The 115,343-nt window shown below is 67.9% G+C and carries 94 protein-coding genes (1 of these 94 running past the window's edge); 58 read left to right on the top strand and 36 right to left on the bottom strand.

Annotated features, from left to right (window positions below):
* From AB0M14_RS02195 to AB0M14_RS02185, 3 genes are all read left to right on the top strand, one after another.
* Positions 1-2,388, top strand: the 3' end of a protein-coding gene (locus AB0M14_RS02195; RefSeq protein WP_364987533.1) for an amino acid adenylation domain-containing protein. It extends 14,385 nt beyond the left edge of the window; only the last 2,388 of its 16,773 coding nucleotides appear in the window; the start codon falls outside the window, past its left edge; its stop codon occupies positions 2,386-2,388.
* Between the two features lie 175 nt (positions 2,389-2,563).
* On the top strand, positions 2,564-3,556 hold the full coding sequence (locus AB0M14_RS02190) for an alpha/beta hydrolase family protein (protein WP_364991225.1): 993 nt from the start codon (positions 2,564-2,566) through the stop codon (positions 3,554-3,556).
* A 101-nt stretch (positions 3,557-3,657) separates the two neighbouring features.
* Positions 3,658-4,902, top strand: coding sequence for an Nramp family divalent metal transporter (locus AB0M14_RS02185; RefSeq protein ID WP_364987530.1), 1,245 nt, complete (start codon positions 3,658-3,660; stop codon positions 4,900-4,902).
* Here the strand turns inward: AB0M14_RS02185 and AB0M14_RS02180 are convergent.
* Positions 4,899-5,927 carry an SDR family oxidoreductase gene (locus AB0M14_RS02180; RefSeq protein WP_364987527.1) on the bottom strand — a complete coding sequence of 343 codons (1,029 nt, stop codon included), beginning with the start codon at positions 5,925-5,927 and terminating at the stop codon, positions 4,899-4,901. The genes AB0M14_RS02185 and AB0M14_RS02180 overlap by 4 nt on opposite strands.
* A gap of 75 nt (positions 5,928-6,002) precedes the next feature.
* A complete protein-coding gene (locus AB0M14_RS02175; RefSeq protein WP_364987524.1) occupies positions 6,003-6,803 on the bottom strand; it encodes an enoyl-CoA hydratase-related protein in 801 nt (266 codons plus the stop codon).
* A 132-nt stretch (positions 6,804-6,935) separates the two neighbouring features.
* Between AB0M14_RS02175 and AB0M14_RS02170 the strand changes: the two genes are divergently transcribed.
* A complete protein-coding gene (locus tag AB0M14_RS02170; RefSeq protein WP_364987520.1) occupies positions 6,936-8,183 on the top strand; it encodes a helix-turn-helix domain-containing protein in 1,248 nt (415 codons plus the stop codon).
* Here the strand turns inward: AB0M14_RS02170 and AB0M14_RS02165 are convergent.
* The 3 genes from AB0M14_RS02165 to AB0M14_RS02155 all read right to left on the bottom strand — a co-directional run bounded on the left by AB0M14_RS02165 (position 8,136) and on the right by AB0M14_RS02155 (position 12,382).
* Positions 8,136-9,128, bottom strand: coding sequence for a hypothetical protein (locus AB0M14_RS02165; RefSeq protein ID WP_364987516.1), 993 nt, complete (start codon positions 9,126-9,128; stop codon positions 8,136-8,138). The genes AB0M14_RS02170 and AB0M14_RS02165 overlap by 48 nt on opposite strands.
* Positions 9,129-9,135: 7 nt before the next feature.
* Entirely contained in the window at positions 9,136-10,737 is a 1,602-nt protein-coding gene (locus AB0M14_RS02160; RefSeq protein WP_364987512.1) for a lipase family protein, read from the bottom strand.
* Between the two features lie 127 nt (positions 10,738-10,864).
* Positions 10,865-12,382 (bottom strand): aldehyde dehydrogenase family protein, encoded by a 1,518-nt coding sequence (locus AB0M14_RS02155; RefSeq protein ID WP_364987509.1) that lies wholly within the window; start codon positions 12,380-12,382, stop codon positions 10,865-10,867.
* Between the two features lie 274 nt (positions 12,383-12,656).
* On the opposite strand from AB0M14_RS02155, the gene AB0M14_RS02150 reads away from it, so the two are divergent.
* The 3 genes from AB0M14_RS02150 to AB0M14_RS02140 are packed head-to-tail and all read left to right on the top strand — an operon-like array spanning position 12,657 to position 15,327.
* The gene (locus tag AB0M14_RS02150) at positions 12,657-13,658 is read left to right on the top strand and encodes an ATP-binding cassette domain-containing protein (protein ID WP_364987505.1); all 1,002 of its coding nucleotides are present in this window, start codon (positions 12,657-12,659) and stop codon (positions 13,656-13,658) included.
* 14 nt (positions 13,659-13,672) lie between these two features.
* Positions 13,673-14,470: an ABC transporter permease gene (locus AB0M14_RS02145; RefSeq protein WP_364991220.1), complete on the top strand. Its 798-nt coding sequence runs from the start codon at positions 13,673-13,675 to the stop codon at positions 14,468-14,470.
* Positions 14,467-15,327, top strand: a complete 861-nt coding sequence (locus AB0M14_RS02140; protein ID WP_364987501.1) for an ABC transporter permease — start codon at positions 14,467-14,469, stop codon at positions 15,325-15,327. The genes AB0M14_RS02145 and AB0M14_RS02140 overlap by 4 nt, the downstream gene beginning before the upstream one ends.
* A gap of 27 nt (positions 15,328-15,354) precedes the next feature.
* Here the strand turns inward: AB0M14_RS02140 and AB0M14_RS02135 are convergent, their stop codons facing one another.
* Both AB0M14_RS02135 and AB0M14_RS02130 read right to left on the bottom strand, forming a co-directional pair.
* Positions 15,355-16,551 (bottom strand): lycopene cyclase family protein, encoded by a 1,197-nt coding sequence (locus AB0M14_RS02135; protein WP_364987497.1) that lies wholly within the window; start codon positions 16,549-16,551, stop codon positions 15,355-15,357.
* A gap of 84 nt (positions 16,552-16,635) precedes the next feature.
* The gene (locus AB0M14_RS02130) at positions 16,636-17,112 is read right to left on the bottom strand and encodes a hotdog fold domain-containing protein (protein WP_364987493.1); all 477 of its coding nucleotides are present in this window, start codon (positions 17,110-17,112) and stop codon (positions 16,636-16,638) included.
* A 60-nt stretch (positions 17,113-17,172) separates the two neighbouring features.
* Between AB0M14_RS02130 and AB0M14_RS02125 the strand changes: the two genes are divergently transcribed.
* The 12 genes from AB0M14_RS02125 (at position 17,173) to rpsQ (ending at position 23,319) form a co-directional block, all read left to right on the top strand.
* Positions 17,173-17,628, top strand: coding sequence for a hypothetical protein (locus tag AB0M14_RS02125; RefSeq protein ID WP_364987490.1), 456 nt, complete (start codon positions 17,173-17,175; stop codon positions 17,626-17,628).
* A gap of 426 nt (positions 17,629-18,054) precedes the next feature.
* Entirely contained in the window at positions 18,055-18,360 is a 306-nt protein-coding gene (gene rpsJ / locus AB0M14_RS02120; RefSeq protein WP_003938093.1) for a 30S ribosomal protein S10, read from the top strand.
* Positions 18,361-18,374: 14 nt separating this feature from the next.
* Positions 18,375-19,043, top strand: coding sequence for a 50S ribosomal protein L3 (gene rplC / locus AB0M14_RS02115; RefSeq protein WP_364987486.1), 669 nt, complete (start codon positions 18,375-18,377; stop codon positions 19,041-19,043).
* Complete coding sequence (gene rplD / locus AB0M14_RS02110; protein ID WP_364987482.1) at positions 19,040-19,714, top strand: 50S ribosomal protein L4; 675 nt, start codon at positions 19,040-19,042, stop codon at positions 19,712-19,714. The genes rplC and rplD overlap by 4 nt, the downstream gene beginning before the upstream one ends.
* On the top strand, positions 19,711-20,016 hold the full coding sequence (gene rplW / locus AB0M14_RS02105; RefSeq protein WP_030522697.1) for a 50S ribosomal protein L23: 306 nt from the start codon (positions 19,711-19,713) through the stop codon (positions 20,014-20,016). Before rplD ends, rplW begins: the two co-directional genes overlap by 4 nt.
* A 33-nt stretch (positions 20,017-20,049) precedes the next feature.
* Entirely contained in the window at positions 20,050-20,886 is an 837-nt protein-coding gene (gene rplB / locus AB0M14_RS02100; protein ID WP_364987478.1) for a 50S ribosomal protein L2, read from the top strand.
* Between the two features lie 14 nt (positions 20,887-20,900).
* Positions 20,901-21,182 (top strand): 30S ribosomal protein S19, encoded by a 282-nt coding sequence (rpsS, locus tag AB0M14_RS02095; RefSeq protein WP_019045020.1) that lies wholly within the window; start codon positions 20,901-20,903, stop codon positions 21,180-21,182.
* Positions 21,179-21,580 carry a 50S ribosomal protein L22 gene (gene rplV, locus AB0M14_RS02090; protein WP_356973752.1) on the top strand — a complete coding sequence of 134 codons (402 nt, stop codon included), beginning with the start codon at positions 21,179-21,181 and terminating at the stop codon, positions 21,578-21,580. The genes rpsS and rplV overlap by 4 nt, the downstream gene beginning before the upstream one ends.
* Positions 21,581-22,390 carry a 30S ribosomal protein S3 gene (gene rpsC / locus AB0M14_RS02085; RefSeq protein ID WP_364987473.1) on the top strand — a complete coding sequence of 270 codons (810 nt, stop codon included), beginning with the start codon at positions 21,581-21,583 and terminating at the stop codon, positions 22,388-22,390. It begins immediately after the preceding gene.
* Between the two features lie 4 nt (positions 22,391-22,394).
* A complete protein-coding gene (gene rplP / locus AB0M14_RS02080) occupies positions 22,395-22,811 on the top strand; it encodes a 50S ribosomal protein L16 (protein WP_040704375.1) in 417 nt (138 codons plus the stop codon).
* Positions 22,811-23,050, top strand: a complete 240-nt coding sequence (gene rpmC, locus AB0M14_RS02075) for a 50S ribosomal protein L29 (protein WP_011207272.1) — start codon at positions 22,811-22,813, stop codon at positions 23,048-23,050. Before rplP ends, rpmC begins: the two co-directional genes overlap by 1 nt.
* A complete protein-coding gene (gene rpsQ, locus AB0M14_RS02070) occupies positions 23,047-23,319 on the top strand; it encodes a 30S ribosomal protein S17 (protein WP_209884080.1) in 273 nt (90 codons plus the stop codon). The genes rpmC and rpsQ overlap by 4 nt, the downstream gene beginning before the upstream one ends.
* 74 nt (positions 23,320-23,393) lie before the next feature.
* On the opposite strand, the gene AB0M14_RS02065 is transcribed toward rpsQ, so the two are convergent.
* The 4 genes from AB0M14_RS02065 to AB0M14_RS02050 are packed head-to-tail and all read right to left on the bottom strand — an operon-like array spanning position 23,394 to position 26,059.
* Entirely contained in the window at positions 23,394-24,095 is a 702-nt protein-coding gene (locus AB0M14_RS02065; protein ID WP_364987468.1) for a HEAT repeat domain-containing protein, read from the bottom strand.
* Positions 24,092-25,456 (bottom strand): putative toxin, encoded by a 1,365-nt coding sequence (locus AB0M14_RS02060; RefSeq protein WP_364987464.1) that lies wholly within the window; start codon positions 25,454-25,456, stop codon positions 24,092-24,094. The genes AB0M14_RS02065 and AB0M14_RS02060 overlap by 4 nt, the downstream gene beginning before the upstream one ends.
* Positions 25,457-25,463: 7 nt before the next feature.
* Positions 25,464-25,751, bottom strand: a complete 288-nt coding sequence (locus AB0M14_RS02055) for a hypothetical protein (RefSeq protein ID WP_364987461.1) — start codon at positions 25,749-25,751, stop codon at positions 25,464-25,466.
* Entirely contained in the window at positions 25,748-26,059 is a 312-nt protein-coding gene (locus tag AB0M14_RS02050; RefSeq protein WP_364987456.1) for a WXG100 family type VII secretion target, read from the bottom strand. Before AB0M14_RS02050 ends, AB0M14_RS02055 begins: the two co-directional genes overlap by 4 nt.
* A gap of 76 nt (positions 26,060-26,135) precedes the next feature.
* On the opposite strand from AB0M14_RS02050, the gene AB0M14_RS02045 reads away from it, so the two are divergent.
* Complete coding sequence (locus tag AB0M14_RS02045; protein ID WP_364987451.1) at positions 26,136-26,564, top strand: hypothetical protein; 429 nt, start codon at positions 26,136-26,138, stop codon at positions 26,562-26,564.
* A gap of 31 nt (positions 26,565-26,595) precedes the next feature.
* On the opposite strand, the gene AB0M14_RS02040 is transcribed toward AB0M14_RS02045, so the two are convergent.
* Together AB0M14_RS02040 and AB0M14_RS02035 are read right to left on the bottom strand one after the other, a co-directional pair.
* Positions 26,596-28,155, bottom strand: a complete 1,560-nt coding sequence (locus AB0M14_RS02040) for an esterase-like activity of phytase family protein (RefSeq protein ID WP_364987448.1) — start codon at positions 28,153-28,155, stop codon at positions 26,596-26,598.
* A 57-nt stretch (positions 28,156-28,212) separates the two neighbouring features.
* Positions 28,213-28,701, bottom strand: a complete 489-nt coding sequence (locus AB0M14_RS02035) for a MarR family transcriptional regulator (RefSeq protein WP_364987445.1) — start codon at positions 28,699-28,701, stop codon at positions 28,213-28,215.
* Positions 28,702-28,812: 111 nt separating this feature from the next.
* Here AB0M14_RS02035 and AB0M14_RS02030 point away from each other — a divergent pair, with 111 nt between their 5' ends.
* On the top strand, positions 28,813-29,610 hold the full coding sequence (locus tag AB0M14_RS02030; protein WP_364987442.1) for an alpha/beta hydrolase: 798 nt from the start codon (positions 28,813-28,815) through the stop codon (positions 29,608-29,610).
* A gap of 32 nt (positions 29,611-29,642) precedes the next feature.
* On the opposite strand, the gene AB0M14_RS02025 is transcribed toward AB0M14_RS02030, so the two are convergent.
* Both AB0M14_RS02025 and AB0M14_RS02020 read right to left on the bottom strand, forming a co-directional pair.
* Positions 29,643-30,449, bottom strand: coding sequence for a phosphatase (locus tag AB0M14_RS02025; RefSeq protein WP_364987439.1), 807 nt, complete (start codon positions 30,447-30,449; stop codon positions 29,643-29,645).
* A 33-nt stretch (positions 30,450-30,482) separates the two neighbouring features.
* The gene (locus AB0M14_RS02020; protein WP_364987436.1) at positions 30,483-31,667 is read right to left on the bottom strand and encodes an MFS transporter; all 1,185 of its coding nucleotides are present in this window, start codon (positions 31,665-31,667) and stop codon (positions 30,483-30,485) included.
* Positions 31,668-31,883: 216 nt separating this feature from the next.
* On the opposite strand from AB0M14_RS02020, the gene AB0M14_RS02015 reads away from it, so the two are divergent.
* Together AB0M14_RS02015 and AB0M14_RS02010 are read left to right on the top strand one after the other, a co-directional pair.
* Complete coding sequence (locus AB0M14_RS02015) at positions 31,884-32,327, top strand: EXLDI protein (protein ID WP_364987433.1); 444 nt, start codon at positions 31,884-31,886, stop codon at positions 32,325-32,327.
* Positions 32,328-32,356: 29 nt separating this feature from the next.
* On the top strand, positions 32,357-34,567 hold the full coding sequence (locus AB0M14_RS02010) for an MMPL family transporter (protein ID WP_364987429.1): 2,211 nt from the start codon (positions 32,357-32,359) through the stop codon (positions 34,565-34,567).
* A 51-nt stretch (positions 34,568-34,618) separates the two neighbouring features.
* Here the strand turns inward: AB0M14_RS02010 and AB0M14_RS02005 are convergent, their stop codons facing one another.
* The 4 genes from AB0M14_RS02005 to AB0M14_RS01990 form a co-directional block, all read right to left on the bottom strand.
* Positions 34,619-35,116, bottom strand: coding sequence for a hypothetical protein (locus AB0M14_RS02005; RefSeq protein WP_364987426.1), 498 nt, complete (start codon positions 35,114-35,116; stop codon positions 34,619-34,621).
* A gap of 494 nt (positions 35,117-35,610) precedes the next feature.
* Complete coding sequence (locus tag AB0M14_RS02000; RefSeq protein ID WP_364987423.1) at positions 35,611-35,793, bottom strand: hypothetical protein; 183 nt, start codon at positions 35,791-35,793, stop codon at positions 35,611-35,613.
* A 92-nt stretch (positions 35,794-35,885) separates the two neighbouring features.
* The gene (locus tag AB0M14_RS01995) at positions 35,886-38,018 is read right to left on the bottom strand and encodes a hypothetical protein (protein ID WP_364987420.1); all 2,133 of its coding nucleotides are present in this window, start codon (positions 38,016-38,018) and stop codon (positions 35,886-35,888) included.
* Positions 38,019-38,182: 164 nt separating this feature from the next.
* The gene (locus AB0M14_RS01990) at positions 38,183-38,983 is read right to left on the bottom strand and encodes a CPBP family intramembrane glutamic endopeptidase (RefSeq protein ID WP_364987416.1); all 801 of its coding nucleotides are present in this window, start codon (positions 38,981-38,983) and stop codon (positions 38,183-38,185) included.
* A 161-nt stretch (positions 38,984-39,144) separates the two neighbouring features.
* Between AB0M14_RS01990 and AB0M14_RS01985 the strand changes: the two genes are divergently transcribed.
* The gene (locus AB0M14_RS01985; protein WP_194817313.1) at positions 39,145-39,543 is read left to right on the top strand and encodes a hypothetical protein; all 399 of its coding nucleotides are present in this window, start codon (positions 39,145-39,147) and stop codon (positions 39,541-39,543) included.
* Here the strand turns inward: AB0M14_RS01985 and AB0M14_RS01980 are convergent.
* The 3 genes from AB0M14_RS01980 to AB0M14_RS01970 form a co-directional block, all read right to left on the bottom strand.
* Entirely contained in the window at positions 39,540-40,475 is a 936-nt protein-coding gene (locus AB0M14_RS01980; protein WP_364987411.1) for an RluA family pseudouridine synthase, read from the bottom strand. The two genes, AB0M14_RS01985 and AB0M14_RS01980, sit on opposite strands and share 4 nt — an antisense overlap.
* 35 nt (positions 40,476-40,510) lie before the next feature.
* Positions 40,511-42,709, bottom strand: a complete 2,199-nt coding sequence (locus AB0M14_RS01975) for a hypothetical protein (protein WP_364991217.1) — start codon at positions 42,707-42,709, stop codon at positions 40,511-40,513.
* 104 nt (positions 42,710-42,813) lie between these two features.
* Positions 42,814-43,251 carry a TIGR03667 family PPOX class F420-dependent oxidoreductase gene (locus AB0M14_RS01970; RefSeq protein ID WP_364987407.1) on the bottom strand — a complete coding sequence of 146 codons (438 nt, stop codon included), beginning with the start codon at positions 43,249-43,251 and terminating at the stop codon, positions 42,814-42,816.
* 160 nt (positions 43,252-43,411) lie between these two features.
* On the opposite strand from AB0M14_RS01970, the gene AB0M14_RS01965 reads away from it, so the two are divergent.
* Entirely contained in the window at positions 43,412-45,253 is a 1,842-nt protein-coding gene (locus AB0M14_RS01965) for an ABC transporter ATP-binding protein (RefSeq protein ID WP_364987399.1), read from the top strand.
* Complete coding sequence (locus tag AB0M14_RS01960; RefSeq protein WP_364987394.1) at positions 45,250-46,986, top strand: ABC transporter ATP-binding protein; 1,737 nt, start codon at positions 45,250-45,252, stop codon at positions 46,984-46,986. The genes AB0M14_RS01965 and AB0M14_RS01960 overlap by 4 nt, the downstream gene beginning before the upstream one ends.
* A gap of 55 nt (positions 46,987-47,041) precedes the next feature.
* Here the strand turns inward: AB0M14_RS01960 and AB0M14_RS01955 are convergent, their stop codons facing one another.
* Complete coding sequence (locus AB0M14_RS01955) at positions 47,042-47,755, bottom strand: siderophore-interacting protein (protein ID WP_364987390.1); 714 nt, start codon at positions 47,753-47,755, stop codon at positions 47,042-47,044.
* An 81-nt stretch (positions 47,756-47,836) separates the two neighbouring features.
* Between AB0M14_RS01955 and AB0M14_RS01950 the strand changes: the two genes are divergently transcribed.
* From AB0M14_RS01950 to AB0M14_RS01910, 9 genes are all read left to right on the top strand, one after another.
* The gene (locus tag AB0M14_RS01950) at positions 47,837-49,129 is read left to right on the top strand and encodes a SidA/IucD/PvdA family monooxygenase (protein WP_364987387.1); all 1,293 of its coding nucleotides are present in this window, start codon (positions 47,837-47,839) and stop codon (positions 49,127-49,129) included.
* Positions 49,130-49,185: 56 nt separating this feature from the next.
* Positions 49,186-50,133 (top strand): methionyl-tRNA formyltransferase, encoded by a 948-nt coding sequence (locus tag AB0M14_RS01945; RefSeq protein WP_364987384.1) that lies wholly within the window; start codon positions 49,186-49,188, stop codon positions 50,131-50,133.
* A 2-nt stretch (positions 50,134-50,135) separates the two neighbouring features.
* Entirely contained in the window at positions 50,136-50,894 is a 759-nt protein-coding gene (locus tag AB0M14_RS01940; protein WP_364987381.1) for an alpha/beta fold hydrolase, read from the top strand.
* A 28-nt stretch (positions 50,895-50,922) separates the two neighbouring features.
* Positions 50,923-52,233, top strand: a complete 1,311-nt coding sequence (locus tag AB0M14_RS01935) for a polyketide synthase (RefSeq protein WP_364987377.1) — start codon at positions 50,923-50,925, stop codon at positions 52,231-52,233.
* Positions 52,226-55,306, top strand: coding sequence for a nocobactin polyketide synthase NbtC (gene nbtC, locus AB0M14_RS01930; protein ID WP_364987373.1), 3,081 nt, complete (start codon positions 52,226-52,228; stop codon positions 55,304-55,306). The genes AB0M14_RS01935 and nbtC overlap by 8 nt, the downstream gene beginning before the upstream one ends.
* Before the next feature lie 19 nt (positions 55,307-55,325).
* The gene (locus AB0M14_RS01925) at positions 55,326-60,386 is read left to right on the top strand and encodes an amino acid adenylation domain-containing protein (protein ID WP_364987368.1); all 5,061 of its coding nucleotides are present in this window, start codon (positions 55,326-55,328) and stop codon (positions 60,384-60,386) included.
* A complete protein-coding gene (locus AB0M14_RS01920) occupies positions 60,383-65,065 on the top strand; it encodes an amino acid adenylation domain-containing protein (protein ID WP_364987364.1) in 4,683 nt (1,560 codons plus the stop codon). Before AB0M14_RS01925 ends, AB0M14_RS01920 begins: the two co-directional genes overlap by 4 nt.
* 65 nt (positions 65,066-65,130) lie before the next feature.
* Positions 65,131-66,198, top strand: coding sequence for an MAB_1171c family putative transporter (locus tag AB0M14_RS01915; protein ID WP_364987361.1), 1,068 nt, complete (start codon positions 65,131-65,133; stop codon positions 66,196-66,198).
* Positions 66,195-67,286, top strand: a complete 1,092-nt coding sequence (locus AB0M14_RS01910) for an MAB_1171c family putative transporter (protein WP_364987358.1) — start codon at positions 66,195-66,197, stop codon at positions 67,284-67,286. The genes AB0M14_RS01915 and AB0M14_RS01910 overlap by 4 nt, the downstream gene beginning before the upstream one ends.
* Here AB0M14_RS01910 and AB0M14_RS01905 read toward each other — a convergent pair.
* Entirely contained in the window at positions 67,261-68,637 is a 1,377-nt protein-coding gene (locus tag AB0M14_RS01905; protein ID WP_364987354.1) for a SagB family peptide dehydrogenase, read from the bottom strand. The two genes, AB0M14_RS01910 and AB0M14_RS01905, sit on opposite strands and share 26 nt — an antisense overlap.
* 15 nt (positions 68,638-68,652) lie before the next feature.
* The gene (locus tag AB0M14_RS01900; RefSeq protein ID WP_364987347.1) at positions 68,653-69,636 is read right to left on the bottom strand and encodes an ABC transporter substrate-binding protein; all 984 of its coding nucleotides are present in this window, start codon (positions 69,634-69,636) and stop codon (positions 68,653-68,655) included.
* Between the two features lie 60 nt (positions 69,637-69,696).
* Here AB0M14_RS01900 and AB0M14_RS01895 point away from each other — a divergent pair, with 60 nt between their 5' ends.
* Complete coding sequence (locus tag AB0M14_RS01895; protein WP_364987342.1) at positions 69,697-70,755, top strand: MAB_1171c family putative transporter; 1,059 nt, start codon at positions 69,697-69,699, stop codon at positions 70,753-70,755.
* A gap of 124 nt (positions 70,756-70,879) precedes the next feature.
* Here AB0M14_RS01895 and AB0M14_RS01890 read toward each other — a convergent pair whose 3' ends face one another.
* From AB0M14_RS01890 to AB0M14_RS01880, 3 genes are read right to left on the bottom strand one after another with little or no spacing between them, the layout of a single operon-like run.
* Complete coding sequence (locus AB0M14_RS01890; RefSeq protein ID WP_364987339.1) at positions 70,880-71,953, bottom strand: MAB_1171c family putative transporter; 1,074 nt, start codon at positions 71,951-71,953, stop codon at positions 70,880-70,882.
* Positions 71,954-72,011: 58 nt separating this feature from the next.
* On the bottom strand, positions 72,012-72,407 hold the full coding sequence (locus AB0M14_RS01885) for a PIN domain-containing protein (RefSeq protein WP_364987334.1): 396 nt from the start codon (positions 72,405-72,407) through the stop codon (positions 72,012-72,014).
* Positions 72,404-72,691 carry a hypothetical protein gene (locus AB0M14_RS01880; RefSeq protein WP_364987331.1) on the bottom strand — a complete coding sequence of 96 codons (288 nt, stop codon included), beginning with the start codon at positions 72,689-72,691 and terminating at the stop codon, positions 72,404-72,406. Before AB0M14_RS01880 ends, AB0M14_RS01885 begins: the two co-directional genes overlap by 4 nt.
* A 281-nt stretch (positions 72,692-72,972) precedes the next feature.
* Between AB0M14_RS01880 and AB0M14_RS01875 the strand changes: the two genes are divergently transcribed.
* From AB0M14_RS01875 to AB0M14_RS01850, 6 genes are all read left to right on the top strand, one after another.
* On the top strand, positions 72,973-74,859 hold the full coding sequence (locus AB0M14_RS01875) for an ABC transporter ATP-binding protein/permease (protein ID WP_364987328.1): 1,887 nt from the start codon (positions 72,973-72,975) through the stop codon (positions 74,857-74,859).
* Positions 74,860-75,100: 241 nt separating this feature from the next.
* Complete coding sequence (gene rplN, locus AB0M14_RS01870) at positions 75,101-75,469, top strand: 50S ribosomal protein L14 (protein ID WP_194817848.1); 369 nt, start codon at positions 75,101-75,103, stop codon at positions 75,467-75,469.
* A gap of 1 nt (position 75,470) precedes the next feature.
* Entirely contained in the window at positions 75,471-75,788 is a 318-nt protein-coding gene (gene rplX / locus AB0M14_RS01865; protein ID WP_209884038.1) for a 50S ribosomal protein L24, read from the top strand.
* Position 75,789: 1 nt separating this feature from the next.
* Positions 75,790-76,356, top strand: a complete 567-nt coding sequence (gene rplE / locus AB0M14_RS01860; protein ID WP_209884036.1) for a 50S ribosomal protein L5 — start codon at positions 75,790-75,792, stop codon at positions 76,354-76,356.
* Between the two features lie 4 nt (positions 76,357-76,360).
* Positions 76,361-76,546: a type Z 30S ribosomal protein S14 gene (locus tag AB0M14_RS01855; protein WP_194817328.1), complete on the top strand. Its 186-nt coding sequence runs from the start codon at positions 76,361-76,363 to the stop codon at positions 76,544-76,546.
* 144 nt (positions 76,547-76,690) lie between these two features.
* The gene (locus tag AB0M14_RS01850; protein ID WP_364987318.1) at positions 76,691-76,930 is read left to right on the top strand and encodes a hypothetical protein; all 240 of its coding nucleotides are present in this window, start codon (positions 76,691-76,693) and stop codon (positions 76,928-76,930) included.
* A gap of 65 nt (positions 76,931-76,995) precedes the next feature.
* Here the strand turns inward: AB0M14_RS01850 and AB0M14_RS01845 are convergent, their stop codons facing one another.
* The 3 genes from AB0M14_RS01845 to AB0M14_RS01835 are packed head-to-tail and all read right to left on the bottom strand — an operon-like array spanning position 76,996 to position 78,212.
* Entirely contained in the window at positions 76,996-77,415 is a 420-nt protein-coding gene (locus AB0M14_RS01845) for a PIN domain-containing protein (RefSeq protein ID WP_364987315.1), read from the bottom strand.
* On the bottom strand, positions 77,408-77,665 hold the full coding sequence (locus AB0M14_RS01840; RefSeq protein ID WP_364987308.1) for a type II toxin-antitoxin system prevent-host-death family antitoxin: 258 nt from the start codon (positions 77,663-77,665) through the stop codon (positions 77,408-77,410). Before AB0M14_RS01840 ends, AB0M14_RS01845 begins: the two co-directional genes overlap by 8 nt.
* 49 nt (positions 77,666-77,714) lie before the next feature.
* Positions 77,715-78,212 (bottom strand): GtrA family protein, encoded by a 498-nt coding sequence (locus AB0M14_RS01835; protein WP_364987303.1) that lies wholly within the window; start codon positions 78,210-78,212, stop codon positions 77,715-77,717.
* 467 nt (positions 78,213-78,679) lie between these two features.
* On the opposite strand from AB0M14_RS01835, the gene rpsH reads away from it, so the two are divergent.
* The 11 genes from rpsH to AB0M14_RS01780 all read left to right on the top strand — a co-directional run bounded on the left by rpsH (position 78,680) and on the right by AB0M14_RS01780 (position 84,856).
* Positions 78,680-79,078, top strand: a complete 399-nt coding sequence (gene rpsH / locus AB0M14_RS01830; protein WP_364987297.1) for a 30S ribosomal protein S8 — start codon at positions 78,680-78,682, stop codon at positions 79,076-79,078.
* 14 nt (positions 79,079-79,092) lie between these two features.
* The gene (gene rplF / locus AB0M14_RS01825; protein WP_364987294.1) at positions 79,093-79,632 is read left to right on the top strand and encodes a 50S ribosomal protein L6; all 540 of its coding nucleotides are present in this window, start codon (positions 79,093-79,095) and stop codon (positions 79,630-79,632) included.
* 2 nt (positions 79,633-79,634) lie between these two features.
* The gene (gene rplR / locus AB0M14_RS01820) at positions 79,635-80,042 is read left to right on the top strand and encodes a 50S ribosomal protein L18 (protein WP_364987286.1); all 408 of its coding nucleotides are present in this window, start codon (positions 79,635-79,637) and stop codon (positions 80,040-80,042) included.
* Positions 80,043-80,073: 31 nt separating this feature from the next.
* A complete protein-coding gene (gene rpsE / locus AB0M14_RS01815; RefSeq protein WP_364987283.1) occupies positions 80,074-80,733 on the top strand; it encodes a 30S ribosomal protein S5 in 660 nt (219 codons plus the stop codon).
* Complete coding sequence (gene rpmD / locus AB0M14_RS01810; RefSeq protein ID WP_194817334.1) at positions 80,733-80,912, top strand: 50S ribosomal protein L30; 180 nt, start codon at positions 80,733-80,735, stop codon at positions 80,910-80,912. The genes rpsE and rpmD overlap by 1 nt, the downstream gene beginning before the upstream one ends.
* Positions 80,913-80,914: 2 nt before the next feature.
* Positions 80,915-81,358, top strand: a complete 444-nt coding sequence (gene rplO / locus AB0M14_RS01805; protein ID WP_364987278.1) for a 50S ribosomal protein L15 — start codon at positions 80,915-80,917, stop codon at positions 81,356-81,358.
* A gap of 138 nt (positions 81,359-81,496) precedes the next feature.
* On the top strand, positions 81,497-82,819 hold the full coding sequence (secY, locus tag AB0M14_RS01800; protein ID WP_364987273.1) for a preprotein translocase subunit SecY: 1,323 nt from the start codon (positions 81,497-81,499) through the stop codon (positions 82,817-82,819).
* Entirely contained in the window at positions 82,816-83,361 is a 546-nt protein-coding gene (locus AB0M14_RS01795; RefSeq protein ID WP_364987266.1) for an adenylate kinase, read from the top strand. The genes secY and AB0M14_RS01795 overlap by 4 nt, the downstream gene beginning before the upstream one ends.
* A 4-nt stretch (positions 83,362-83,365) precedes the next feature.
* On the top strand, positions 83,366-84,166 hold the full coding sequence (gene map, locus AB0M14_RS01790; RefSeq protein WP_364987263.1) for a type I methionyl aminopeptidase: 801 nt from the start codon (positions 83,366-83,368) through the stop codon (positions 84,164-84,166).
* Positions 84,167-84,293: 127 nt separating this feature from the next.
* Entirely contained in the window at positions 84,294-84,512 is a 219-nt protein-coding gene (locus AB0M14_RS01785) for a ribbon-helix-helix protein, CopG family (RefSeq protein ID WP_364987259.1), read from the top strand.
* A complete protein-coding gene (locus AB0M14_RS01780) occupies positions 84,509-84,856 on the top strand; it encodes a type II toxin-antitoxin system PemK/MazF family toxin (RefSeq protein WP_364991215.1) in 348 nt (115 codons plus the stop codon). The genes AB0M14_RS01785 and AB0M14_RS01780 overlap by 4 nt, the downstream gene beginning before the upstream one ends.
* A 15-nt stretch (positions 84,857-84,871) precedes the next feature.
* Here AB0M14_RS01780 and AB0M14_RS01775 read toward each other — a convergent pair whose 3' ends face one another.
* Positions 84,872-85,402, bottom strand: a complete 531-nt coding sequence (locus tag AB0M14_RS01775) for a helix-turn-helix domain-containing protein (RefSeq protein WP_364987252.1) — start codon at positions 85,400-85,402, stop codon at positions 84,872-84,874.
* Positions 85,403-85,462: 60 nt separating this feature from the next.
* Here AB0M14_RS01775 and AB0M14_RS01770 point away from each other — a divergent pair, with 60 nt between their 5' ends.
* On the top strand, positions 85,463-86,422 hold the full coding sequence (locus AB0M14_RS01770) for an alpha/beta fold hydrolase (RefSeq protein WP_364987247.1): 960 nt from the start codon (positions 85,463-85,465) through the stop codon (positions 86,420-86,422).
* Positions 86,423-86,473: 51 nt separating this feature from the next.
* Entirely contained in the window at positions 86,474-87,361 is an 888-nt protein-coding gene (locus AB0M14_RS01765) for an LLM class flavin-dependent oxidoreductase (RefSeq protein ID WP_364987244.1), read from the top strand.
* A gap of 153 nt (positions 87,362-87,514) precedes the next feature.
* On the opposite strand, the gene AB0M14_RS01760 is transcribed toward AB0M14_RS01765, so the two are convergent.
* The 4 genes from AB0M14_RS01760 to AB0M14_RS01745 form a co-directional block, all read right to left on the bottom strand.
* Positions 87,515-87,706 (bottom strand): hypothetical protein, encoded by a 192-nt coding sequence (locus AB0M14_RS01760; RefSeq protein ID WP_364987241.1) that lies wholly within the window; start codon positions 87,704-87,706, stop codon positions 87,515-87,517.
* Positions 87,707-87,780: 74 nt separating this feature from the next.
* The gene (locus AB0M14_RS01755) at positions 87,781-89,328 is read right to left on the bottom strand and encodes a hypothetical protein (RefSeq protein WP_364987238.1); all 1,548 of its coding nucleotides are present in this window, start codon (positions 89,326-89,328) and stop codon (positions 87,781-87,783) included.
* 261 nt (positions 89,329-89,589) lie between these two features.
* On the bottom strand, positions 89,590-90,021 hold the full coding sequence (gene dtd, locus AB0M14_RS01750) for a D-aminoacyl-tRNA deacylase (protein WP_364987234.1): 432 nt from the start codon (positions 90,019-90,021) through the stop codon (positions 89,590-89,592).
* Between the two features lie 45 nt (positions 90,022-90,066).
* Positions 90,067-90,858, bottom strand: a complete 792-nt coding sequence (locus tag AB0M14_RS01745) for a class I SAM-dependent methyltransferase (protein WP_364987231.1) — start codon at positions 90,856-90,858, stop codon at positions 90,067-90,069.
* Between the two features lie 100 nt (positions 90,859-90,958).
* On the opposite strand from AB0M14_RS01745, the gene AB0M14_RS01740 reads away from it, so the two are divergent.
* From AB0M14_RS01740 to AB0M14_RS01730, 3 genes are all read left to right on the top strand, one after another.
* Positions 90,959-91,267: a hypothetical protein gene (locus AB0M14_RS01740; protein ID WP_364987228.1), complete on the top strand. Its 309-nt coding sequence runs from the start codon at positions 90,959-90,961 to the stop codon at positions 91,265-91,267.
* The gene (locus tag AB0M14_RS01735; RefSeq protein ID WP_364987224.1) at positions 91,264-91,755 is read left to right on the top strand and encodes a YbaB/EbfC family nucleoid-associated protein; all 492 of its coding nucleotides are present in this window, start codon (positions 91,264-91,266) and stop codon (positions 91,753-91,755) included. The genes AB0M14_RS01740 and AB0M14_RS01735 overlap by 4 nt, the downstream gene beginning before the upstream one ends.
* 14 nt (positions 91,756-91,769) lie before the next feature.
* Positions 91,770-115,343, top strand: a 23,574-nt coding sequence (locus AB0M14_RS01730) for a hypothetical protein (RefSeq protein ID WP_364987221.1), incomplete at its 3' end; no start/stop codon positions are given.

Here is a 115,343-nt window from a genome sequence, read left to right as displayed (position 1 = left end):
CTGGTTCAGCACGGTGCGGGCCCGGAGACACTGATCGCCGTCGCCATGCGCCGCTCCCTCGAGCTGGTGGTGGCGATCTACGCGGTGCTGGAATGCGGGGCGGGCTATGTCCCGGTCGATCCCGACCATCCGGTGGAACGCAACGACCACGTGCTGGCCAGTGCGCGCCCGCGTTTCGTGCTGACCACTGCCGCGGATGCCTTCGAAACCGACACCGGCACCGAGGTTCTCGATATCGACGAGCTCCAGCCGATCCCGGTGGACCTGCCGGTTCCGCGCCCGGAGAACCTGGCCTACGTCATCTACACCTCCGGCTCCACCGGCCGCCCGAAGGGTGTGATGATCACCCACCGGCAGATGGTGAACCAATTCCGCTGGGCCCAGTCGGTGTATCCGCACGACACCGCGGACGTGGTGCTGCACAAGACGCCGATCACCTTCGACATCTCCACCTGGGAGTTGTTCTGGCCCTTGCAGACCGGCGCGCGCCTGGTCGTCGCGGCCCCCGACGGGCACCGCGACCCGCGGTACCTGGCCGAGATCATCGAGCGGGAACAGGTCAGCACGGTGCATTTCGTGCCGTCCATGCTCGACGCGTTCCTCGATCTGGGCGCCGAACTCCCGGCCACCCCGTACCGGGTATTCGCCGCCGGTGAGGCGCTGAGCGGCGCGACCGCCGCCCGGTTCTGCGCGACATTGCCTGGTGCACTGCACAATTGGTACGGCCCCGCAGAAGCCACGGTGGTCACCGCCTACTGGACGCGGCCCTCCGATACCGGCGGCGCGGTCCCGATCGGCACCCCCGTCGCGAATACCCAGGTGTACGTGCTGGATCGGCAGCTGCGCCAAGTTCCGGTCGGCGCGCCCGGCGAATTGTATGTAGCCGGTGTGCAATTGGCGCGCGGCTACCTCGGCGCACCCGCGCTGACGGCGGAGCGTTTCGTGGCCTGTCCCGAGCGGGCGGGGGAGCGCCTGTACCGCACCGGCGACATCGTCCGGCTGACCCGCGGCGGCCTGGAATACCTGGGCCGCGCCGACTTCCAGGTCAAGATCCGCGGCCAGCGCATCGAACTCGGCGAGATCGAAGCCGTACTGCGGCAACACGATTCGGTCGGACACGCGGCCGTCGCCGTGGTCAAGGCCCCGGATCGCCTGGTGGCGTACGTGGTTCCAGCACCCGGGCACGCCGTCAGCGAAACCCGGTTGCTGGAGCACGCCCGCCGCGGGCTGCCGCCGTACATGGTTCCCGCAGTCGTGGTCGTCCTCGACCAGCTGCCGCTCAACGCCAGCGGCAAACTCGACCGGAAGGCGCTGCCCGTCCCGGAATTCACCGCCCGCGCCTTCCGCGCTCCGGTGACCCCGGCGCAGCGCGCCGTTGCCGAGATCTTCGAAGAGGTGCTCGGCCTGGACCAGGTCGGTCTGGACGATGACTTCTTCGCCCTCGGCGGCACCAGCCTGGTCGCCGGCCAGGCTGTGCACCTGCTGCGCGCGCGGACCGGCGTGGAACTGCGCGTGCAGTGGTTCTTCCTCGGCGCCACCGTGCAGGCCCTGGCCGCGCGGATCGCCGAGGCGCAAGACGGCGGCCTGGACTACGACGCCGAATCCGACGCGGCCCTGGGCCTGCTGCTCCCGATCCGGGCGCGCGGCGCCGAGGACCCGCTGTTCTGCATCCACCCGATGTACGGCCTGGCCTGGTGCTACACCGGCCTGACCCAGTACCTCGACGAGCAGCGCCCGATCATCGGCGTGCAGGCCGCGGCCCTGTCCGAGGACGGCCCGCCGCCGGAATCGCTGTACGCCATGGCCGAGCGCTACACCGGCGAGATCATCGCCGCGCAGCCATCCGGGCCGGTCCGTCTGCTCGGCTGGTCGCTCGGCGGCGTCCTGGCCCACGAGGTCGCGGTGCGGCTGCGCGCCGCGGGCCGCGAGGTGGCGCTGCTGGCCATGCTCGACAGCGACCACAGCTTCGACCTGACCACCTGGCGCAGCACCATGGTCGAGATGCTCGCCGAACTCGGCATCACCGGACTCGACATCGATCAGCTCGACGAGTTGTCCGAAGCCGATTTCGGCAAACTGCACGAACTGATTCCCGCGGAAATGCTCGGCGTCACCCAGGAACGGCTACAGCGGATTTACACCAGTGCCATGCGCTCGGTCGGTCTGACGCAGGATTACGAGCCCGGCGTGTTCGACGGAACCATCGAATACTTCCGGGCCGCCGACGACGATCGGCGCACCCACGACGTGATCGCGGCCTGGCGGCCGTACGCGGCCGCGGTAGTAGACCATCCGGTCCCGACCAGGCACGAATTGATGACGCAGCCCGAGGCATTGAGCGATATCGGACCGGTTCTGGATAAACTGCTGCGCGAGCCGATGGCGTGACGGTGACCTCTTTTGTCCCGGCGCGATAGCCCGTATGGTCGGCGTGCTGCTCGTGGCTTGTGCGTGTTTCCAAAATCTGAAGAAAAGTAGGTGCACAGTGATTCGTCGTCAGAACCGGCGTCGTGGCTCGCGGGCCACGGTGTTGATCGCGGCTACCGCAGTATTAGCGGGCGTCATGACCGGCCTCGGCGCGTCACCAGCCTCAGCCGCCGACCCGGTCATCGACAACAAGGCGCTGCTGGCCAACCCGGTCGCGCCGGACGGTTCGAAGATCACCAAGGCCGAGATCAAGGACGCGCGCAACATCCGCCTGCACGTCTACTCCGCGGCCATGGACCAGACCTTTCCGGTCGACGTGCAGCGGCCGGCCGACGCCTCGGTGCCGCGCCCGACCCTGTACCTGCTCAACGGCGCCGGCGGCGGCGAGGACCAGGCCTCCTGGAATGCCAAGACCGACGCGCTGACCTTCCTCAGCGACAAGAACGTCAACGTCGTGCAGCCCATCGGCGGCAAGTGGAGCTACTACACCGACTGGATCAAGGACGATCCGACGCTGGGCCGCAACAAGTGGACCACGTTCTTCACCGAGGAACTGCCCCCGCTGATCGACGGCGCGCTGGGCACCAACGGCGTGAACGGGATCGCCGGCCTGTCCACCTCCGGTACCACCGTGCTCGCGCTGCCGATCGCCAAGCCCGGCCTGTACAAGGCGGCCGCCGCCTACAGCGGGTGCGCGCAGACCTCCGATCCGGTCGGCTCCGAGTTCGTCAAGCTCACGGTGGAGACCTGGGGCGGCGGCGACACCGAGAACATGTGGGGCCCGCAGGGTTCGGAGGAGTGGAAGCGGAACGACCCGTATCTGAACGCCGAGGGCCTGCGCGGCCTCGATCTCTACATCTCCACCGGCAACGGCCTGCCCGGCCCGTATGACACCCTGAACGGTCAGTACGCGCTGCCCGGCTCCTACGGCCTGGCCAACCAGCTGCTGATCGGCGGCGTCATCGAAGCCGGCACCAACTTCTGCACCCGTAACCTGCAGGCCAAGCTGAACGAGCTGAACATCCCCGCGACCTTCAACTTCCGCCCGTCCGGCACCCACTCCTGGGGCTACTGGAACGACGATCTGCACCAGTCCTGGCCGGTGCTGGCTCGCGGTCTCGGCATCTGAGTCCACCCGCACGCCGCCCTGGTCACCCCTCGTGACCAGGGCGGTTTGTTTTTCGGGGGCTAGCTAAACACAAAGTTCGGTTAGCCGTAAAATTCTGTTCCGTGAGTACAACCTTCGGTGCGCCGGACTCGACCGCGCGGCGCGCACGCTCGTTCTTCGCGCTGCTCGGGCCGGCGTTCGTGGCCGCGATCGCCTACGTCGATCCCGGCAATGTCGCCTCCAACATCAGCGCGGGCGCCGAATTCGGGTACCTGCTGGTGTGGGTCATCGTGATGGCGAACGTGATGGCGGGGCTGGTGCAGTTCCTGTCCGCGAAGCTCGGGCTGGTCACCGGCATGTCGCTGCCGGAGGCGGTGCGGGAGAAGGCGAGTCGTCCGGTGCGCCTGGCCTATTGGGGTCAGGCCGAGACCGTCGCGATGGCCACCGATCTGGCCGAGGTGGTCGGCGGCGCCATCGCGCTGAAGCTGCTGTTCGGGCTGCCGCTGGTGGTCGGCGGGTTGATCACCGGCGTGGTGTCGATGGGGCTGCTGCTGGTCCAGGATCGGCGCGGGCAGCGCCCCTTCGAACGCGTCATCACCGGAATGCTCGCCGTCATCGCGATCGGGTTCCTGGCCAGTGTCGTGATCTCGCCGCCCTCGGCCGGCGGCACGATCGGCGGCCTGGTGCCGAAATTCGACGGCGCGGAGAGCGTGCTGCTCGCGGCGGCCATGATCGGCGCGACCGTCATGCCGCACGCGGTCTACCTGCATTCGGGTCTGGCGCGCGATCGGCACGGCAGCCCGGAGCCCGGGCCGCTGCGGGTGCGGCTACTGAAGGCGACCAAGGTCGACGTCGGGCTGGCCATGGTGCTGGCGGGCACGGTGAATTTGTCCATGCTGCTGATGGCAGCCAACACCTTGCGTGGCCGCGAGAACGTCGACACCCTCGAAGGCGCGCACGCGGCGGTCGGGGACGTGCTCGGTCCCGTCGCGGCGCTGCTGCTCGCGATCGGGTTGCTCGCCTCCGGCCTGGCTTCCACCTCGGTCGGCGCGTACGCCGGAGCGATGATCATGGAAGGCCTGATCCGGCGCCGGATTCCGCTGCTGCTGCGCCGCTTGATCACCCTCATCCCCGCGATCGCGATTCTGGCCGCCGGCATCGATCCGACGCGCGCGCTGATCATCTCGCAGGTAGTGCTGTCCTTCGGCATCCCGTTCGCGCTGATTCCCCTGGTGCGCTTCACCAGTGACCGGGTGCTGATGGGCGCCGACGTCAACCACCGCGTCACCACCGCGCTGGCCTGGCTCGTCGCCGCCGTCATCAGCGTGCTCAACGTGGTGCTGATCTACCTGACGGTCACCGGCTAGACCCAGTTCTCGATCCAGTACTTCCAGATCCGCGCCGCGTAGGCATCCAGCGGCGGCACCTTGATATCGGTGCCCGCCAGCGCCTCGGTGGTGTTGCGGCAGTCGAACCGGCAGCTGAATTCGCTGTGCTCGAGCACTTCCAGCGGCACGCCGACCCGGGGGAGCAGCCAATTCGCGCCGGGCACCCGCAGTGTCATGGCCAGGGTGGGCTTGGGCATCACCTCGACCAGATGCGGGGCCCCGGCCTCGTCGGCGAACAGGTTCAGCGCCTCGGCGGCGCGGAAGCGGCGCGGGTCGACCAAGTGGTAGGTGGTCGAATGCGCGCCCGGGTGGTGCGCGATGTGGTCCAGTGCGCGAGCCACGTAATCGACCGGCACCATATTGGTTTCGCCGAGCTTGGGCGCGATCACCGGCAGCAGCCGCGGCAGCTGCGCGGCCATCCGCAGCAGCCGGAAGAAGTAGTACGGCCCGTCGATCCGGTCCATCTCGCCGGTCTCGGAGTGCCCGATCACGAGGGAGGGCCGGTAGATCCGCCACGGCAGCGTGGACTCGCGCACGATCTTCTCGGCCTCGAACTTGGCCTGCAGGATCGGCGTCGGCAGCGTCTGTCCGACCTCGAACATCTCCTCGGTGAACAGGCCCTCGCAGGCCTTGCCCGCCACCTCGACCGTCGAGACATGGTGCAGCAGCTCGGCTTCGAGATCCTCGGCCGCCTCCACCACATTGCGGGTGCCGCCGCCCCGTTCGAGCGCGTCGTAGCCGACCGCAAGATGCACGACATGCTTGATCGACCCGCGGTGCTCGGCCAGCCAGCCCGGGTCGATCCCGAGCTTCGGCAGACCGAGATCACCGCGCACCGGCCGCACTCGATCGGCCCCGCCCCATGCGCGCGCACAGGCGGCGAACCGGTCCTCGGAGTCGATGCCGGGCCGGATCAGGACGTGGATATCGCCCTGACGCTTCAGCAGCTCAGGGATGAAGAATCGACCGATGAACCCAGTTGCGCCGGTAACCAGGTAAGCCATAGCCGTTCAACATAGTGCTCGCCCGCTTGTCCGCGTACTCTGGCCCGATCTAGGCGCGCCACCGGTCGTCGCGACTCAGTCCTGGAACACCGGCTTCCGCTTCGTCAGCATCGCGGTCGCGCCCTCGAAGAAGTCGGGGGACTGCAAAAGCTCACTCTGTCCGGCCTTCTCGGCGGCCAGGGCGGCGTCCAGCGCACCGAGGGTGGCCGCGTTGAGCGCGGTCTTGGTGAGCTCGAGCGCGCGGCGCGGGCCGGCGGCGATCTTCGCGGCGGCGGCCTCCACCTTCGCGTCCAGCTCGGCGTCGGCGACGACGGCGGTGAACAGGCCGGCCTGCTTGGCGGCCGGCGCGGGTAGCCGCTCGCCGAGCAGCGCCATCTCGGCGGCCAGCGGACGTCCTGCTGCCGCGGCGACCATGGCGGCGGCGCCGCCGTCGGGCATCAGGCCGATGTTGATGAACGCCAGCAGCAGGTAGGAGTCCTCGCTCGCGTAGACCAAATCCGCGGCCAGCGCCATGCCGACGCCGACACCGGCGGCCGCGCCCCGGATCCGGGCGATCACCGGCACCGGCGCGTCCACGATCGCCTTCACCAGGCGGTTGGCGGCGTCCATCACCATGTCGGAGGTGATGCCGCGGGCCGCCTCCTCCGGACCGGAGGCCAGGTCGGCGCCGGTGCAGAAGTCGCCGCCCTCGCCGGTCAGCACGATCACCCGGACCGAGCGGTCCGCGGCGGCGGCCAGTACCGCGTCGCCCAGGGCGAGCATGGTGTCGTAGTCGATGGCGTTCTTACGCTTCGGCTTGGTCAGCGTGAGGCGCAGGATCTTCCCGTCGTGGACCGCTGAGAAACCCGCCGGTCGGTTGGAATCCGGATTACTCATTCTGTGCTCCTGGTCTGGCATTCAACGGGCTCTGGGCCATGAATAGTGGTTAACTTTGCGAATTGTGGTTAACTTAGGTGGACTTGTCCGGCGCTGTCAACACACAGTGCCGACGGAGAACGGGAGAGGTGCATGGTCGCGGATCGCAGCGAAGTAGACCTCGCGCCCGAACAACCCGCCACCGTTCGCCGTCGTCCCAAGGACCGCAAGGTACAGATCATCCGGGCCGCCGCGCGGGCTTTCAGCGAACGCGGGTACTACCCCGTGGGCGTCGACGAGATCGCGGCCGAAGTCGGCATCTCCGGCCCCGCCCTGTACCGGCACTTCACCAACAAGTACGCGCTGCTGGTCGCGGCCGCGGAAGAAGGCGCCAAGCACCTGCTGAACGTCGCGGTCGCCGCCGACAACCCCGAGTACGCGGCCGCCATCCGCCTGGAGCTGCTGATCCGGGCGATCGCCGAGCACACCATCGAGATCCGTCGCGAAGCCGGTCTCTACCGCTGGGAACGCCGCTACCTCGAACGCGACGACCGCATCCGGATCCGCAAGATCTACGAAGACCTCAACGCCACCCTGGCCGAGCCGATCGCGCTGATCCGCCCGCAGGACCCGCCCGAGGATGTCGCGATGCGCGCCGCGGCCGTGCTCAGCGCCGTCGCCAGCATCTCCGCGCATCGCACCGCGCTCTCCGGCGCTCGCCTGCTTCCGCTGCTGCACGACATGGCCTGGGCCGTGCTGAACATCGAATTGCCGCCCGCGCCACCGCAACCCGATCCGGGCCCGGCCGTGCGCGGCCTGCCGGTCACCTCCAAACGTGAGCAGCTGCTCACCGAGGCGATCCGGATCTTCGGCAGGCAGGGCTATCACGAGGCCAGCATCGAGGAGATCGGCGCGGCCGTCGGCATCAACGCCTCCAGCGTCTACCGGTACTTCACCAGCAAGGCCGACCTGCTGGCCGCCGCGTTCTACCGCACCGGCGACCGCGTCGCCATGGCCATCACCGAGGCGCTCGCCGAAGCCACCAGCCGCCCGGACGCGGTGCGCCGCATCGCCGAACGGCAGGCCAAGCTGACCTTCGCGATGCCCGAGATCATGCCGGTGTACTACGCGGAGTTCTCGAATCTGCCGCCGGCCGAACAGCACAAGCTGCGCGCCATCCAGCGGCAGAACGTGCTGGAGTGGGCGAACCTGCTCGACGGCGACCCGGTGGAGGCGCGTTTCCGGGTGCACGCGGCGATCGGCCAGGTCATCGATGTGGGCCGGCTGGTCCGATTCGATGCCCGCCCGGAGCAATTGGCGCGGGTCAGCCGGTTGATGGAAGCCGTGCTGCTCTCAGACGGCGCGTTCGACGGCCCAGTCGATCGTGTCAGTGGTCGCTAGTCGCAGCATGTCCATGTGCCCGCCGGTGGTGTACGACCGGTGGGTGACCTCGGCGCCCCGCTGGGTCAATTCCTGGCAGTAGCGTTGTGCGATGCTGCGCGGCGCCAGCGGATCCACGCCGACCGTGCAGACCAGCACTGATTTGGCGGTCGCCTGCGGGATGGTCTGGCAACCGGCGAGCGCGGCGGCCACCGGTTTCCGCAACGTCACCTGCTGGGCGCCGAGATCGCCGACGGTGTAGGGCGCCAAGAGTTCGCGCATCTGCGGCACCGACAGCGACGTGATCGCCTCGAGCAGCTCTACTCCCTTCCGGGTGAGGAACTCGCCAGGCCGGAATCGGTTGTCGCTGATCCGCACTCCGGCCAGCAACGCGAGGATGAACGCGTCGGCCGGCAGGTCGGCGTCGCGGGTGACCATGCTGAAGTAGGAGAGATAGTCCGGCGGCGCCAGCCCGATGGCGCCCTTGCAGTGCAACTCCGGACCGGGATGCGAGGTGTGCAGCGCCGCCACGCCGCCCTGACAGAATCCCGCCGCTATCACGGTCTTCTCGATGCGTTCGTCGAGCTCGAACGCGGCCGGGCAGATGGCGATGATGTCGGAGGCGATCTGGCGCGCGCCGGGGAACGGGCTCAGGCCGCAGCCATCCAAGCCTTTGTAATCGGCCGCCGCCACCGCGAATCCTCGGTCCAGCCAGCCGGAGAGGAATTTCAGTTCGAATCCTGGCAGGCCGTACCGCGAGGGCGCGTTGTGCTGATCCAGTCCGACGAAGCAATGCGCCCAGGTCAGCAGCGGCATGCGGGCTCGTGCCCGGTCCGGCGGCAGGAACAGCGTGCCCGAGCTGACCCGGCCGTGGTCGTGGTAGCGCAGCCGATAGCCGAGATCCGCGCCGGCCGGCCACAATTCGGGGGCGATCGGGCACGCGTCGATCAGGTGGGTCCGTGTCATCGAGGATTCACTTCGACCGGCCGAACAGCCAGTATCCGGGTGATCGCGGGTCGTCGCCGGTCAGGAAGTGCAGGACGGTCGCGGCCAGTTCTTCCTCGATCAGGAAACCGTCGCCGTCGGTGTCGGTCAGCGCGAAGATCTCGTCGGCTTCGGTGTCGGCGATATCCAGGCCGCTCGCGACCGCGCGGAACCGGGCGCGCGAGATATGACCGGCGGCGTCGGTGTCGATCAGCCGCATCACCGCGGCGACGAGATCGCGGACGCGCTCGGTGAGCTCCGCCGGAACGGTGTGCGCCTCGGGCGTGAGGAACTCCTGCACATCGATGTGCCCGTCGCCGTCGCGGTCGTAGTGCCGAATCAGCTGCCGGGCCAGTTCCTCGTAGCCCACGCGCACCTGGACCGCGATCGGATCGCCCAGCGGGTGCCCGAAACTCTGCACCAGCCGCAGCGCGTGGGCGCGGAAATCGTCCGGGCCGATCCGGCCGTCGCCGGTGGCGTCGAGAATCCGGAAGCGAATATCCTGCGTGCTGACCTGTTCCGCCGCGGCGGCAGTGGCCCGGGGCGCGCTGACCAGGTCGGCGGCCCACCGGGACGCGGCCTGCGCCGCGGGCTCCAGCAATCCGAAGTGGTCCAGGCTGCCGTAGTCCTGAAACGTGACGTCGGTGCCGCACTCGGCGAGCTCTGCCGAGAACGCGCTGCCCTGCTGCGAGGTGAAAACCGGATCGGCGCCGCCGGCGCAGAGAAACAGCGGCCGGTCGTACTTGGTCACCGGCGGACTCGTCGATTCCAGCGCGTCGATCAGTGGCTGCCAGGCCGCGATCCCCGTGACTCCCGCTTGGTCGTTGGTGGTGCCGGAGCACAGGGCGTCCAGGTCTTGCATGGACTCCCGCACCGCCACGTCGAGCAGCGTGCGGCCGGTCGGGCTGAGCTGCGAGCCGGCATCGAATTCCGGTCGCCGGGTGTGCAGTCCGGCGAGGATGGTGGGGACGAGCGCGTGGACGGATCCGGCGCCGTCCTCGGTGTAGGGCTGGATGAACTCCAGGAAGCGCACCGGCGGCGCCAGCGACACCGTGCCGCGCAGATCCAGTTCGGGAGCGTAGGCCGTGCAGATCGCTGCGGCGAACAGCGAGCCGTGGCCGCCCTGGGAGAAGCCGCCGATGATGGTGCGCTGGTCGATGTCCAGATCCATGCCGTGCACGGCGCGCGCGATATCGATGATGTCGTCGGCGATGGCCTCGCCGTCGAGGTAGGGATGCGGTTCGCTGGTGCCGAGACCTTCGTAATCGGAAGCGGCGATGACGAATCCGGCGGCCAGCCACGACGCCAGGTGCTTGCGCTCCTCCGGGATCAATCCCACCTTCGAGGGCGCGTTGTGCTCGTTGCTGCCGACGGTGCAGTGCGCCCAGGTCAGTACGGGGGCGGGGGTGGCGCCGGCGGCCGGGACGAACACGGAGCCGCCGACCGCACGTTTGCCGCCGCGGAAATTGGCGGCGACGTACTCGATGCGAAAGCCCTGTTTCGTGCCTTCCGGCCACAGCTCGGGCGGCAGTGGGCCGACGGTGAGCAGGGTGCCGTTGTCGAGCTCCGAGCAATCGATTACCGCGGTCACGCCGACCTCCGGGGTGTCCGAAACTGACCGGATGAGGTGTAGGAAGAGCTGGCTTCGAGCCTAGGGGAAGCCGACCGGACGGTATGCGAAATGGCGGTGTCGCGGCGCGTCACCACCGCCCCGCGGCTCAGGTGCGGCGGGCGTGCCGGAGCCGGAACATGGTGCGCGCCATCCGCAGATGACGCCCCTGCCGGTCGAAAGTCGACAGGTTCACCGGCGCGCGGTAGCGCTTGCGCGCGATGGACAGCGTCCGGCTGAACTCGCGTAAGCCCTGGTCGCCATGGCTGTGGCCCTGCCCGTACTCACCGAGACCGCCGAAGGGCAGCGCCGGTACGCCGGCGTAGAGGCTGGAGGAGTTGATGGTCACCACTCCGGTCCGCAGCCGTTCCGCGAAACCGGGGACGCTCGCGGCATCCCGGGTGAAGACCGAGACAGCGATGCTGTTGCCGGTGGCGTTGATGCGCCGCGCGGCTTCCTCCATCGACGGCACCCGGTTCACCACCAGCACCGGACCGCACGCCTCGCCGGTGACCGCGACGCTTTCCTCCGGTACCTCGGCCAGCACGATCGGCTCGATATACGGCTCCCGGAACGAGTCCAGTCCGCCGACAACGGCTTTGCCGCCGCGCGCCAGGGCGTCACGCACCTGTTTGCGCACCACGTCGACTTGCGATTCCAGAATCATCGGGCCGTAACTGGCCCGCTTGTCCGCGCCGGGACGCAGCTTGCGGGCCTGCTCGATGACCAGCTCCAGAAAACTGTCGTACACCGAATCGGCGACATAGGCCCGCTGGATGCCGGTGGGGTTCTGGCCCGCGTTCGCCATCGCGCCGAAAACCGCCGCCTCGGCGGCGTCGTCCAGCTTGGCGTCGACGTGCACCACCATGGCGCCCTTGCCGCCGCGTTCAATCACCACCGGCGTCAAGGTCTGGGCGCACAGCGAAATCACCTCGCGGGCGCCGGGATCGGAGCCGGCGTAGGCGATCTTGTCCAGCTTGGCCCGGCACAGCGCGTTGGTGGTGGCCTTCTCGCCGGTGACGGCCTGTAGCACCGGCTGGCTCGGGGCCAGTTCGCTCCAGCTCTCGGCCAGCCAGACGCCCACGCCGGTGGTCAGCTCGTGCGGTTTGAATACCACCGTGTTGCCGGCGGCCATGGCGTAGGCGATCGACCCCATCGGTGTGAAGACCGGGTTGTTCCAGGAGCCGAGCACGCCGATCACGCCGAGCGGCAGGTAGCCGACCGAGGCGTGCTGGTTGCGGGTGAGCCAGGTGGAGCCGAGCTTGCGGCGATCCAGCACGCGGGCGGCGTTGCGGGCGGCCCAATCCAGGGTCTCCACCGCGAGCATCACCTCGATGGCGGCGTCGGCCTCCGGTTTCCCGGTCTCCTCGCACACCAGGTGCACCAGTTCGCCGGCCTGCCGGGCGATGCTGCGCTTCCAATCCAGGAGCCAGCGTTTGCGGCTGCTGAAACCCAGACCGGCCCACCATTTCTCGGCGGCGCGGGCGGAGCGGACGGTGCGGTTGAGCTCCCCATGCCCCATCACCGCGTAATTTCCGACGATCTCACCGGTGCGTGGGTCGTATGAGGTCAGCACATTCGGACCACCCCGGTGCCCCGTCACCCGTGACTGCGCGGACTCGGCCATTGGTCTCACCTCCCTGAATTGCAGGGTATGGGCGTGTTCGCGGCCCGACAAGGCGCTGCCGCCGCCACCGCACTGCCCTTGACGGCCCGACCAGCGCCGATTCCGAATTGCGCCAATGGAATTCGGTTACTGTGAGCAACGACACACTTAACTCGGAGCGAAACTGGGTAGTGCGTTGAGGCCTCGGCCGGTTTCACCCAGCCGGTAACATCACGCGCATTGGGACGGATCTCCTCCGGAGACGCCATGCCGCCCCGCCGATAGTGGAGAGTTGATGCCGAGCTTGACCAAGCCAGAATCGCACGTGAAAACCCCCGGCGGGCCGGAACGCGAGACCGCGGTCGTCGTCGAAGACGTGCGCAAATCCTTCGGGGATGTGCATGCCCTGCAGGGCATCAGCTTCACCGCGGAGAAAGCCGCCGTGCTCGGCATTCTGGGCCCCAACGGCGCGGGCAAGACCACCACGGTCAAGATCCTGTCGACGCTGCTGACTCCGGACTCCGGCACCGCCGTGGTCGCCGGGCACGACGTGCGCGCGGATCCGGCCGGGGTGCGCCGCTCGATCATGATGACCGGCCAGTACGCAGCCCTCGACGAGAACCTCTCCGGTCGCGAGAACCTGGAACTGTTCGGCCGCCTGATGGGCTTGCGCAAGTCCGCCGCCCGCAAGCGCGCCGACGATCTGCTCGAGCAGTTCGATCTGGTCGGCGCGGGCCGGCGCGCGGTGGGCAATTACTCCGGCGGCATGCGCCGCCGCGTCGACATCGCCTGCGGCCTGGTGGTCCGGCCCGAGGTGGTCTTCCTCGACGAACCCACCACCGGCCTGGACCCGCGCAGCCGCCAGGGCGTCTGGGATCTGGTCCAGGTGCTCAAGACCCAGGGCATCACGGTGCTGCTGACCACGCAGTACCTCGAAGAAGCCGACGTGCTCAGCGACAACATCATCGTCATCGACAAGGGCACGGTCATCGCCGAAGGCACCGCCGACGAGCTGAAGGAGAAGACGGGCGGCAGCTACTGCGAGGTGGTCCCGATGGACCCGAGCAAGTTGCAGACCGCCGCCGACGCCCTGGGCGATCTGGTGCCCGCCGCGGTCCTGGCCGAGATCGGTTCCTCCGATCGGCTCTCGTTCCCGGCCCCCGACGGCGCCACCACCCTGGCCGAGGCGCTGCGCCGGCTGGACTACGTGGGCGTCGACCTCGCCGATATCGGCCTGCGCCGGCCGTCGCTGGACGACGTGTTCCTGTCCCTGACCGGGCATTCGGGCGGCAAGTAGTGTCGACTACCGAAATGGCCGATCCGGCGGCGCTGTTCGCGCAGCTCCCCGTGGCCAAGCCGTCCTCGTTCGCGCAGTGGCGGGCGCTGACCGGTCGCATCGTCCGGACCATGGTGACCAAGGGTGAGTTGATCGTCGCCTTCGTGACGCCGCTGGTGTTCACCGTCGGCTTCTATCTGCCGCTGAAGTTCGTGATGCAGTTCCAGGGCATCGACTACGAGCAGTTCGTGATGGCCGTGATCGTGCTGCAGACCATGGCCTTCACCATGATGTCGAACGCGCAGCTCGCGGCTTTCGAGGCGCTGACGGGCCTGAGCAGCCGGCTGCAGACCATGCCGATCGGCATGCTCGTACCGTTCTCCGCGCGGATTTCCGCGGGCCTGATCCGCTCGGTCACCTCGTTGATCGCGGCGATCCTGTTCGGGCACATGATCGGTTTCCGGTTCCTGGCCGGCTTCTGGCAGGCCGCGCTGTTCTGCGCCTTCGCCTTGGCGGTCGGCACCGTCCTCGCGATCGGCGCCGACGGCCTCGGCTCGCTCACCCAGAGTCCCGAATCGCTGAGCCAGGCGCTGACCTTGCCGACCCTGATCTTCGGCATGTTGTCCACCGGGTTCGTGCCCGAAAGCAGTTTTCCCGAATGGATCCAGCCGTTCGCGCGGAACCAGCCGATCTCCCAGTGGTCCGGCGCGATGCGGGCGATGGCCGAGCACGGCGTCGGCTGGCAACAGCTCTGGGTGCCGCTGATCTGGCTGGCCGGCCTGGCTGTTGTGTTCATTCCGTTTGCGATCTGGGCGAGTGTGAGGCGGTCATGAGTTCTGTGGAGACCACCGAGGCGCCACTCGAGATCGAGGCGCACTGGACGGCGTTGCCCGAGGTGACGCCGCCCTCGGAGCGTGCGCTGGCGACGCTGGCGTCGCACAGCCTGCTGCAATGCAAGCGGCTGCTGTTCGGCTGGGCCCGCGACCCCGCGACCACCATTCAGACGCTGATCTACCCGGCGCTGACCCTGCTGATGTTCGACGTGGTGCTCGGCAATTCGATCACCAACGCCACCGGCAAACCCGCCATCTACGGTCAGGTCGCGATGATCACGCTCGTGGCGGCCATGTCGGGCGCGGTGGTCAGCGCGCTCGGATTCAAGACGGAGAAGGCCACCGGCCTGCTGGGCCGGTTCTGGACCATGCCCGTACACCGGGCCGCCGGCCTGACCGGACGGATCCTCGCCGAAGCGGTGCGCGTCCTGATCACCACGATCTTCGTGCTGGCGGTCGGCATGCTGCTCGGCTTCCGCTTCGATCAGGGCTGGGTCGCCGGCCTGGCGCTGATCGCGCTGCCGGTGGTGTTCGGCGTCGGTTTCGCGGTGCTCGTCACCGCGCTGGCGACCATCACCGAGGGCGTGATGCTGGTCAGCCTGGTCAGCATCGTGAACACGCTGCTGATGTTCTTCAATACCGGGTTCGTGCCGAAGATGGCGTACCCGATCTGGTTGCAGGACGTCGTGGAGAACCAGCCGATGAGCTGTGCCATCGACGCCATGCGCGGACTGTCCTACGGCGGCCCGGTCGCGGACGCGCTGTGGAAGACCATCGCCTGGACGCTCGGCCTGATCCTGCTGTTCGGCTGGCCCGCGATCCGCGGCTACCAGCGCGCTGCCCAGACCGGCGCCTGAGCCACCTCACCGAACGCCGTGCCGGAGTTATCCGGCGCGGCGTTCGGCGCGTTCGGGGGCGGGCGCGAACGGGTAGTCGACCCAGCGGTCGCGGTTGGTCCAGCCGACGAGGTCGTAGCGCCAGCGGAACGGCCAGGTGTGCGCGACGGTGTTGAACAGGACCGCGCCCAGTGCGGTGTAGTCGTCGTGGGCCGACAGCAGCGCGCGCTGCCCGCGGTCGGATTCGGTGAAGAACGCCTCGAACATGGCGATGGATTGATCGGTGGTCAGCCGCCCCAGGCCCCAGAGCCCGCGCATGCGCATCCAGTAGACGAGGCGGGCGCGCCACGGCCAGAGCGCCTCGATCGGATCGCGGCCGGCTCGCACGGCCTCGAGAGCGGTGTCGACCAGTGCGAGCGAGTCGGCGACGCTGTATCCGGTACAGGGATGCATCATCCCGCCCCGGGAACCGAACGGGACCGCTCGCGCCACGCCCTTTTTCGGCGGCGTCTGATCGAGCGGGTAGTGCGCGGCCTCGCTGGGCTCCGTGCCTTTGAGCCGGATACCGTGCGCGGCAAGGCGATTCAGTGTGCGTCTGCGTAGCTCGTGTTGCGGCATACCGCCGCGTAGCCCGAGGCTGGTTTCCTCGAAGATGACGGTGCCGTCGCCGAGCGGCACCGAATAGAGGAACGACGGCGGCTCGCCGGGTCCCGCGCCGTTCTCCGGCCGCCAATCCAGCAGCAGGCCTTCGCCGTCGGCGATCATCGGCGCCGCGGTCTCGGCGTCGACGAAGATGCCGTGCGCACTCGCGGCCCGGCGTTTACCCAGGGTGGGTAGGCCGCGAGTATCGAAAACCGTTGCGGCCCTGAGGATTGTCCCGTCCTGCAACTCGACCTCGCGGGCGTCGACGCGGGTGGCGCGGCCGGTGACGGCGGTGGCGTCGTCGAGGGGGAGCGCGTCGCGCAGCCCCGGCTTGGACAGCACGCAGTAGGGGCGCGGAATCCGGTGCTCGGACTTGGTCCACACCACCGGCGTCTCGATGCGCTGCGCGATGGCAGTGGACGGGAGCCAGTCGGGCAGTTCGTCGATCCAGCAGGAGAAGGTCTCGGGCCACAGCCGCTCCGGTCGCGGATCGATGGCCGCGACCCGCAACCCCGCTCGCATCGCCCGATGCGCCAGCGCCCGGCCGGTCGGGCCGAGCCCGACCACGCACAGATCGAATTCCCCGCCCACGCTGCCACTCATAGACGCATCTAATCCGTTCCGCTCGGCCGCTGGCAAGGACAGGCCGGGCGTGGCCGAGGTGACCTCGGCCGCACCCGTCCCGTACTACTTGGGCGTGACCCAGGTGGTGATCTCGGCGTGCACGACTTCGAGCCCGTGCTTGTCGTACACCGAAATCGGCACCACCACGTTCGTGCCCTCGGTGATCTGGGTGAAATCCGGAATCTCGGCGAGCTTCGCCACCGCCCGCAGCCCCGTCTCCGCCTTGGCCAGGTACTGCACATTCATCGCCTTGGGGATCCAGCGATGCGTGGCGGGCACCGTCGCCTCGCTCAACATCCCCATCGCCACCTCGGCCAGATTGCACGCCGCGATGGCGTGGTAGGTCCCGAGATGGTTGTGAATCCCGAACCACTTCGGCGAGGTCACCTCGCACAGCCCCGGCTCCAGCCGCACCACACTCGGTAGCACCGTGCCGAAATACGGCACCCGCGCCACCATGCCCAGCGAAAACAGCGTGTGCCCCAGCCGGTTGTCCGGCAGCTTCTTCCAACCCCGGTACGTGGCGGTCTCTTTGCTCATGCGCCTATCTTACTCAAAAGTAAGTTTCCGAGACCAGCGTCAGGTCCTAGTTTGGGCGGCATGGGGGATTTGCGGACACGCCTGGACTCGTGGCGCCGAACGAAACTGGGCAGATACCTCGTCATCTTCGCTTTCCTCATGCTGCTCGGGCTCAGCGTCACGGCCCCGGCCTCGTACAAGAACGTCAAGATCTACTTCACCGGCGACCGGGTCACCGCGACCGTGGCCGAATGCGTGCACTACGTGTCGAGGCGAGGTAGCAGCGCCGCGGGCTACCACTGCACCGGCGAGTGGACGCTGAAGAACGGCGCACGCCGGTCGGGCCGGCTGCTCGGCCTCGACGACGACAAGAGATGGCCCGCGGGTCGGCAGTTCGCCATGCGCGCCGACAACGACGTCGCCCTCGCGCCGGGAATCCGGCCGCTCGTCATGTTCGGTTTGGGCTTGGCCGCGCAGCTGCTGCTCGTCACGTGGATCGTGCTCTGGGTTCGTCGCCGTCGTCGTAATCGCGGCTGAAGGCCCTGGTCACCCCGCTCCGACCGGGGCGAGGGGGGCGGATTTGAACTGGCGGATCGCGTCGGGCATACTGTTCGGGTTGCCTTGCACAGGGTCGTGCCCACTTCTGCGGAAGGGGTGGATCGCGAGGCGAGTACTACATCGTGTACTTCACCGGGTTACCGGTGCGAGTACGTCCGGGACACTGTTCCGAGCCTGAGATGAAGTTTTTGATCCGGGCTGGGGACTGAGCAGCAGGGCGACACGCCCGACCGCGTGGACCGGAGAACCATGACAGATGAACAGCGGCGAGAGATCGGGCGATTGCCTCGATCGTGGTCTCAATGTGAGACGTCTTCGTGTGTTCGGGCTGTGTAAATGCAGGGTGGTACGCCAGGCCCAGGCTTGGCGGGATCACGAACGAAAGCGGAGAAAAGGACACTTAGCGTGGCGGGACAAAAGATCCGCATCAGGCTCAAGGCCTACGACCACGAGGCGATCGACGCGTCTGCGCGCAAGATCGTCGAGACGGTGACCCGTACCGGGGCCCGCGTCGTCGGCCCGGTGCCGTTGCCCACCGAAAAGAACGTGTACTGCGTTATCCGCTCGCCGCACAAGTACAAGGACTCGCGCGAGCACTTCGAGATGCGCACGCACAAGCGGCTTATCGACATCCTCGACCCGACGCCGAAGACGGTTGACGCGCTCATGCGTATCGACCTGCCGGCCAGCGTCGACGTCAACATTCAGTGACGGGGACTCGAGACATGACTACTGATAACAAGAGCAGGCCTGCGGCCGGCATCCTGGGCACCAAGCTCGGTATGACCCAGGTGTTCGACGAGAACAATCGCGTCGTCCCCGTGACCGTCATCAAGGCCGGACCGAACGTCGTCACCCAGATCCGCACCGAGGAGCGCGACGGCTACAGCGCCGTTCAGATCGCTTTCGGCGCCATCGACCCGCGCAAGGTGAACAAGCCGGTTTCCGGCCAGTTCGCCAAGGCCGGTGTCACCCCGCGCCGCCACGTTGCCGAGATCCGCGTCGCGGACGCCTCCACCTTCGAGATCGGCCAGGAGCTTTCGGCCGACGTCTTCGAAGAGGGCACCTACGTCGACGTCACGGGTACCAGCAAGGGCAAGGGCTTCGCCGGCACCATGAAGCGTCACGGCTTCGCCGGTCAGGGCGCCTCGCACGGTGCGCAGGCTGTGCACCGTCGCCCGGGTTCCATCGGTGGTTGCGCCACCCCCGGCCGCGTGTTCAAGGGCATGCGCATGTCGGGCCGGATGGGTAACGACCGCATCACCACCCAGAACCTCTCGGTTCACAAGGTGGACGCCGAAAACGGCCTGCTGCTGATCAAGGGCGCTGTCCCGGGTCGTCGCGGCAACGTCGTGGTGATCAAGAGCGCCGTGAAGGGTGGTGCACACGCATGACCAGCCTCGAGAAGAAGGCCAACCTGACGCTTCCCGTCAAGGAAATCGGTGGCAAGACCAACGGAACCGTTGATCTGCCCGCCGAGATCTTCGACGTGACCGCGAACATCTCGCTGATGCACCAGGTCGTCGTCGCGCAGCTTGCTGCGGCGCGCCAGGGCACGCATGCCACGAAGACTCGTGGCGAGGTGTCCGGCGGTGGCAAGAAGCCGTACCGCCAGAAGGGCACCGGTCGCGCCCGCCAGGGTTCGACTCGCGCGCCGCAGTTCGTCGGCGGTGGCACCGTCCACGGCCCGCAGCCGCGCGACTACAGCCAGCGCACCCCCAAGAAGATGAAGGCCGCCGCCCTGCGCGGTGCCCTCTCCGATCGGGCGCGCAACGAGCGGATCCACGTGGTCACCGAACTGGTCGCCGGGCAGGCCCCGTCGACCAAGACCGCCAAGACCTTCCTGTCCGAGCTCTCGGATCGCAAGAAGTTCCTGGTTGTCGTGGGCCGCGAGGACATTGCCGCGTGGAAGAGCGTGGCGAACCTGGAAAACGTGCTGCCGATTGCTCCGGACCAGCTCAACACCTACGACGTCCTGAACAGCGACGAAGTGGTGTTCAGCGTCGAGGCTCTCAACGCCTTCGTGCACGGCCCGGCCGAAGCTGCACAGGAGGAGAGCAAGTGAGCACCATCGCCGACCCCCGCGACATCCTGCTGGCGCCGGTCATCTCCGAGAAGTCCTACGGACTGATCGAAGAAGGCACCTACACCTTCATCGTGCACCCGGACTCCAACAAGACGCAGATCAAGATTGCCGTCGAGAAGGTCTTCGGCGTGAAGGTGACCAGCGTCAACACCGCCAACCGTCAGGGCAAGCGCAAGCGGACCCGCTTCGGTTACGGCAAGCGCAAGGACACCAAGCGCGCGCTCGTGACCATCTCGGCCGACAGCAAGCCCATCGAGATCTTCGGAGGCCCGGTCGCGTAAGCGCCTGGGAATCCAGAAAGTAGAGAAGAACTCATGGCAATTCGTAAATACAAGCCGACAACCCCGGGCCGCCGTGGGTCGTCCGTCTCGGACTTCGCCGAGATCACCCGGTCGACCCCCGAGAAGTCGCTGATCCGCCCGCTGCACAGCACGGGTGGCCGTAACGCGCACGGCCGCATCACCACCCGGCACCGCGGTGGCGGCCACAAGCGTGCCTACCGTCTGATCGACTTCCGTCGGCTGGACAAGGACGGCATCCCGGCCAAGGTCGCGCACATCGAGTACGACCCGAACCGCACCGCCAACATCGCGCTGCTGCACTACCGCGACGGCGAGAAGCGCTACATCATCGCCCCCAAGGGCGTGACGCAGGGCACCCCGATCGAGTCCGGCCCCACCGCCGACATCAAGCCGGGTAACAACCTGCCGCTGCGCAACATCCCGACGGGTACCACCATCCACGCGGTGGAGCTGCGTCCGGGCGGCGGCGCCAAGCTGGCCCGCTCGGCCGGCATGAGCATCCAGCTGCTGGGCAAGGAAGGGCCGTACGCGACCCTGCGTATGCCCTCCGGTGAAATCCGCCGTGTCGACGTGCGCTGCCGCGCCACCGTCGGCGAGGTCGGCAACGCCGAGCAGTCGAACATCAACTGGGGCAAGGCCGGCCGTATGCGCTGGAAGGGCCGTCGTCCCACGGTTCGTGGTGTGGTCATGAACCCGGTCGACCACCCGCACGGTGGTGGTGAAGGCAAGACCTCCGGTGGTCGCCACCCGGTCTCGCCGTGGGGACAGCCGGAAGGCCGTACCCGCAAGCCCAATCGCCCGAGCGACAAGCTCATCGTCCGCCGTCGCAAGACCGGCAAGAAGCGCTAAGGAGGAGGTAAGAAATGCCACGCAGCCTGAAGAAGGGCCCGTTCGTCGACGACCACCTCCTCGCGAAGGTGGACGTCCAGAACGAGAAGGGCACCAAGCAGGTCATCAAGACCTGGTCCCGTCGTTCGACCATCATCCCCGATTTCATCGGCCACACCTTCGCCGTCCACGACGGTCGCAAGCACGTGCCGGTGTTCGTCTCGGACAACATGGTTGGACACAAGCTGGGCGAGTTCGCGCCCACTCGGACGTTCAAGAGCCATGTCAAGGATGACCGGAAGAGCAAGCGGCGATGACCACTGAGACTCAGAATCCGACTGCGCGCGCGACCGCCAAGCACGTTCGCGTGACCCCGATGAAGGCTCGTCGTGTCGTGGACCTGGTCCGCGGCAAGCGAGTCGAGGACGCCCTGGCGATCCTGAAGTTCGCGCCCCAGGCAGCGAGCGAGCCGGTCGCCAAGGTCGTGGCCAGTGCCGCGGCGAACGCCGAGAACAACCTCGGCCTGAACCCGGCCACGCTGGTCATCTCGACGGCGTTCGTCGACGAGGGTGCGACCATGAAGCGTTTCCAGCCGCGGGCCCAGGGCCGCGCGTTCCGGATCCGCAAGCGCACCAGCCACATCACCATCGAGGTCGAGAGCGTTCCCACCGCCGGTGGCGCAACTCGCAACCGCCGGAAGGGAGGGGCAAAGTAAATGGGACAGAAAATCAACCCCCATGGCTTCCGCCTCGGTATCACCACCGACTGGAAGTCGCGTTGGTACGCGGACAAGCAGTACGCGGAATACGTGAAGGAAGATGTCCAGATCCGCAAGCTCCTCGCCACTGGCATGGAGCGGGCCGGCATCTCCAAGGTGGAGATCGAGCGCACCCGTGACCGGGTTCGCGTCGACATCCACACCGCTCGTCCGGGCATCGTCATCGGCCGCCGTGGCGCCGAGGCCGATCGCATCCGGGCCGAGCTGGAGAAGCTCACCAAGAAGCAGGTGCAGCTGAACATCCTCGAGGTCAAGAACCCCGAATCGGATGCGCAGCTCGTCGCTCAGGGTGTCGCGGAGCAGCTGTCCAACCGTGTGGCGTTCCGTCGCGCGATGCGTAAGGCCATTCAGTCGGCCATGCGTTCGCCGAACGTCAAGGGCATCCGTGTGCAGTGCTCGGGCCGCCTCGGTGGCGCCGAAATGTCGCGCTCGGAGTTCTACCGTGAAGGTCGCGTGCCGCTGCACACCCTGCGTGCGGACATCGACTACGGCCTCTACGAGGCCAAGACCACCTTCGGTCGCATCGGCGTGAAGGTCTGGATCTACAAGGGCGACATCGTCGGTGGCAAGCGTGAGCTCGTCGCCGCCGCCGCTCCGGCCGGTGGTCGTGACGACCGTCCGCGCCGCGAGCGTCCGTCTCGCCCGCGTCGGTCCGGCTCCGCCGGCACCACGGCGACCAGCACCGAGGCCGGACGGGCCGCTTCCGCGGAAGCTGCTGCCCCGGCAGAGACACCACAGGAGGGCTGACGCAATGCTGATGCCTCGCAAGGTCAAGCACCGCAAGCAGCATCACCCGGGTCGTTCCGGCATGGCCAAGGGCGGCACCTCGGTGGCGTTCGGTGAGTTCGGCATCCAGGCGCTGGAGCCGGCTTACGTGACCAACCGGCAGATCGAGTCGGCTCGTATCGCGATGACCCGCCACATCAAGCGTGGCGGCAAGATCTGGATCAACATCTACCCGGATCGCCCGCTGACCAAGAAGCCTGCCGAAACCCGCATGGGTTCCGGTAAGGGTTCGCCGGAGTGGTGGGTCGCGAACGTCAAGCCCGGCCGCGTGATGTTCGAAATGTCTTACCCCAACGAGGAGACCGCTCGTGAGGCCCTGCGCCGCGCGATGCACAAGCTCCCCATGAAGTGCAGGATCGTGACCAGGGAGGAGCAGTTCTGATGGCTACAGGAACACCGGCCGCAGAGCTCCGCGAGCTCACCGAAGAGGAACTCGTTTCCCGCCTGCGCGAGTCGAAGGAAGAGCTGTTCAACCTGCGCTTCCAGATGGCGACGGGTCAGCTCGACAACAACCGTCGTCTGCGCGTCGTCCGTCACGAGATCGCGCGCATCTACACGGTCATGCGTGAGCGCGAGCTCGGTCTGGCCACCGGACCCGCTGGCAAGGGAGATGCGGCATGAGCGAGAAGATCGAAGGGCAGCGCAACAGCCGCAAGGTTCGCAGCGGTTACGTTGTCTCGGACAAGATGAACAAGACGATCGTCGTCGAGCTGGAAGACCGGCACCGGCACGCTCTCTACGGCAAGATCATCCGCACCACCTCCAAGGTGAAGGCGCATGACGAGAACGAGATCGCCGCTATCGGCGACCGCGTTCAGCTGATGGAGACCCGCCCGCTGTCGGCCACCAAGCGCTGGCGTCTGGTCGAGGTCCTGGAGAAGGCCAAGTAAGGCATCCTCCACGGCTGACAAGTCGATAAACGAAGGCCCGCTTCCCCGTTGGGGAAAGCGGGCCTTCGTCATATCTATTCAGGAAGATTCTCCAGGGCGCGCTGGGCCTTCTTCCGCACCGGCGGATGCGGGTCGTCGACCAGCGGCTCGATGAGATGCCGGACCCCGGTTGCCTTCATCTGCACGAGGGCCTGGATCGCGTCCTCGCGGCCCACGCCGGTGAGGTAGCGGATCGCGAGATCACGGGACTCTGGTGTCTTGACCTTGCCCAGGTAGGCGATCAATGGGCAGATCGCTGTCCCGGATGGCAACTCCTGCAACAGTTCTGCGATCTGTGTGAAGTTCTGGGGTCCGGCGATCATGCCTATCGCATCGCAGGCCCACGTCTGTGCGTACGGCGGCTTGTGTGTTTCCCTACGCACTTGGGCGATGAGCACGTCGATGGCCTGTTGGTTTCCCTCTGCGGCAGGGTCGATGAGGTTCCGGATGAGGCCGGTTCGGATGGCTGCACGATGGTCGGTCTCCGGCCCCGGGATCTTGCTTTCGAGGCTACTGAGCCAATCGACAAAGATCGGAATGCCCTGTGGGATAGTGCCCGGCCCGTTGGCGAGATCGTTCAGCGTATAGCAGGGGACGCCGACGGCGGCGAGTTCCTCCATGATCCGCCGATCGAACCCCCGCTCTCCGTGCTTGTATCGAACAGGCAGGTCGTTCATCCACTCGGTGCCGCCATCCTCGCTCCCGTAGGGCATACGTGCGTATTTGATGATGGTCATGTCTTCGGCCCGTCATCTAGTTCCATCCGTATCAGCTCTATCTTTCCTTCATTGATCAGGCGTTGGATGTCGGGATCGGTGATCTGGGTGCGGTGATCGACAATCAGCGTGTGGGTATATCCGTTCTCTTGCGCCCACTGGACCTGGGTCTTGATCTGGTTGACAGACCTGTCTGGACCGTAGGCATCCTCGCCGAGAACGTTGACGTTCTTGACCTCGGTGACCTGCTCATTGAAGTCATCGATGCGGTCCGGGATCGACGAAGATTTGCTGCCGTTCTGGTCGATGATCGTGATCTGCCGTCTCGGCAAGGTCGGGTCGATCCCGGCACGTAGTTCGCCCTCATCGCCAGCGGCCTTGTTCTGGCTGGGTGGTCGGCCGACGTATTTGGTGTTGCGTGGTGTTCGGCCCAGGATCGAGGACAGGTAGGCGAGTTCGGTGGTCACCATCGCATAGATTCCGGTGTTGGACGATACGGCGGCCTTGATCTTGTCCTCGATGTTGCCCAGCCGGTCGGAGATCGTTTGCGCGTTCGAGGTCTTCGTGGTTTCCCACGTGAAATCGATCGCCTTCGCCGCCACCGGGTTCTTCGCGACGGCCTTGTCCGCCTCGTAGGTGATCTCGATACCTCGTAGGAGTTTCAGGGTGGTGCGGCAGTCGTCCTTGGCGGACTTGGCTGCCGCCGCGACCTGGTTGCAGGCCAGCCCCAGGTACTTCGCACCATTTGAGTAGGCCTCGATGGCGTTGCACAGCGCGCCGGCATCTAGGACGTAGTCGGCCAGGATCGGATCTTCGCGTTCGGATTCCTCCGGAAATGTGTGCAGGACAGAGCGATAGATGCCGTCGGCGAGATCCTGGTTTTTGATGCCGTGGTCAGTGAAGTGTTTCCCGGTGGTGGCGATCCTGGCCTCGTCGCAATCAGCCCATACCCGGAGGTTCTTGGCCTTCACCACATCCTCGATGATGTCCCAGTGGTCCGGGTTGCCTTCGGTCGACCCGACCGCCAACTCGGTCGGGTGCAGGTTCATGGCCAATGCGGTCCCGCCTGGCACGTCGGGAATGTCTTGCTGTGTTCCTGGATGAGAGTCGTTTTCGGCGCGTGCGACGTTTTGGCCGGCGGTGTAGATCTGTATGCCGAGCGCCTTGGCCGCCATCGCCGCGGTGGACCCGGCCTCGAACACGTCGGAGGCGGACTGGTCGAAACTCTTCGCCCAGCTCGGGCCGCCGTAGGGATACAGCCCGGCGGAGCGTGCGGTGTCCAAGGTCTTGTCGAGATCGCGGAGTTCGGCTTCCAGGAGGGAACTCACCATGAGCAACAATGCGCCGACCGTGTAGTAGGCCCCGGCATCGACCTTGGTCATCGATCGCTCACGACCGCATCTCCTTGTTGGCCTGCTCGGCCTGGAGATAGTTCGCCCGAGCGGCCGCGACATTGTCACGGACCGCCCGGACCTCGGCCAGCAGCTTGGCCGCGTCTGCTTGCCAAGTGGTGTGACCGGCGGCGTAGGCGGTAGCGGCGGCCCGGGTGAACTGCGAAAGAACCCCTTCGGCAGTGCGTTTGACGCTTGCGTTGTGTTCGGTGATCGCGGTGATCTTCTGATCCAGCAGGGTGATGAACTCCTGCATCGCATCGAGGTCGTAACTGCGTGCGCTCACGGCAGATCCAAGCTCGACCCTGCTGTCGAGATGCTGTCGGCGGTCTTCTTATCCTGAGCGAGGATTTCGGTGGCCGCCGTGCCCAACGCAGTCGCCTGCTGCCCCAATCTCTCGAAATGGGTGACGAGACGAGGCCGTAACTCCTCCCATGTCGTGCTGACATGGTCGGCCGCGGCACCGGTCCACAACTCCTTCAACCGAGTGTGTTCGGTGCCGATCGTCGCGAGGGTTTCAGTGAGCTGGACTTGGAGATATCGGAGATCGGCCGCTCCTTGGTTCAGGACCGCTGGGTCCACAAGTAGACTCACGTCCGCCCCTCCCCGATACCGCGCATGATTCGGAAAGCGTATCGAGCCAAAAATCGCCCAGCAAGGTTGAAAAGCATTGGACTGGAGAGCAACTGCCCCGCAAGAGGTGCAGCAAGACTTCGACATGCTGCTCCGCGACGCGGTCGACGCCGTCGCGCAGATACTCGCCGAAGCGGATTCCTTCGCGCCATTGATGCTGGTCATCGATCAATCCGGTCGCAAGGGCATGCGGTCGAGTCAGCCGCGAGACCTGGGCACTGACGAGCAGGCGATCATCGACAGGCTGCAAATCGGCGGCGATCGGATCGCGTTGCGCGCCAGAGCTTCTGTGTTCGATGTGACTGTATCGGCGCCGTTCGCCGGATCCGCTATCAAGACTGTGCTCGAACACCGGGCGGGCTGGGCCGTCGATGTCCTGGTCCCATACCTGGTGAGCCCAGCGGAGATTCGGATAGATCTCGACGCGGCCAACGGCGCCGTCGGCACCCGCCGACTGTGGAGCTGAAGTCGGCGAGGCCGGTCATGGGTCGACGGGATTACTGGACGTTGAGGCGGATGGTTTTGGTTTCGGTTTTGGCGGGAAGGCGGGTGGTGTCGACGGCGAGGATTTCGCCGGCGTCCTGGACGCCGTTCGGCATGGTTTTGGGCTTCAAGGAGTAGGGGGGCTGGTCGCCCTTGGAGCCTTCCAGGCCGAAGTCGCTGTCGTTGGCGATGTAGAGGGTTTTGCCGCCGTCGGTGGTGGCTACGCCTTCGATCTTGTCGTGGGCGAAGAATTTGCCTTCGGGGTTGAGGGTGTCGACGAGGCCGCCGAGGTCGAGGCCGAGGTTCTTGGTGACGGGGGTGATTCCAGCTTTCCGCAGGGCGGCTGTGCCGTCGGCGGTGGGGACGGTGCCGACCCAGGTCTCGAGTGGCTTGCCGTCGATCTGTAAGCCCTGCTCAGGATCATATTTTGCCCCGGCGACCGTGGATTGCGGGCCGATGTCGGTCGCGCCGGAGATGTCGATGGTCCACAGCTTCTTGTTCGCTTTGGGGGCTTTGCCACCGTCGCGCTCGTCCACGAGGAAGGTGGTGTTGCTGAGGGCGGTGATCTCGGAGACGCCCAGTTTGTCCTTCGGGTTCTCCAAGGGGTAGGCGAACTCCTTGACGGCCTTGGTTTTCAGGTCCACGGTGACGATGCGGGTCATCGGGACCTCGCGGGGCGACGTCGAACCGGCTGTGGTCAGGCCGCTTTGGATGATGCCGACCAGGGTGGCGCCGTCCGGGGTGACGGTGAGGCCCTCCATGCCCTGGTTCGGGGTGCGCAGTCGCAGTTCGCCGGGGAGCCCGCGCCCGGGGGAGAGGCGCTCCAGCTCGGTGCCCTTGGCATCGAAATGCACCAGGAACGGGCCGTATTCGTCGGACACCCAGAAGGTTCCGTCGGGCAGCGCGACCAGGCCCTCGCTGTCGATTCCGTGATCGGTCGGGGCGAGCACGTTTCCGTTGAGGTCCTTCATGGTCTCGCCGGTGTCGGCGGACAGGTCCACGAGACCGTTGAACGGCTGCCCGGCCGCAGTGCGCAGCAGCAGCGTCGACTGCACCACGGCCTGGTTGCCGACCAGTTTGAACCTGGCGATCTGCGGCGTGAAATCGGGAGTGACCGCGAGCTTCTCGTTCTTGGCTTTGCCGTCCACGTTCGGCCCGCGGTCGGTGAGCCCGTAGAACTCGCCGGGGGTGCCCGGCACCGGCACCAGCGCCGAACCGTAGGCGCTGCCCTGCACCGTGACGCCACCGAACTCGCCCAGCGGCTTGATGTCGGTGGTGTACAGCCGCACGGCGTCCGTGGTGGTCACCTCGAGCCGGTCCGGCCCGGTGTACCCGGCCGCCGGGGTGTACACCAGCGCGCCGTCGGTCCGCCGGGAAACGCTGCCGTGCTCCGGATTCGCGATAGCGACCGCCGCGGTGCCGCCGGTCTTGGCGAGCAGGTCATCCAGGCTGATCACCAGGGGCTGGTTCGCGATGGCGGTGAAGTCGGCGGCCGGATCGGACGAACAGCCCGCGGCCACGGCGCACACGGCGACGGCGACGAGCGCGCTTCGGGTACTACGGCGAATTCTCACCAGCGATGCCTACCTTCCTAGTCCGACAATCAGTTGGCCGCAATCTGAACACTGGGTTCAACTCTCATAGGTCTCCAGCAGGACGCTCAACGTCTCGGCCACCTGAGCACCGGCTTCGGGGGTGAGCGCCGCGAGCAGCCGGGCCTCGTTGGCGAGGTGCAGGGGCAGAACTCGGTCGATGAGCGCCAGTCCACGCTCGGTGAGCTGGATTTTCACCGAGCGCCGATCGTGCTCGTCACGGGTCCGCACGACCAGACCCTTGTCGTGCATCTTGTCCACGCGCAACGTGATGGCGCCGGTGGTGACCAGCGAGGTCTTGAGGAACGCCCCGGCGCTCAATGCGTACGGCGCGCCGGATCGGCGCAGCGTGGACAGTACATCGAATTCGCCCGGCTCCAGGCCGTGTTCGGCGAGGAAGTCCTTGATCTCCTTGTCCCACAGGCGCGAGAGCCGCATGATCCGGCCGACCACGCCGATCGGCGCGAAGTCGATGTCGGGCCGCTCGCGGCGCCATTGCTCCAGCACTGTGGCCACGCTGTCGGGCACAGGACCTCCTCCGGGAATTTAAGCGAGCACTCATTAGTTTGACACTCACATGAGTGCTGATTATCTTAGCGCTCATCTTATCCGAGATGACTCGAAGAGCGGTGGTTCGTCATGCCTTTCACCTCAACCCGCGAGACCCGCGTGCAGTACGAAGTCGATGGTCAGGGCCCCGGCCTGGTGCTCGTCCACGGCACCGGCGGTGACGCCGAGAAGGTCTTCGGCAATGTGGTCGGTCATTTCAGTGCGACCAGGACCGTGGTGCGGCCGAACTTCAGCGGCAGCGGCGAAACCAGTGACGGCGGCGCGGATCTCACCGTGGACCTGATCGCCGAGCAGGTCGCCGCGGCGACCCGGGCCGCGGTGGACGGACCAGTGGACCTGCTCGGGTTCTCCCTCGGCGCCGTCGCGGCGGCCGCGGTGGCGGCGACCCGCCCCGACCTGGTGCGCAGCCTGATCCTGGTCGGCGGCTGGGCGCACTCGACCAGCCCGCGCGACCAGTACTACTTCCAGACCTGGGCAAAGCTCCTGGACACCGATCGCGAACTGTTCAAGCGCTTCTCGGCGCTGACCGGATTCAGCACCGCCGCACTGGATCGCTTCGGCCACGACGGCCTCGCCTACTCGCTGGCCGATGCCTGGCCGCCCGCGGGTATCGACCGTCAGATCGACCTCGGCCGCCGCGTGGACATCAGGCGCTTGCTACCGCAGATCACCGCACCCACCTTGGTGATCGGATTCGCCGAGGACGCGATGATTCCCGTCGAAGGCTCCCGCCAGCTCAACGCCGCGATCCCCGGCAGCCGGCTGGTAGAGGTCGCGGGCGAGGGCCACATGGATTGGTTCGCCGACCCCACCGGCCTGGTGCAGCTGACCCGCGACTTCCTCGCCGAGCACTCGCCATCCACGTAGATTCCTGTGCTCCACCTCATGAGGCACCGGAGTCAGTCGAGGCCGGCGCGGGCCAGGAGGTAGGCGATGAGGGGGCGGTAGTGGCTGGGGAGGACGCCGTCGTCGAGCGGGACGGTGACGGCGATCTTGCCTTCGGCCTGGCCGATGAAGAGGGCGGGATCGTTGCAGTCGGCGAAACCCACGGTTTCGATGCCGGCCTCGCCGGCCGCCCCGGCCCAGCCGTGGTCGGCCAGCACCAGGTCGGGCCAGGTGCCGGTGCCGCGCAGCTCGGTGAGGATGGCTTGCATGGGCTGGGGATCGTGGGTGTGGCGGAATTCGCCGTCCTGGCTGACCAGAGCGGCGACGCCTGAGGTGTAGGCGATTTCGCGATATTTGAGGCCGTCGGTGGTGGAGGCGTAGCTCCAGTTCTCGGCGGGGGTGGGGATCGGACAGCCCGCGTCGCGGAGTTTGTCGGCGACCGCGCGGTAGATGCCCATCAGAGTGGCCGGGTGCCCGGTCGCGAACAGCACGGTGGCGCGATGCCGGGCCGCGTGCGCGAGCCGGTCGGCCATGGCGTCGAGAGCGTCGATGGTGAGATCGGGGTCGATGGTGTCGACGCCGCGCACGTGCGCCGGGTCGGGGCTGACGCCGCAGAGGCGGGCCATGGTGGCGAGGGTGTCCTCGAAGGTCCAGTCGCGCAACCGGAGTCCGAACTGGTAGCCGGGATCGTGGGCGACCATGAGGCGGAAGTTGGCGAGGTTCGCCTCGCGGGAGGTGGCGACCGCGCCGGCGATCCTGGTACGAACCAGGTGCTCTCGCAACGTCTCTCGATCAATCCGGGAACCGCTCGCGACCGCCATGCCTCCACTGTGCCCCGCGCACCCCCGGGCGCGCTAGGACAGGACGTCCTGTTTCGCTGCCGAACGTCCGCGCGCCGCACCGACCAGCAGGGCCAATCCGACGCCGAGCCCGATGCCCAGCACCGCGGAGGCGGCGAAGCCGGCCCGGTAGCCGCCCAGGTCGATCGCGACGCCGGCGAGTCCGCTGCCGAGCCCGTTGCCGAGGGTCATGGCCGAGCCGTGCCAGCCGATCGCCTCGCCGCGCCCGCCCTCCGGGACGATTCGGCTGAGCTGGTCGATGGAGGCGACAAGCGTTGGCGCACAGAGCAATCCGGCGAAGAAACCGGTCACTCCGAGCGACCACGCCCCGGTGGCGAAGATCATCGGCACGGTGACCGCGCCGAGCGCGATGAGCAGGTGATAGGTCGAGATCGGCCGGTGCAGGGCACCGTAGGCGAGACCGCCGATCAGCGAGCCGAAACCCCAGACCGCCAGGGCCACACCGAGCCAGCGCTGTTCGCCGAAGTCGCGCATGGCGGCGACGAAGGTCAGTTCGCAGGCGGCAAGCAAGGTGATGGCCGCGCAGCCGCCGGCGCACAGCGCGACGAACTCGGTCCGGAACCAGGCGCGCCGGGGGACGGCGGGCGCGTGCCCCAATTCGTCCGCGGAGCGCAGCGGGGGATTCAGTATCCACACCAGAATCCCGGCCGACACCAGCGCCATCTCCATGCAGAACAGCGCGATGGTGGTCGGCATCAGGACGGTCAGGCCGACACCGAGCACCGGCCCGATCATGAACGCGGCCTCCACCGACACCGACTCCAGCGCCAGCGCGGACTTCCGGGTGCGCTCGGTGGTCGCGCCGATCACGGCCTGACGGACCACGGTGAAGATCGGAATCTCGAACAATCCCGCCAGCGCCGCCAGTCCGAACAGCGCCCAGTAGCCGGCGAACGGCGCGATGGACCAGCACGCCGCGCCGACCAGGATGGACGGCAAGATGGTGCGCCGCAGTCCGATTCGATCGAGGAACCGTCCACGCCACGGCCCGCTCACGGCCCGGCAGCCGGTGACGACCGCGGTCAGCGCGCCGGCTTGGGCGTAGGAGCCGTGCAGCGTCTCCACCACATGCAGGGCGAGCAGGACGCTGCCGGCGAAGAACGGGATTCGGACCAGTGCCCCCAGGATCAGCACATTTCGCGCTGCCGGATTGGTCAGTACATCCCGATAGGCCCGCACTCTGGAGAGCCTGTCACGGGCGCCGACGGGCCGCTACCGATTAATCCCATGAATGCGACTGCTCGGCCAGGGCTTGCGTTATACGTATACATCTACTTATAGTGGCGATACACGAAATCCGCAGATCAAACCGGTACGACGGGCCAGAAGCAAGGGGCACCGGCGCTACTAGACCCATGCAAAATTGCGCATTTGCTAATGGAAATGAGGGGAATCATGTCCAGTAACCCGCAGCACAAGGCCATCTCGGTCACCAAGTCCGAGCCGATCGAACCGGCGACGGAATTCGCGGAGATCACCCTGAATGTCGGCCCGGGCGGCCATCGATCGCAGCGGTTCGTCGGCAAGCAGGTCGGGGAGGCTCGCGAGGTCACCAAGGTCGGAGTGACCGCGACCCGGATCTTTGTCAGCCGGAAGGGCAAGTACGTAGTGCAGACCCAGCAGTCGGATTGGCAGGACTTCACCGTGCTGACCAATTGGACCAGGGACTGGAAGAACTGGCGGAACCTGATCGGTCTCGGCGACAACGAAGGCGCCGGGGACTTCACCGTCGATGTCGTCGACACGCTCGACGAGTTGCGGACACGTGTTCCGTCCAAGGTCTACCGCGAGGTCGCCGACGTCGTGCAGAACCCCGGCTCGCAGGACCTCGACGTCTGACCTCGAGACCTCGAAAGGATCTCTCCCTCATGTTTGCTCGACTCGGGCGCGTCGTCGTCCATCACCCGTGGAAGGTGATCGGCCTGTGGGTCGTCGCCATTGTCGCGGTCCTGGCGTCGGCGCCGGAATTCAGCTCCACGACCGACCAATCCGCCTTCCTGCCTTCGCATTACGAATCCATCCAGGCGATGAAGCTGCAGGAGAAGGCTTTTCCGCAGAATTCGGCGCCCGCGGCCCTGATCGTGGTGGCGCGACAGGACGGCGCGCCGCTGTCGGAAGCCGATTCCGCTTCGGTGCTGGCGACCTCGACCGAACTCGCCGGTGAGCACGTCAAGGGCGTCACCGGCGTGCACGCCACACCGCCGTCGGAGAATCGCCTGATCCAGGTCATCGCGGTGCAGATGGACAAGGTCACCAACCCCGCGGACAAAACCCAGGGCGACGCGGTGAAGGAGCTGCGCGAACAACTGAAACAACGGGTGGAGGGCACCGAACTGAAAGCCGGCATCACCGGTTTGGCCGCCTCGACCCTGGATCAGACCGAATCCAGCGAGAAGGGCATGGCGATCATCGGCATCGCCACGATCGTGCTGATCCTGGTGCTGCTGCTGGTGATCTTCCGCAGCCCGGTGATCGCGCTGCTGCCGATCGTCGTGATCGGCGCCATCTCCGGCACCGTCGGCGGCCTGATCGCCATGGCCGCCAAGGCTTTCGACCTCGAGATGGACACCTCGGTGAACTCCATCCTGCTGGTCGTGCTGTTCGGTGTCGGCACCGACTACATCCTGTTCCTGATGTTCCGCTACCGGGAGCGGCTGCGGGCCGGCGAGGATCCGAAGACCGCCATGGTCAGCGCGGTCGCCCGGGTCGGCGAGGCGATCACCTCGGCGGCGGCCGCCGTCATCATCGCCTTCATGGCGCTGGTGCTGTCCAGCCTCGGGATGTTCCGGGCGCTCGGCCCGGCCCTGGCGATCGCGGTCGCGGTGGCGCTGGTCGCCGGGCTGACGCTGGTGCCGGCGGTGGTGTCGCTGCTCGGGACGAAGGTGTTCTGGCCGTCGAAGGCATGGCGGAACGAGCCGAAGAGTGCCCGGTTCGGCGCGATCGGCAACGCGATGGGCCGTCGACCCGGGTTGTTCGCCGCGGTGTCCGGCGGCGTGCTGGTGCTGTTGAGCGTGCTGGCGATCGGGTTCAACCCGACCTTCGACCTCAGCTCCGGATCCACCTCGGACGCTTCAGAATCCGTGGTCTACAACAAGGAGCTGCTGAAGGGCATGCCGGCGGGTGCGACCCAGCCCTCGGATGTGCTGCTGCATTCGCCCGGTGGCGCGCTGACCGCGGACCAGTTGGCGGATTTCCGGGCGGCGCTGGTTCAGGTGCCCGGCGTCGGTCAGGTCGGACAGCCACAGCTCTCGGGTGACAAGACGATCGCCGACTTCCAGGTGACATTGACCGACGCGCCGGAATCGGATGCGGCGCTCGATACCGTCGCAGGACCGCTCCGCGATATCGCGCACGCGGCGGCGCCGGAGGGAACCACGTCGGTGGTCGGCGGCATCACCTCGGTGTACGTGGACTTCAAGGACGCGATGAACCACGACTACAAGATCGTGTTCCCGGTCGCGGCGATCCTGATCATGATCGTGCTCGCGTTGCTGCTGCGTAGCCTGGTGGCGCCGTGGTATCTGATGGCGTCGGTCTTCCTCGGGTTCGGCGCGACGCTCGGCGCGACAGTGCTGGTGTTCCAGCACTTCCAGGGCAACTCCGGCTTGATCTTCACCATGCCGGTGATCATGTACCTGTTCGTCGTCGCGCTCGGCACGGATTACAACATCCTGATGGTGGCCCGGCTGCGCGAGGAAGCTCAGGAGGGTCGCAGCCCACGGGAGGCGGCAGCGCTGAGCCTGCGGCACACCGGTCCGACCGTCGCGGCGGCGGGCATCATCCTGGCGGGGACGTTCGCTTCGATGATGTTGGCGGGCAACAACACCCTGTCGCAGATGGGCTTCGCCATCTCGGTGGGTATCGCGATCGCGGCGTTCGTAATGGCCATGTTCTTCACCCCCGCGCTGACCGCCCTGATCGGCCGGGCGGCGTGGTGGCCGGGACGCGCTGATCGCGGCAAGGGCGGTGATCCGAAACCGGGGAAGTACGCCGAAACCTATTACAACCCGGAGTATTCCGGAGTCGTCGAATCCTGGTCCGGCCAGACCTGGTCGAACACTGGGCAACGACGCGAATGAGGTGAAAGACGAAGGCCCGCTTCCGTTTCGGAGGCGGGCCTTCGTGTCGTTTCAGGCCAGGAGCCGAATGCTGGGCGCTTCCTCGTTCACGGCGATGACGGTTGCGCAATGGGCGCAGGTCAATTCGTACGGGCGGACCAGGTTGGTCTGTAGCGATTCCTTGCCGGACTCGTCCCGGTGCGGGCAGGAATAGCCGAGATGCAAACGGACCCAAGGCGATTTCGTCGGCGCGACGGCTTGCAGGTCGCGCTTGGTGTCGTCGAACGGCGCCCACCAGAAATCCACCACGGAGCGCAGCACGATGCGATCGTTGCCGTGCGTGTGATCGAAGGAGGAAATGCGCGCCGCACTGAAATGCTGCCCCTGCTCGGTGTCGCCGCTACAGATCGCACGTTCCGCGCCGTACTTCAAGATCGTTGTGCGCCCGGCTCTTTCACAGATGAAGCAATCCAGGCTCAACTCGATCAGCCGCTCCCAGTACAGCCTCGACCGATGCTCTCGGTCGATCGGTCCCGTCAGGGCGGCAGTGATCTCCACGCTGCGCATCACGCGTCGGATCGTTGCACACGCTGCAAGCAGCAACCTAACTCGCGCGTGTCCAGCGGTGCGTGTCGACCGATCCGCTCCATTTGCGAGGCCCGTCCCCAGCCGCCTGCCGCAGGCTGTGCGGCAGCGTGTGAAGGGTGGGGGACAACGACTGTCTGGACCAGGTGCACTGACCCGAGAGCGTGGCAATTCAGCTGGCTGGTGGTCTGCGAGGGCGGTGTGCCGCTGTGGAGGCGGTGTGCGGTCGGCTGATTGTGCCGAACCTGAGAACCGGTACGGGCAGCGGGAATCCGTCCACCGGTCATCCGGCCGGCTAGGCAGTCTCGGGTGCGCCCGGCACGGTCTCGCCGTTGCGTGCGGCCACCGTGGGCAGCCCTTTGTCACTGCACAACCCGAGGAGTCACAGCACAGCGGCGATCGCATGGGTGCAGTCACTGCGAGAGCTGTAATCCGCACCACCACAGCGCCGCTGACCCCACCACACTTCGAGACACGACCTAGGCGATGGCGTCGGTGTCGCGGAGTTTGCTGACGGCGTCCGGAATGCGAGAGACGGCGGCGGAGGAGATGCCGATTTCGCTGCCGATGCCCGTCGGCGTCCGAACTGGTCGGCGAGTGTCAGTATCTCCGTCGGCGAGTGTCAGTATTTCGGCGACCTGCTCGACGGGCAGTTTCGACATGCGGCGTTTGATGATGGCCCGCGCGACCGCCTGGAAACCGTCTACCTCGTCCGGTTCGATGACGGCGGCGGGGTCCGGGTCGTTGGCTGGGGTCAGGCGATGGCGTAAGGGTTGCGGAGTTTGCGGGCGGCGTCCAAGATTCGGGAAACCGCAGCCGAGGGGATGCCGATTTCGCTGCCGATGCCCGATGGCGTCCAGGACTGGTCGGCGAGGGTCAGTATTTCGGCGACCTGCTCGACGGGCAGTTTCGACATGCGGCGTTCGATGATGGCCCGCGCGACCGCCCGGACGCCGTCGACCTCGTCGGGTTCGATCACGGGGATGGAGTCCAGGGTTTCCTCGACGGCATCGCGGGCGGCGGCGATGGCATCGAGCGTGATTCGGGGGTGGCGGGGTTCGGGGCCGGGGTCGTCGTCGAGCGTGAGCTGTTCGACGACGGGCGCGGGGCGCGGCTCCGGCCTCGCGGTCGACTGCCCTGAGGCGTTGGCGGTCGAGCTCGGTGCGGGATCCTCGGCGCGGCTACGGTTTTCGGTCGCTACCGCGCGAGCGTTGTTTCCGCGGCTGTCCTGTTCGTCGCCGGTGCGACCGTTGGTGCGGTATCCGTTGGCGGCGCGGCCGTCGTGCGCGCTAGCGGCGTGGTCGTCTGCGGCGTGAATATCGGCCTGCCCATTAGAGGCGCGCCCGTTCGTGGCGTGCCCGTTGCTGGAATGGCTGTCAGGGCCATGGTCGTCATGCTCGTTGTCCGCCTGACCGTTGACATCCCGGTCGTCATGCCCGTTGGCGGCGTATCCATTGCTGCTGTAGTCGTTGCTGGCGCGGCCACCATGTTCGCCGGCGGAGTGGCCGTCGGCGGCGTGGATGTTATGCCCACGGGCGGCGCGCCCGTTGGTCGCGTGCCCGTTGGTGGAATGGCTACCGTGGCCGCCCTGCTCGTCAACGGCGTGGCCATTTGTGCCGTGCACATTGGCGGTGTGGCTGTCATGCCCGTTAGTGGCGCGCCCGTTCGCAGTGTGGCCGTTCGGGCCGTGGCCGTTCGCAGTGTGGCCATTCGCGCCGCGGCCGTTCGCAGCGCGGCCGTTGGTGCCGTGGTTGCCGCCCTCATCGTTCGTATGCCCGTTGGCGGCGTGGCTGCCCCGCTCGTTGGCGACATGGCCATTGCTGCCGTATCCGTTGGCGGCGTGGTGGTCGAACCCGTTGGTGCTGTGGCTATCTGTGCCGCGTCCGTTGGCGTTGTGCCTGTCGCTGCCGTAGCCGTTGGTTTTTGGGTGCGTCCTGCCGTTGCGCTGTGGTTCGGTGCCCGACGGCGCTGTCGGAAAACCCTGCGCGACTTGGTGGTTGAGTTTGTGCATCGGAATCGGGCTGTCGTCTTCGTGCTGCGACCACGGCTCGAAGGCGCGCCCGGTGGTGTGGGCTGGGGGTGTGGCGTGATCGGCGGGTCCGTGATCAGCCGAAGGTTCGTCGTCGATCGCGACGCTGTCGATCAGCTGCGCGTAGCGTGCGGAAACCCAGGCGTGCAACCAGATCACGACGCCGACCATCACCGGTGCGATGGAGAACTCCGCGGCCTTGCCCCAGTGGCCGGCGGCGAGGTGCGGGCCCGCGTTGAGTCCGATTGTGGTGCCCAGCAACGCCACTTCGAAGAAGACGACTTTGCCGCGCGGGAGATCCCGACCCCACCTGGCCGAGGTGGTGGCGACCACCATGATGGTGATGATCGGGATCGAGATCATCGCCTCGATGCCGTAGCTGAGCCAGTACAGCGGATCCGACATGTCTCCGCTGGGCACCAGGTTGTGCTGGACGTTCACCCCGGCCCAGACCATGCCGAGAACGACGACGCCGATCAGCGCCCGGGAGGACCACTCCGCGCGGCGATACAGCTGGGCCAGGCGTGCGTCCTGACTCGATACCCGCCGCCGCGCCGCCAACGCCTGCCGATGCCACCGGGCGTCCGCTTCGTCGACCCGGCGAATCGATGCGGAGCTGCGCCGGTCGCGCTTCTCGGCCTGCAGTTCCTCCTGCACGGCCCGTCGCCGCTGCCCGCGCCGCTGCGCGCGAATCCATTCCGCCAGCTCGCGTTCGGCCGCGATCTCGTCCTCGGAAAGCACGTCTACGAGGGCTGAGTCGTGCTGTAGCGGTAGCTTGCCGCGCGCCGTCGCGACCCGTTCCGCCAACGCGGCAATCTCAGAATCGCCGGCTCCGCCGTTCGACTGTTCGTCGAGCATCGCGAACCTTCCTGAACCAGGTAACGTGCCCACCGCACCGGTGGCGACAAGTTTGCTCGAACATACGTTTGATCGCAGCGAGCGTAAACCGGCTACCTTCGGACGTCAACGCCAACGGCCGCCCCACTCCCGTTTTCGCAGGTGGAGAAGGCCTTTCGCGCGGGTCAGCCGATCGTGGTGTGCCAGACCAGGGCGGCGGCCAAGGCGCCTGCCCCGTTGACCGACCAGTGCAGGGCGATGGGAGCGAGCAGGCTGCCGGTGTGGTGGCGCAGCCAGGTGAACAGGATTCCGGCCGCGGCGGTCGCGAGGACGGCGAGGCCGATGCCCACGAGCTGTGCCGGCAGTCCGCCGCCGAGCAGCTCGGTGAGGCCACGGTTGGTGCTGGTCAGCCCGAGCGAGGAGGCGATGTGCCAGAGCCCGAAAAGCAGGGATCCCGAGGCGAATACGCCGCGGATGCCGTAGACGCGGTCGAGGGTGCCGTGCAGGACGCCGCGGAAGGCCAGCTCTTCGGGGATTGCGGTCTGCAGCGGGATCACGATCATGGACGCGATGACCGCGCCGGAGAAGGTGGCGTACCGATCGGCGAGGAAGAATGGTCGCGTCAAGGGGAGTAGCGCACCGATGGCTACGACGGTGAGAACGACGCCGACGGCGGCCAGCGCGTAGGCGGTGCCGCGCCGCCAGTGCCGTGGCGAGAGGCCGAGTTCGGCCCAGCCGAGACCGCGTTTGCGCATCAGCGCCAGCAGGATGACAGCCGCGATCGGGACGGCGAGAATGCTCGCGAGCGCGGTGGTGAAATGGGCGATCAGGTTGGTTCCGGCGAGTACGACGACGACCACGGCGATATCGATATAGGCGTGCACTTTGCGGCGAACCGGGGCTGGATCATCGATGACCGTCTGAAGCACCCGGCCCAGTGTACGGATCGATCCCACGCCCGCTATATCCCCCGGAAGACCCGTCATCGTTAACGCTGTACCCCGTCGAAGGAACTGTATGGCCACCTGCCCGCAAATCTGACTGGAACGCGTTTCAGTATTTTCCCGAAACTCGCCCGTAGGGAACTGGACGCTCGATACAGTTCGCCCAATCGCACCGGATGTGCGTGGCTACAAGGAGTTTCTGTATGAGTAAAGCCCCTGGTCGTCGGGTCGGCGCCGGCCTCACCGCGCTGGCCGCCATGAGCTGTGCGGCGGTGCTGAGCGCGCCGTACGCCTCGGCGACACCGACCGAGCTGGAGGTTTCGGGCCGGACCATCCACGCCGCCTGCACCTACGAGATCACCGCCAAGGTGAACCACTGGTTCGAGGTGTGGTTCTACGACAACGCGCTGGTCATTCCGGGTAGCCCGGTGAAGCCGGCCAACGGCGTGGCGACCATTCAGTGGAAGCCGAAGAAGTCCGGCACGCACACGCTGTCGGCACTACAGGGCTCGCATATCGAGATCAAGGTGAACGTCGCCGAGCCGACGCTCACCGGCAGCGCCACCTGCGGCGCGGGCCCCCTGGGCTTCATGGGTTCCTAGGACCCGCCCGCCCAGCCCTCCGGGTCGTCCCAGGCCTGGAGGGTGCGGGTGGTTTCGAAGCGGCGCGGCGCGCCACTGATCGGATCGGTGAATTCCAAGGCCGCCGCCAGCAACTGGAGCGGCCGGTTGAAATCGTGCACCGGTTTGTCGGTGAGCACCGGATAGAAATCGTCGCCGAGGATCGGCACCCCGAGACCGTTCATGTGTAGTCGCAACTGGTGGGTGCGCCCGGTGTGCGGCTTCAGGCGATAGCGGCCGAGCCCGTCGCGATGTTCCAGCAGCTCGACCACGGTCTCCGCGTTCGGCTCGCCCGGCACCTCCTGGGCGGCCAGCACCTGCTTCTCCTTGATGATCCGGCTGCGTACCGTCCGGGGTAGGTCCAGCTCCGGATCGTAGGGCGCGATCGCCTCGTATTCCTTACGCACGGAACGCTTGTGGAACATCGTCTGATACGCCCCGCGGCGGGCCGGATTGATCACGAACAGGATCAGCCCCGCCGTCACCCGGTCCAGCCGATGCGCCGGGATCAGCTCGGGTAGGTCCAGCTCGTGCCGCAGCCGGACCAGCGCCGTCTGCCGGATGTGCTGCCCGCGCGGAATGGTCGCCAGGAAGTGCGGCTTGTCGATGACGAGCAGATTGTCGTCGCGGTGCACGACGGTGATCTCGAACGGCACCTCGGTCTCCTCGGGAAGATCCCGGTGAAACCACACCGCTCCGCCCGGCACATAGGGCGCGTCCGGCGCGATCGGCCCGTCCAGGTCGACGATCCCGCCCTGCCGCAGCAGCTCATCGATGCGCGCCGGATCGACCCGCGGCAGCCGCTCGACCAAGTGGTCGCGAATCGTCGCCCAGGCGCCGTCCTCCGGCAGCCGCAGGCGCGCCGGATCCAGCCCGAACCGCTTGGGCAGTGGCGGCTGCTGTCTCCTTCTCATCGGCACTGACCCTATGCCGTGCCGGAACGAGCTGGTCAGACCGGGGCGGCCACCGGTTCGCGCACCTCGGCGACGGGCTCGACCGGCGGCGCCTGCACGTCCCGGCGACGGTTGCGCAGATAGGCCCAGTGCAGCAGTCCGGTCCCGGCGATGCCGACCACCGCGCCGACCATCCCGGCCTTCCAGCCCGGCGGTCGCCAGGTGAGCTCCAGCACCGCGTTCTGGGTGCCGGCGGGGATGTCCACGGCGACGAAGGTTCGCGCGACCGCGCTCACGGGGATCTGCTCGCCGTTCAGGGTCATCCGGTAGCCGGGCCAGTACAGCCGGGCGAAGACCACCCGTCCGCCTTCCTGGGAACTGACCCGGATCTGTGCCGCGGCCTCGTCGCTCGCCCGCGAGGTGGCGGTGACGCCGGTGGTGTGCGCGACCAGCCCGTTCACGGTGGAGATCAGACCGGATTCGCGTTCCAGCACCCAGATATAGCGCTCGTGGCCCGGGTAGTCGACCCACTTCCAGCCGGTGGGCGCCGGATGCAGGCCGGCCTCCGGATACTGCGCCCGGTGCAACACGACCCGGTCGACCTTCATCAGATCGACGAGCCGCGCGCCGGTGCTGGGTTCGACGCTGAACGCACGCCGGAACGCGTCCGGGCAGGTGCTGCCGTCCCAGGCCATGCACAGCTGTCCGGCGAAGGGCGCGTGCCCGATCGGGGTGTAGGCGTTGACGTAATCGAGGCCGAGGGCCTTCGCGTAGTTGCCGATGGCCAGCGACCCGTAGGCGGCGCTGATGTCGCGGTCCTGCGGTCCGAGGATCGCGCGGTCCGCCAATTGCAGGGTGACGCCCTCGAAGTCGGGGAAGGCGGCGGTCATGGTGGACCGCTTCTCCGGGAAGTTGTACGACATCGGCGTGTGCGGCGCGATCGCCACCTGCGTGTACGCGATCGGGAACATCACCACCGCGATGAACGCGCAGGCCAGGGCCGAACTCCGGTGGCGCGCCAGCCAGACCGCGGCGGCGCCCAGTCCGACGACCACCACGACCGCGATCAGATGCCGCACCACGATCAACGGCGCGGCCGAGAACGAACGGATGAACAGCAGGCCGATCAAGCACCCGGCCGCGAAAACCCGATTCCGGGTGAGGGCGAAAGTGCCGTGCCGGCTGAGCAATACGCACACCAGCACCAGCAGCGCGAGCGCGACCATGGGCAGCACCCGGGCCGGCCAGCGCAGCGGCCCGATCGCGCCGGGGCCCGCCGTCCACATCAGGACGGCGGTGGCGAACAGCGCGATGCTGCTGAATTCGCGCGCCGAGCGCGCGGCCGCCCGCCAGTCGATGAAGGCCAGCGCCGGAATCAGGAACCACGCGATGTAGACCATCGGCAGCGGCTGCACATGCCCCCACCATGCCGTGAACGCGGGCGTGGTGCTGGGCAGGCTCGCGTTCAGCGATTCCGACCACGGCACGGTGAGGAACGGATCGTTGTGGATGCGCGCGTTGCCGCGCCAGGTGTACTGCGAGGACAGCAGGCCCGGCAGATTGGCGATCAGCGCCGCCGACGCGGCCAGCGCCGAGACCAGCATCAGGTTCAGGATCGGCCGCCAGCGCCGCTGATGGATGTACTCACCCGCCGCGATGGTGGCCATCAGTAGCCCGGATTCCACGGCGGGGAAGGCGTATTGGACGGTCAGCGCCAGATAGAGAAAAACGAACAGCGAGATCGGCCCGCGCTCGCCGCGCACGTACCGCACCGCCGAGGCCCACGCGTGCACCATCCACGCGGTGGCGGTCAGGCAGGTCATCCAGCTGGCCTGGTCGAAGAACAGGAACCAGCCGCTCAGCGGAAAAGCGATGCCCGCCACGGCCGCCCAGTACGCACGCGCACCGTAGGCCAGGCAGATCCGGTACACGCCGAGCGCCGCGATGATCGAGAACACCAGCTTGGCCAGCGTCGCGTAGAGCGCGAGATTGTCGAACGAGGGCGCGAGGAAGTGCACCAGCAGCTGTGGCGGGTTGTACAGCCCGGCTTCCTCGATCGTGTAGTTGCCCGCCATCCACTCGTGCGGGATCAGCCACGGAAACTCGCCGTCGCGCAATCGGTTACCGAGCGCGACCCACATCGGCGCGTACTGTGCCTCGGTGTCGTCGGTGTAGTAGTGCCGTGGATCGCCGAGCAGCACCGCCAGATATCCGGCGATGACGCCGGCGATCGTCGCCGCCCCCCACAGCCGTATGTCGCGTTTTCTTTCGGGTTCCCCGCCGGTGCTCACAACTGCGGGATCGTAGAGCTAAATGGTGAACTCCGGAAGACGGGGACCGCTCGGTCGGTCCGCCGTCCTCAGAATCCGCGCAGGCGATCCGGCGTGACCCGAATGGCCACGGAGTAGGTCGCGAAGAACTTTTCCGCGCTCATCCCCAGGCTTTCCAGGCCCTTCGCGTACTTGGCCGCGTAGGCGGCGAGCTCGTCCGCCGACGGCGCGCTCTCCTCGACGCGGGCGTCGCCGGTGAGCACGCCGACGTCATAGCCGCCGTTGGTGTTGAGGTTCAGCGCCACCCGGGGATTGCGCTTGATGTTGCGCAGCTTCGCCTGATCGGGCTCGCTGAAGATGAGGAATTCGCCGTCGCGCCACTGGAACCAGACCGGGTTCGGCTGCGGGGTGCCGCTGACGCCGACGGTGGTCAGCCAGATCAGCCCCTCCTGTTCCAGGCGGGGGGCGACTTTGGCGCCCAGCGGAGTCGCGGTGTCGACAACTGGACGATCTGCCGTGGAGGTCATGTCTGTGCACAACAGGCGGGTACAGGCGTCGATTCCGGTTCCGCGCCAGGTGTCTGATTTTCGCCAGCACGGACTACGCAACCCGTCGCCTAGTAACTTAGGCTAACCTTCCTTCTGGTTCCGGTAGTCAGGGACCAGCAAGGTCGAGAAGGGGAATCCTATGACGGTGGAGGTCGCGCCGCACGATGCGGCGGAGACGGGGAACCGTAAACCCAGGGCGCAAGCGAAATCGCGCAAACAGCAGGAGGCGCAGGCGCGCAAGGAGGTTCTCGCGCCGGTCCGCAGGCCCTTGCTGCTGGCGAGCATCCTCATGGCGGTCGCCTCGGTGTGCACGGTGCTGCCGTTCGTGCTGATCGTGGACGCCTGCCGGGAGTTGCTCGCCGATCAGGTGGACACCGACCCGGTCTGGCGCCTGCTGGCCATCGCCGGCGTGGTACTCGGCGTCCGCGCCCTGCTCCAAGCCGCCGCGCTGACCTGGTCGCACCTGGTGGACGGCAGTTACCAGCTGAGCCTGCGCCGGCTGCTCGCCGCGAAGCTGACCCGGGTGCCGCTGGGCTGGTTCGACGAGCGGTCCTCCGGCGGGGTGAAACGCTTCCTCTCCGACGACGTCGAGGCGCTGCACTATCTGGTGGCGCACGCGCGGCTGGAATTCGTCGGCGCGCTCACGGTTCCGCTGCTCACCCTCGGCTATCTGTTCACCGTCGACTGGCGGCTGACCCTGGTGCTGCTGCTCCCGGTGGTCGTATTCGCGGTGCTCTACAGCCGGATCCTGGATGTCGACGGCCGGGACCGGCTCGTGGTCTACAACCGGTCCGAGCAGCGCACCAAGCAGGCGGTCATCGAGTTCGTCGACGGCATCCAGGTGGTGCGCGCGTTCGGGCAGGCGGGCAAGGCGCACAGCGAGTTCCAGGCCGCGGTGGATCATCAGGCCCGCAGCGTGGACCGGATGAAGACGCCGATCATCAAGGTGCAGGCGGCCTCCGAGATCGTGGTCATGCCGGTCTTCGTCATGCTGGTGGTGCTGGTCGCCGGGTTGGGCGCGGTTGGCCTCGGCTGGCTGCCCGCGCTGGACGTGCTGCCCTACCTGCTGGTCGGGCTGGGTATCGGTGGCTCCCTGACCGGTCTGGGCTACGGCGCGCAGGCGCTACGGTCCGGCGGCGCTGCGGCGCTGCGGCTGCACGAGCTGCAGCAGACTCCGGAACTGAGCGCACCGGCGCACGCCGAGACCGAGACGGCGCCAACGGGCGCGGTGCGGTACGAGGGCGTCGGGTTCGCCTACCGCGCCGGCCACGAGGTGCTGCGCGACATCGACCTCGAACTGGCGCCGGGCACGATCACGGCGCTGGTCGGCCCGAGCGGCTCGGGTAAATCCACGCTGGCCCAGCTGCTGCCGCGGTTCTACGACGTCGGCTCCGGCCGGATCACCATCGGGGGCCGCGATATTCGCGACTTCTCTTCCGAAGCGCTGTACCGCACAGTCGGATTCGTCTTCCAGGATGTGCGCCTGGTGCGTGGCAGCGTGCGGGAGAACCTGCTGCTCGCCCGCCCCGACGCCGACGACGCGGCGCTGGAACGGGTGGCCCGGGCCGCGCGCATCCACGACCGGATCATGGCCCTGCCACGGGGCTACGACTCCGAGATCGGGGTCGACGCGAGCCTGTCCGGCGGTGAGGCGCAACGGCTTTCGATCGCCCGCGCGCTGTTGGCCGATACGCCGATTCTGGTGCTGGACGAGGCGACCGCCTTCGCCGATCCGGAATCCGAGGCCGCGGTGCAGGACGCGCTGGCGGTGCTGGTCGCCGGGCGCACCGTGCTCGTCATCGCGCACCGGCTGCACACCATCACCGGAGTGGATCGAATCCTGGTGCTGGAGAACGGAACCCTGGTCGAACAGGGTGACCACGCGAGCCTGCGGGCCGCGGGCGGCACCTATCAGCGACTCTGGGAAATCAACGAGGCGGCCCTCGGCGAGCTGGCCATGATCGAAGCTGAGGCACGATGATTCGCAAAGTATTGGACCTGATCCCGGCCGAATTCGCGCATCTCACGCCGAGACTCTTCGCGGCGATCGTGGCGCAGGCGCTCAGCCAGGCGGCGGCCTACCTGCTACTGGTCCCGGTGCTGCAGGCATTGTTCGACGATCGCCTCGGCCAGGCCTGGCTCTGGATGACGGGCATGCTGCTCGCCGTCGCCGGCGTGGTGGTGTTCGGCTATCTGCAGGCCGCGATCGGCCTGCGCATCGGCATCGGCATGCAGCACGGGCTGCATACCCGGCTGGGCGATCATCTGAACGCGCTGCCGCTCGGCTGGTTCGAGCAGCGCGACTCGGGTCCGCTGCCGCGTCTGGTGGTGGAGCAGGTGCGTGAGATCCAGGGCCTGGTCGCCTATCTGCTGGCCAAGGTGTTCACCGGCATCATCGTCCCGCTCGGGGTCGCGCTCGGCATGCTGTTCATCGACTGGCGGGTGGCGCTGGCGATGCTGCTCGCCGCGCCCGTGCTCTATCTGATCAACAACCTCGCCAATCGCGGGTATGTGCGCGCGGATCGGCGCATGCATGCCGCGGCGGGCGAATCCGATTCGCGGGTCATCGAATTCGCGCAGGCGCAGCCGGTGCTGCGGGCTTTCGGCGCGGTCGGGCGCGGCAATCGCGCGCTGGACGCGGCCTTGGCCGGACAGCGATCGGCGGGCCTGCGGATGATCTTCGCTAGCGTGCCGGGGCTGATCGTCTTCGCGCTGTGCGTGCAGGCGGTGTTCCTGGTGCTGGTGTACGTGGTGGTGGCCCGGGTGACCGGCGGCGCGATGTCGGCGGCGGTCGCCATCGCCTTGGTCGCGGTGAGCTCGCGGTTCATCGAGCCGCTCAATCAGGCCGCGCAGGTGGGCAATGCGCTGCGCAGCGCCGCGTCCGCGGCGGATCGGGTGACCGAGTTGCTGGCCGTACCGGTCTTGCCGGAGGCCGAGGCCGCGGTGACGCCGGGCGCGCCGAGCGTCGTCTTCGAACAGGTCGACTTCGGTTACCGCCCAGGCGAACCGGTGCTGTCGGATCTGACGTTCACGGTGCCCGCGGGCACGACCACGGCCATCGTCGGGCCGAGCGGCTCGGGCAAGACGACGCTGCTGCGCCTGGTGGCCCGGTACTACGACGTCGATTCCGGCCGGGTCGAGGTCGGCGGCCACGATGTGCGCGCACAGCCGTCGCCGACACTGCTCGATCAGCTGTCGCTGGTCTTCCAGAACGTCTACCTGTTCGATCGGTCGGTGGCCGACAACATCCGGATCAGCCGGCCCGCGGCCACCGAGGCCGAGTTGCTGCGCGCCGCCGAGGCGGCACGGGTGGACGAGATCGCCGAGCGCCTGCCCGAGGGCTACGACACCCGGGTCGGCGAGGGCGGCGCCGCGCTGTCCGGCGGTGAGCGGCAACGGGTTTCGATCGCGCGGGCGCTGCTCAAAGAGGCGCCGATCGTGCTGCTCGACGAGGCGACCAGTGCGCTGGATCCGCACAGCGAGGCCGTGGTGGTGCGGGGCGTGCACGAACTCACCAGGGACCGCACGGTTCTCGTGGTCGCGCATCGCCTGGCGACCATCGCCCACGCCGACCAGATCCTGTTCCTCGACGGCGGCCGGATCGTGGAGCGCGGTACGCACGCGGAGCTGCTCGCCCGGGACGGCCGCTACGCGGCGTTCTGGAACGAACGCTCCCGCGCCACCGGCTGGCGGCTGGAACCCGCTCCGGCCTAGCCAAAGACGAACGCCGCATCCGAAATCGGATGCGGCGTTCGCTTTTTGGTCGAGGTTACTTCCAGTACGCCTGGTACTGGAGGGCGGTCTTCGGCAGCGCGTGCGTGGTCTTGAAGGTCTTCACCAGCGAGCGCGTGGTCTGACCGCAGCACGCGATCCATGCGAAAGCGCCGTCGGCGCAGGTGATTTCCTGGGCTTGCTCGCGCATCAGGCGGCCGTCGTCGATGCGCTGCACCCAGGTCACCTCATGGTGCGGCTTGTTGCGCACCGGCAGCGTCTTGTCCGATTCGTTCTGCCATTCCAGCCACACGCGCGCCGGGGTATCGCCGATCGACTCCAGCAGCGCGTTGATCGCGGGCAGCGACGCGGTGTCGCCGAACATGAGGTATTCGCTCGGGACGGTCGCGGGGAGGCGCTTTTTCGCGTCGTATTCGAGCGCGGTCACCTCGAGCTGGTCACCGGGGGAGGCGGTGCGGGCCCAGTCCGCGGCCGGACCGTGGTGCAGTGCGAACTCGATGAAGAACTGATCGGCCTCGGCGTCCTGATCGATCAGGGTGAAGGCGCGATGGTGCAGCTTGTCGCTGCCGGATTCGGGGATCCACACCCGGACGTACTGCGTCGGGTACTCCGGATGGTCGGCCAGCAGACCGTTCGCGTCGAAGCCGAGCCGGACGTAGTGGTCGGTGACGACTTCGTGTGAGCGCACCGTGAGCCGATAGTCCTGCCCCCGCCACGCCTTGATCATGACGCCATTCAAGCCTCTTCCCATGCGGCTAAGGTTAGCCTATCCGTGCCAAATAAGGTAAGCCTATGCAAAGATAGTGGCGGGGCTGAGTTGAGTGGAGAGCAAGTGGAAACGCTTCTGGTGGTCGGCGCCGGCCCGAAAGCCCTGGCGGTGGCGGCGAAGTCGCAGGTACTGCGCAAACTCGGCCTGCCCGCGCCGCGCGTGATCGTGGTCGAAGCGCACACCGTCGGCGGTAACTGGCTGCCCAGCGGCGGTTGGACCGATGGCCGGCACCGGCTGGGCACCAGCCCGGAGAAGGACATCGGCTTCCCCTATCACTCCACCTGGGCGCGTGGGCACAACCGCGCTCTCAACGAGGGGATGACGGCCTACAGCTGGACCGCGTTCCTGGTCGAGCACGGCACCTTCGCCGAATGGATCGACCGCGGCAGACCCAGTCCGCAGCACCACGTGTGGGCCAAGTACCTGCAGTGGGTGGCGCGCCGGATCGATCTGGAGCTCGTGCTCGGCACCGTCGGCGCGATCCGGCAGCGCGCCGACGGCGCCGGCTGGCAGGTGTCGGTCACCGACGCCGACGGCGCGGGCAGCGAGATCGAGGCGGACGCGCTGATGATCACGGGCCCCGGCCGCAGCGCCTCGGCGCTCGCCGAGCATCCGCGGGTGCTCAGCATCGCCGAATTCTGGGATCTCGCGGGCAAGCGCGGGCTGCCGGCCTCCTCCCGGGCGGCGGTGATCGGCGGCGGCGAGACCGCCGGCTCGGCGCTCGACGAACTGGTGCGGCACGAGATGCTGACCATCTCGGTGATCTCGCCCATGGCCACGCTCTACACCCGGGGCGAAAGCTTCTTCGAGAACGCGCTTTTCAGCGACCCCACCAAGTGGGCGGCGCTGAGCATGCAGGAGCGCCGCGATGTGATCCGCCGCACCGACCGCGGCGTGTTCTCGGTGCGGGTGCAGGAAAGCCTGCTGGGCGACAACCGGGTTCATCATCTGCAAGGGCGGGTGACCCGGGTCGCGGACAACGGCGACGGTGTCACGGTGACGCTGCAGAACGAGCTGCGGGCCGACCAGGTGCACAACTTCGACCTGGTGGTGGACGCGACCGGCGGTCAGCCGCTGTGGTTCCTGGATCTGTTCGACGCCGATGTCACCGATCTGCTGGAACTGGCGCTGGGCGGACCGATCTCCCAGGCCCGGATCGAGTCGTCCATCGGCTACGACCTGGCGGTGGCGGGACTGCCCGCCAAGCTCTACCTGCCGAACCTGGCGGCCGTGGCGCAGGGCCCCGGCTTCCCCAATCTCAGTTGCCTGGGCGAACTTTCGGACCGGGTGCTGCGGGGTGCGGCGACGCGCACCGGCGCGGACGCGCGGCGCGGTTCGATCGCCGGTATGCGCTGACCAGCCTCCTATTTACATAGGCTAGGCTACCCTTAATTTCGAGGTGAGGTTTTTTCATGCGTATCGTGTCGTTCGGCTTCCAGACCTGGGGGCGCAAAACCCTGCAGGCCCTGATCGATTCGGACCACGAGGTGGTCCTGGCGGTCACCCATCCGGCCAGTGACCAGTCCTACAAGGCGATCTGGTCGGATTCGGTCGAGGACCTCGCGCGCGAGCACGGCATCCCGGTGCATCTGACCGAGCGCGCCGACGCCGAGACCATCGACCTGGTGAAGCGGGCCGAGCCCGACGTCATCGTGGTCAACAGCTGGTACACCTGGATGCCCGCGGAGCTGTACAACCTGCCGCCGCACGGCACGCTGAACCTGCACGACTCGCTGCTGCCGAAGTTCACCGGCTTCTCGCCGGTGCTGTGGGCGCTGATCAGCGGCGCCGCCGAATTCGGCCTGACCGTGCACCGCATGGACGAGGAACTCGACACCGGCGACATCCTGGTGCAGCACTCGCTGCCGATCGGTCCCGCCGACACCGGCACCGAACTCGTGCTGCGCGGCATGGAACTGATCCCCGGCGCCGTCGCCGAAGCCCTGGCCGCCTTGGAATCCGGCGCCGCGGTCTGGCGGCCGCAGAACAAAGCCGAACGCATCTACTTCCACAAGCGATCCGAGCGCGACAGCCTGCTCGACTGGAGCTGGACCGCGGTCGATCTGGAGCGCTTCGTGCGCGCGCTGTCCGAGCCGTACCCGCGGGCGTTCACCTTCTATCGCGGCGAGCGCATCGAGGTGCTCGAAGCGAAGGTGTCGCAGGCGCGCTACGGCGGGACGCCCGGCCGCGTGATCGTGCAGGAAGGCGGCGCCGCGGTAGTGACCGGACCGGACGCGCATCGCGGCGCGAACCACGGCCTGGTGATCACGAAGGTCCGGGACGCGGCGGGCGCCGAACACCGGGCCGCCGAATTCTTCGTTCGCGGTGGCTATCTCACCGCTCAGCCGCAGAGGAGCTGACCATGGCCGCCAGCCTCGGATGGATCAGACAATTTCACAAACCCGCCGCGCCCGATCTGCCGCCGCTGCTGATCTGCCCGCACGCCGGTTCGGGTGCGTCGGCGTATCGGGCGTTCTCGAAAGGTCTCAGCGCGCATTTCGCGGTATCGCTGCTGCAATACCCCGGCCGGCAGGATCGCGCGGCCGAACCCGCCGCTGAGACCCTCCCCGATATCGCCACGGGCGCGTTCGAGGCCTTTCGCGCCGCACCGCAATTGCACAACGCTCCGCTGACCGTTTTCGGCCACAGCATGGGCTCCATCATCGCGTTCGAATTCGTGCGCCTGGCCGAGGCGGCGGGTGTGGACATCCGCCTGCTCGCAGCCTCGTCGGCGGCCGCGCCCGCCCTGATCGCCGACCTGCCCGGGCATCCCACCGATGACGAGGGCCTGCTCGATCACATGGGCGCCCTCAACGGCACCGGCACCGAGGTGATGGCCAGCCGCGAGGTGATGCGGATGGCGCTACCGGTGATGAAAGCCGACTACCGCGCCTTCGACGCCTACTCCTGTGGCGCGGATGTCCGCGTCTCCGCACCGGTCCGGGTGCTCGGCGGCGACGAGGATCCCTTCGTCGCACCGCGCGACCTGTACGCCTGGTCCACCCACACCACGGACCCGGTCGAGGTCACTCTCTTCGAGGGCGGCCATTTCTACCTGAACGATCACATCGAGGGCATCGCGGAATTGCTCGTGCCCGCCCCCAGCTCCGCCCTGCGCTGAGCGCAGCAGTACCGGCTCGAAGGAAATCATGAATACAGCCATGGACGACCCGATCGTCGTCGTCGGAATGGGCGTGGAGGCGCCGGGGGGAATAGAAAGTCTGCCGGAATTCTGGTCGGCACTTGCGGAGTCGCGGGAATTGATCGGGCCATTGCCGCGGGATCGGGAATGGCCGATCGCGGAATTGCTGTCGCTCGGGCGCAACGAGGGCTGGTCGGCGGTCCGTGACGCCGGTGGGTTTCTCACCGGTGCCACGGAATTCGACGCGCGGTTCTTCGGTATCACCCCCCGTGAAGCGGTCGCGATGGATCCACAGCAGCGGGTCGGTATGCGGGTGGCTTGGCGCGCGCTCGAGCACGCCGGCCTCAATCCTGGTGCGCTGGACGGCGCTTCCGCCGGAGTTTGGATGGGCGTCTCGATCACCGAATACGGACCGCGGTTCGCGGCGGTCACCGAGCACAGCGGTTACCGGGTGACCGGCTCCGCGCTCGGCGCGGTGGCGGGGCGGATCTCGCACGGTCTCGGACTGATCGGTCCGTCGATCAGCGTGGACACCGCGTGCGCCTCGTCGTTGACCGCGGTGCATCAGGCCGCGGCCGCCATTCGCGCCGGAGAATGTGATTGGGCGCTGGCGGGCGGTGTGTGCGTGATGGGTTCGCCCGGCGCGTTCTACGAGTTCGCCAAGAACAACGCGCTGGCGACCGACGGGCACTGCCGTCCCTACGCCGCCGGAACCACCGGCACGCTCTGGGGCGAAGGCTCGGGTGTAGTTGTGCTGGAACGAGAATCACGCGCTCGCGAACTAGGACACCAGATCTACGGTCGGCTGCTCGGCTCTCGCGTCAACCACAACGGCAAGGGTGCGCCGATGGCGGTGCCGAGCGCTGCCGCCCAGGAGCGGTTGGTCCGGGACAGCCTTGCGGCGGCCGGGATCGAGTCGGAACTGATCGGATTGATCGAGGGGCACGGCACCGGCACACCGGTCGGCGATCCCTTGGAGCTGACCGCTCTGAGCAACACCTACGGATCCACCGGCAACACAGTGCCATTGGGTTCGGTCAAGTCGAATGTCGGTCACGCGCAGGCGGCCTCGGGCATGCTCGGCCTGATCAAAGTGCTGCTGTGCGGCGCGGAAGGCCACATCGCGCCGACGTTGTGGGCGGATCAGCCGACCACCGAAATCGATTGGAACGCCAGCGGTCTGCGGCTGGCCACGAAGTTCGAACCATGGGAGCCGATCGACGGCGTCCGCTACGCCGCTGTCTCGTCTTTCGGCGTCGCCGGCACCAACGCGCACGCGATCCTCGGCATGCCTGTTCTGGAGGACACCGATGTCTGATTACCGGATGCCCGATGGCACCATCCCGGTTCTGCTCTCCTCCGACAGTGCCGACGGCGTGCGCGCCGAAGCCGCGGCGATTCTGAACTATCTGGACGCTCGCCCCGGCGTCGCGCCGAATCGTGTGGCGGACATGCTCTTCCGCACTCGGACGCCGCGCCGCTACCGGACGCTGGCGATGGTCAGCACGCGGGAAGACCTGCTCGACGCCCTTCGCGCGATCGTCGCCGAACAAGCACATCCGGCGGTGGTCGCCGGCGACGGTGCGGCCACGGCACGGCGTATCGGTCTTGTCTTTCCAGGTCAGGGCAGCCAGCGCCCCGGCATGGGCACGCTGTATTACGAATGCTCCCCGCACTACCGCGGCATGGTCGACGAGTGCGCCGCGATCTACGCCGACCGGTTCGGCGACACCAAGCCGCTGCATTACCTGCTTGGACATACGGGGGAGTTCGATGACACCGTGCAGGAGATCCAACCTGCCCTGATGTTCCACATGCTCGGTTTGTCCGCCATGTGGCGCGCCTCCGGTGTCGTCCCGGACGCCACCATCGGTCACAGCCAAGGTGAGTTCGCGGCCAGCGCGGTCTCCGGCGTCATGACTTTGCGTGACGCGGTGCTCGGGGTAACTCTGCGCGCTCGGATGGTCGCCCGCATTTCGCCCAAGGGCTACTCGATGGCCGTGCTCGGCATGAACCGCGAAGCCTGCGAATCGCTGCTGGCCCGGCATTCCGGCTGGGCCGAACTGTCAGTGGTGAATTCGCCGAGCATCCTGGCGATCTCGGGTGATCGCGACACCATTGTGGAGATGGTCGCGCTGGCGAACTCGCGCGGTCACTTCGCCAAGGAGATCCGGGTCGCCTACCCGGCGCACACATCGATCGTCAGCGAATATCGTGCGGATCTCGAGGTGGCGCTGGGCGATGAGATGAGCGGAAGCCACTTTCAGCCCGGTGAAATCCCCAGCTACGGATCGACCCTCGGCGAGGCCATCACGCCGGACCTGCGCCACGATCAGTACTGGTATTGGAACCTGCGTAACCGGGTGCGGTTCGACTATGCGGTGGTGGCCGCGGCGACCGCCGGCATCGACACCCTGGTCGAGGTCGCCGAGCATCCGACGCTTCAGCTGGCGCTCCAGGAAAATCTGACGCTGGTGCCTAAGGCGCTGGCAAGCAAGGACTTCCGAGTGATCGGTAGTTCACTGCGCACGGCGACCAGCCTGCGTGAGTTCACCATGAACCTGGCGCAGGTGGCGGTCCACGCTCTCGACTATCGCTGGGAGGCACTTCGTTCCGCGTCCGAGGGGCCGATCGCGCTGCCGCTGAAAGATTTTCCGCATACCGTGCTGAACAACAAGCGACTGTGGGCGTCGGCCGGCGTCGCAGCGGTCGCTGCGGCCGAGCCGGATCGCATGCCGCCGAAGCGGCTGGTGGAGCAGTGGGTTCCGTTGGAGCGCCGTGCGCTGGTTGCGCCGCGCCGGCTGGCGATCGTCGATCACACCGGACGCTGTGCGGATTTGGCCGCCGCGCTGGTGACTGCCGCGGATCGGCACGGGGCGAGTGCGTTCGTCTTCGACGAGGCGTCCGAAATGGAGTTCGACACCGCGCTGGTGCTACTGCCGGAACTACCCGAAACCGACGGAGCCGGGGCAGTTCCCGACCTCGCCAGGTTCTTCGCGGAACGGGCCTGGCTACCGGCGCTGGATCGGTTGCGACCGGGGACGGGAGCAGAATGCTGGCTGGTGACCGTCGGCGGCGAGGCCGTGCGAGCCGATGACCCCGTGCCGCACCTGTTCCACGGGGCCGTTGCCGCGGGCTACCGCAGTGTTGGGCTGGAGCACACGGGCGTGCTGCTGCGTCATCTGGATCTCCCGGTCGGCGCAGGTGCTGAGCAGGCGGTAAAGCTCATCACCACAGTGCACACCTCGGGCGAGAACGAGCTGGCGCTACGAAACGGGAAGGTTTTCGTCAAGCGCTGTGTGCCGGACAGCGCACCCGAATCTGACAGTGCTGCTATGGATCTCGGCCATGTGCTGATTCTGGGTGGGACCGGCCAACTCGGCATGCGATTCTGCGAGCATTTCGCGGCGGCCGGCGCGACCCGGATCACCTTGCTGAGCCGGTCCGGCGCGACCGAGTCGATCGCCGCCGACCTCCAGCGCATTCGCGAGCTCGGTGATACCGAAATCGACATAGTGCGTTGTGATATCAGCGATCCCGTTGCGGTCGCACGGTTCGTTGCCGATATCACGCACCGTCCGGTCAGCCTGCTGATCCACGCGGCTGTCAACTATGTCGACGCCGATCTCGGCGCTATCACGCCGGATATGGTCGCCACCGCCTCGACGGCCAAAGTCATCGGCCTGGAGCTGCTGCTGGATGCCTTGCCGATGAGCGTCGGCTGTCGTGTGCTGTTGTGCTCGTCGATCGCGGCGGTGCTCGGCGGGCGCGGTCAAATCCTCTACGCCATGACCAACCGCATGCTGGACATCACCGCACGCAGGCTGCGCGCACGAGGCATCGATGCGGTGTCGATCGAATGGGGACTGTGGACTGTGGCGGGCTCACTGGACGTGGCGGGGTTCGATCGAACCGCCAGCACCGGAGTGCTTCCCATGCATCCGGAGGATGCGATCGCGGCGGGCCTGACTCGGCAATGGGGAGACGCGCTCGTCGCGGCCGCGGATTGGCGGTTCCTCTCCGAGGTGGCCGACGTCTATGGCCAGGCGGGCGTGCTGTCCTCGATTGTCGCCGAGCCCGCGACGGAGCCGGACGTGATCGCGATCCCGGCGCCAGTCTCCGCGTTGGAGCCGGTCGCCGTCGTGGTGCCAGGCGGGCCGCCGTTGGCTGAGCGCATGCTGACCGAGTTGCGCAAGGTCATGGGTGTCGACAGCGCCGAATCCATCGACCACTCCGTACCGCTGGTAGCGCTCGGCTTGGACTCCTTGCAGGCGTTGGACTTCCGCAAGCGCATCAGGTCGGAAATGCAGCAGGAACTGCCGGTCGCGGCCATCCTGGGCGGTGCGTCGCTCGACGACGTGCTGCAGCTCATGGCACAGAACACCAACTAGGGCTCAGAGGTCATATCTCATGTCAGACACCAACATCACCGCGTTGGATCGCCGCCGCGAACTGCTGCGCCGACGGATGCAGGAGTCCGGTCTGGCCGCTGCTCCGGCCCCGCAGGCGCGCCGCACCACGGCCGGGGAGCGGCGTCCGCTCTCGCCCGGTCAGCGACGCATGTGGTTCCTGCAAACCCGCGATCCCGAGGACACGACGCTCAATGTCTGTGTCGCCTACCGGTTGTCGGGCGACCTACAGGAGCAGCGACTACGCGACGCGGCCGCCGCCGTCATCGCGCGGCACGACGTGCTGCGCACCACCTACGGCGTGGATGCGGAGGGTGAGCCGTATCAGGTTTTCGCCGACGAGGTTTCGCTGCCGTGGCAGTCGCACGATGTGTCCGATCTGCCGGAGCAGGGCCGGGCCCGGCGCGTGGAGGTCCTGGCGCGCCGTGAGTTCGGCCGCTCCTTCGATCTGGCGGCCGAGCTGCCGCTGCGTTTCGTCCTGGTGCGTACCGGCGCGCAGGAGCACATCCTGTTGCTGGCGGTACACCACATCGGCTGGGACGACGACTCGTGGGCGGTGTTCTTCGGTGAGCTCGGCGCGGCCTACAACGGCCGGGAAAATGCCCCGCTGCCTGCGCAATTCGTGGATGTCGAGGTGCTGGACGCGCCCGCCGCGGCGGACGAGGCCGACCTCGAGTACTGGCGCACCGCGCTGCGCCCGCTGCCCGAACCGCTGGATCTGCCCGGTTCGCCGGTGAGCGCGCCGTCCAAGCAGGCGGACCGCTGCGTCGTCCCGTTGCCCGCCGAGGTACTCGAGCAGGTCTCGAGCTTCGTGCGCGAGCAGGCCGCCAGCCCCTTCATGGTGCTGCTGGCCGGATACGCCGCCTTGATCGAACGCTACACCGCCGCCAGCGATTTCCTGGTCGCCATTCCGGTGGTGAACCGGCGTTCCGCCGCCGCCGAACAGCTCATCGGCTACTTCGGCAACACCTTGCTGCTCCGCGAAACCCTGCGCGCCGGTGAGACTTTCACCGGTCTGCTGGAGTCGACCAAGCGGACGTGCCTGGATGCCTTCACACACCAGACACTCGGCATCGACCAGGTAGTGCGCGAGGTCAACCCGGAACGGGTCAGCGGGCGTGACGGTATGGATCAGCTGGTGCGCCTGGGCTTCAGCGTGCGCAAGAGCGCCGACGGATTCGCGCTCGACGGCGTGACGTCCACCCAGCTGGACGAGCTCGGCGCGCCGACCGCGCAGGTGCCGCTGGCCTTCGCAGTGGTCACCGACGGCGCGGGCGGCGCGCTGGTGGAGGCCGAATATCAAGTGGACGTGCTTACCCGGCCGCTGGTCGAGAGCATGCTCACGCACTACGTGCAGCTGCTCGGCAGCGCACTGGCCGCACCGGACCGCCGGCTGAGCGATCTGGACATGCTCGGCGCGCAGGACCAGGCCGCCGTGCTCGCGGCGTCCCGGGGCGCGGTCGCCGAGGTCGCGCCCACCACCATGGTCGAAGTGCTCGAGCGCAGCGTCGCCGCCGCCCCGGACGCACTCGCCTTGGTCTCCGACGAGACCCGCCTGACCTACGCCGAACTCGACTGCCGCGTGAATCGGTTGGCGCACTGGCTGATTCGCGAAGGCGTCGGCCCCGAGGACATCGTCGGCCTGCGGATGACGACGTCGATCGAATTCATCGTGGCGCTCTACGCGGTGCTCAAGGCCGGTGCGGCATATCTGCCCATCGACCCGGCCTACCCCGACGATCGCATCGACTACCTGATCGCCGATGCCGCCCCGTGCCTGGTGCTCGGCCGGGTGGAACTGGACCTGGCGGAACAGGAAGCGGCCGACCTGGCCGGCACCGCGCCTGCCGACGCGGACCGGGTACGCCCGCTGCACCCGTCGAACCTGGCCTACGTCATCTACACCTCGGGCTCGACTGGCAAGCCCAAGGGTGTTCCGGTGCCGCACAACGCGATTGCCGAGCACGTCATCGGTTTCGCCGACGAGTGGGGGATGACGGCGGAAGACCGTCTGCTGCAATCGTCCTCGGTCAGCTTCGACGCCTCACTGCTCGACATCTTCGTGACGCACGCGCTGCAAGCGCGGCTCGTGGTGCCGAAACCCAACGCCTTCTCCGACATTCGCTATGTCGCGGACCTGATCACCCGCCAGGGCGTCACCGTCCTGCACATGGTGCCCTCGATGCTGAGCACCTTCCTGCTGCTGCCCGAGGTCAGTGAGTGGCGCGCGCTGCGGCACGTGCCGGTCGGCGGTGAGGCGCTGGCCGGTGAGGTGGCGGACAAGTTCGCGGGCGTCTTCGACGCCGAGCTGCGCAACCACTACGGCCCCACCGAGGCCGTGGTCTGCTCGACCCATATGACGGTCGACGGTCCGCAGGGCACCGGCATCGTGCCGATCGGCATCCCCAACCAGAACGTGCACGCCTACGTGCTCGACGCGGCACTGCAATTGGTGCCCGCCGGTGTGGCCGGTGAGCTCTACCTGGGCGGCGAGCAGCTGGCTCGCGGCTACCTCGGCCGTCCCGCGCTGACCGCCGCCCGTTTCGTCGCCGACCCCTTCACCCCGGGCGCTCGCCTGTACCGCAGCGGGGACCTGGTGCGCCGCAACGAGTTCGGCGAGCTGGACTTCATCGGCCGGGCCGACGAGCAGGTGAAGGTGCGCGGCTTCCGGATCGAGCTGGGTGAGGTGGAGGCCGCGCTCGCCGGGCACGAGAGCGTCGGCCACAGCGTGGTCGTCGTCGCCGAGGACCCCGCCCTCGGCCCGATCCTCGCCGCTTACCTGGTGCCGGCGAACGGTCGCGAGGTGGAGCTCGAGCAGGTCCGGGTGCATGCCGCCGCGGTCCTGCCGGATTACATGGTGCCGCGGGCGTTCGCGGTGATCGATGAGATCCCGCTGACCGTCAACGGCAAGCTGGACAAGCGGGCGCTGCCCGCACCGACGGCCGCCGTACAGCGGCGGCACCGCGCACCCGCGACCGCCACCGAGCGCCGCATGTGCGCGATCTTCGCGCAGCTGTTCTCGCTGCCGCAGGTCAGCGCGGACGATTCGTTCTTCGAACTGGGCGGCCACTCGCTGCTCGCCGCGCGGCTGGTGGCGCAGATCCGCGCCGAGTTCGGTCTCGAACTCGACGTGCGGGTCATCTTCGACACTCCGACCGCCGCGGGACTGGCCGCTGTCCTGGTCGCGAAGTTCCGCGACGAATTCGAGATCGATCTCGACGCCATGGACGACGACGCCGAGGAGACCACGGATTTCGGCGCCGACCCGGCCGCGCTGGGCGCCGCGGTGCGGCCGCCGCTCGGTGCGATGTCGCGCCCGCGCGAGATCCCGTTGTCTTACTCGCAGCTGGCCATGTGGTTCCAGTACCGGATGGAGGGCGCCAGCGCGGTCGGCAATCTGCCCTTCGCGGTGCGCGTCGACGGCGCGCTGGACGTCGATGCGCTGCGCGCCGCGCTCGGCGATGTCGTGGCGCGGCACGAGTCGTTGCGGACCTCGTTCCCGGAGCGGGCGGGCGTGCCGTATCAGCTGGTGCACCCGTCGGTCGAAGTCCCGCTCGACATCCGCCCGATCGCCGCGGCAGCGCTGGATGCCGAACTCGCCGAGATCGCCCGGCAGTTGTTCCGCATCGAGTCCGATCCGCTGCTGCGGACCACGCTGCTGGTCCTGGACGAACAGACGCATGTGCTGTCGCTGCTGGTGCATCACATCGTCGCCGATCACGCCTCGCTGAGCGTCCTGCTGGACAACCTGTTCGCGGCATACCGGGCGCGGATCGAGACCGGCGCGGCGCCGCAGTGGTCGCCGCTGCCGATCCAGTACCCGGATTACGCACTGTGGCAACGGCAGATCTTCGACCACGCGGGTAACCCGTTCGGCCAGGCCCAGATCGAGCACTGGCGGCAGGCACTGGCCGGTCTGCCCGACGAGATCACCGTGGCCCATGACCGCCCGCGCCCGCCGGTCCTCGGCAAGCGCGGCGAGGTCGTGACGTTCACGATGTCCCCGGCCCGCCGGGACGGTTTGGTCGCGCTCGCACAGCAATGCGGCGCAACGGAATTCATGGTCTGCCAGGCAGCCGTGGCCACGGTGCTGCACAAGCTCGGCGGCGGCGCCGACATCGCGCTCGGCACGCCGGTCGCCAGCCGGGTGGACACCGCCGCCACCGAGCTCATCGGTTTGTTCGCCAATATGGCGGTGCTGCGCAACGACCTTTCCGGCACGCCGACTCTGCGCGACACCGTGCTGCGCGGCCGCGATGTCGTCCTCGACGCGCACGCGCACCAGGAACTGCCCATCGAGCGTCTGGTGGAAGCCCTCAATCCGGCGCGCTCGCGCGCCCGGAACCCGTTGTTCCAGAGCATGTTGCACTTCCGCGGCGCGGACTGGGCCCCGGCTCCCAAAGCCCTGGCCGGTTCGACCACGGCGACCGTGCTGCCGGTGGACTTCGACATCTCGTTCCTGGACTTGAATCTGAGCCTCAATGTCACCGCGGACGGCGGCATGGACGTGCGGGTGGTCGCCAATGCCGACCTGTACGAACCGGAGACGGTGCGGCTCATCGCCGATGCCGTGTCCGCGACGCTGGACGGCTACGCCACCGCGCCCGATCAGGCCGTCGCGGACCTCGAGGTGCTGCCTCGGGCCGAGCTGGAACGGCTACTCGCGGCACCGATTCCGGTCGCCGTGGCCGCCGGTCCCGCGGTCGCCGGAGAGCGGGCGGCGACCAGCACCGAGCGGACGCTGATCACGCTGCTCGAGGAGCTGCTCGAGATCGAGGACGTCGAAGCCGAGGACAACTTCTTCGCCCTGGGCGGCGACAGCGTGATCTCCATCCAGTGGTCGGCCCGCGCCACGGCGCTCGGCCTGCCGCTGACACCGCAAATGGTGTTCGAATGCAGGACTGTCGCCGAGCTGGCGGTGGCGGTGGACACGGCCGCGGAAAACCCGGAGCCGCAGCCGGATTCGCAGCCCGCGGCGCCGGTGGAATCCGCACCCATGAGCGCTTCCGGGCTCGACGCCGACGCCCTGGCCGCCCTGACGAACTCCTGGGGCCGGCAGTGACCGCGACCGCACCGCCGCAGATCGAGGACGTACTCGCGCTCAGTCCGCTACAGGAGGGCCTGTTCTCGCTGTCGAAGCTCACCGGCGACGGCATCGACCTGTACACCATGCAGTTCGTCGTCGATATCGACGGACCGCTGGACACCGAACTGCTGCGTCGCAGCGGCCAGGTCATGCTGGACCGGCATCCGAATCTGCGAGCCGCCTTCTGGGATCGCGATGTGCCGCGACCGGTGCAGATCGTGCCCGCCCACGCGGAACTGCCGTGGACCGAACGCGACGCGCTCCCAGCGGAATTCGACGCTCTCGCCGAATCGGAGCGCCGCCGGCCCTTCGAGCTCGGACGCGGGCCCGCGCTGCGCATCCTGCTGCTCACCGTGCCGGGCGCCAGCACGCGGCGGATGATCCTCACCGCCCATCACATCCTGATGGACGGCTGGGCGGTGGCGGTGTTCAGCACCGAACTGCTCGCCGTGTACCGCGCGGGCGGCAGCGCCGCCGGACTACCGGCGCCGCGACCGTATCGCGATTACATCGCCTGGCTGACCGCCCAGGACACGGCCGCGACGACGGCGAAGTGGGTCGAATACCTCAGCGGCGTCAGCGGCCCGCTGATGCTCGCCGACGGCGTCGCCGGTCGCGGCGGCAGCGTGCCCGCGACGACCCGGCTGCTGCTGCCCGCCGACGAGACCGCCCGGCTACAGCATTGGGCCCGGGTCAACGGGCTCACCCTCAATACCGTCGTGCAGTTCGCCTGGACCGTGGTGCTCGGGCGGCTCACCGACCGGCGGGACGTGGTGTACGGCACCACCATTTCCGGTCGGCCCGAACATCTTTCCGGCGTGGAACAGATGATCGGCCTGTTCATCAACACGGTGCCCGTCGCGCACCACCTCGATCGCGCGGTGAGCGTGCTCGACCAATGCCGGCGACTCCAGCGCGAGAGCGCGACCATGCGCGATATCGGCTACCTCAGCCTGTCCGCCGTGCAGCGCGCCACCGGGCACGGAGCGCTGTTCGACACCCTGTTCGTCTTCGAGAACGCGCCCATCGACGCCGCCATCCAGACCGTGCGCATGCCGGACGGCGCCACCTTCCGGCCCATCGAGATGGAAAGCCTCGCGCACTACCCGCTGACCGTGGTGTCGCACCTGTCCGAGGGTGCGCTCGTCGTCCTGGTCGAGGCCATTTCCGAAGCGCTGCCGCACTTTCCGGCCGCCGACATCGGCGAACGGCTGCTCGCGGTGCTCCGGCAGCTGCCCCGGATCGGGTCGGCCACCCCGGACGCGCTGGATGTGCTGACCGAGGCGGAGCGATTCGAACTCGCCGCCGCGGCAACCACCTCCGGCGATCCCGTCGCCGCGATCGCCGAGCGGGCCGAGGCCCGGCACGGCGCGGATTCGGTCGTCGAGGCCACCGCGGCGGCGGCCGCGCATGCCGGGTCCGAATCGGTGTGGGAGTCGTTCGCGCGGCAGGCCGCGGCGCGGCCGGACGATGTCGCCTTGCAGAACAGCTCCGGCGAGCGCTACACCTATCGCGAGTTGCGCGATGCCGCCGCGCGCCTGGCGGGGGAGCTCGCCGCGGCCGGCGCCGGTCCGGAAACTGTTGTCGCGCTGGCGATGCCGCGTTCGAATGCCTCGATCATCGCCGTGCTCGCGGCCTTCGCCGCCGGTGCCGCCTACGTGCCGGTGGACATCACGCTGCCCGCCGCGCGCATCGAATCCATTCTGCGGCAGGCGCGGCCGACGCTGGTGCTGACCGTCCGGGAAAGCCGGGAACTGGTGCCGGGGCCGAGTCTGGTGCTCGACGATCCCGCTGTCGCCGAGCGGATCTCGCGCCGCGCCGCCGCGGCGCCGGAGGTGCTGCGCGCGGGCGACCAGTGCGCGTACTTGATCTTCACCTCCGGGTCGACCGGCGAGCCCAAGGGCGTGGTGGGCACCCACGCCGCGCTCATCGCCTACTTCACCGACCACTACGACCGGGTCTACCGTCCCGCCATGGCGCGCCTGGGCCGCCCGCTGCGGATCGCGCACGCCTGGTCGCTCAGCTTCGACGCCTCCTGGCAGCCGATGGTGGGATTGCTTGCGGGACAGACCATTCACCTGTTCGACGGCGAGGAAATGCGGGACGCGCACCGGCTGGTCGAGGGCATGCGAGTGCACGCCATCGACATGATCGACACCACCCCGTCGATGTTCGCGCAGCTGAACACCGCGGGCCTGGTCGAGGGTGATCTGCCGGTACTCGCCCTCGGCGGCGAAGCCATCGACGCGGCGCTGTGGGCGCGGTTGCGTTCTTTGCCGAAGACGGCGGTCTACAACTGCTACGGCCCGACCGAGACCACCGTGGAAGCGGTGGTCGCTCCGGTGGCGGCCTTCGACAGCCCCACCATCGGCGCCCCGAACGCCGGAATGTCGGGCTATGTCCTGGATTCCACGCTGCGGCCGGTGCCGCACGGCGTGCTCGGCGAGCTGTACCTGTCCGGCCGCCAGCTGGCGCGGGGGTACATCGGCAAGCCGGGCGTCACCGCCGATCGCTTTGTGGCGGACCCGTTCCGGCCCGGTAGCCGGATGTATCGCACCGGTGACCTGGTGCGACGCCTGCCGCACGGCGGATTCGGCTATCTGGGCCGGGCCGATGATCAGGTCAAGGTGCGTGGCTATCGCATCGAGATCGGCGAGATCGATACGGCGCTACGGCGCTTGCCCGGCGTCGACACCGCGGCCGTGCACGTGGTGCGCAGGGCCGGCGGGGCGAGCCTGGTCGGATTCGTGGTGGGCGAACCGGATCGCGCCTTGGACCCCTCGCAGTTGCGTCTGGCGCTCGCGGAACGCCTGCCCGCGTACATGATTCCGGCGCGGGTCCTGGTGCTCGACCGGATTCCGGTGAACGCGAACGGCAAACTCGACGGTCCCGCGTTGGCTCTGCTGGCGGAGCAGACGCTGACCGCGAATTCCGGCGACGGACAACCGGATACGCCTACCGAGAAAGCGCTCGGCGAGGTATTCGCCGAGCTCTTCGACGGCCGCGTCCCCGGGATCGATGCCGACTTCTTCGCGCTCGGGGTGGACAGCATCGTCGCCATCTCGCTGGTCAACAAGGCCCGCCGCCGCGGCCTGGCGCTGACGCCGCGCATGGTGCTCGCCACGCCGACCATTCGCGAGCTGGCCGCCGTCATCGACAGCGCCGAAACGAGCGGCGTGACCACCGAGGCCGCCGATTTCGGTGAGCTGCCGCCGCTGCCGGTGGTCTCCTGGATGTACGAGTACGGCGGCTACCGGCGCTTCACTCAGACGGCGCTGCTCCGCATGCCCGCGAACATTCGCCGCGCCGACCTGGAATCGGCGCTCCAAGCGGTGATCGACGGCTACGACACCCTGCGCGCCCGCCTGACCGATACGCCCGACGGCCCGCGTCTGGTCACGCGCGCCCCCGGCGGTGTCCGCGCCGCCGACCTCCTCACTCGCATCGACCTGGGATCCGGTGCGATCCGGGTCGAATCCGCGCACGGACCTGACGCCGAACGCGCCGCCGCCATCGAAGCGCGACTGCCCGCGCAGCCGCACACTCCCGTTGCGGTCGTGCACGCGGCCGCCCGGCACGTAATGGACGAAATCGACCCGCGCACCGGTGATTTGGTGCGCGCGGTGTGGTTCACCGGCACCGGCGAGGGCGACGTGCTGCTGCTCGCCGTGCATCACCTCGCGGTGGACGTCGTCTCCTGGCATCTGCTGCTGGCGGCGCTGGGCGAGGCCTGGACCCAGGCGGTTTCCGGCGCGGAGCCGACGGTCCTGCCGGAGGTGACCTCCTATCGCGAGTTCTCCCGCCGCATGCTCGACCGGGCCGCTGAATCCGAGGTACTGGCCCAGCGCGACTACTGGGCCGGACAGCTCGCCGACCCCGATCCGGCTGTCGGACGGCGAGATCCGGACCCGCGCACCGATACCTGGGCATCCCTGCAAGTCACCTCCGCGGAAACCCCGGTCGAGGTCACCGAACGCGTCCTGCGCGGCCTGACCCGCGCCGAGGGCGTGCGCGAATTCCTGCTCACCGCCCTCACCATGACCCTGGCCAGCTGGCGTCGGGAACGCGGCCAAGACCCCAGCGCCGGCGCGCTCATCGCGCTCGAGGGCCACGGCCGTGCCGACGCCGAGTTCGGCACCGACACCTCCAACACCCTCGGCTGGTTCACCAGCGTCTTCCCGGTCCGCCTCGGCGCGAACGCGGCGGCGGTGGATGTGGCAGCGGCAGAACAGGATCCGGCCGCCGGCCGCGCTCTGCTCGATTCGGTGACCGCACACTTGGCCGCGATCCCGCACCAGGGCCTCGACTACGGCCTGCTCCGCTACACCACGCGCACACCGGAACTTGCCGCCGCCCGCCACCCCCACATCGAATTCAACTACCTGGGCCGCGTCGACCTCAGCGGCCACGCCCCCGACTCCTGGTCCCTGCTCACCGGCCCCCTCAACGAAGCCCTACCCCTGGACCCGGAACCGGACCTCCCCCTGCGCTACGCCCTCGACGTCATCGCCGCCATCGGCGCCACCCCCGACGGCCCCCAGCTCACCACCAACTGGCGGTGGAGCACCGCCCTGTTCACAGCTGCCGAGGCCGACCGCCTGACCAGCCTGTGGCAGCGCGCCGTCGCCGCCCTCGCCGCCGCACTCGAAGCGTGATCGGAGCGGCGTACTTCTAGGATCGGGAACGCACCAGTCGGATTTCGAGTCGCAGGAGGGCGTCGATGAACTCGCCTGCGCCGCTGTGGCTGGCAATGGCGTCGCTCGGTTTCGCGAGCGTGGTCACGGTGGCTCGATGGCTGCTCGTTGATGTCACGATCACCGACCGGCTCGTCAATCGTGTTCTGAGCTGGCAGGTCACCGCGACACTCGTGGTGGTTTGCGGGGCCGGCACCGCGCTGGCCGAACTGTCGTTCCGAGTGTTTCTCGCGCTCGGGATCGTGACCCTCGCCAATCTGTACGGGTTGGCCGTGCTGTTCAACGGCGCGGATCCCTATACCGTCTGGCAACGTCAGCGTATCTACGATTGCGTGGGGGCCTTGGCCGCGATCACGGTGCTCCTGGTCGGCAGACCGGACGATGTGGCGGCGCCGGGGTTCGGCTGGAAATCTCCGCTGGTCTGGATTTTGTTCAACGTCCCCATGGCGGCGGCCGCGTTCCATGTGGGCTGGGCGAGCATTCGAGAGCTGCGAATTCCGAATGCGTCTGTCCGCGAGCGAATCCTGTATTCGGTGCTGTCGATCGCGGTCTCGTATTGGATGTTCGCTGTGCTCGTCTCGGGGGTTTCGGTGTTCCAGGGGGAGCCGTCGAACAACCCAGCGCGTGAGTGGACAACGCTGACCTGCTCGGCCTTTGTCGTCATCACCATGCTGCTGGCTCTGCCCCTGTGGGATGTGCTGCTCGGTCGCATCGGATTGGATCGCCCCGGACGCCATTACCGCAAGCTGCATCCGTTGTGGCGCGATCTCGCCACGGCGGTACCGGAGGTTGTCCTCGTGGACGTCGCGGCCGGGGACCGCGGTGCACAGGTGCGGTTGTACCGGATGATGGTGGAAATCCGGGACGCACTCCGGCATCTGCACAGCTACATTCCCGCGGACCAGCCGATCGAGAATTCCGTTCGCGGCTATGCCCGCCAGATGTCGCATGCCGCCCGAGCCAAGGCACAGGGGTCGCTGCCGGCCACCTCGTCCGGGGCGGTCGAACGCGATCTTTCCGCGGCTCACGATCTGGCCGCGGAGCTGGACTACCTGATCGCGCTGGCACGAGCCTGGCCCAGGAGCCAGGCGTGAACTCGCCCGCGCCGCTGTGGTTGACGGTGCCGATTCTGGTGTTCGTCGGCCTCGTCACCGTCGCCCGCTGGCGGCTGGTCGACGACACCCACCCGGACCGGCTCGTCAACTGGGCGCTGACCTGGGCCCTGATCGGAGTTGCCTGCGAGGAGGCGGGGAAGGGAACGGAGTACGCGGAAGTCACCTATCGGGTGTTTCTCGCCTGCGGGATGGTGAGTCTGGTCAAGGTTTACGGTCTGGCAGCGCTGTTCGACGGGGGAGACGCGCGGGTGGCGGCCCAGCGGCAGCGGACCTATGACGTGTTCGCCGCCATCGGAGCGGTGATCGTCATGGTCACCGGTCGTCCGGCCGACCCCGCGGAAGCGGGGTTCGCGGTCCGAACGATCGTGTTGTCACTGGTTTTCTCGGCTCCGCTGGTGGCGTCTTCGATTCACGTCGCGCGGGCCTGCGTGCGCGAGGTCCGGGTTGCCGGGGCTGCGCCGCGCGAGCGCCTGACCTATGGGGCGCTGCTCGTCGCCGCGGTGTTCTGGATCTATACGGCGATCGTCTCGGCGGTCAAGGTATTCGGCGGTGGTGCGTCGGAGACGCCGGGCGCGTACTGGTCCGTGTCGTCGTGTCTGATCTTCCTGCTGGTGACCTCCATGCCGCTGATCGCGCTGATCAAAGTCCTGTTCGCGCGCGGCGGCTGGGACCGGGTCAGCCGGGTCGACCGCCGGCTGCGGCCGCTCTGGCAGGAGCTCACCGCGGTCGTACCCGAGGTCGTGCTCATCGAGCGGCAAGGGACCGACCCGGAGTCGCGGCTGTACCGCATGATGGTCGAAATCCACGACGCCCTACAGCATTTGCGCCAATACATTCCCGAAGACGAGCCTCTGGAAGGTCACGCCGGCGGGTTCGCGGATCAGATAGCGCGCGCGGCGCGCGTGAAGGCCTCCGGTGGCCTGGCTCGGCCGGCCGCGGTGACCAGCGATGCGCCGCACACCCGTGACCGCGACATGGCCGCCGAGTTCGAGCACCTGCTCGCTCTGGCCCGGGCCTGGCCCCGAGCCCAGGCCCGTGCGCTCAGCGCGGCGCCGGCGACCCGATGATCATGCTGCCGACACTGCATTCCTCGAGCTCATCCACACCCGCGGCGGCATTGAAAGCCGCGGTGTCGCCGAAACCTTGGGCGCAGGCGCCCAGGTTCATGGCGGTGGCCGCGAGGTAGAGGGTCTGCATGAGGACGCCGACGTGCTTGAGGATGCTGGCGTAGGCGACCTGTTCGTAGGTCCACATGACGCGGCCGGAGCGGGCGGCCATGATGAGCAGGACCTGCGGTTCGGCACCCTGGGACAGGGTCGCCGAGGTGGATTTCAGCAGACGGGTCACGGCGGGGGAGTCCGTGGCGGCGACGGGGCGCAGCACGTGGTCGAACGAATCGTAGTGGTACATGCCGGGTTCCAGGCCCGCCACGTTGCGCACCACGGGGTACAGCTCGAGCTCGTAGACGCCGCCGCCGGAAGGATAGGGACGGGAGAGGAGTTCTTCGCCCTCGCTGGGCACGGTGGAGCCCTTGGTGCGCGCGGTGCGGTACAGCAATTCCGACAGCTGGTCTGCGGTGATCGGGTTCGCGTCGTCGAATGCCCTGGTGGAGACCCGGTCTTCGAGGACGGCCGTGAAGCTGGGGTCGCCGGAGCGGATCGCCGCCAGGTCCGGCACGGGCAGCGCGACCGGTTCGCCGGGGTAGCTCACCTTGCGCGCGACCGGCTGCGGGAACTGGCCTTTCGCCCACTTGGTCGGGCCGAAATGCTCCCAGGTGACGGTGCGCTCACCGAGCGTGCTGCGGCGGTGGAACCACAGATCGGGCGCGCTCCAGCTGCGGGTGCGGAACTCCCGCTCCTCGGCGGAGGGGTCGGCGACGAAGAAGCCACCCCACAGCAGATCCTCGGCGAACTGGGTTTTCACAGCGATCGGCAGGGTCGAGTCGGCCGCGCCCAGGCCGTCCAGGATGGCGAGCAGCCGCGGATCGTGGATCCGCAGATCGCACCACGCCTTGGGATGCTCGAGCACGAAGCCTTCCGAATCCCGATGCAGCACCGCGAACTTCGACATGCCCGCGGCCCACGGCACGGCGGTCGGGCGCGCCGAAGGCTGCCCGAACGGTCGCAGCGTGTACAGATCGCGACCGCCGTCGCGCACCGTGACCGCGAGCCAGCCGCCGTCGGTGAGCCGATCCATCAGCCCGTTGACCTCGGCATCGCTTGCCCCGGAAGCCATTTCCGCCACCGTCGACGGACCCTGGTTCAGCGTCTTCAAGGCCTGTAGCTGGCCGGCGGCCAAGCCGGTGAGCTTGACGTTGCGCGGCGGGTTCAGCAGCACCGCGCCCGCGGGCGTGGTCAGGCAGGTGACGCCTTCGCGCAACGCGAACCGGGTCTGTTCGGGATAGGTGGCGGCGGACATGTCGAGCCTTTCGAACTACTTGGCGGCGGCGGCGAACGCGGGCGCCAGCTTGTCCAGGACGTAGGGCACCGACAGCGCGGTCGGCTGGTTCACGGCGCTGATCTCCTGCGTCGTCAGGAAGACCACCGAGCCCTTCTTCACGGCAGGCAGCTCGGCGTAACCGGGCAGCTGCCGGTACCGCTCGTCCTGGCCGGGGGCGTAGCCGGCCAGCAGCAGATCGGCGGTGACCTCGTCGACCCGCTCCGGGGACAGCGCCAGCCGGCCCTGGTTCGAGGGCAAGTCCATGAGGTTCTTCGGGATGCTCATACCCAGCTGGGTGAACACCTTGGCCGAGCCGTCATTCGGGTCGGTCAGGATCATCATCTGGGTGGCGCCGGCCAACCAGGTGCTGGCGAACGTCTTGCCCTTCAGACCGGGATTGGCCGTCGCGATCGCGGCGATCTTCGCGTCGACCCCGGCGATCACCTTGGTCGCTTCGTCCTGTTTCCGCAGCGCCTTGCCGAGAGCGGTGACCTGGTCCTGCCACGCTGTCACCGCCGCCGAGGTCAGGCCGGGCAGCGTCGGCGCGATCCGGGACAGCTCGTCGTAGGTCTTCTGATCGGCGATGAACGGGTCGGCCAGAATGAGGTCCGGCTCCAGAGCCGCCACCTGCTCGGTGATATTGCCGGTGGTGTTCAGGGCCTTGCCCGAGGCCAGCAGCTGCTGCGGCACCCACGGCGGGGTGGTCTTGGACATGACCGCCACGTTGTCGATGTAGCCGACCGGCGCGATGCCCAGCGCCAGCGTGGAATCCAGCCACTGATTGCCGAGGGCGACGATCTTCTTCGGCGTCCCTTCGACTTTGGTCTCGCCGCGGGCGTGCGTGATGGTGACCGCTTCGCCACCGGACCCGGCCTCGTCGCCCGAACCACCGCACGCGGTGATACCGAATGCGAGAGCACAGGCGACCGCTGCCACCGCCGCGCGCGCCCAGCCGTGAGACGCTCGAACAGACCTCATCCCCATACCCTTCTATAAAACTAAGTCAGCCAAGGCTAACCTATTTTGCGAGGAGGCCCTATGCCCACCCCGATCACCGTGGCGATCGCCGCCTTCTTGGCGCTCGTTCTGGTGGGGCGCTGGTGGCTGGTCAACGATCTGAACACCGATCGCCTGCTCAACCGGGCCTTCAGCTGGAACCTCGGCGGAATGCTGGTGTGGGGCATCGTGGCTCGGGCCGGGTCGGTCGGGTTGGGCGAAAAGCTGTACCTGGCGATCGCGGTACTGGGCGTAGTCAACATCTATGGACTGGGCCGGCTGCTCGACGGCGCGGACCCCGCGGGGACCTGGACGCGGCAGCGCCGCTACGACATGGTCGCGGCGGTGGCCTCCGGCCTCACGGTGTGCAGCGTGCTCGGCCTGGCCGGGGACTGGGGCAACGCGGTGTGCGGAATGCTCTGGGCCGCAAGCAATGTGGTGCTCGCGGTAGCGGCTGCCCTGATCGCGCGGGCCTCGTTGCGGGAAGTGCGCGCGCCGTCCCGGTCGCTGCGGCAGCGGCTGGCCTACGCGCTGCTGTTCACGGTCTGCCTGTACAGCGCGCTGGCCGCGCCGGTCGGCGCCGTCTGGGCCGCCCGCGGCCGGGGCGCCGGCGAACTGTCCGCCACCTGGGTCGGCGGGTCCTTTCTCTCCCTGGCCGTCCTCGTCGTCGTGCTCGCGATCCCGCTGGTGCGCGCGCTGCTGACCCGGACCGGCTGGGATTCCGCCGGACGCGGCTGCCGCCGCTTGCACCCACTGTGGTCCGACCTCACCACCGCCTTCCCGGAAGTGGTGCTCACCCCGGACAGCACCCGGCACCCCGATTCCGAACAGCGGCTCTACCGCATGACCGTCGAAATCCGCGACGCGCTACTGCAATTGAAGCCGTTCCTGCCTACTGATGACCAGCAAGCCGCTGGCGACGCCTGGCGGGTGGCGCACGCGCTGCGGGCGAAGACCAGCGGCGCGGCGCCGGTCAGCGCCACCGCCACCGCCGCCGACCCGCCCGCCGACCGCGCCGCCGAACTGGGCCGTCTCTTCGATCTGGCCCGTGACTGGCCCCAGGCCCGCACCGCCCTCAGCGTCGCCGCGGTTCGCGGGTAGCGGCGATCGTGGCTCGGGCGTGTGTCAGCAACGTTGCGGTTCGCGGGTAGCGGCGATCGTGGCTCGGGCGTGTGTCAGCGTCGCTGTGGTTCGCGGGTAGCGGCGATCGTGACCCGCGTGTGCATCAGCATCGCTGCGGTTGGCCGGTAGCGATGACCGCGGCTTGGGCGGCCGGCCACGCCGCGGTGAGTGCGAATAGGGTGCGCAATTCCGCGGTCCGGTCGGCGGGGGCCGCGATCGGACCGGACTCCGCGCTCTCGTGCGCGGGCTGACCCTGGGCCTTCGCTCGCGCCGCCGCCGCGATCCGCCGGGCGTAACCCTTGATGTCGGACCCGGGATCCGGGAGTTCCGCGGCGGCGTAGAGCCTCAGCTGGAGCAGCGCGTCGCGGATCTCGACCGTGGTGCGGTACAGCCGCAACGCCGGAGTGTCGCTGTAGGTAGCGTCCCGGGCCAGGACGACTTCCGGGACCGCGGCGGTGAGGTCCTGCCACAACGGCAGCAACCGGCGCCAGCGGCGCGAGTCCCGGTCCAGGCCCAGACGGCGCAGCAGCGCCCGCACCATCGGAATCGCGATCAGCAGGCACAGCAGGATCAGGACCAGGTACGAGATGAGCACGGAGACCGGCCCTTTGGTCGCGGTCGGCAGGCCCTGCGCGACCCGCACCACCACCGTCGCCGAGCCCACCGCGAGATACAGGCTCACCACCAGTAACGCCGCATACGCCGCGCGCTCCCGCCACGTCCCATCGGCCCGCAACTCCCGCACACAGGCGCGAACCACCACCGGACCCGCCGCGATCGTCACCAAATTACAAGCCGCCCAAGCCCATTCGGCCAGCTCGTGCAGGCCGGTCACCGCACCGAACAGAATGAGCAGCGCCGCGCCCATCGCGAACCGATCGAAGTACCGCTGCCGCCGCGCCACCAGGTCCTGATCAGCGCCGTCGAGCAACCTGGCGATTCCGTACATATTGACGATCGACAACGGGCCGAACGCCAGAAACAGATACGTCGCCCGCACCTGGCCGCAAACCCCCGCCAGGCACACAAAACACGTCATCCCCAACGCCACCCAGCACAGCGCCCGATTGAGCAGCCGATCGATGAGCTGATCGTTCACCAACCACAGTCGCCCGAGGATGATGACGGCAGTCAGCACCACCAGAAGGACAGAGATCGGGGCGGGCATGGCGGTCATCGCCGTAGACAGTAATGCGGCATCCCGGAGTGTGGGTGTCTCCGGGATGCGGCAACGGCTACAGCGCTATCACCTGTACCCTGCGGCCGGCGCCGTCGACCAAGCGGGCGATGTCCTCGGTATCCGAGGTGAGGATGGTGACAAGGCCGGGTCGGCCCAGCGCTGTCGCGCAGAGCATGGAGTCGATCGCGTACTTGTGGCCATGGAGGCCCGCGCCTGCCAGCAAGTCCGACGCGTTCAGCGCGACCTCGCGGGTCACGGGCTCCACCTCGACCCGGGACAACGTCCAAAGGAACGATGCCCGATTCATCGCGGGATGCGCGACCTCGACCAGCACCGCGGCGGAGGTGACTACGGGAAAACCTTCATCACGCGCCGCCGCCAGCCACACACCGACCTCGCGATCACGCCGAATAGCGCGACCGAGCCCTTCGCTGTCCAGCACCAGAGTCATGCCGCACCCGCCTCCCGCGCGGCCTCGCCCCGTAGGATCGCCGTCTTCTTGGCGACCTCCTCGGCGTCGAACGGGCCCGTCGCCTCCTCGATCGAGTCGACCAGCTCCGAAAGCAGAGCACGGTTCAGCGCTCGTACAGTCGCCTCCTCGATGAACTTCGAAACCCCGCGCTTGCCGACACGTTGCCGCACCGCCTCGTAGGTTCCGATGGTGAACGACACGCTGATGCTGCGCGCAGGCCCCTCGCCCGGCATGAACTGAACGTCTACACCTGGATTCGCCATGCCGGAAGTTTAACAAAAGTTTTGCCAAAACCACGGCCAGTTTTCGCCCGGACGAAGCTGGAGCAGCAGGGAGCCTGGTGCCCCCGCTGACGCTCGCACCCAACGCGCCGCTGATGCGCACCTACCGCGCCGCCGGAGCTGGGCGATCCCTCCGGCCTGGCCTGTGAGAGGCCTGCGGGACTGTGCCTCCGCAGGGGAATCGCGGTAGCTATGCGCGGCAGTCTGATCTGAATCGGGTTAGACTGCGCCGACTTTCAGCTGTTCAGGGATGGGAAGCCTGTGTGAAGACGTCAAGGGACTGGGGCATCGAGTGGATCGAGAGCCTGAAATGGTTGGTGATCGCGTCCTCGATCACACTGGTTGCGTTCTTCCTCATTGCCGCATTGCTCTTGCGATTCACGGGCTGGGGTCGCCAGTTCTGGTCGGTCAGCGGTAAGTACTTCGTCGGCCGCAACAGCTGGCGCACGCTGGTGTTCGTCGCATTGCTGATCACGCTGTCCGTGGCCGTAGTCCGGCTGAGCGTGCTGTTCACCTACTGGTCCAACGACTTGTTCACCTCGCTGCAGGGCGGGGCGTCGGCGGTTGCGGGGAAGGTGAAAGCCCCCGATCAGGCGACGGCCGACGCGGCATCGGCCGAGCTCGCGATAGCGGAGAGCGCGTTCTGGGACGCGATGATTCTGCTGGGCGTACTCGCCGGACTCTGGATCGTGGGCCAGCTGCTCACCTACTACGCCCAGCAGGCCTTCGATATTCGGTGGCGGCTGTGGCTGACCGACCATGTCACCTCTGATTGGCTGCGCGATCGCGCCTATTACCGCGGCCGGTTCATCGACGAAACGATCGACAACCCGGATCAACGTATCCAGCAGGACATCACCACTTTCGTGACGCAATCACGTTTCCTGGCGCTGGGGGCGGTGGAGGCGGTGGTTTCGGTCGTTTCCTTCACCAAGGTGCTCTGGGACCTGTCCGGTCCGCTGAATGTGTTCGGGATCGAGATCCCCAGGGCGATGCTGTTCATCGCCCTGACCTACGTGCTGCTGGCGACCGTCATCGCCTTCTGGATCGGCCGGCCGCTGATCCGGCTCAACTTCATCTACGAGAAGGCGACCGCGAATTTCCGCTATGCGCTGGTGCGGTTGCGGGACAACGCGGAGAACGTGGCCTTCTATCAAGGTGAAGGCGTTGAGAAGCGCGGCCTGATCACCCGATTCGCTGCGGTGATCAAAGCGTTCTGGGGCATCGTTTACCGGAAGCTGCAGTTCCTGGGCTGGAACTTCACCGTCACTCAGTCCTCCGTTGCCATTCCCTATCTGGTGCAGGGGCCACGCTTGTTCGCCGGCGAGATCACGCTGGGCGGAGTGACCCAGACCACGGCGGCGTTCCGGGAGATTCACGATTCCCTGTCCTTCTTCCGAAACGCGTACGACGACTTCGCCGAGTACCGGGCGTCGCTGATGCGTCTCGACGGACTGCTGATCGCGTCCGACCAATCGCGGGAACTGCCGAAGATCACGATGAGCGACGCGCCCGCAGCGATCGAGCTCGATCAGGTCGATGTGCGCAAGCCCGACGGCGAGCTGCTCATCGAGGATCTGACCCTCCGGATGACGCCCGGTGACGCACTGGTCGTCAAGGGCCCCTCGGGCAGCGGCAAAACCACCCTGTTGCGGACGCTCGGGCAGTTGTGGCCGTTCATGGACGGCGAGATCGGGCGTCCGCAAGGCAACGACACGCTGTTCCTGTCGCAGATTCCCTATCTGCCGCTCGGTGACCTGCGCACCGCCGTCGAGTACCCGGCCGACCCGGACACCATCAGTGACGACGAGTTGCGTCGAACCCTGGGCCAAGTCCACCTCGCGCATCTGGCGGACCGGCTCGACGAGGAAGCCGACTGGGCCAAGATTCTGTCCCCCGGTGAGCAGCAGCGCTTGGCCTTCGCGCGGATCCTGCTGATCAAGCCCAAGGTGGTCTTCCTCGACGAAGCTACGTCGGCGGTGGACGAAGGGCTGGAGTACATGCTGTACAACCTGATCCGCACCGAGGTCCCGGACACCATGGTGGTCAGCGTCGCGCATCGCAGCACCGTCGACCAGCACCACACCCAGCGGCTGGAACTCGAGGGCAACGGCCCGTGGAACCTCGAGCCGGTGGCTGCCGAGCAGTAAAGCCGTGAACTCAGCCCAGGCCGACCCCCGATTTGGGTCGACCTGGGCTTTCCCCTACACTAGACCGGTTGCCTGCGGGAGCTATGCCCGCGATTCGGCCGCGAACCCCCAGCAGTTGGGTCCGAGTTTGCTTGCTCAGACCGCTGAAACCGCTGGCAGGCGCGCGTTCGGGTGGCACATGACCATGCCCGTCGGGTCGGCAATCCGGCGCGGCTTATACGTCCAGGTCAAGGAGGCTGAAGTGATTCAGCAGGAGTCGCGCTTGCGCGTCGCCGACAACACGGGTGCGAAGGAAATTCTTTGCATCCGCGTGCTCGGTGGCTCGTCGCGCCGCTATGCCGGTATCGGCGACATCATCGTCGCCACCGTGAAAGACGCTGTCCCCGGTGGCAACGTCAAGAAGGGTGAGGTCGTCAAGGCCGTCATCGTGCGCACCGTCAAGGAGCGCCGTCGCCCGGATGGCTCGTACATCAAGTTCGACGAGAACGCCGCCGTTCTCATCAAGCCGGACAACGATCCGCGCGGCACGCGCATCTTCGGCCCGGTCGGCCGCGAGCTGCGTGAGAAGAAGTTCATGAAGATCGTCTCGCTGGCTCCGGAGGTGCTCTGACATGAAGGTGCACAAGGGTGACACCGTTCTCGTCATCTCGGGCAAGGACAAGGGCGCGAAGGGCAAGGTCATTCAGGCCTACCCCGCGACCGGCAAGGTCCTCGTCGAAGGCGTGAACCGTATCAAGAAGCACGTTGCCAACTCCGCCAACCAGCGCGGCGCCTCCTCGGGCGGCATCGTGACCCAGGAAGCCCCGATCCAGGTCTCCAACGTGATGGTCGTGGATTCGGATGGCAACCCCACTCGCGTCGGTTACCGCACCGACGAGGAGAGCGGCAAGCGGGTCCGGATCTCCCGTAAGAACGGGAAGGACATCTGACATGACCTCCACTGAGAACAAGGTTCAGCCTCGCCTGAAGGAGCGCTACCGCGCCGAGATCAAGGACGCGCTGAACAGCGAGTTCGATTACGCCAACGTGATGCAGATCCCGGGCGTGGTCAAGGTTGTCGTGAACATGGGTGTCGGCGACGCCGCCCGGGACGCGAAGCTGATCAACGGCGCCGTCAAGGATCTGGAACTGATCACCGGTCAGAAGCCCGAGATCCGCAAGGCCACCAAGTCGATCGCGCAGTTCAAGCTGCGTGAGGGCATGCCCATCGGCGCGAAGGTCACCCTGCGTGGCGATCGCATGTGGGAGTTCCTGGATCGTCTGGTCTCCATCGCGCTGCCCCGTATCCGCGACTTCCGCGGCCTGTCGCCGAAGCAGTTCGACGGCAACGGCAACTACACGTTCGGCCTGAGCGAGCAGTCGATGTTCCACGAGATCGACGTGGACTCCATCGACCGCCCGCGCGGTATGGACATCACCGTGGTCACCACCGCGACCAACAACGAAGAAGGCCGCGCGCTGCTCAAGCACCTCGGCTTCCCGTTCAAGGAGAACTGAGCACATGGCTAAGAAAGCACTGGTCAACAAGGCCAACGCCAAGCCGAAGTTCGCGGTCCGCGCCTACACGCGCTGCCAGAAGTGCGGTCGCCCGCACGCGGTGTACCGCAAGTTCGGCCTGTGCCGTGTCTGCCTGCGCGAGATGGCCCACAAGGGCGAGCTCCCGGGCGTGCACAAGAGCTCCTGGTGAGCCCGCGCTCCTTGTGAGCGCGCAGAGGTAATACATAGATCAGGGACCCGAGCCACCCGGCTCGGGTCCCTGATCTGCGTTCGGTAACGAACGGTTCTGTTCGCCGATCTTTCGTTGGGTGGGAACCAACTGATGGAGGATCAAATGAACCGTCTCGCAACCAAATTCGTTGTCGCTACTGCCGCCGCGGCGATCATGGGCGCCGGCGCGGCGCCGGCGGTCGCCGCGCCCGTGGCTGTCGCGCCGGCCGTAGCCCCGGTCGCCGATTCCGGCTCCTCAGGCACAGGCTCCGCCGTCATCGACTTCCCGTTGGGCATCCTCAAGGTCATCCTGTGTGGTGCGTGGGGCAGCACCCAGCCGCACCCGAACCCCATGTGCCGCTGAGCGCATAACGACGTGGGCGCGGACTCTTCGGAGTCCGCGCCCACGGGTATTTCGGGGCCGTCGGGTCAAACTGGCATCACGGTAAGAAACGGGTCAAGGTCCTTGAAGTCGTCGACATTGGACGTGAACAGGGGAAGGTCGTTCGTCGAAGCGATGGCGGCGATCATCAAATCCATCCGTCGTGGTTTGGGATTTCGCCCGGATGTGGCTACGAGCTTTGCCATGGACGTGAAGCGCCGCGCCGCGTCGGTACAGAGCGGAAGCGCGGTGAAGTCGTGCTCGACCATCAACAGTCGTTCTGTACGTATGGCCAGGGCCGCAGGCGTGGCCGCGACCGCGATCCCCATGCCGAGCTCGGTGAGAGTGACCGTGCTGATGTAGGCCTTGGACGGGAGAAGCGCAGTGTCGATGTCCGCGAGGTCGATGAGCACGCACGTATCGAGTAGTCCGCTAGGGTGCCGGGTCGTCGATTTGCTCTCAGTCATCGAAGCGGTCCTCCCCGAATATCGCGTCGATCTCGGCTCGTTCCTCAGCCCCGGTGGCGGTGCGGCCGATCCGGGCCAGTCGCGCTTTGAGCTCGTCCACCGATACGCCGTCCGGGCTGGAAGATACAGGGCGTAGTTCGCCGACAGGTCGGCCGTTGCGTGTGATGACGAAGTCCTCGCCGGCTTCCAGCGCGTCCATCACGCCCGCGCTGCCATTCCGGAGCTCCGCCTGCGTAATCTTCCTCGTCATCTCTCAAATATAGCAACGCTTGCTATCTGATGCTATCGGCCGGTATTCGTCAGGCCGGATTCGCCGCCAAGGCGAATCCCGAGGGCATCAGGAGCATGGGTGCTTTCGGCAGGTCGATTCGGCGGGGCGTGTCGCCGAAGACGAAGACGCGCAGGACCGCGAAGCGCAGGACGCCGGCCAGTGCGGAGGCGCTGAGGTAGACGGCCTGCTGGGTCCAGATGTTCGGGTGGGCGCAGAGCAGGGGGAGGAGCAGCATCGCGGCGCTGGTCACCGCGTACGCGGCCGCGGCGGTGGCCGCGGATTGCAGGTGCTGACGCCAGTCGGCGGGTTCGCGGGTGGTGAAGGTGAAGCGGGCGTGCAGGTGGGTGCCGAGCAGAGTCGAGGCGATAGTGATCAGGGCATTGGCGAGCGCGAAGGGGAGGGCGAGTCCGAGCAGGGTGACGGCGACGCTGGAGAGCAGGCCGTTGCTGCCGCCCACCGCGGCGTAGCGCAGAAAGGACGCGACGGGACCGGAGCCGGTCAGCAGGCTGCGTAGGGGGCGGTCCATCGGTTTCTCCTCATCGGGTCGAGCCGCGCTGCGGCATGCCGATCACACTATACGTAGATGTATACGTATACAAGACTCGCAGGTGGGAGCCGTGATGGCGGCTTCGGGAAGGCCGTTGTGTGGGAGCGGAGGCAGCTACTTCTTGGACGGCACGGCCGGATGAAATTCACCGGCGCCGGATCGCCAGGGGTCGGATTTGGCGGCTAGCTGGGCTTTGCATACACTAGAGCGGTTGTCTGGGCACATCTGTGTCCGCAGTTGGCTGGGGTAGTCGCTACCTCGTGCCCCGCGGGCGGCCCGGATACCGAGAACTCTCTTTTCAGGGCTCTCATCCGGTCGGCAACTGTCGGCCGGAACATCCGAATTGCTGTAGGCCCACCATCAGCTCCGGCTTGGACATCTGTCCTGGCGCAACGGCGCAGGTGCTGTATGGGAACCGTAGCGAGAAAGGTGTCAAGGTCTAACTCATGACCATGACTGATCCGATCGCAGACTTCTTGACGCGTCTGCGCAACGCCAACTCGGCGTACCACGATCAGGTGAAGGCTCCGCACTCGAAGCTCAAGGCGAATGTCGCCGAGATCCTCAAGCGCGAGGGCTACATCGCCGATTACCGTGTCGAGGACGCCCCGGTCGGCAAGACGCTGATCGTCGACCTCAAGTACGGCCCGAGCCGTGAGCGCTCCCTCCAGGGTGTGCGTCGCGTCTCCAAGCCCGGTCTGCGTGTGTACGCGAAGTCCACCAACCTGCCCAAGGTGCTCGGCGGCCTCGGCGTGGCGATCATCTCCACGTCCACCGGTCTGCTCACCGACCGTCAGGCCAAGCAGCAAGGCGTGGGCGGCGAAGTCCTCGCCTACGTCTGGTAAGGGAGGTAGGACAAATGTCGCGTATTGGTAAGAAGCCCATCGCAATTCCTGCCGGCGTCGAGGTGACCATCGACGGCCAGAACGTTGCGGTCAAGGGCCCCAAGGGCACCCTGACCCTCGTTGTCGCCGAGCCGATCACCATCGCCAAGGGCGAGGACGGCCAGCTCGAGGTCGTTCGCCCGGACGACCAGCGGCAGAACCGCTCGCTGCACGGCCTGACCCGTACCCTGGTCGCCAACATGATCGAAGGCGTCACCAAGGGCTACGAGAAGAAGATGGAAATCTTCGGTGTCGGTTACCGTGTGGCCGCCAAGGGCTCGAACCTCGAGTTCGCCCTCGGCTACAGCCACCCGGTGCCGATCGAGGCTCCGGAAGGCATCACCTTCGCGGTGGAATCGCCCACCAAGTTCTCCGTGTCCGGAATCGACAAGCAGAAGGTCGGTCAGATCTCCGCTGTCATTCACGGACTGCGTAAGCCCGACCCGTACAAGGGCAAGGGCATCCGCTACGCCGGCGAGGTCGTTCGCCGCAAGGTCGGAAAGACGGGTAAGTGATCATGGCGCAAACCGAAAATCAGATTGCCAAGCGCAAGCCGCGCGGCAAGGACGCCTCGACTGCGCGTCGTCTGTCGAAGACCCGCCGTCACTTCCGTCTGCGCAAGAAGGTCGAAGGCACCACCGAGCGTCCGCGCCTGGTGGTCAACCGCTCCGCGCGGCACCTGCACGCTCAGCTCGTGGACGACAGCGTCGGCAAGACCCTTGCCTACGCTTCGACCATCGAAGCCGATGTGCGTGCCGTGGACGGCGACAAGTCGGCCAAGAGCAAGAAGGTCGGCGAGCTGATCGCCGCCCGCGCCAAGGCCGCCGGTGTCGAGGCCGTCGTGTTCGACCGTGGTGGTCACGACTACCACGGCCGCATCGCGGCGCTGGCCGATGCCGCTCGTGAAGCGGGGTTGAAGTTCTGATGACTGCAAACATGAACGAAGGGAACGTCTGATGCCGGGACGTCAACGGCGTGACGGCGGCAACGGACCCGCCGGACAGCAGAATGGTGCCGCCGGTGGTGGCGACAACCAGCGTGGTGGCGGCCGTGACCGTCGTGGCGGCAACGACCGCCGCGATCAGCAGGCCGACAAGAACCAGCTCGAGCGCGTCGTAGCGATCAACCGCGTCTCCAAGGTCGTGAAGGGTGGTCGTCGCTTCAGCTTCACCGCCCTCGTGATCGTCGGCGACGGCAACGGTCTGGTCGGCGTCGGCTACGGCAAGGCCAAGGAAGTTCCCGCGGCCATCCAGAAGGGTGTCGAAGAGGCTCGCAAGAACTTCTTCCGCGTCCCGATGATCGGCTCCACCGTCACCCACCCGGTTCAGGGTGAGGCGGCGGCCGGTGTGGTCATGCTGCGTCCGGCTTCGCCGGGTACCGGTGTGATCGCCGGTGGCGCGTGCCGTGCCGTGCTGGAATGCGCCGGTATCCATGATGTCCTGGCCAAGTCGCTGGGTAGCGACAACGCCATCAACGTCGTGCACGCGACGGTTGCTGCGCTGAAGATGCTGCAGCGTCCGGAAGAGGTCGCGGCGCGCCGTGGCCTGCCGCTCGAGGATGTTGCCCCTGCGGGCATGCTGCGTGCGCGCGCTCTGGCCGCTGGAGGTGGCAAGTAATGGCACAGCTCAAGGTGACCCAGATCAAGTCCACGATCGGCGCCAAGGCGAACCAGCGTGACAGCATGCGCACGCTCGGCCTGCGTAAGATCCGGCAGACCGTGGTTCGCGAGGACACCCCGCAGAACCGTGGCCTGATCAACGTCGTGCGCCACCTCGTAACAGTTGAGGAGGTCTAAGCATGACCATCAAGATTCATCACCTGCGTCCGGCCCCCGGCGCCAAGACCGACAAGACCCGTGTGGGTCGCGGTGAAGGCTCCAAGGGCAAGACCGCGGGCCGTGGTACCAAGGGCACCAAGGCGCGCAAGAACGTTCCGGCCGCCTTCGAGGGTGGGCAGATGCCGCTGCACATGCGGCTGCCCAAGCTCAAGGGCTTCACCAACCGGAATCGTGTCGAATACCAGGTCGTCAATGTCTCGGCCATCGCCAAGCTGTTCCCGCAGGGCGGCGAGGTCGGCAAGGCCGAGCTCGTGGCTGCCGGCGCGGTTCGCAAGAACCAGCTGGTGAAGGTCCTCGGCGACGGTGAGATCGGCGTGGCGGTCCAGGTGACCGCCGACAAGGTGACCGGCTCCGCCAAGGAGAAGATCACCGCGGCCGGTGGCACTGTCACCGAACTGGGCTGACGGTACTCTGCAATTAGCAAGTGGCACCGGACGAGTTAGAGCTCGTCCGGTGCCACTGTTAGAGTTCCACGTATTGCCTGCCAAGCCCCGTCATGGTGTTAAGCCGTGGCATGACCATGTCGTTCGCCAGGAGGATCTGTGCTTTCCGCCTTCGTATCGGCCTTCCGGACTCCGGACTTACGGCGGAAGATCCTCTTCACGCTGGGGTTGATCGCGCTGTACCGTCTCGGTGCCGCGCTGCCGTCCCCCGGCGTGGATTACCAAGCGGTGCAGGAATGTATCGATCTGGTTTCCGGTGGTGATTCCGCCGGCATCTACCAGCTGATCAACCTGTTCTCCGGTGGTGCGCTGCTGCAGTTGTCGGTCTTCGCGATCGGCATCATGCCTTACATCACCGCCAGCATCATTATTCAGCTGCTGACTGTCGTCATCCCGCGGTTCGAGGAACTGCGAAAAGAAGGCCAATCCGGCCAGACCAAGATGACGCAGTACACGCGCTACCTGTCTATCGCGTTGGCGATTCTGCAGGCCACCGGCCTGGTCGCGCTCGCCGCGCGCGGCCAGCTGCTGCAAGGCTGCCAGCAGGACATCCTCGCCGATACCTCGATCTTCGGCATGATCATCATCGTGCTGGTCATGACCGCCGGTGCGGCCCTGGTCATGTGGTTCGGCGAGCAGATCACCGAGCGCGGCGTCGGCAACGGTATGTCGCTGCTGATCTTCGCCGGTATCGCCGCGCGTATCCCCAGTGAGGGCAAGAACATCCTGGACAGCCGCGGTGGCCTGGTCTTCGGCCTGGTCTGTGTGGCCGCGCTGGCCATCATCGCCGCGGTGATCTTCGTCGAACAGGGTCAGCGCCGGATCCCGGTCCAGTACGCCAAGCGCGTGGTGGGCCGCAAGATGTACGGCGGCTCCTCGACCTACCTGCCGTTGAAGGTGAACCAGGCCGGCGTCATCCCGGTGATCTTCGCGTCGTCGCTGCTGTACCTGCCGAACCTGGTGGCGCAGCTGACCTCGTCGACGAACAACCCGGATCCGAGCTGGTGGCAGGACATCATCCAGAAGTACCTGGTGAATCCGGGCAACCCGGTCTACATCGCCATCTACTTCGGCTTGATCGTCTTCTTCACCTACTTCTACGTGGCGATCACCTTCAACCCGGAGGAACGCGCCGACGAGATGAAGAAGTTCGGTGGGTTCATCCCCGGGTATCGTCCCGGTAAGCCGACCGCCGACTACCTGAATTTCGTGTTGAGCCGCATCACCCTGCCCGGCTCGCTCTACCTCGGCCTCGTGGCCGTGCTTCCCAACCTGTTCCTGGATATCGGCAACTCCGGTGGCATGCAGAATCTCCCGTTCGGCGGCACCGCGGTGCTGATCATGGTGAGCGTCGGCCTGGACACCGTGAAGCAGATCGAGTCCCAGCTGATGAATCGAAATTACGAAGGGTTCCTCAAGTGAGAGTTGTACTGCTCGGTCCGCCGGGTGCCGGCAAAGGTACTCAGGCCGATCTCCTGTCGGACAAGCTTGGTGTCCCGCACATCTCCACCGGGGACCTGTTCCGCGCCAACATCTCCCAGCAGACCGCGCTGGGCCGCGAAGCGCAGAAGTACATGGACGCGGGCGACCTGGTCCCCAGCGATGTCACCAACCGCATGGTCGAGGCCCGGGTGAACGAGCCCGACGCGGCCAACGGCTTCATTCTCGACGGCTACCCGCGCACGGTCGATCAGGCCGACGCGCTGGAGAAGATCCTCGGCGACATGAACTCGAAGCTGGACGCCGTGCTGTGCTTCGTCGTGGCCGAGGACACCGTGGTCGAGCGCATGCTGGCCCGGGGCCGCGGCGACGACAACGAGGGTGTCATCCGCAACCGGCTGCGCGTGTACCGCGAGGAGACCGAGCCGCTGCTGACGCACTACGACGGTCTCGTCGTGTCCGTCGACGGTGTCGGTGAGGTCGATGACGTGAACGCCCGCGCGCTTCGGGCTCTGGGGCACTGACCTGATGGTCTTCGGCCGCAAGTCCAAGAAGGTGGTGCCGTTCCGCACCCCCGGTGAACTCGACGCCATGGCGGCGGCGGGCGCGATTGTCGGTCGCGCCCTCGTCGCCGTGCGCGAGGCCGCCAAGCCCGGGGTGTCCACCCTGGAGCTGGACGAAGTGGCCGAGCAGCTCATCCGCGACGCGGGTGCGGTGCCGTCCTTCAAGGGCTACCACGGGTTCCCGGGCTCGATCTGCTCGTCGGTGAACGACCGTATCGTGCACGGGATTCCGAACGCCGACGACGTCCTCGTCGAGGGCGATCTGGTCTCCATCGACTGCGGCGCGATTCTGGACGGCTGGCACGGCGATTCGGCGTGGACCTTCGGCGTCGGCGCCATCATCGAGGCCGACCGGCTGCTGAGCGAGGCCACCAAGCTGTCGATGGAAGCCGGCATCGCGGCGATGCTTCCGGGCAATCGCCTCACCGATGTCTCGCACGCCATCGAACTCGGCACCCGCGCGGCCGAGGAACTGCACGGCCGCTCCTACGGCATCGTCGACGGCTACGGCGGTCACGCCATCGGCCGCGAAATGCACATGGACCCGTTCCTGTCGAACGAGGGCGCGCCCGGCAAGGGCCCGAAACTCGTGGTGGGCTCGGTGCTCGCGATCGAACCGATGCTGACCCTGGGCACCACCCAGTCCAAGGTCCTCGAAGACGACTGGACCGTGGTAACCCTCGACGGTTCCCGCTCCGCGCACTGGGAACACACCGTCGCGGTCACCGAGGACGGCCCGCGCATCCTCACGCTGCGCCCGGAGTAGCCACTCCCGCTTGCACTTCCACGCGCCCCCGAACCCGCAAGGGTCCGGGGGCGCGATTTCGTATCAAGTGCCGCCGATTCCCTGGAAGTGGTATCCATGGCTATCCTACCTTGGTAGCATTCAAAGTATGAAGTTGAGTGTGAGTCTGTCAGAAGAAGACGTGGCGGCGCTCGATGCGGAAGTTTGCCGCTCGGGCTTGCCGGGGCGTTCGGCGGCCGTGCAGAAGGCGATCGAACTACTGCGCAGTCGTGCGTTGGAGGACGCCTACGAGCAAGCGTGGGACGAGTGGGAATCCTCCGGTGAGGACTCGGTCTGGGCTGCAACCGCCGATGACGGGCTGGCCTGATGCGGCGCGGAGATCTCGTGCTGGTCGACCTGGATCCGGTACGCGGTAACGAAGTGAGCAAAACTCGCCCCGCTGTTGTGGTCAGTAACGACGGGGCGAACCGTCGGGCGGCCCAACTGGGCCGTGGCGTGATTACGGTCGTGCCGATTACCAGTAATACCGAGAAAGTCTTCCCGTTCCAGGTCCTGCTGGAGGAGGTCGCCGGCCTGAAGGTCACCTCTAAGGCTCAGGCTGAGCAGGTGCGTTCGGTATCTGTCGAGCGGGTTGGGCGAACGTTGGGTCGGTTGTCGCCCATGCAGGTGACAGAGGTGGATCGAGCACTGCGCCTGCATTTGAGTCTCTGAGCGGCCCGTCGTGTTTCAGGGGTGGCCGGTCGGAAAGAGGATGGGGCTCAACAGGTATGCGGTGCGTTCCGGGCTGGGCGGGTTCGACAACCGGGGGACGATGGCGGCGCGCAGGTCGTCGATCAAGGACGTCACCTCGTCTGGGGCGAGCCAGACGGCGTGCTGCCGGTAACCGACGAGATCGGCTGCAGGGTCGGCTTTTTCGGTGTCGAGGTAGGCGTTGAACTCGGCCAGCAGTGTCGCCATGGCGGCGGCGAAGATCTGGCGGTGATCCGCGGCGGTGGCGGTGGCCACCTGGTCGGGGTCGATGACGGCACGTTCCCGCCGCAGCCGGTAGGTGCGCTCGACCGCGCCACGGACGCGCTGTTCCTCGGAGATCTCCAGAATCCCACCGGCGCTGAGCAATTCGACGTGCCGGTAGACGGTGGCCTTCGAGACGTCGGGCAGGCGGGTGCAGAGCTGGCCGGTGGTCAGGGCTTGCCCGCCGGACAGGGCGTGCACGATGCGCAGTCGCACCGGATGGGCGAGCAGCTCCACAGTGTCCATTCCCTTATGTTCTCATCTCTGATACCTTTCTCAAAGTTGAGAATAATGAGTGGAGGACAGATGGACACGCCGACTATCGAGTGGCAGCCCGCCGACTACGCGGACCCGGCGACCTTCGAGGAATGGGAGGTGACGCTCGGGGCCGGGGAGTACCCGGTGCCGGGCACGGTGACCATGCCGCGGGGCGCGGGGCCGCGTCCGGCCGTGGTGCTGCTGGCCGGTGGGGGACCGTTCGACCGTGACGCGACGGTCGGGCCGAACAAGTCGCTGAAGGACATCGCCTGGGGCCTGGCTACGCGTGGCATCGCGGTGCTGCGCTTCGACAAGGTCACCATGGTGCACCCTGAGGCGTTCTGGGCGAGTAGCCCCACGATGGCCGATGAGTATGTGCCGTACGCGGTCTCGGCGATCGAGCTGCTGTCCGGATTGCCGGGCGTGGACCAGGTGTTCGTGGTGGGGCACAGCATGGGCGGAAAGGCTGCGCCGCGGGTGGCCGCGGCGGCCCCGGCGGTGGCCGGGCTGGTGATCCTGTCGGGCGACACCCAGCCGATGCAGTGGTCCATGGTCCGGGTGGTCCGGCATCTGACCGAGGTCGACCCGGAGTCGGCCGCGGCGCTGCCGCCGGTGCAGACGGTCATCGAGCAGGCGAAAAGGGTGGACAGTCCGGAACTTTCGCGTGCCACGCCGCCGGAAGACCTGCCGTTCGGCGCGCCGGGGTCCTACTGGCTGGACCTTCGCTCCTACGATCCGGTCGCGACCGCGGCGGCGCTGGACACACCGATGTTCATCGCGCAGGGCGGACGCGACTACCAGGTGACGGTGGCCGATGATCTGGCCGGTTGGCAGGCGGGCCTGGCGGATCGATCCGACGTGACGATCCGGGTCTACGAGGCGGACGACCACATGCTCTTTCCCGGCGGCGGACCCTCGCTGCCCGCCGATTATGCCCGGCCGCAGCACGTCGACCCGGAGCTGATCGCGGATATCGCCGACTGGGTGACGACCGTTCGGAATCATTGATTACGTCGCGCGATTGCCCTGAAGTCCGTATGTCCTGCAATGATCTCGAGGGTGGAGCTTCGTTTCGGGATTCAGCTGGCGCCGGTGGCGGAGGAACTACTGCGGATTCGGGAGATGGCTCGATTCGCGGATCGCGAGGGCCTGGAGCTACTCGGGATCCAGGATCATCCCTACTCCGGGCCGTTGGCGGATACGTTCGCGGTGATCGCGACGGTGCTCGCCGAGACTTCCGGGCTACGGGTGTTCCCGGACGTGGCGAGCCTGCCGATGCGCGGGGCGGCGATGCTCGGAAAGCAGGCTGCCACACTGGATTTGCTCAGCAACGGACGTTTCGAGCTGGCGCTGGGCGCCGGCGCGTTCTGGCCCGCGATCACGGCCATGGGCGGGCCCCGACGATCGAATCCCGAAGCGCTGCAAGCGCTCGAGGAGGCCACCGCCGTGATTCGGGCGATGTGGAAACCTGGTGCCAAGGCTGAGGTTCCTGGCGACTACTACGCTGTGCACGGTGTGCAGTCCGGGCCCGCTCCCGCACATCCGGTCGGGATCTGGTTCGGCAGTGTCGGACCCAAGGCCAACGCTTTGACCGGCCGGATCGCCGATGGGTGGGCCGCGCCGATCCCGCACTACCTTCCCTACGAGAAATGGGAAGGGGCGCAACACCTTATCTCCGCGTCGGCCATCGACGCGGGGCGGGATCCGGGCTCCGTTGCCCGTATGGCGCAGCTGGTGGGGCACATCACCGAGTCGCCCGGTCCGGTGACGCTGCGCGGCGAGGAACCGATTCGCACCGACGCCGCGGGCTGGGCCCGCATTCTGGCCGATCTCGCCGTCGAGACCGGCTTCGACACCTTCGTGTACTGGCCGGAAACCGCTGACGATACCCAGCTGCGACGCTGGATCGGTGACGTCGTTCCTTACACCCGCGCCCTCTGCGCCTGACCCGAGTTGCTCGGTCGTGCAGTGGGTTTCGAAACCTCCTGGACTCGGTCGGTGAACTTTGACGATGCACCGACCGTATGTCCGGGGCGGGGGTGGCCGCGTGAGTAGGGAACTACTCGAATTCAGTTGGAGCGCTGCGCGGTTGCGGGTTTGCTAGACCCGGCGTCGACGCCAGGAACGGCCACCGCCGGTCCGCGCGGCGCTGCCGATACCGGCCAAATGCAGGGCGGCGAGCAGCAATCCGAGGGTGATCAGCGTGTGGTCGTTGATGGAGCCGATGGTTTCATCGACGAGATCGAGCAGCAGTGCGAGCCCGAATGCGACAGCGGCGGCAATAGCCAACATGGGAACCTCCTGTGGTTACCGGACTAATACCCGCCGCCGCCGGTCCCAATCGCACGAATTGACCGACCGGACAGTTACTGTTCGGGCCGTCCGGCCTTGCGGAAGAACAGCACGTGGTCGTGATCGATCAGCGGCATGGTCTTGCGGACCTGACGGATGCCGCCGGCGGGGAGATAGGTCAGATTGGCGAAGGAGTGTGTGTTGCCGAAGGCCGAGCGCAGCTTGGTCTCGGTCGCGCCGTTCGCGCCGTAGGCGGCGAGAACGCCGAAGTCCAAGGGACCCAAGGGTTCATCGAGGGCCGAGGCCGGGCCGGCGGGCAGGCCGAGGGCGGCGTACTGGGTGGGCTTGCCGTGCTCGTAACGGCATAGCTCGTAGGAGGAGTTCGCCGTCGCGGTCACGCTCAGCACCGGCCACTTGGCCGAAAGATGCAGGGCCAGCGGGTTTTTGCCGACCGGGGTGAGTTCCCAGTTCATGCTCATGACGGTGACCCAGCCACCATAGGACATCTCGATCAGCACCACGTCGTCACCCAGGGTGCGGTCGGTGTTGAACTCGGGATCACCCATCCGCCAGTCTTTTTCGTCGGCGTTGAGGTAGGTGGCGCTGTCCACGAGCTGGATGTCGTCGGCCGCGAAGGCCGCGATGATCTCGGCGCGGATCTGCGCGATGGCGTCGCGGTCGGCGCAGCGCACGCCGAGCGCGCCGAAAGTGGGCCCGATCTCCACGGGCGCCGACGGCGGGTCCGGATCCTCGCCCGGCGCCATTGGGCGTAAGCCGACCAGCGCCAGCCGCCAGTTGATCTCCTCGACGGTGGACAGGTCGCCGGAGGTCTTGCGCAGGATCTGCTGCTGGGTCAGCCGTCCGGCCTGCTCCAGGGTGCGGCACTCCAGTTCCAGCAGCGCGTTGTAGGACTTCGGAGTGAGATCCAGATCGCGGATTCCACAGGCGCGCAAGCGGATCGCCATCCCGGTAGAGGTGAAGGCGGCGTACCGCTCGCGGTACATCGACAGCGCTTGCTTGCGGGACCGGCCGACCATCAGGGTGCGCAGCAGCGTGCTCAAGCTCTGTAGGTACTTGCCCGCCAGCTCCGGATTGGTCGCCGCCAGTTCACTTCTGATGCGTGCCGCCGCTTCGGTGGCGGCGACGGCGGCCTCTTGATCGAGGCGGCCCAGCCAGACCCCGCACTTGCCGAGGCAGTCGGCGCACATGCCCGCGACATACGAATCTGTCTGCGCGGCTTGGAGATACACCGCGCACGCGCTCTTGATGGTGCTGGTGGCCAATTCGCGGCGGCTGGTCGCGCGGGTGACCTGCTCGAAGACCCGCAGCGCCTCCTGCAATTCTCCGGCAGACCGGGCGGAGACGTTCCCGTTGGCGAACCAGTGCAGTCGCAAACCGACCGCTTCCTGGGACGGGGACAACGCCTCGATGGTGCGGTCGCGGCGCGCGTTTTTGTCGGTCTTCGTCGCGAGCATCGCCTTGGCTAGCTCCACCAGCGAGGCGGACAATCGCAGTTCGGATTCCGCTGTCCGGTCTCGTGCCGCACTGCGATCGGCGGCCACCCGGCGTTCGAGCGTCCCCACATCGTTGGCTGCGCCCGGTTCGATGGAACTCAACGTCATCGCGAACCCAACTCCCGCATCACCTTCCGCTGGCACGATTGCGGCGCTCACTACGCCCGGCGTGGTTACGCTGCGCTACCGCTCCGGGCGCCGAGTTCGCACCGCGGGCGGTCGTCGATCGGCCGCATTCGTGTGCGGGTGAGTCTGCCACAAACAGGGGGTCTACGCCCAGGACAATGCGGAGGCGATCAGGTATTCCGGGGTGTGAATCGCGCGGATCTCCCGGTGTGCCAGCAAGTTCAGAGCTATCCTGTCGGTCGGTCAGGCTTCCAGCAGCAGGGTGACCGGGCCGTCGTTGGCCAGCTCGATGTGCATATGGGCGCCGAATTTGCCGGTGGCGGTGGTCGCGCCGAGATCGCGTAAGGCCTGGGTGAAGGTGTCGACGAGCGGTTCGGCGACGGGGCCGGGGGCGGCGGCGTTCCAGGATGGGCGACGTCCCTTGGCGGTGTTGGCGTAGAGCGTGAACTGACTGACCACCAGGATGGGGGCGTCGAGGTCGGCGGCGGAGCGTTCGTCGTCGAGGATGCGCAACCGCCACAGCTTGTCCGCCAGGGTTTTCGCGGTGGCCTCGGTATCGGTGTGGGTGACGCCGACGAGGGCGACCAGGCCCTGCGGGTTCGGGCTGATCGCCCCGACGACAGCGCCGTCCACGGTCACCCGCGCGGAAGTCACCCGCTGCACCAGTACACGCATGCGTTGCATCCTGCCACCTCGTCGGCGGCAGTCGGCTGGGTGTGGTCAGTCGCGGAGGGTGGTCCGGATGATGGTGGTGACGATGGGGAAGTCGAACTCGCCGTCGGCGGTTTCGGGGGTCTGGTGCAGGTAGCCGGCGATCGCGTCCAGGACGTGGGCGCGCTGCTCCGGGGTGACGACCAGGGTGTGGGAGTGGGTGCCGATGGTGGCCGTCAGGGAGGCCGCGGTCCGGCGATGCGAATGCGGGAACTCGGCCCGCTCGAAGTCGGCGAACCCGAAATCGGTGACTTGGGGATGGGTGGGGAGGAACTCGAGATTCTGGATTCCCGGGAGCGAGGCGGCCGATCGCGCGACGCGGTGCAGCCCGGCGACCCACTCGACACCGAGGTTGTCCTCGTTCCACAGCGCGGCGAACACCCCGCCCGGGCGCAGCACGCGGGCGATCTCCGGATAGGCACGAGCCCGATCGAACCAGTGGAAGGCTTGACCGGCCAGCACGGCGTCCACCGAATCATCGGTCAGCGGAATCGATTCCGCCGCACCGGGATAGGTGGCGACGCCGGGATACCTGTGGATGAATTCGGTGCGCATCTGCGCGTCGGGTTCCACGGCGAGCACCGTCGCGCCGAGGGCGAGCAGGCCCTCGGTCAGTTTGCCGGTGCCTGCGCCGAGATCGAGCACCGTGGGGCGCTCGATATCGCCGAGGGCCCAGCGGATCCCGGCTTCCGGGTAGTCCGGGCGGTGTTCGGCGTAGGCGGCCGCGTGGGCGCCGAAAGAGCTGGCGCGCAACGCTCGAAGGGCCTGATCATCGGTCGGGAGATCATCGAAACCAGCCATGCTCCCACCGTAGCGGTACGGCTGTACGTCACTGCCGCAACATCTTTAGTTCAACTTAACGCTACTGACGAGTTGCTATGGCCTGTCATCGTCGCCATCTATGACGGTGGAGAATGATCCGGAGTTGCTGCGCAAAGCCGCTCAGACGAAAACGTCCAATGTGCGCGACCGCCTCGACGGGGTGCTGAAGAGTCTGGACACCATGCTGGCGGCGCGCGGCGAGCCCTGGGGCCAGGACAAGTTCGGCACCCAGTTCGTCGGCAATTACACGACCTCGCGCGCGAACGCGAAGACCAATATCACCAATGCCTCCACCAGCTTCAACAACTTCATGATCGGGCAGGTCAAGACCGCCGACACCATGAAGAGCCAGGATCAGGCCAGTCGCGACTCGCTGCGCTGGACATGACCAACGAGTACGCCAAGGCCGAACTCGAGCACGTCCTGGAGGAAGTGCAGGAGCAGTTCAAGGCCATCGCTCGAATCCAGCAGGAGCGCGCGCAATTGACCGCGAGCGCGACCGTGCGGAAGCTGGCCACGGTCACCGTGAACGCGAACGGCACGGTGATCGACACCAAATTCGGACCGCACGCCGAGGACGCGACCCTCAACGACATCGCCAAGGCGGTCACCGAGGCCGCGCAGCAGGCCGTCACCGCGGTGAACAAGCTGGGGCTGGAGTTGATGGCGCCGGTGCAGGAGCGTCAGGCCCGGCTGCCCAAGCTGACCGATCTGCTGGAGGGGTTCGCCGAGGTCAAACCGCAAGCGCCGATCGCGCCGCCGGTCACCATGGCGCCCATCGCCGAGTCCGAAGAAGACGGTCCGGCAATGGAATTCAGCAATGTGCAGACCTACGTTCCGGAGCGCGGCGCCGGCGTCACCGACACCAGTTGGTGAGCTGGTAGTCACCGATGGGAGTTGATGTCCCCGGCGCCCTGATGTGGCTGCTGGAAGCGGTAGCCGGCTCGGAGTACCCCGAGGGCGACGAGGACGGCGTCTGGGGCGTGGCCGACGATTGGCGTACCGCCGCGGCCGACCTGCGCAAGGTGCTCACCGACATCGACGACGCCATCGCCGCGGTCAACGCCGCCTACCCGGAAGGCGAAGCCCGCCAGGGCATGATCGCCGACCTCCAGCTCTACCGCGACGGCGAACAGTCGCTGGAGAAATTGGCCAAGGACTTCGAGACCATCGCCGAAAGCGCCGATGACCTCGGCATGGAGCTGGAATACGCCAAGTTGATGGTGATCACCTCGCTGGCGATCCTGGCCGCCGAGATCGCCATCTTCTGGATCTTCCCGCCGACCGCGCCCGCGGAGACCGCAATCGCCATGGGCTTCACCCGGATCGCCATCCGGATGCTCGCGCAGCGGGTGATGAACAAGATCGTGCAGCTGGCCGGCAAGCTGATCACCAAGAAGCTGGCCAACTTCCTGATCCGGCACGTCGCCATCGACACCGTCATCGGCACCGGGCAGGACCTGGGCATCCAGTACTACCAAACCGAGGCCGGCCACCGGAAGGCGATCGACTGGAACCAGGTCAAGATGACCGCGGTCAGCTCCGCGGTCGGCGCGGCCGTCGCCAGCCCGATCGGCGACAAGCTCGGCAAGTTCCTCAACACCCCGCGCGGCGGCCGCGACACCCCGATGTTCAATCCCACCGTCAACGCCGCGATCACCGGCAGCACGGCCGGGCTGGTCGGTGGCGTCGCCGGTTTCGGCGGCAGCCTCGGGTATCAGATGGTGCAGGCCGCGCACCAGGACGACGGGTCCTGGAACTGGGGCAAAGCCTGGGATGAGACCAAGAAGAACGCCTCCGAACAGTTCGACTGGCGCATGCTCAGCGCGGGCGCGTCGAACGGTGCGCTCTCGGGTGTGAGCCGCACTCTCGCCGACCAGCGCTGGCAGAGCCGCAACCCCGACATGTATCAGCCCGCGGGACCGCGGATCGGGTATCAGGGGCCGAGCAACACCGGTCCGGTGAACGCGCCCGCTAACGGATACGGCGGCACCGGACCCGCGAATGCGCCTGCGGCAGGGGATAGTTCACCTGCCAACCGGGCGCCCGCCAATACCGCTGGTGGGGGCGACCGGGCCGGAGTGCGTCCGCAAACGGGAGCGACGGAGCCCGCGAACACGCGCGGCGAGAACCCCGCGCCGGTCACCGACCCGACCTCCGACACCACTGATCCCAGTACCACTCCTGATCCCAGTACCGCTCCCGGCGACAGTACCGCTCCCGACCCCAGCGCTGCCCCCGGCGACAGCGCCGCTCCCGACCCCAGCGCTGCCCCCGGCGACAGCGCCGCTCCCGGCGACAGCCGCGCCGGGGCCGCGCCAACCGACCCGGGACAAGCCCCGATCAGCCCCGACGCGGGCACTCAGGACACGACAGCGCCCGAGGCCAACCGGCCGACAACCGGCGAGACCGACCCTGGGGCGGAACTCCCGGCCGCACCGGAACAGTCAGCCCCACAACCGGAGTCGACGGCCCAAGACCCCGCGGACCAGCCCGGCGACAACGGCGCGCAACAACGTCCCGGGACCGAAGCCGCCGCCGACACCGATCCCGGCACTCAAACCGGCCCACCGGATACCGCGACCGAGCGGCCCCACGCCGATTCCACCTCCGACGGCCCCGCCGACACCAGCAACCCGACCCGACCGGCCGCCGCCGAAGCCCCGCAACTCGACACCGCCCCACCGGACACGGCGCAGCCACCGCAAGCAGAACCCGCTGCGCAACAGTCGGATACACCTGCCGACCCGGCCGCGAACAACCCGGCCTCGCGCCCGGAAACAACACCGCAGCAGTCGGCTACGACCAGCGACCCCACCACCGGCGCGGAGCACCGCCCACCCGCAGCGGGCGATTCGTCGCAACCCCGATCACTGGGACCGGAATCCGCCCCCCGCGCCGACATCGCCGCACCCGACACGCCCACCAGTGGCGCCCGCGCCGCCGAGGCGAACACCACTGCTCTGCACCAGGATTCGCCCGCGCCCGCCAACGCCCCCGCGAACGCCCCCGCCAACCCGGCATCCGACGCCCGCCCGACTGCCGACTCGCGCCCTGGCGCCGACCAGCGCCCGGGTGGCGACGCACGTCCCGATTCACGCCCCGCCCCGCGCGGCAACGCCCCGACAACCGGTGATGCGCGACTCCGCTCCGACGCTCCAACTACTTCCGAAACAGCACGGCCACAACCGGATTCGCTGACGAATGTGGCCGAACCGCGCGCAGGAAGCCCGGACACCCCAACGAACACCTCGGAATCCCGTCCGACCACCGAGTCCAACCCGGACACCACCCCCCAGCGCAACACCGAACCACGCACCGGAATCGCGGAATCCGGCACCCGCCCATGGCAACCCGACGGCGATTCCGGCCCCCAAGCAAACCGCTCCACCGAAGAGGCGCCGCATCGCGAGCCCCTCCAGGGCGACCGCCAGCCGACCTCCGTCGCCGACCCCACCGCATCGCACCCGGACACCACAGCCCCGAGAGATCCCGCGGATACCGACTCACGGCCACGGGATCACACGGGTACGGCTACACCGCCGCGAGATCACGCGGACGCGAACGGCCGCCCCGACCGCAACAGCGTCGAGAACCGTCCCGATGCACCGCGCGGCGAACAGAACCCCACTGATACTGAGGCCCTTCGCCCGAACTCGGAACGCGCCGATTCGACTGCTCCGCAACGAGATACCTCCCACGCCACCAATCGTCCAGACCGCGGCGCTACCGAGCCTCGTCCCGTGCCGCTGCGTGGCGAGCAGCCTGCGGAAGGTACCCGGCCGACTGATCCGAATGGTGTTGGCCCTGACCGTGTGCAGTCCGACGGCGTGGTGCCGCAGCGGGACGTCGCTGATCCGGCCGATCGGGCGGAGCGGAATTCGCCGGAGCCTCCGTCCGCGCCGCTGCGTGGCGAGCGGTCGCCTGAGGCGGTGCGATCGACTGATCCGAATGGTGTTCGTCCGGATCGTGTGCAGCCGGATAGTGCTGTGCCGCAACGGAATGGCACGGATCCGAGCACTCGTCCGAATCCGGACGTCGCGGAATCGCGTCCGGTTCAACCACGCGGTGAGCAGCCTGGCGGGCCGCAGCGGTCGGCTGACCCGAATGCGGCACAGGCGCGACCGGATGCTGGTGCGCCGCAGCGGGATAACCCGGATGTCAGCTTCCGGCCGGATCAGGGTGACGGGCCGACGCGTCCGGCTGGCGATCGGGGTCTGAGTCCGGCGGCGCGGGATCCGCAGGCCCCGCATCGGCCTTGGGCGCCGGATTCCGGTCCGGTTCGGCAGGCGGAGGCCGATGCGCCGGGAGCCAGGCGCGACGGTGGGGAGGTGCCGCCGGAAGGGTTGCTGGTCGCGCCGCCGCCTGGTGATCCAGTTGGGGGACAGCAGCATCCGCGCAGTGCGGCTCGGCCGGACGCCCCCGATCGGGTGCCGACGCGTGATCGGGGCGACGGTGATCAACCGCCCGCGTCCGATGGGCCGGATCAGGTCCCGCAGGCGAACCGAGGTCGCTGTGCCGAGCTGGCATTGCGGCTGATCCAGCGGATGAGCGGGAGTACGGCGATCCGGCCGCCGGAGGGTGCGGTGGGCCTGGACGGCATGACCGCGGCCGAGGTGCAGGCCGCCGCCGGCGGACAACTCCGCTCGTTCGGCGATCACGAGGCGATCGCGCGGCAGCTGCTCACGATGCCGGAGGGGTCCTCGGCGCTCGTCGTCGACGAATATGCCGGTCCGCGCGACGAATACGGCGTCGGCGCGCACGCCTACGTGCTGGTGCACGAGAACGGCGGAATCGTGGTCCGCGACCCCGGAGCGGAACGGGTCGAGGGTTTCCCGCCGACGCTGCCCCGCGAGGTGAAGCGGGTCTACGCCATCCTGTTCGATGCCGCGGGCACCCCGCTGCACCCGGCCGACGCCGACACCCCCGTCCGCTTCGGCGACCGCACCCACGATGAGGACGAGGCCCGCGTCGGCGAGGAGGGCCGCCGACCACAGCGCCAGCGCCAACCGCAACCCCGCCGCATACCGGCCCCGGAACCCGAACCTGAGCCCGAGCCAGATCCGAGTCTCGCCGAAACCCGGCCGGAGGGAATCCCGCTGCCGCAGCAGCAGACCCAGGGCCCACCCCCACAGGAGCCACCGGCCCGCCGCGACTCCAATGCCACCCAGCCCGACGTCTCTCCGATTCTCCATCCGGAAGCCGAACGACCACAACAACTTCCGGAGCGCCAGCCGCAACCCGCGCAGCGCCCCCAACTGCCAGAAACCGCGACAACCCGGCCCGAGGGCTTCCCGCAGCCGGAAGCCGCAGCGACCCGGCCCGAGGGCTTCCCGCTGCCAGAAACCGAGGCCGCCGCCCCGCCCGCCCCACCGAACGATCCGCCGCCTCCCGGCTTGGCCGCCGCCGACCAGACGCCTCCGGACGGCTTCCGCCAGCCGCAGGAATCACCCCAGCCGCAACAGGCGCGGCCCGAAGCGTCCACCACGCGCCCAGAGGGTTTCCAGATCCCAGAGGCCGCAGGGCAGCAGGTGCCACCGCAGGCCGAGGCTGCGTTGACGCGTCCGGAGGGTTTCCCGATCCCGCAGCCAGAAGCTGCCGGACAGCGAACGCCACCGGAGTCCGAAGCCGCGGTGACGCGTCCGGAGGGTTTCCCGGCCCCGCAGCCCGAGGCGGCAGGGCAACGAACGCAACCGCAGTCCGAGGCCGCGGTGACGCGACCCGAGGGTTTCCCGCTGCCGGAGGCGGCTGGGCAGCGAACGCAACCGCAATCCGAGGCTGCGGTGACGCGTCCGGAGGGCTTCCCACTGCCCGAGGGCCAGCAGCGCCAGCCTCAGGGCGAGACCGCGACGCGTCCGGAAGAGCCTGCGCGGCAGCCGGAGTCGAAGGATCTGTCGGACGCGCTGGACCGGGCCCGCGAGGTCGAGACCGAGTCGCGAGATGCGCTGGAGAATCTCGATGAGCATGTCGCGGATCGCCTCGCCGAGATCCAGCGGATGGTGGAGCAGGCGCTGGACAGCGCGGACCAGCCGCCGAATCTCGGCGAGGCGGTGGATCAGGCTGATGCTCGCGCCCGGGAATTGCAGGAGGCGAACGACAACCTCGGCAAGCGCGTCGATGACGCGATCGCGGATATCGGACGCGAGGCCCAGCGGCGGCTGGACCGTGCAGCGGAGGAAAGCCGCAGGCAGGCAGATGAATTCGAACGGCTGCTGGAGCAGCGCAACCAACCGTCCGAGGAATCGGACCCGCTGGCACGTGAGTCGGCAGACGAGTTCGACGCCCTCGGCCGCCGGGTCGAGGAACGCCTGCGGCAAATAGCGGAGCAGATCGAGCGCGGCCTGGCGGAGGCGCGCGCGGACGCGCACCGTGCGATCGAATCCGGGCCCGCCACGCGACAGCAACCGGACGCGGCGGGTACCAAGCCAACCGGTGCGAGCCGCCCAGAGACGGAAACCACGCGGCCGGAGGGTATTCCGCAGCCGAAGGCCGAGACCACGCGGCCGGAGGGCATCCCGCAGGCCGAGACCACGCGCCCGGACGGCATCCCGCAGCCGCGCCCGCAGAGGCAGACGCAGACCGACACCACCCGGCCGGAAAATCCACCCACTGGTGCCGCCGAAACGCGCCCCGATGGCCTGCCTGTTCAGCAACCGCAGCGTCAGCCGCAGACGCAGCGTGGTGAGGGCCCGCCGCCGGAGACCAGGTCGCACGCTGACGAACCCGACAAGGCCACCCTGCGAGAACGCCTGCGGGAGCGGTTGCGTCAGCTCCGGGAAGCTATCGCTCAGGCCAGGCACGATGAGATCCCGAAACATCCCTCGGGCTCTGGACTGGACGGCCATGGGCAGACCGTCGGCGTGGACGGCTTGGCGCAGATCCCCGGCCTGGACAAGGTGGTGTGGCCGGTCGGCGGCGATCCTGGCGTCGCGTCCCCGAACGTCGCGCGGATCGCTCTGGAAACCGTCAGGCTGATCAAGGCCCGCAAGCGCATCATGGAGTTCTGGCGGGCGATCTTCGGCCGGGAGAGCCACATCGCCCCGCCCGACGATTTCCAGCCGCCGCTGAATCCGGACGGCACCGAGGACCGCTACTGGGAGCGCGGCGTCTCCGACGAGAAGCTGCCGCCGCATCTGGCGGCGCGCGAAGCCGAGCGGGAAGCGCAGCGGCAGCGGCAACGCGAGGCCGAACAACAGCAACAGCAGCAGCCCGCGGAAGTCACACGGCCCGAAGCGATCGCCCCGGAAGTGCGCGAAGCGCTGGCGGAGCAGCGGCGTGCGGCCGAACAAGTCGAGCAGATGGCCGAGCGTCTGCGGCAGCGACTGGCCGAGGTGGCGCCCGAGCTCACTCCGCTCGCCGATCTCAGCCCGGGGGAGCTCCGGCGGGTCCTGGAAGGGCTCCGGGACGCGGCCGCGGAGCGCGCCAAACTCGTCGACCTGTTCGAGGAGGTCGCCCGGCTCTTCAACGCGGAGAACCGCGAGGTGCCCTTCGCCGCGGAACTGCCCTTGGACCAAACCGGCCTGTACTCCGAGGATCCCGGCGAACGGTTCCTCAAAGATCTACTGGGCGACCAGACCTCCATCATCAACAACGAGGGCGTCAACAACGGCGCCGAGCCCGGCACGTCCGAGGGCCCGCTCGCCGAACAGTTCCGCCAGCGCGGCCGGATGCGCCAGGAACTGGCGAACCTGCAAGCCGACCTCGCCGACCTGCTCGGCATCGACAACCTGCACGGCATGCGCAACGACCCGGTCCTGGACCAGGAACTCGCCTTCCAGCGCAACGAAACCCGCCGCATCGCCATGCTCATCGACGCCCTCGCGGAGCAGATCGCCCAGCTACACCGAGCCGACGCCGAAGTAGCCCGCCAACTCGACAACCAGTCGAACCGCACCCAGCCCGACATCACCCGCCCCACCCCAACCCGGCCACAGCCGGCGACAACCCCGGACAATTCGGACGCGACCCAGACCCGCCCGGAACCTGCGACCGCTCCGGACAGTTCGGTCGCACCCCAGACCCGTCCGGATATCCCCCTTGCGGGCCAGACTCGGCCGGACGTCCCCCTTGCGGGCCAGACTCGGCCGGACGTCCCCCTTGCGGGCCAGACTCGGCCGGACGTCCCCCTTGCGGGCCAGACTCGGCCGGACATGCCCCTTTCGGGCCAGACTCGGCCGGAACCGGCGTCAGCTCGGTACGATTCAGCCGCGACGCAGACCCGCCCGGACAACCCCCTGCCCGACTCGGCCCGCCCTGCGCCGGACCAGCCGCGCCGTCCCAATGGCTCCTGGCGGGCGCCGGAGTCCGATCCGACGGCCGAAGCCCCGGCCGGGACCCGCCCGAATCGAGACTCCGGCGACGACGATCCCGGAGGCGTTGCGGCGCAACCGAATCGCGGTGACGGTGACGACAATCCCGGCGGCGCTGCGGCGCGCCCGACCCGCGACGATGACCGAGGAAGCGGTGAAGACACGCCTGATTTCCTGGGCGACCCCGACGACCCGTCCAACGGGAAACCGGAAACCGATGCGGGGCATGCCTCGCCCGAAGCGGCCCGACCCGGCTTGCTGGCCCTCGATACACCCGACGACCAGGTCCGGAACCTATTGCGACAGACCGATCTCGGCCGGGAAATCCTGGCCAGGCTGGGGGACGGTCCGATCAGTGCGCGGTTCGAAACGCGGCACGGCGACGGCCGTGCCGGCGAGTTCCGGCGGCGTGAGCTCGCGGTAGTCGCATACACCAGCGGCAATGATCATGTGCGGCAGGCGCTGGCGTTCGCGCACGAAGCCTTGCACGCGGAGTCGCTGGTAGACGGGAACAGTGCTCGCACGCGCATCCGTTCGGCCGACCGCGAGGATTTCGTGCGGTCGATGATCGATGAGGAGGTCGCCGCCAATATTCGGATGATCGAGTTGGCGCAGCAACTCCAGGATCTCGGCTACCAGGTGCGGGTCAGTGACCACGCGCGCGGGATCGAGCGGACCTACCTCGCAGCCTACGACCGCGGGGTGAGCGAGGCCTCGCTGAGCCCATTCGCTCTGCGGGATCCGAACGCCGCGCGCACTGCGGCCGAAATCCACCGTTTCGCCACCGATTTCGCGGCGAACGCCATCCGTCCGCTGGTGACCGAGCTCGCCTCGGACCAGGGCCGCGATTACACCGACTTCTATGGTTCGGCCTGGGATCGGGCGAACACCGTCGCGCGCACCGAGATACCGCTGCTGGACCGGGCGGCCACCCCGGAGGCTGCCGACCGGCTACGCGCCGCGGCGCTGGCCGAGGAGGCCGCGCGGCTGCGCGCGGAGGACCGTGCGGCCGAGTTGAGCAGAGCGGCCGAGGCGCTCGGCCTGGATCCGCACGGTGACCCGAGTGCACTGCGGGACGCGGCGACCCGGCGGCTGGCCGAGATCGCCCCCGAGCTCGCCGATCCCGCCGTCGCACCGGATCGGGGTGCACAGCTGCGCAGACTCGACCACGATCTGCGGACGCTGGTCGACCTGACCGCGCAGCGTGAGCTGGCCGATTTCCGGGCACAGGAACGGGCGGCGGAGCTGGCGCGGGAGGCCGACCTGGTCGAAGGCTTGGAGCCGCCGCCGCTAGAGCCTTCGCCCGAACCCACGCCGACAGATGTCGCGGCGCGTGCGACCGCGGAACGGGTCGCGCGGCTGCGTGAGATCCTGGACGACACACCGGCGGGCGAGTGGGCGAATTCGAGCCTGACCCGCTACGACGTCGATGTCGTGCACGAGACCGGCGCCTCGGCGCGGTACTTCCCCTCGCGCAACGCCCTGGTCCTCGATCCGGGCGCCACCGACGCCGCCCACCTGCTCGCACTGGTGCACGCCGCCATCCACGCCGAATTGACGCACGCGGACCCGGATGCCGCGACCCGGACCCGGATGCAGTCCACGCGCCAGGAATACATCGATCGGATGCTGGCACAGCATGGTCGGGCGCACGCGCTGGAAGTCGCGGCGGCCATGCAATTGCGTGCCGCGGGGCATCGAATTCCCGAGGGCCCGCTGGAACGCCTGTACCGCAACGCTTTCGACGCGGCCCGAGCCGATGCCGCCGCGGCCGATCCGTCCATGCCCAACTCCGCACTGGATCGGATAGCGAACCAGGGTGGTCTGGAAGCGTTGCGACCGGTGCTCGCCGACCATCCCGCGACCGACGACGGCCGGGGCTACGCCGAAAGCTACGGCCGCGCCTGGGATGTCGCACATGGCGTGCGCACGTTCGACGAGCGCGTCGCCGACGCACTCGCCTCCGGAATCCGTGACGTCGAAGTGCTCGGCGAGAACAGGTCGGTCACCGAGCCGCGACGGATAGAGCGGGTCACCTTCCACGACGGCACCGTGCTGCTGCGTACCACCATGCTCAACGCGCGGCAGGCCGATGCCGAGCAACTGACTGCCTTGCTCGGCCGCCTGGTCGGCGCGAATGTCAGTCCGGTGCACCGAGATTCAGCGACCGTGCTGTACTCCGAACCGCCGCGAGGCACGGTTCCGGCCGGGAAGTTCGTGGACGCGCACGAGGACTACATCGATGCCCCGGGCGCTCGCGAGCTCGGACTTCTCGACGTGCTGACGACTACTCCGGGTCGGGACGACCATGGCTGGATGATCGGCCCCAAGGGCATTGTTGTCGGCATCCGCCACCACCTGAACTTCGGCGACAGCCCGGAATCCGGCACTCCGAACCCGTTCGCCGACCTGTTCCTGCGCACCGGTCCGGACGGCACGCCCGCACCGGTCGACCACGGACTCACCCGGCCGGAGCTGGCCACGCTGCGGCGCGAAATCGAAGCGGTTCGAGCGGAATTCGCCGCCCGCGGCCGGGAAAGCTGGCACGACGCCGTACTGGATCGGCTCACCCTGCTCGAACGCACCGCGGCGCCGGGGCCGCAGCCCGACAACATCGGCCGCACGCCGCTGGGTGGATTCCGATCCGAGGACGGTTCGACCTACGTCAACCGCTACGGCGGCGACCACCGCTACGGTGTGTACGCCCACGTGAACAGCCGTGGCGTCCTCACCCTCGAAGTGCGAGTCGGGCCGGGCACACCGTCCGGTTCGCAGATGTTCGCCGAGGTGATGAGCGCGTTCGGCGACCGGGTGCGCGTGGTCGAGAGCAACTGGTTCGGCGCCGGGCAGCTCGGCGACAATCTGGCCAGCTTCAATGCGTCACTGCAGGAGGGCCTGACGCCGGAGGAGGCGGCACTGCGCACCCACATCGGGCAGCAGGTGCTGCAATACGGATTCACTCGGGCCACCGTGGACCCGGTGGATCTGGAAGGCCCGCTCGGCGAGAACCTCAGCGCGCAGGTGCGGTTCGTACGGCCGGAGGTCGAAGCGGCAACGCCGGACAACCTGGGTGACGGCCCGGACGGGCAGCCGGAGGGCGCCGCCCGACCGGATCCGGACGGCGTGCCGGTCCAGGACGAGTGGTCGAACTTGACGCCGGAGGAGGTCGGCGCCCAGCTGAAGGAAGTCACCGGGCTGCAGGTGTTCGGTTTCGACCTGCCGAATCTCGACCCGGACACCGTGCGGGACTTCGCGCGGGGCGTCGTCGAGATGCGCGACAGCTACCGGCACGTGGACCTGCGCAGTGTCGGCATCGGGCCGCTGGACAAGGATCCTTTCGCGCAGGCGCAACCGCGTACCGACCGCACCACCGGCAAGATCCACACCGAATCGATCACGCTCAACTACAAATTCGCCTCGGATCCGGCCCTCTTCCGGGAACGCTTGCAGTTGCGGGTGGATCAGGGCCGCTTCCACCCGAGCATCCTGGCCCGCCCCGGCTACGGCGCGTTCCTGCACGAGTTCGGTCACGCCGTCGACTACGCGGGCGGCCGGTCCGTGCACGGCACCGTCGAGGACGCGCTGCTGCGGCACTACCTGGCCAATCATTCGCCCGCCACCATCGACGGCTACGAGACCTGGCTGCGTCAGCTAAGCGGCTACAGCTTCGACGGCGACGGCATGCTGAACGCGAAAGAGGCGCTGCCCGAGGCCTTCTTCGACGTGGAGCACAACGGCGACAATGCCAGCGAGCCCGCGAAGATCATCCACAAGCTGATGACCGAGGCCGCCGAGCAGGCCACCCGTCCGGACCAGCATCGTCCCGACCAGCCGGACCGGCTCGGCGATGCCGAGGAACCCGCACCGGACCCGAATGCCGGTGGGGGAGCGAAGAAGCCGCCGAACGAGCCGCCGCCCGCGGCCGCCGAGCCACCGGATCCGGACGGTGCCGGAACCCCCGATCCCGCACGGCCGAAACCGGATCCGAAATCCCGGCCGCACACGGTGGAGGTCGACGGCGAGCAGGTCCCGGTCCGGCTTGTCGACGACGGCGAGGGCGGCTGGCGGGTCGAGCCGCCCGAGGCGCGACCGGAAGCCGCTGCGCCCGAACGCAGTCCGGAGCTGCCCTCGGCCGAACCGCCCGCCACCCCGGATCGTCGCCCGAATCTGTTGCGCCGCCTCTGGACCCAGCTGCGCGACGGATTCGCCGCGCACACACCGAAATACCCGTCCGGATCCGGCTTCGACAGCGCCGGTCAGTCGGTGGTCGCGCACGAGGCGAACCTGCCGGTCGTCAAGAGCACCCCGGACGGCGATGTGCTGCAGACGAAGTTCAACCCGGCGCGCATCCTCAAAGAGGGCGCGACCATGTGGCAGAACCGGGAACTCATCCCGTTCCTGAAGAAGCTGACCAGTCGCATCCCGGATCAGGCGGGCGATCCGCCGCCGGCCCGTACTCGCAACGGCGAGGAGTACCGGCCCTGGCTGGACGAGGCCGATCCGGAACTGGTGCGCCGCGAACTCGGCGTCGACCTGAACGACCTGCGTCGCCAGGCCGAGATCGAGGCGCCGAAGACCCCCGGAGCGCCCGCGCCGGAACCGGTTCGGCACCGGCCGAATCCGGATGCCACCGGCCGGTTCGGCGAACTGGCTCGTGAGCTCGCCGACGCGGCGAACCGCCGCACGGACCTGGACCAGGACCTGATCGCCGCTGTTCGCGCCCTCGGCGGCGAACTCGGCCCCGAAGTGACGCCGGAGACCGCCCGTCAGGCGATCGAAGTGCTGCGGTACCAGCAGGCCCGCCGGATCGGCGCGCTCGCCGGGCTCGCCGAGGCCGCCGCCCGCTACGACGCCGAGAACCGGCGCATCCCCTACAGCGACCAGGTCAGCTTTTTCGACGCAGACCCGATGACCCGCTTCCTGCGGGAGGTGATCCGGGCCAACGACCGTCCTACCACGATGCTGGACTGGGACGGGGTCAACAACGGCGGCGAACCCGGCCGGGACTGGGGCGATCCTGGATACACCGATCAGCCGGGCATCGACGAAGGCAACCCGACCTATTTCGAGAATGCGTTGCGGCGCGACCAGATTCGAGACGAGCGCGCGGTGTGGGCTCAGTTGCTCGGGGTGGACCTCGCGACGCTCGACGCCCACCCCCGGCACGCGCTCGCCGAGGTGATCGATCAGATCCGCGCGCACGCACGGGGTCTCGCGGACGTAGAGCAGCAGCTGCGGACCTACCTGCGCGCGGACGCCGAGGTCTCCGAAATCGCCGGGGAGCTGGCGGATCTGGGCCTGCGCGCGTCCGTCGAATCCGATGGCGGCTTCCTGCTGCCGGACGTGGACGGCATCGGCCTGCTGCCCGGCGAGCCCGGGCAGAAGCCCAGGTTGCTTGTCTACGACGGAAACCTGGACCACGAGAGAGTTCTGGCGGACGCCCTGCGCGACCATCCTCAGCTCGCGCAGGCGGTGAACGACGGTCTCGTCGACGTCGTGCACCGGGTCGCGCACGTCGAACCGGACGGGACCATCCGGCTGCTCGACAGCGAACCGATCGCGGTGCAGCACGTCCGGCAGGATGTCGACGGCCGGACGCTGGACGTCACGCTGGTACGCGATGATGGCACCTGGCGGCCCGTGTTCGACACTCCGGCCGATGTCACGCAGCGCCCCGGTCAACTGCCAGAAAGCTTGTCCCGCAGCGAAGTCGAAGCCGCACGCCAGGAACTGGCGCGGCGCCTGGGCATTCCGGAGGACGAACTCGACAACCCCGACGCGCTGGCCCAGCGCATGGACCAGCTGCGCGCGGAGAACGCGATCCGCGCCGCCCAGATCGAAGCGATCATCGATTACGGCCGAACCGCTTGGGACATCGACGATTTCCATGCCGCCGACGACGCCCGCTCCCAGCTGGCGAGCCGCCTCGGGATGCATCCGGACCAGCTGACACCCGAGCGGGTCGCTCGTGGCTTGGCCGACGAGCGCCTGGGCAAGGCACGCCGGCACCAGGCGGTCGAGGATCTCGTCGACTACGCGAAACTGATGCGCGGCATCGACTCCGGCGTGGTGGACGCGGCGCGCGACCGGCTGGCCGAGCGTCTCGGTGTCGGCACCCGCCGCGGCCGGTTCCCGAAGGACCTGTTCCCGCGGAACTACAAGAACGACGAGATGAAGTACCGGCCGGACACTTCCGGTCTGGATCCGAAACGCCTGCACAAGGCGATCTCCAAGCTCGCGGCAAAGGAGAGCGAGCGCACCAACCTGATCAACGCCCTCGCCGAGTACTACCGCACCATCAACGGATTGGACCGCTTCGACCCGGTCGGCCGCGGCGACCGGGCGGTCGACCCGCGCGTCACCGACATCGAATTCCCGGTGCACGACAAGGCGATCGCGCACCTGCTCGACGTCGTCGGCAACCTCGACATCCTCACCGACGCCATCGAGGGCGCCGACATCCTGGACCGTTTCGGCATTCTCGGCCAGCACACCGGGCCCGCCCCGGAATCCCGCGCCAACCCCGACTTCACCCGCACCGTGGGCGTCGAGCTGCCCGATCCGGTCCGGCCCGGCGACACCCCGGAAGAGGCGGCCAAGAAGGCCGAGCGCTGGGCGAAGGTCTACGAGGTCTACCGCGACGGCAAGATCGACCAGAAGGAACGCCTCACCCCGGATCAGCTGGCCCAGGTGCAGGCCGAGCTCCGAGCCGAAACCCAGCAGCGCTCCGACGATCTCGAACTGCTCGATCAGCTGAACCGTCGCGCCGACGAAATCGAAGCCGAGGCCCAGCGCCCGGCTCGGATCGCCCAGCTGCTGGCCGAGCGCGATGCCGCCGTGGCGGAGCGCGATGCCGCCCGCGCCGCTCTCGACGCCGCGACCTCCCGGTTCCGGCAGAACCCGGGCGAGGAGACGGCGGCGGACCTCGGCGCGGCAGCGAAGCGATACACCGACGCTCAGGCCGAGGCGGCACGTCTGGATGCCGCACTGGCCGCGACCCGGCCGGACAACCCGCCGGATGCCCCACCGGTGCGTGCGGTGCGGCCCGAACCCGACGAACCCGGCTCCGGTGGGGCCGCTCGCGCCATGCCCGGGACCAATGAATCGGGCCCGCCCGCTGGTGCGAACAAGCCGCAACAACCGGCGGGCGAACCGCAACCCGGCGCGATCAAGCCGGTGCCGGATGACCCGAATGCTGTTGCTACGCAGCAGCTGCCAGCAGCAGGTGACGGCGGTAGCAAGCCCCCCAGCGATCCGCCTGTGGCCACCCCGCCACCGGAGGGTCCCGGCGATCGCCCCGACCCTGACCTCGCCCGTCGCATCACGAACCGCCTCGCCGCCGAAAGTGCCGCAGCTGTGCGGGAGTTGGAGGCGGCACGCAACGCCCGCGACGAAGCGATGGCAGGTCTGCCCGTCCGCGAAGGCGACCTGACCGACGACGCCCTACCCGAAACCGTGCGCCGCCTGACCAGCGAAATACCGGATCAGGCAGCACGTATCGCCGCCTTGCGCGACGCGGCCATCCGCTTCAACCGGGCGGAATCCGATGTCGAGGTGCTCGACGGAGCTGTCGCCCAGGCGATGGAACGTGAAGCCCTCGCCGTGGCAGGCGCCGTCCGTATCGACAACACGGTCGGGGTCGTCTCCGGCGATCCGCCCCGCATCGTGGTCGTCGGCTGGAACGCCCCCGGCGACGTCCGCGCCCAACTCGCCGCCGACTACCCCCAGCTCCGCCCCCTCCTCGCCCGCCCCGAAGTCCTCGTCCGTCACATCGAGATCGCCTACACAGACGACGGCCGAATCACCCACCTGCACAACGACTTCGGGCCGGAGGGCCGCCGCCCCGGCCCCGAGGAAGCCGACGCGGTGTTCGAAGCCATGCGCCAGCGCGCGGAGGTCCGCGCACAGGAAGCCCTGGACGCGGTGCAGCGCCGGGCCGCCGAGGCGCAACAGTCGCAGGAGAGCGATTTCGATCGGCGGATGCGGCAGCTCGAGGAGTCGCTGGCCAAGCAGGAACGCCGGATGGCGGAGCTCGACGCGGCATTGTCGGGGGAGCCTGGTCCTCGGGATCCGCAGGCGGCGGCGGACTTCGAAGCTTTGCGGCAGCAGATCGAGCGGGGCTTCAACGCGGCGATGGACGCGGTCCGGCAGCAGGTTGAGGATGCGCGCCGGGCGCTCGACGAGGTGCAGTCCCAGGACGGCGACGGGCGACAGCCCCCGGAAAGTGACTTCGATCGCCGGATGCGGCAGCTCGAAGAGTCGCTGGCCGAGCAGGAACGCCGGGTGGCGGAGCTCGACGCGGCGCTCGAAGGTGCGCCCGGTCCTCGGGATCCGCAGGCGGCGGCGGACTTCGAAGCTTTGCGGCAGCGGACCGAGCGGAATTTCAACGCGGCGATGGACGCGGTCCGGCAGCACGTCGAGGATGCGCGGCGGGCGCTGGACGAGGTGCAGGCGCGTGCCGACGAGGGGTTGGCATCGGAGCGGGAGCGGCAGAGCGAGTTCGAAGAGCGGCTGCGCCAATTCGATCAAGCGATGGCCGATAGTCAGCGGCGGCTGGCGGAATTGGCTGGGCCGGTACGGAATCCCGGAGACTTCGAGGCCCGGTTGCGGCAGTTCGATGCCGACCTGGCCGAGCATCAGCGCCGATTCCAGGAGCTGCGAGAGTTGCTGGACGGTACGCCGGAGGGTGATCTCGACGCTCGGTTGCGGCAGTTCGACGAGGCGTTGGCCGAGCACGAGCGCAAGTTCGCGGAGCTGCAACAGGCGTTGGGCGAGGCCGGTAAGCCGCCGCACGAAGGCGATAAGCGGGTCTGGCCGCCGGAAGACGACGGAAATGCGGCACCACCTGCCGCGAAACCGAAGCCTCCGGGCTCCGATCCCGGTGGCGCGGGCGCAGCGGCAAAGCCGGATCCTGGAACCGGCCAGCCGCAACAGACCGGGGCGGGCTCGCCCATGCGCTCGGAACCTGCTGCCGACGAGCGCAATTCGCTCCCGGCCGGCCGGCCGGATCCCGATTCCGACCCGGCGCAGGGCGCGGCACCGCCGGTGCGCCCGGAGGACCTGACGCCCGAAGCTCGCGTGGAACTGGAACGGCTGCGCGCCGAACGGGCCGAAGCGGTATCCCAGCGCGAGGAGTTGCGCGATATCCGCCGTGTCGCAGCTGATCTGCTTGCCGAGGCTGCGCCCGGTGGCCCGGAAGCCGCGGCCCTGGCGCGCGCCACCGAACGCTTCGACGCCGCCGAAGCCGAAGTCGCGCGACTCGACGCGGAGATCGCCGAACAGGAACTCGCGGGCACCCCGGAAGCCGTGTACCAGGACCTGTTACGCCAGCGCGCGAAACTTGCCGCAGAACGCGAATTCTGGCGCGCCAAGCGGGACGACCGGTTCTCCCGGTTCAGCGACATCCCGTTGCCGATCCGCAATCCGAGCGACGCGCTGAACGACGCGAACCTCGCGACCACGTTGCAGGCGCTGGACAACGGCATCGTCCGCACCCGCGACATCGGCGGCATCGGTGAGGAAAGAGCCACGCGGGCACCAGAATTGGTGGGCCCGGACGAACTCGCACGTCGCCGCGAGCAGATCTTCAACCTGCAGGACGCCGCGCAGCGTTTCATCGACGCCGATTCGGCACTGCGCGACATCGATCGGCAGATTGCCGCCCTCGGCAGGGTGGGCGTCACGGAACCAGAACTGTCCCAGCAGGTTCGGGCCGAGCTCGATCAGCTGGCCCAGGAGCGCGCCCGTGCCGTGCTCGAAGGCAAACCGTGGCGGCTCATGCGCACCGATCTGGCCAACCGGCTACAGGTCGACGAAAGCAGGCTCGGCCCTGCCGATCTGGACACCACGCTGCAAGAGGTCGCGGACCGAACCATTCGCGCCGACCAAGCCGACGAGCACGTCCGCAACATCGGCCTGCTGCACGAAGCCGCGACCCGGGTGAACGAGTCCGAACAGCTCGTCCACCGAATCCAAGGCCAGATGGCCGAATTGGCGGGTGCGGGCCGCGATCTGCTGCACGAGGCCGGAGCGCGCCCGATCAGCACCAGCGACTCCCCGCAGCCGCGCGTCGGACTCGTCGAAGGCGCCGACCCGCGCATCATCGTGGTCGCGCCGATCGGCCCGCAGACCCATCCGCGAGCCGACCACGATGCCGCGCTGGTCGCCGCGATCCGCGAGAATCCCGCTGTCGCGCACGCCATGACGCGGCGCGAAACCCGCATCGAGTACCGCTGGATCGTGGCCGAACGAGACGCTCCGGTCCGGGCCGGACGGCTGGAAGGACCGCTGCGCCGGTTCATCCACATTCCCGGAATCGCCGGGCGCCCACCACTGGACCTGGTGCACTGGCACGACGGCACAGGCGCGGTGCACACCGTCGACCCGCGCGCCGGCAACGGCGACCGCAGCGGTACGACCGTGCCGAAGGAGTACGAGGAGCGGGTGCTGCCCGAGGGCATCAGCGGTTGGGGCATGGCCCCGGTCGTGGGTGCCATCAGCGACCCGTTCATCGACAACGGGCCCGGCGTCAACGAGGCCTTCCTCCCCGCCATCCCCGGCGGCGACCCGCTCACCAACGGCATGGAAACCTACGCCCTGCCGTTCAACGACCTGGCCTATCACATCCTTCGGCTCACCCTGGAGCCCGCGAAACTGTCCGGCTTCACCTGGTTCAACGACAAAGATCACCCGGGTCGGATCAAGCCCGGGTTCAAGAAGCATCCGTGGTTCCGCCCGCCGCTCCGCGACGTGCAGCCGATGGCGCAGGAATACAACCTGCCCACCCGCGTGCCCGACAACGGTGAACTGGGCGAGCTGTACAAGCAGCGGCAGCGCGACGAGCAGGCCGCGTGGCGTGAGGTCCAGGACTGGGCCAACGGCGAATACAACCGGTTCCGCGCTGACGACAGCGACATCGACACCATCCACGACAACCTGAACGAGCATCCGCTGGCGCAGGGCGCGGCGCGTGCGGTGCGGGCCGCGGTCCTCGTCGACGTGATCGCGAACATCCTCGACGACCACCGCGAAAGCCTCTCCGACAAGACCCACCGCAGCCCCTCCGATCCGGGACCCGACCTCACCGGCGCCATCGAAGCCATCACCGGCCACCTGCATCACGAACGCCCCGGCGACGCGTCCCGCCTGGTCAACGACATCGCCGACGCCCTGACCACCCTGCGCCCCAACCGCGGCGACATCGCCCGCGCAGTAGCCGAACGCCTCGACAACACGACCCGTGCGTTCAGCCGCGAGGAAATCGCGCGCATCAAAGACCACCTGATGAACGCCGAACACCTGCGTATCGACCCGCGCGACAGCGCTCCCCGCTACATGCCCCTGGACCCGGTCGCCGACGTAGCCGAAGCCTGGAACCGCCTCATCGCCGGCGGCGACAACATCCTCCCCTCCGACATCCTCCTCCTCCAGGACGCCCTAGCCGAAACCAACTTCCTCCGCGCCCACCCCTTCGCCACCGCCTGGCGCGACGCCAACCAATACGCCATCCGCATCGGCTTCGACTGGGACGCCGTCCGCCCCCCACTAACCGACTGGCGCAAGGGCATCAAATACGCCCCCACCCCCTTCGGCCCCGAAAACCCCCTCCCCCCACGCCCAGAAGCCGACCCCGACGTCCCGGACTCCCTCCCACCCGGCCCCCGCCCCCAACTCCCACCCAACCCCCAGGGGCCTGCCAACCGCACCCCAACCCCGGAAACTACCCAACCCCTCCCGCCCCCCGACACCACCCGCGAACTACCGCCCTCCCCGGACGACGTCGATACCCAGCCGCTGCCACGTCCCCCGGGCGCCGAGGATCTGACGGTGGAGCTGCCACCACCGGACAATGTTGCGACTCAGCCGATGCCGCGTCCGGCGGGCACAGAGGATCCGACGCTGGAGCTGCCGACGCCGGACAACCTTGCGACACAGCCGATTCAGCGACCGCCGGGTGCCGACGATCCGACAGTCGAGTTGCCGCCTCCGGCCGCTTCGGATCACGATGCGACTCAGTCGATGCCGCATCCAACAGGTTCTGATGATCCGACTGCCAAGGCGCCTTCTCAGTCGCTGAACGGTGCAGCGCCTCAGCCGCTCGCGCGCCCGGGTTCCATGGCGACGCCCACCGCGCGGCCGAATAGTGGTGACAACCAGCCGCTTCCACTTCCGGAGCGTGCGAACGATCCAGCTGTCGAGTTGCCGCCTTCGGCATCGGATGACGCTGCGACGCAGCCGGTGCCGCGGCCGGGTGCCGCCGAGGCGGCTGCGTCGGTGCGGCCGGGTGGTGGTGACACCAAGCCGCATACGGAGCACGCGAACGACCCGGCGGCCGGGTTGCCGCCACTGGCATCGCCGAACGAGGTTGTGGCTCAGCCGGCGTCGCGTCCGGTCGCTGTCGCGCCGGAGCTGCCTGCTGTCGGTGCGCCCGATTCGCCGCCCGTTCGGTTCTCGGACGAACGCAATGTTTTCGACTTCAGCGATCGGCTGGAGTTCGGCCGCGCTTGGGACGAGGTGATCGCTGGTCTCAGTCCCGAGGAGCGGGAGTTGCTTGCGCATTTCGCGTCGGCGGCGCAGTCCGACGTCGACTTTGTCGCAACGGTCAACGAGGCCCTGCGAGGTGCGGGTGACCTGCCGTCGCGAGTGGCGCGGATCGCCGCGGTCGTCGACGAGGTGTTGGCGCGTCATCCACTTCCCGAGGCGGTGGTGGCGTCCTATGGTGGCGGGCGGAATCCGCTGGACATGACCGTCGACCAGGTCGGCGCCACGCACCGCCTGCCGGAGTTTCCGCAGGCCGTGCTCGGGCAGGTGCCGGCGATGCAGGGCCTGCCGTTCCATCTCGAGTTGACGGTGCCGGCCGGCACACCCGCACTGTTCCTGCCCGGCTTGGCGGCCAGGCCATCCAGCGTTCCCGGCCTGCTGTTGGCGCGCGGGCTGACCTTCCGCGTCGACAGTGTGGAAGACCGTGGTAACGGCGGATATTGGTATATCCGCGCGACCGTCGTACCGGGGGAGGGGCCGCAGATCGACGGCACCGCCGGCGCGCCACACCGGACTCCGGGCGCAACGGACCCCGTTGCCCGTCCGGCGGGCGAGCCGCCAACGACGCCTGTCCGGCCGGACTTCGCCTCCGAAAATCCGGGTACGCAGCCCCGCCGCGTCGCCGAGGTACCGGTTTCCGAACCGGTGGTGCGGAAACCGGTAGCGGACACCACCCGGGCCGAGGACCCCAACCAGGAAAACGCCCTTCCGGAGTCGGCGACTCGTCGACCGAACCCGGTGGAGCCGCTGAAGCAGACCGGTGCGGATGAGCCACTCGCCCAGCAAGAGTCGCCCCCGAAGACCGATGCTGTGCAGCCAGTTCAGGAACCCGTCCGCCGGGTGCCCCGCGATGAGGGTCGAACCGCAGTACGACCGGACCCCTCGGAGAACCCGGTCCCTGAGGCGGATCCTGCCGATGGCGCAAAACCAGCAGCATCGGAAGACCCACTGGCCCAGCCGGATCCGGAGCAATCAGCTCCTCGATTCGACGACGAATGGTCCCGGATCGACGACCGCGCCGAGATCGCCCGGACCCTCCGCGACCGGCACGGTCTCGACTTCGACGGCTTCGATCTCGACGGTCTCGACATCGATACCGCCCGCGAAGCCGCCCGCGCCCTCGACGAGAAGCTCTCGAAGTACCGCGACGAAATCGAGTTGGAGAACTTCGCTTTCGGCCCGTTGCGCGGTCCGCGCCACGACGCCCGGATCCTCGGCGAGACCACCCCCGGCGTCGCCTTCCCGAGCAACCCACGCGCCCGCGGCCGCGGCTTCTACCTCAACACCCGCTGGATCACCTTCAACCAGCGCTACGCCACCGACCCGGCCGCCCGCGCCGGCTTCGCCGAACGAGCACTGCGCGACGGCTATTGGCCCAACGGCGCGGACCGCGTCGTCTACTCCGCCATCGTCCACGAAATCGGACACGCCCTGGACCTCGCCGGCCAGCGCTACGCCCAGCATCGCGCCATGGACGCCCTCCGCGAGCACTACGCCGCCACCCGCCCCCACGTCGACCCCGCCGAATTCCGCACCTGGGTCCGCCAACTCAGCGGCTACAGCTTCGACGAAGACGGCTACTTCGACCCGGCAGAAGCCCTCGGCGACGCCTTCCTCGACGTAGAACGCAACGGCCCCAACGCTTCCGAACCCGCCCAGGTCCTGAACGACCTCCTCCTCGAGGAAGCCCGCAACACCACGAAACGCCCCTACCTCGACCCGGCCCCCACCATCGACCTCGACACCATCACCTTCGACCCCGACTTCATCGCCGCCGCCCGCAACCGCGCGACTACCCCCGAAACTCCGCCCACCCCCGCGGAACCCACGCCCGAACCTCCCAAGAAACCACTCCGCCAACGCATCGCCGAACGCTTCCGAGGCGCCGACCACCCACTCACTCACCACCAGGAATCCGCACCCCCACCCGAAGCTCCACCACGCCCTGCGCCAGCCGTCGAGCCGGCAAACCCACAGACGCCCGAAAGCCGTTCTTCTGCAGGCACCGTCGAGCAGGCAGACCCGCAGATGCCCGAAAGTCGTCCTTCCGCAGGCACTCCAGAGCCGGCGAGCTCCAGGCGTACCCAAGAGCGCCCTCCTGCCGAACAGCCGGAGGAGACTTCGCGGCGATCCGCCCGTCCCGATGGTCCACCAGCGGAGTCGGCAAGCCCACCGGTGGAGTCGGAAAGCACTGCACCGCATACGGATCCAAACGGCGATTCAGGACTACCGAAAGGCAAGGCCACCCAACCCGCCCCCGAATCCGGTAGCGACGAGCCTGCGAATCCTGTTCGTCTGGACGGTGATCGCGTCGAGCCCGAGACTGCCGGTGACGAGGTTGTTGCCGAACCTGGTGGGCAGGAGCCTCCGGAAGCCGAGGCCGGTCCTGATTCCGGCGACAACGGTCCCTCGACAGCTGCCCATCCGGGTAGTGGTCGCGTCGAGCCCGGGGACCGTGGCGCAACAGGTGGGCAGGAGCCACCGGAAGCCAACGCCGGTCCTGATTCCGGCGACAACGGTCCCTCGACACCTGCCCGTCCGGGCAGTGGTCGCGATGAGCCTGAGACTGCCGGCGACGACGGTACCGACGAACCTGACGGGCAGGAACCACCCGAGTCCAACCCCGCTCCCGGCACTGGGCCCCAACGCGACCCGATCCCGAGTGGGATCACGCGCTCGCACATCCCGCACCCGCCAAAGGAATACGACCTCGACACACCCAACATCGAGGTCCACCAAGCAGTCCCAGCACGGCCCTACCCAGTACCACCCCCGAAGCCCCCACTTCCGCCCGTTCCCCCGAAGCCCCCAGTCCCACCCAGGCCACCTCTACCTCCGAAACCCCCAGCCCCGCCACGGCCGGAGCCTCCGAAGCCGGTACCGCCGAAGCCGCCCAACCCTGAGCCTCCGAAGCCGGAGCCGCCCAAGCCGGAGCCTCCGAAGCCGGAGCCGCCGAAGCCGGAGCCGCCGAAACCTGAGCCTCCGAAGCCGGAGCCGCCCAAGCCGGAGCCTCCGAAGCCTGAGCCTCCGAAGCCAGAGCCGCCCAAGCCTCCGGAGTGGCCGAATCCGCCGACGCCTCCGGAATTGCCGGATCCGCCGAAGCTTCCGGAATTGCCGAAACCTCCAGCACCACCTGAGTTTCCGGCACCTCCAGGTTTGCCTAGACCTCCAGGCCAACCGCAATTGCCGGAGCCGCCTGGTTGGCCTGTTCCGCCAGGAGGACCGTCGTTGCCCGTGCCTCCGCCGGGCTGGTCGGTGCCACCGGGCGAGTCCCCGTTGCCTATGCCTCCATCGGGTTGGCCTGTGCCGCCCGGTGAGTCGTCGGCTGCGCCGCCGCCTGGCTGGTCCGTGCCGCCAGGAGAACCGTCGTCCCCGCCTGGTTGGTCCGTGCCGCCGGGTGAATCTGCGTTGCCGGTGCCTCCGTCGGGTTGGCCTGTACCGTCGGGAGAATCGGCGGTGCCCGCGCCGCCGCCGGGCTGGTCCGTACCGTCAGGAGATCCGGCTGCGCCCTCGTCGGGTTGGTCCGTGCCGCCAGGAGAACCGTCGTCCCCGCCTGGTTGGTCCGTGCCGCCGGGTGAATCTGCGTTGCCGGTGCCTCCGTCGGGTTGGCCTGTA

Source organism: Nocardia sp. NPDC051832 (genome assembly GCF_040681285.1).
Lineage (GTDB): Bacteria > Actinomycetota > Actinomycetes > Mycobacteriales > Mycobacteriaceae > Nocardia.
The sequence above is the reverse complement of the archived record's forward strand: the minus strand, read 5'-3'. Positions and strand labels throughout refer to the sequence as shown.

Excerpts from the sequence above, each read along its gene's own strand:
- AB0M14_RS01770 (WP_364987247.1), top strand. The coding sequence starts at position 85,463 with ATGGACACGCCGACTATCGAGTGGCAGCCCGCCGACTACGCGGACCCG.
- rplO (WP_364987278.1), top strand. The coding sequence starts at position 80,915 with ATGACCATCAAGATTCATCACCTGCGTCCGGCCCCCGGCGCCAAGACC.
- AB0M14_RS01990 (WP_364987416.1), bottom strand. The coding sequence starts at position 38,983 with ATGACGGGTCTTCCGGGGGATATAGCGGGCGTGGGATCGATCCGTACA.
- AB0M14_RS01895 (WP_364987342.1), top strand. The coding sequence starts at position 69,697 with ATGCCCACCCCGATCACCGTGGCGATCGCCGCCTTCTTGGCGCTCGTT.
- rpsH (WP_364987297.1), top strand. The coding sequence starts at position 78,680 with ATGACCATGACTGATCCGATCGCAGACTTCTTGACGCGTCTGCGCAAC.
- nbtC (WP_364987373.1), top strand. The coding sequence starts at position 52,226 with ATGTCTGATTACCGGATGCCCGATGGCACCATCCCGGTTCTGCTCTCC.
- AB0M14_RS01760 (WP_364987241.1), bottom strand. The coding sequence starts at position 87,706 with ATGTTGGCTATTGCCGCCGCTGTCGCATTCGGGCTCGCACTGCTGCTC.
- AB0M14_RS02150 (WP_364987505.1), top strand. The coding sequence starts at position 12,657 with ATGCCGAGCTTGACCAAGCCAGAATCGCACGTGAAAACCCCCGGCGGG.
- AB0M14_RS01905 (WP_364987354.1), bottom strand. The coding sequence starts at position 68,637 with ATGTCCGCCGCCACCTATCCCGAACAGACCCGGTTCGCGTTGCGCGAA.
- AB0M14_RS01960 (WP_364987394.1), top strand. The coding sequence starts at position 45,250 with ATGATTCGCAAAGTATTGGACCTGATCCCGGCCGAATTCGCGCATCTC.
- rplE (WP_209884036.1), top strand. The coding sequence starts at position 75,790 with ATGACCTCCACTGAGAACAAGGTTCAGCCTCGCCTGAAGGAGCGCTAC.
- AB0M14_RS01885 (WP_364987334.1), bottom strand. The coding sequence starts at position 72,407 with ATGACTCTGGTGCTGGACAGCGAAGGGCTCGGTCGCGCTATTCGGCGT.
- AB0M14_RS01955 (WP_364987390.1), bottom strand. The coding sequence starts at position 47,755 with ATGGGAAGAGGCTTGAATGGCGTCATGATCAAGGCGTGGCGGGGGCAG.
- AB0M14_RS01835 (WP_364987303.1), bottom strand. The coding sequence starts at position 78,212 with ATGGACCGCCCCCTACGCAGCCTGCTGACCGGCTCCGGTCCCGTCGCG.
- rpsE (WP_364987283.1), top strand. The coding sequence starts at position 80,074 with ATGCCGGGACGTCAACGGCGTGACGGCGGCAACGGACCCGCCGGACAG.
- AB0M14_RS02190 (WP_364991225.1), top strand. The coding sequence starts at position 2,564 with ATGACCGGCCTCGGCGCGTCACCAGCCTCAGCCGCCGACCCGGTCATC.
- AB0M14_RS01915 (WP_364987361.1), top strand. The coding sequence starts at position 65,131 with ATGAACTCGCCTGCGCCGCTGTGGCTGGCAATGGCGTCGCTCGGTTTC.
- AB0M14_RS02140 (WP_364987501.1), top strand. The coding sequence starts at position 14,467 with ATGAGTTCTGTGGAGACCACCGAGGCGCCACTCGAGATCGAGGCGCAC.
- rpsQ (WP_209884080.1), top strand. The coding sequence starts at position 23,047 with ATGAGCGAGAAGATCGAAGGGCAGCGCAACAGCCGCAAGGTTCGCAGC.
- AB0M14_RS01925 (WP_364987368.1), top strand. The coding sequence starts at position 55,326 with ATGTCAGACACCAACATCACCGCGTTGGATCGCCGCCGCGAACTGCTG.
- AB0M14_RS02155 (WP_364987509.1), bottom strand. The coding sequence starts at position 12,382 with ATGGCCGAGTCCGCGCAGTCACGGGTGACGGGGCACCGGGGTGGTCCG.
- AB0M14_RS01970 (WP_364987407.1), bottom strand. The coding sequence starts at position 43,251 with ATGACCTCCACGGCAGATCGTCCAGTTGTCGACACCGCGACTCCGCTG.
- AB0M14_RS01845 (WP_364987315.1), bottom strand. The coding sequence starts at position 77,415 with ATGACTGAGAGCAAATCGACGACCCGGCACCCTAGCGGACTACTCGAT.
- AB0M14_RS02175 (WP_364987524.1), bottom strand. The coding sequence starts at position 6,803 with ATGAGTAATCCGGATTCCAACCGACCGGCGGGTTTCTCAGCGGTCCAC.
- AB0M14_RS02065 (WP_364987468.1), bottom strand. The coding sequence starts at position 24,095 with ATGACCATCATCAAATACGCACGTATGCCCTACGGGAGCGAGGATGGC.
- AB0M14_RS02025 (WP_364987439.1), bottom strand. The coding sequence starts at position 30,449 with ATGGCGGTCGCGAGCGGTTCCCGGATTGATCGAGAGACGTTGCGAGAG.
- AB0M14_RS01940 (WP_364987381.1), top strand. The coding sequence starts at position 50,136 with ATGGCCGCCAGCCTCGGATGGATCAGACAATTTCACAAACCCGCCGCG.
- rpmC (WP_011207272.1), top strand. The coding sequence starts at position 22,811 with ATGGCTACAGGAACACCGGCCGCAGAGCTCCGCGAGCTCACCGAAGAG.
- rplR (WP_364987286.1), top strand. The coding sequence starts at position 79,635 with ATGGCGCAAACCGAAAATCAGATTGCCAAGCGCAAGCCGCGCGGCAAG.
- rplB (WP_364987478.1), top strand. The coding sequence starts at position 20,050 with ATGGCAATTCGTAAATACAAGCCGACAACCCCGGGCCGCCGTGGGTCG.
- AB0M14_RS01855 (WP_194817328.1), top strand. The coding sequence starts at position 76,361 with ATGGCTAAGAAAGCACTGGTCAACAAGGCCAACGCCAAGCCGAAGTTC.
- AB0M14_RS01890 (WP_364987339.1), bottom strand. The coding sequence starts at position 71,953 with ATGACCGCCATGCCCGCCCCGATCTCTGTCCTTCTGGTGGTGCTGACT.
- AB0M14_RS02010 (WP_364987429.1), top strand. The coding sequence starts at position 32,357 with ATGTTTGCTCGACTCGGGCGCGTCGTCGTCCATCACCCGTGGAAGGTG.
- AB0M14_RS01995 (WP_364987420.1), bottom strand. The coding sequence starts at position 38,018 with ATGCTCGACGAACAGTCGAACGGCGGAGCCGGCGATTCTGAGATTGCC.
- AB0M14_RS01965 (WP_364987399.1), top strand. The coding sequence starts at position 43,412 with ATGACGGTGGAGGTCGCGCCGCACGATGCGGCGGAGACGGGGAACCGT.
- rplX (WP_209884038.1), top strand. The coding sequence starts at position 75,471 with ATGAAGGTGCACAAGGGTGACACCGTTCTCGTCATCTCGGGCAAGGAC.
- AB0M14_RS01740 (WP_364987228.1), top strand. The coding sequence starts at position 90,959 with ATGACGGTGGAGAATGATCCGGAGTTGCTGCGCAAAGCCGCTCAGACG.
- rplP (WP_040704375.1), top strand. The coding sequence starts at position 22,395 with ATGCTGATGCCTCGCAAGGTCAAGCACCGCAAGCAGCATCACCCGGGT.
- AB0M14_RS02130 (WP_364987493.1), bottom strand. The coding sequence starts at position 17,112 with ATGAGCAAAGAGACCGCCACGTACCGGGGTTGGAAGAAGCTGCCGGAC.
- AB0M14_RS02060 (WP_364987464.1), bottom strand. The coding sequence starts at position 25,456 with ATGACCAAGGTCGATGCCGGGGCCTACTACACGGTCGGCGCATTGTTG.
- AB0M14_RS01840 (WP_364987308.1), bottom strand. The coding sequence starts at position 77,665 with ATGACGAGGAAGATTACGCAGGCGGAGCTCCGGAATGGCAGCGCGGGC.
- rplD (WP_364987482.1), top strand. The coding sequence starts at position 19,040 with ATGACCAGCCTCGAGAAGAAGGCCAACCTGACGCTTCCCGTCAAGGAA.
- dtd (WP_364987234.1), bottom strand. The coding sequence starts at position 90,021 with ATGCGTGTACTGGTGCAGCGGGTGACTTCCGCGCGGGTGACCGTGGAC.
- AB0M14_RS01735 (WP_364987224.1), top strand. The coding sequence starts at position 91,264 with ATGACCAACGAGTACGCCAAGGCCGAACTCGAGCACGTCCTGGAGGAA.
- AB0M14_RS01755 (WP_364987238.1), bottom strand. The coding sequence starts at position 89,328 with ATGACGTTGAGTTCCATCGAACCGGGCGCAGCCAACGATGTGGGGACG.
- AB0M14_RS01775 (WP_364987252.1), bottom strand. The coding sequence starts at position 85,402 with ATGGACACTGTGGAGCTGCTCGCCCATCCGGTGCGACTGCGCATCGTG.
- AB0M14_RS02125 (WP_364987490.1), top strand. The coding sequence starts at position 17,173 with ATGGGGGATTTGCGGACACGCCTGGACTCGTGGCGCCGAACGAAACTG.
- rplV (WP_356973752.1), top strand. The coding sequence starts at position 21,179 with ATGACCACTGAGACTCAGAATCCGACTGCGCGCGCGACCGCCAAGCAC.
- AB0M14_RS01745 (WP_364987231.1), bottom strand. The coding sequence starts at position 90,858 with ATGGCTGGTTTCGATGATCTCCCGACCGATGATCAGGCCCTTCGAGCG.
- AB0M14_RS02030 (WP_364987442.1), top strand. The coding sequence starts at position 28,813 with ATGCCTTTCACCTCAACCCGCGAGACCCGCGTGCAGTACGAAGTCGAT.
- AB0M14_RS02165 (WP_364987516.1), bottom strand. The coding sequence starts at position 9,128 with ATGACACGGACCCACCTGATCGACGCGTGCCCGATCGCCCCCGAATTG.
- AB0M14_RS02180 (WP_364987527.1), bottom strand. The coding sequence starts at position 5,927 with ATGGCTTACCTGGTTACCGGCGCAACTGGGTTCATCGGTCGATTCTTC.
- map (WP_364987263.1), top strand. The coding sequence starts at position 83,366 with ATGGTCTTCGGCCGCAAGTCCAAGAAGGTGGTGCCGTTCCGCACCCCC.
- AB0M14_RS01980 (WP_364987411.1), bottom strand. The coding sequence starts at position 40,475 with ATGAGAAGGAGACAGCAGCCGCCACTGCCCAAGCGGTTCGGGCTGGAT.
- rplF (WP_364987294.1), top strand. The coding sequence starts at position 79,093 with ATGTCGCGTATTGGTAAGAAGCCCATCGCAATTCCTGCCGGCGTCGAG.
- AB0M14_RS01985 (WP_194817313.1), top strand. The coding sequence starts at position 39,145 with ATGAGTAAAGCCCCTGGTCGTCGGGTCGGCGCCGGCCTCACCGCGCTG.
- rpsC (WP_364987473.1), top strand. The coding sequence starts at position 21,581 with ATGGGACAGAAAATCAACCCCCATGGCTTCCGCCTCGGTATCACCACC.
- AB0M14_RS01785 (WP_364987259.1), top strand. The coding sequence starts at position 84,294 with ATGAAGTTGAGTGTGAGTCTGTCAGAAGAAGACGTGGCGGCGCTCGAT.
- AB0M14_RS02000 (WP_364987423.1), bottom strand. The coding sequence starts at position 35,793 with ATGTCGAAACTGCCCGTCGAGCAGGTCGCCGAAATACTGACACTCGCC.
- rplC (WP_364987486.1), top strand. The coding sequence starts at position 18,375 with ATGACTACTGATAACAAGAGCAGGCCTGCGGCCGGCATCCTGGGCACC.
- AB0M14_RS01935 (WP_364987377.1), top strand. The coding sequence starts at position 50,923 with ATGAATACAGCCATGGACGACCCGATCGTCGTCGTCGGAATGGGCGTG.
- AB0M14_RS02135 (WP_364987497.1), bottom strand. The coding sequence starts at position 16,551 with ATGAGTGGCAGCGTGGGCGGGGAATTCGATCTGTGCGTGGTCGGGCTC.
- rpmD (WP_194817334.1), top strand. The coding sequence starts at position 80,733 with ATGGCACAGCTCAAGGTGACCCAGATCAAGTCCACGATCGGCGCCAAG.
- AB0M14_RS01850 (WP_364987318.1), top strand. The coding sequence starts at position 76,691 with ATGAACCGTCTCGCAACCAAATTCGTTGTCGCTACTGCCGCCGCGGCG.
- AB0M14_RS01880 (WP_364987331.1), bottom strand. The coding sequence starts at position 72,691 with ATGGCGAATCCAGGTGTAGACGTTCAGTTCATGCCGGGCGAGGGGCCT.
- AB0M14_RS01945 (WP_364987384.1), top strand. The coding sequence starts at position 49,186 with ATGCGTATCGTGTCGTTCGGCTTCCAGACCTGGGGGCGCAAAACCCTG.
- AB0M14_RS02015 (WP_364987433.1), top strand. The coding sequence starts at position 31,884 with ATGTCCAGTAACCCGCAGCACAAGGCCATCTCGGTCACCAAGTCCGAG.
- AB0M14_RS02145 (WP_364991220.1), top strand. The coding sequence starts at position 13,673 with ATGGCCGATCCGGCGGCGCTGTTCGCGCAGCTCCCCGTGGCCAAGCCG.
- AB0M14_RS02170 (WP_364987520.1), top strand. The coding sequence starts at position 6,936 with ATGGTCGCGGATCGCAGCGAAGTAGACCTCGCGCCCGAACAACCCGCC.
- AB0M14_RS01900 (WP_364987347.1), bottom strand. The coding sequence starts at position 69,636 with ATGAGGTCTGTTCGAGCGTCTCACGGCTGGGCGCGCGCGGCGGTGGCA.
- rpsS (WP_019045020.1), top strand. The coding sequence starts at position 20,901 with ATGCCACGCAGCCTGAAGAAGGGCCCGTTCGTCGACGACCACCTCCTC.